The sequence below is a fragment of the Nocardioides sp. WJ219 genome (genome assembly GCF_058559815.1).
Genome location: NZ_JBZUJV010000004.1, coordinates 56,038 through 171,380 on the forward strand (window position 1 = coordinate 56,038; position 115,343 = coordinate 171,380).

94 protein-coding genes, 2 tRNA genes, 2 pseudogenes and 1 riboswitch (2 of these 99 only partly in view) are annotated in these 115,343 nt (G+C 73.7%); of the genes and pseudogenes, 70 read left to right on the forward strand and 28 right to left on the reverse strand.

Annotated features, from left to right (window positions below):
- Window positions 1–372, forward strand: partial view of a methionine--tRNA ligase gene (gene metG / locus AC4MBH_RS11140; RefSeq protein WP_491794937.1) — the end only. Its footprint begins 1,422 nt before the window's first position; only the last 372 of its 1,794 coding nucleotides appear in the window; its start codon lies off the left edge, out of view; it ends in the stop codon at window positions 370–372.
- Window positions 373–417: 45 nt separating this feature from the next.
- Here metG and AC4MBH_RS11145 read toward each other — a convergent pair whose 3' ends face one another.
- Entirely contained in the window at window positions 418–732 is a 315-nt protein-coding gene (locus AC4MBH_RS11145) for a putative quinol monooxygenase (protein ID WP_491794938.1), read from the reverse strand.
- A 17-nt stretch (window positions 733–749) separates the two neighbouring features.
- On the opposite strand from AC4MBH_RS11145, the gene AC4MBH_RS11150 reads away from it, so the two are divergent.
- The 9 genes from AC4MBH_RS11150 to AC4MBH_RS11190 all read left to right on the forward strand — a co-directional run bounded on the left by AC4MBH_RS11150 (window position 750) and on the right by AC4MBH_RS11190 (window position 8,568).
- Window positions 750–1,364 (forward strand): LysE family translocator, encoded by a 615-nt coding sequence (locus AC4MBH_RS11150; RefSeq protein ID WP_491794939.1) that lies wholly within the window; start codon window positions 750–752, stop codon window positions 1,362–1,364.
- A 5-nt stretch (window positions 1,365–1,369) separates the two neighbouring features.
- The gene (locus AC4MBH_RS11155) at window positions 1,370–2,257 is read left to right on the forward strand and encodes an alpha/beta hydrolase fold domain-containing protein (protein ID WP_491794940.1); all 888 of its coding nucleotides are present in this window, start codon (window positions 1,370–1,372) and stop codon (window positions 2,255–2,257) included.
- Window positions 2,258–2,321: 64 nt separating this feature from the next.
- Complete coding sequence (locus tag AC4MBH_RS11160) at window positions 2,322–2,849, forward strand: ribose-5-phosphate isomerase (protein WP_491794941.1); 528 nt, start codon at window positions 2,322–2,324, stop codon at window positions 2,847–2,849.
- A complete protein-coding gene (locus tag AC4MBH_RS11165; RefSeq protein WP_491794942.1) occupies window positions 2,842–3,690 on the forward strand; it encodes an Fpg/Nei family DNA glycosylase in 849 nt (282 codons plus the stop codon). Before AC4MBH_RS11160 ends, AC4MBH_RS11165 begins: the two co-directional genes overlap by 8 nt.
- A 55-nt stretch (window positions 3,691–3,745) precedes the next feature.
- Window positions 3,746–4,849 (forward strand): PP2C family protein-serine/threonine phosphatase, encoded by a 1,104-nt coding sequence (locus AC4MBH_RS11170; RefSeq protein WP_491794943.1) that lies wholly within the window; start codon window positions 3,746–3,748, stop codon window positions 4,847–4,849.
- A gap of 167 nt (window positions 4,850–5,016) precedes the next feature.
- Window positions 5,017–5,090 (forward strand) — tRNA-Gly (locus AC4MBH_RS11175).
- 45 nt (window positions 5,091–5,135) lie between these two features.
- Window positions 5,136–5,208: transfer RNA gene (locus AC4MBH_RS11180), tRNA-Pro, on the forward strand.
- Between the two features lie 47 nt (window positions 5,209–5,255).
- Window positions 5,256–6,689 (forward strand): trigger factor, encoded by a 1,434-nt coding sequence (gene tig, locus AC4MBH_RS11185; RefSeq protein ID WP_491794944.1) that lies wholly within the window; start codon window positions 5,256–5,258, stop codon window positions 6,687–6,689.
- 64 nt (window positions 6,690–6,753) lie between these two features.
- Entirely contained in the window at window positions 6,754–8,568 is a 1,815-nt protein-coding gene (locus tag AC4MBH_RS11190; RefSeq protein ID WP_491794945.1) for a serine/threonine-protein kinase, read from the forward strand.
- 22 nt (window positions 8,569–8,590) lie between these two features.
- On the opposite strand, the gene AC4MBH_RS11195 is transcribed toward AC4MBH_RS11190, so the two are convergent.
- From AC4MBH_RS11195 to AC4MBH_RS11235, 9 genes are all read right to left on the reverse strand, one after another.
- Entirely contained in the window at window positions 8,591–10,696 is a 2,106-nt protein-coding gene (locus AC4MBH_RS11195; RefSeq protein WP_491794946.1) for a transglutaminase TgpA family protein, read from the reverse strand.
- Window positions 10,693–11,814, reverse strand: coding sequence for a DUF58 domain-containing protein (locus AC4MBH_RS11200; protein ID WP_491794947.1), 1,122 nt, complete (start codon window positions 11,812–11,814; stop codon window positions 10,693–10,695). The genes AC4MBH_RS11195 and AC4MBH_RS11200 overlap by 4 nt, the downstream gene beginning before the upstream one ends.
- A gap of 71 nt (window positions 11,815–11,885) precedes the next feature.
- Window positions 11,886–12,875, reverse strand: a complete 990-nt coding sequence (locus AC4MBH_RS11205; protein ID WP_491794948.1) for an AAA family ATPase — start codon at window positions 12,873–12,875, stop codon at window positions 11,886–11,888.
- Between the two features lie 71 nt (window positions 12,876–12,946).
- A complete protein-coding gene (locus AC4MBH_RS11210; protein ID WP_491794949.1) occupies window positions 12,947–15,460 on the reverse strand; it encodes an NHL repeat-containing protein in 2,514 nt (837 codons plus the stop codon).
- Window positions 15,460–19,752, reverse strand: coding sequence for a type VII secretion EssC family protein (locus AC4MBH_RS11215; protein WP_491794950.1), 4,293 nt, complete (start codon window positions 19,750–19,752; stop codon window positions 15,460–15,462). The genes AC4MBH_RS11210 and AC4MBH_RS11215 overlap by 1 nt, the downstream gene beginning before the upstream one ends.
- Window positions 19,753–20,026: 274 nt before the next feature.
- A complete protein-coding gene (locus tag AC4MBH_RS11220) occupies window positions 20,027–20,290 on the reverse strand; it encodes a hypothetical protein (protein ID WP_491794951.1) in 264 nt (87 codons plus the stop codon).
- 54 nt (window positions 20,291–20,344) lie between these two features.
- Window positions 20,345–22,108 (reverse strand): peptidoglycan-binding domain-containing protein, encoded by a 1,764-nt coding sequence (locus AC4MBH_RS11225; protein ID WP_491794952.1) that lies wholly within the window; start codon window positions 22,106–22,108, stop codon window positions 20,345–20,347.
- Between the two features lie 150 nt (window positions 22,109–22,258).
- Window positions 22,259–22,528, reverse strand: a complete 270-nt coding sequence (locus tag AC4MBH_RS11230) for a hypothetical protein (RefSeq protein ID WP_491794953.1) — start codon at window positions 22,526–22,528, stop codon at window positions 22,259–22,261.
- A 63-nt stretch (window positions 22,529–22,591) separates the two neighbouring features.
- On the reverse strand, window positions 22,592–23,440 hold the full coding sequence (locus tag AC4MBH_RS11235) for a hypothetical protein (RefSeq protein ID WP_491794954.1): 849 nt from the start codon (window positions 23,438–23,440) through the stop codon (window positions 22,592–22,594).
- A gap of 147 nt (window positions 23,441–23,587) precedes the next feature.
- Between AC4MBH_RS11235 and AC4MBH_RS11240 the strand changes: the two genes are divergently transcribed.
- Window positions 23,588–24,805 carry an esterase/lipase family protein gene (locus AC4MBH_RS11240; protein ID WP_491794955.1) on the forward strand — a complete coding sequence of 406 codons (1,218 nt, stop codon included), beginning with the start codon at window positions 23,588–23,590 and terminating at the stop codon, window positions 24,803–24,805.
- A gap of 83 nt (window positions 24,806–24,888) precedes the next feature.
- On the opposite strand, the gene AC4MBH_RS11245 is transcribed toward AC4MBH_RS11240, so the two are convergent.
- Window positions 24,889–27,492: a hypothetical protein gene (locus AC4MBH_RS11245; protein ID WP_491794956.1), complete on the reverse strand. Its 2,604-nt coding sequence runs from the start codon at window positions 27,490–27,492 to the stop codon at window positions 24,889–24,891.
- A gap of 82 nt (window positions 27,493–27,574) precedes the next feature.
- Between AC4MBH_RS11245 and AC4MBH_RS11250 the strand changes: the two are divergent.
- From AC4MBH_RS11250 to AC4MBH_RS11270, 5 genes and pseudogenes are all read left to right on the forward strand, one after another.
- A pseudogene (locus tag AC4MBH_RS11250) lies at window positions 27,575–27,952 on the forward strand (SRPBCC family protein); the annotation flags it as partial.
- A gap of 216 nt (window positions 27,953–28,168) precedes the next feature.
- The gene (locus AC4MBH_RS11255) at window positions 28,169–28,774 is read left to right on the forward strand and encodes an ATP-dependent Clp protease proteolytic subunit (RefSeq protein WP_491795294.1); all 606 of its coding nucleotides are present in this window, start codon (window positions 28,169–28,171) and stop codon (window positions 28,772–28,774) included.
- Window positions 28,775–28,782: 8 nt separating this feature from the next.
- Window positions 28,783–29,388, forward strand: coding sequence for an ATP-dependent Clp protease proteolytic subunit (locus AC4MBH_RS11260; RefSeq protein ID WP_491794957.1), 606 nt, complete (start codon window positions 28,783–28,785; stop codon window positions 29,386–29,388).
- Between the two features lie 189 nt (window positions 29,389–29,577).
- The gene (gene clpX, locus AC4MBH_RS11265) at window positions 29,578–30,876 is read left to right on the forward strand and encodes an ATP-dependent Clp protease ATP-binding subunit ClpX (RefSeq protein WP_491794958.1); all 1,299 of its coding nucleotides are present in this window, start codon (window positions 29,578–29,580) and stop codon (window positions 30,874–30,876) included.
- A gap of 109 nt (window positions 30,877–30,985) precedes the next feature.
- Entirely contained in the window at window positions 30,986–31,735 is a 750-nt protein-coding gene (locus AC4MBH_RS11270) for an RNA polymerase sigma factor (RefSeq protein ID WP_491794959.1), read from the forward strand.
- On the opposite strand, the gene AC4MBH_RS11275 is transcribed toward AC4MBH_RS11270, so the two are convergent.
- A complete protein-coding gene (locus AC4MBH_RS11275) occupies window positions 31,690–32,172 on the reverse strand; it encodes a hypothetical protein (protein ID WP_491794960.1) in 483 nt (160 codons plus the stop codon). The two genes, AC4MBH_RS11270 and AC4MBH_RS11275, sit on opposite strands and share 46 nt — an antisense overlap.
- A gap of 313 nt (window positions 32,173–32,485) precedes the next feature.
- Here AC4MBH_RS11275 and AC4MBH_RS11280 point away from each other — a divergent pair, with 313 nt between their 5' ends.
- From AC4MBH_RS11280 to AC4MBH_RS11295, 4 genes are all read left to right on the forward strand, one after another.
- The gene (locus AC4MBH_RS11280) at window positions 32,486–34,669 is read left to right on the forward strand and encodes an MMPL family transporter (protein ID WP_491794961.1); all 2,184 of its coding nucleotides are present in this window, start codon (window positions 32,486–32,488) and stop codon (window positions 34,667–34,669) included.
- Complete coding sequence (locus AC4MBH_RS11285; protein ID WP_491794962.1) at window positions 34,666–35,961, forward strand: sensor histidine kinase; 1,296 nt, start codon at window positions 34,666–34,668, stop codon at window positions 35,959–35,961. Before AC4MBH_RS11280 ends, AC4MBH_RS11285 begins: the two co-directional genes overlap by 4 nt.
- Window positions 35,958–36,650 (forward strand): response regulator, encoded by a 693-nt coding sequence (locus AC4MBH_RS11290; RefSeq protein WP_491794963.1) that lies wholly within the window; start codon window positions 35,958–35,960, stop codon window positions 36,648–36,650. The genes AC4MBH_RS11285 and AC4MBH_RS11290 overlap by 4 nt, the downstream gene beginning before the upstream one ends.
- Window positions 36,651–36,711: 61 nt before the next feature.
- Entirely contained in the window at window positions 36,712–37,731 is a 1,020-nt protein-coding gene (locus AC4MBH_RS11295; protein WP_491794964.1) for an App1 family protein phosphatidate phosphatase, read from the forward strand.
- 24 nt (window positions 37,732–37,755) lie between these two features.
- On the opposite strand, the gene valS is transcribed toward AC4MBH_RS11295, so the two are convergent.
- From valS to AC4MBH_RS11310, 3 genes are all read right to left on the reverse strand, one after another.
- Window positions 37,756–40,386 (reverse strand): valine--tRNA ligase, encoded by a 2,631-nt coding sequence (gene valS / locus AC4MBH_RS11300; protein WP_491794965.1) that lies wholly within the window; start codon window positions 40,384–40,386, stop codon window positions 37,756–37,758.
- A gap of 42 nt (window positions 40,387–40,428) precedes the next feature.
- Window positions 40,429–40,797, reverse strand: coding sequence for a Rieske (2Fe-2S) protein (locus tag AC4MBH_RS11305; protein ID WP_491794966.1), 369 nt, complete (start codon window positions 40,795–40,797; stop codon window positions 40,429–40,431).
- A 261-nt stretch (window positions 40,798–41,058) separates the two neighbouring features.
- Window positions 41,059–42,156 carry an NAD(P)-dependent alcohol dehydrogenase gene (locus AC4MBH_RS11310; RefSeq protein ID WP_491794967.1) on the reverse strand — a complete coding sequence of 366 codons (1,098 nt, stop codon included), beginning with the start codon at window positions 42,154–42,156 and terminating at the stop codon, window positions 41,059–41,061.
- 109 nt (window positions 42,157–42,265) lie between these two features.
- Between AC4MBH_RS11310 and AC4MBH_RS11315 the strand changes: the two genes are divergently transcribed.
- The 15 genes from AC4MBH_RS11315 to AC4MBH_RS11385 all read left to right on the forward strand — a co-directional run bounded on the left by AC4MBH_RS11315 (window position 42,266) and on the right by AC4MBH_RS11385 (window position 55,908).
- Window positions 42,266–43,645 carry a bifunctional folylpolyglutamate synthase/dihydrofolate synthase gene (locus AC4MBH_RS11315; RefSeq protein WP_491794968.1) on the forward strand — a complete coding sequence of 460 codons (1,380 nt, stop codon included), beginning with the start codon at window positions 42,266–42,268 and terminating at the stop codon, window positions 43,643–43,645.
- Window positions 43,642–44,061, forward strand: coding sequence for a DUF4233 domain-containing protein (locus tag AC4MBH_RS11320; RefSeq protein WP_491794969.1), 420 nt, complete (start codon window positions 43,642–43,644; stop codon window positions 44,059–44,061). Before AC4MBH_RS11315 ends, AC4MBH_RS11320 begins: the two co-directional genes overlap by 4 nt.
- A gap of 43 nt (window positions 44,062–44,104) precedes the next feature.
- Window positions 44,105–44,794 (forward strand): pyridoxamine 5'-phosphate oxidase family protein, encoded by a 690-nt coding sequence (locus AC4MBH_RS11325; RefSeq protein WP_491794970.1) that lies wholly within the window; start codon window positions 44,105–44,107, stop codon window positions 44,792–44,794.
- Window positions 44,795–44,804: 10 nt separating this feature from the next.
- Window positions 44,805–45,215 (forward strand): nucleoside-diphosphate kinase, encoded by a 411-nt coding sequence (gene ndk, locus AC4MBH_RS11330; protein WP_491794971.1) that lies wholly within the window; start codon window positions 44,805–44,807, stop codon window positions 45,213–45,215.
- A 236-nt stretch (window positions 45,216–45,451) separates the two neighbouring features.
- On the forward strand, window positions 45,452–46,483 hold the full coding sequence (locus AC4MBH_RS11335; protein WP_491794972.1) for a rod shape-determining protein: 1,032 nt from the start codon (window positions 45,452–45,454) through the stop codon (window positions 46,481–46,483).
- Window positions 46,480–47,394 (forward strand): rod shape-determining protein MreC, encoded by a 915-nt coding sequence (mreC, locus tag AC4MBH_RS11340; protein WP_491794973.1) that lies wholly within the window; start codon window positions 46,480–46,482, stop codon window positions 47,392–47,394. The genes AC4MBH_RS11335 and mreC overlap by 4 nt, the downstream gene beginning before the upstream one ends.
- Window positions 47,391–47,915, forward strand: a complete 525-nt coding sequence (gene mreD / locus AC4MBH_RS11345; protein ID WP_491794974.1) for a rod shape-determining protein MreD — start codon at window positions 47,391–47,393, stop codon at window positions 47,913–47,915. Before mreC ends, mreD begins: the two co-directional genes overlap by 4 nt.
- Entirely contained in the window at window positions 47,912–50,062 is a 2,151-nt protein-coding gene (gene mrdA, locus AC4MBH_RS11350) for a penicillin-binding protein 2 (RefSeq protein WP_491794975.1), read from the forward strand. Before mreD ends, mrdA begins: the two co-directional genes overlap by 4 nt.
- Complete coding sequence (rodA, locus tag AC4MBH_RS11355) at window positions 50,059–51,243, forward strand: rod shape-determining protein RodA (protein ID WP_491794976.1); 1,185 nt, start codon at window positions 50,059–50,061, stop codon at window positions 51,241–51,243. The genes mrdA and rodA overlap by 4 nt, the downstream gene beginning before the upstream one ends.
- Window positions 51,244–51,385: 142 nt before the next feature.
- Window positions 51,386–51,937: a hypothetical protein gene (locus AC4MBH_RS11360; RefSeq protein ID WP_491794977.1), complete on the forward strand. Its 552-nt coding sequence runs from the start codon at window positions 51,386–51,388 to the stop codon at window positions 51,935–51,937.
- 79 nt (window positions 51,938–52,016) lie between these two features.
- On the forward strand, window positions 52,017–52,772 hold the full coding sequence (locus tag AC4MBH_RS11365) for a YcnI family copper-binding membrane protein (RefSeq protein WP_491794978.1): 756 nt from the start codon (window positions 52,017–52,019) through the stop codon (window positions 52,770–52,772).
- 7 nt (window positions 52,773–52,779) lie between these two features.
- Window positions 52,780–54,462: a copper resistance CopC/CopD family protein gene (locus tag AC4MBH_RS11370; protein WP_491794979.1), complete on the forward strand. Its 1,683-nt coding sequence runs from the start codon at window positions 52,780–52,782 to the stop codon at window positions 54,460–54,462.
- On the forward strand, window positions 54,462–55,349 hold the full coding sequence (locus AC4MBH_RS11375; RefSeq protein WP_491794980.1) for a DUF8832 domain-containing protein: 888 nt from the start codon (window positions 54,462–54,464) through the stop codon (window positions 55,347–55,349). Before AC4MBH_RS11370 ends, AC4MBH_RS11375 begins: the two co-directional genes overlap by 1 nt.
- 120 nt (window positions 55,350–55,469) lie before the next feature.
- Entirely contained in the window at window positions 55,470–55,754 is a 285-nt protein-coding gene (locus AC4MBH_RS11380) for a GlsB/YeaQ/YmgE family stress response membrane protein (RefSeq protein WP_491794981.1), read from the forward strand.
- Window positions 55,755–55,767: 13 nt separating this feature from the next.
- The gene (locus AC4MBH_RS11385; RefSeq protein WP_491794982.1) at window positions 55,768–55,908 is read left to right on the forward strand and encodes a hypothetical protein; all 141 of its coding nucleotides are present in this window, start codon (window positions 55,768–55,770) and stop codon (window positions 55,906–55,908) included.
- Window positions 55,909–55,980: 72 nt separating this feature from the next.
- On the opposite strand, the gene AC4MBH_RS11390 is transcribed toward AC4MBH_RS11385, so the two are convergent.
- Both AC4MBH_RS11390 and AC4MBH_RS11395 read right to left on the reverse strand, forming a co-directional pair.
- Window positions 55,981–56,538: a mycothiol transferase gene (locus AC4MBH_RS11390; RefSeq protein WP_491794983.1), complete on the reverse strand. Its 558-nt coding sequence runs from the start codon at window positions 56,536–56,538 to the stop codon at window positions 55,981–55,983.
- A gap of 46 nt (window positions 56,539–56,584) precedes the next feature.
- The gene (locus AC4MBH_RS11395) at window positions 56,585–57,691 is read right to left on the reverse strand and encodes a calcium:cation antiporter (protein ID WP_491794984.1); all 1,107 of its coding nucleotides are present in this window, start codon (window positions 57,689–57,691) and stop codon (window positions 56,585–56,587) included.
- A gap of 91 nt (window positions 57,692–57,782) precedes the next feature.
- Between AC4MBH_RS11395 and AC4MBH_RS11400 the strand changes: the two genes are divergently transcribed.
- On the forward strand, window positions 57,783–59,735 hold the full coding sequence (locus tag AC4MBH_RS11400) for a TIGR03960 family B12-binding radical SAM protein (RefSeq protein WP_491794985.1): 1,953 nt from the start codon (window positions 57,783–57,785) through the stop codon (window positions 59,733–59,735).
- Between the two features lie 502 nt (window positions 59,736–60,237).
- Here the strand turns inward: AC4MBH_RS11400 and AC4MBH_RS11405 are convergent.
- A complete protein-coding gene (locus tag AC4MBH_RS11405; protein WP_491794986.1) occupies window positions 60,238–60,975 on the reverse strand; it encodes a hypothetical protein in 738 nt (245 codons plus the stop codon).
- Between the two features lie 93 nt (window positions 60,976–61,068).
- Between AC4MBH_RS11405 and AC4MBH_RS11410 the strand changes: the two genes are divergently transcribed.
- The 11 genes and pseudogenes from AC4MBH_RS11410 (at window position 61,069) to AC4MBH_RS11460 (ending at window position 75,181) form a co-directional block, all read left to right on the forward strand.
- The gene (locus tag AC4MBH_RS11410; RefSeq protein ID WP_491794987.1) at window positions 61,069–62,235 is read left to right on the forward strand and encodes a winged helix DNA-binding domain-containing protein; all 1,167 of its coding nucleotides are present in this window, start codon (window positions 61,069–61,071) and stop codon (window positions 62,233–62,235) included.
- A 335-nt stretch (window positions 62,236–62,570) separates the two neighbouring features.
- The gene (locus AC4MBH_RS11415; protein ID WP_491795295.1) at window positions 62,571–63,308 is read left to right on the forward strand and encodes a TIGR03936 family radical SAM-associated protein; all 738 of its coding nucleotides are present in this window, start codon (window positions 62,571–62,573) and stop codon (window positions 63,306–63,308) included.
- A 299-nt stretch (window positions 63,309–63,607) separates the two neighbouring features.
- Window positions 63,608–66,136, forward strand: a pseudogene (locus AC4MBH_RS11420) (Rne/Rng family ribonuclease); the annotation flags it as partial.
- An 887-nt stretch (window positions 66,137–67,023) separates the two neighbouring features.
- Window positions 67,024–67,326, forward strand: coding sequence for a 50S ribosomal protein L21 (gene rplU / locus AC4MBH_RS11425; RefSeq protein ID WP_491794988.1), 303 nt, complete (start codon window positions 67,024–67,026; stop codon window positions 67,324–67,326).
- A 45-nt stretch (window positions 67,327–67,371) separates the two neighbouring features.
- Complete coding sequence (gene rpmA, locus AC4MBH_RS11430; RefSeq protein WP_491794989.1) at window positions 67,372–67,626, forward strand: 50S ribosomal protein L27; 255 nt, start codon at window positions 67,372–67,374, stop codon at window positions 67,624–67,626.
- A gap of 213 nt (window positions 67,627–67,839) precedes the next feature.
- A complete protein-coding gene (gene obgE / locus AC4MBH_RS11435) occupies window positions 67,840–69,375 on the forward strand; it encodes a GTPase ObgE (RefSeq protein ID WP_491794990.1) in 1,536 nt (511 codons plus the stop codon).
- A gap of 11 nt (window positions 69,376–69,386) precedes the next feature.
- Window positions 69,387–70,496 (forward strand): glutamate 5-kinase, encoded by a 1,110-nt coding sequence (gene proB / locus AC4MBH_RS11440; RefSeq protein ID WP_491794991.1) that lies wholly within the window; start codon window positions 69,387–69,389, stop codon window positions 70,494–70,496.
- The gene (locus tag AC4MBH_RS11445; protein ID WP_491794992.1) at window positions 70,493–71,455 is read left to right on the forward strand and encodes an endonuclease/exonuclease/phosphatase family protein; all 963 of its coding nucleotides are present in this window, start codon (window positions 70,493–70,495) and stop codon (window positions 71,453–71,455) included. Before proB ends, AC4MBH_RS11445 begins: the two co-directional genes overlap by 4 nt.
- A 510-nt stretch (window positions 71,456–71,965) precedes the next feature.
- Window positions 71,966–73,102 carry a cysteine desulfurase family protein gene (locus AC4MBH_RS11450; protein WP_491795296.1) on the forward strand — a complete coding sequence of 379 codons (1,137 nt, stop codon included), beginning with the start codon at window positions 71,966–71,968 and terminating at the stop codon, window positions 73,100–73,102.
- On the forward strand, window positions 73,099–74,184 hold the full coding sequence (gene mnmA / locus AC4MBH_RS11455; RefSeq protein WP_491794993.1) for a tRNA 2-thiouridine(34) synthase MnmA: 1,086 nt from the start codon (window positions 73,099–73,101) through the stop codon (window positions 74,182–74,184). Before AC4MBH_RS11450 ends, mnmA begins: the two co-directional genes overlap by 4 nt.
- 7 nt (window positions 74,185–74,191) lie before the next feature.
- Entirely contained in the window at window positions 74,192–75,181 is a 990-nt protein-coding gene (locus AC4MBH_RS11460; protein WP_491794994.1) for a methionine synthase, read from the forward strand.
- Between the two features lie 188 nt (window positions 75,182–75,369).
- Here the strand turns inward: AC4MBH_RS11460 and AC4MBH_RS11465 are convergent, their stop codons facing one another.
- Both AC4MBH_RS11465 and AC4MBH_RS11470 read right to left on the reverse strand, forming a co-directional pair.
- Complete coding sequence (locus AC4MBH_RS11465; protein ID WP_491794995.1) at window positions 75,370–76,983, reverse strand: MFS transporter; 1,614 nt, start codon at window positions 76,981–76,983, stop codon at window positions 75,370–75,372.
- Window positions 76,983–77,624, reverse strand: coding sequence for a TetR/AcrR family transcriptional regulator (locus AC4MBH_RS11470; RefSeq protein WP_491794996.1), 642 nt, complete (start codon window positions 77,622–77,624; stop codon window positions 76,983–76,985). Before AC4MBH_RS11470 ends, AC4MBH_RS11465 begins: the two co-directional genes overlap by 1 nt.
- A 174-nt stretch (window positions 77,625–77,798) precedes the next feature.
- Here AC4MBH_RS11470 and ligA point away from each other — a divergent pair, with 174 nt between their 5' ends.
- The 3 genes from ligA (at window position 77,799) to AC4MBH_RS11485 (ending at window position 81,064) form a co-directional block, all read left to right on the forward strand.
- Complete coding sequence (gene ligA / locus AC4MBH_RS11475; protein ID WP_491794997.1) at window positions 77,799–79,919, forward strand: NAD-dependent DNA ligase LigA; 2,121 nt, start codon at window positions 77,799–77,801, stop codon at window positions 79,917–79,919.
- Between the two features lie 91 nt (window positions 79,920–80,010).
- On the forward strand, window positions 80,011–80,448 hold the full coding sequence (locus AC4MBH_RS11480; RefSeq protein ID WP_491794998.1) for a hypothetical protein: 438 nt from the start codon (window positions 80,011–80,013) through the stop codon (window positions 80,446–80,448).
- A gap of 103 nt (window positions 80,449–80,551) precedes the next feature.
- The gene (locus AC4MBH_RS11485; protein WP_491794999.1) at window positions 80,552–81,064 is read left to right on the forward strand and encodes a MarR family winged helix-turn-helix transcriptional regulator; all 513 of its coding nucleotides are present in this window, start codon (window positions 80,552–80,554) and stop codon (window positions 81,062–81,064) included.
- Between the two features lie 68 nt (window positions 81,065–81,132).
- Here the strand turns inward: AC4MBH_RS11485 and AC4MBH_RS11490 are convergent, their stop codons facing one another.
- Window positions 81,133–82,293 carry an acyl-CoA dehydrogenase family protein gene (locus tag AC4MBH_RS11490; RefSeq protein WP_491795000.1) on the reverse strand — a complete coding sequence of 387 codons (1,161 nt, stop codon included), beginning with the start codon at window positions 82,291–82,293 and terminating at the stop codon, window positions 81,133–81,135.
- Between the two features lie 71 nt (window positions 82,294–82,364).
- Here AC4MBH_RS11490 and AC4MBH_RS11495 point away from each other — a divergent pair, with 71 nt between their 5' ends.
- A complete protein-coding gene (locus AC4MBH_RS11495) occupies window positions 82,365–83,042 on the forward strand; it encodes a TetR/AcrR family transcriptional regulator (protein ID WP_491795001.1) in 678 nt (225 codons plus the stop codon).
- On the opposite strand, the gene wrbA is transcribed toward AC4MBH_RS11495, so the two are convergent.
- From wrbA to AC4MBH_RS11515, 4 genes are all read right to left on the reverse strand, one after another.
- Complete coding sequence (gene wrbA / locus AC4MBH_RS11500; protein WP_491795002.1) at window positions 83,032–83,619, reverse strand: NAD(P)H:quinone oxidoreductase; 588 nt, start codon at window positions 83,617–83,619, stop codon at window positions 83,032–83,034. The genes AC4MBH_RS11495 and wrbA overlap by 11 nt on opposite strands.
- 48 nt (window positions 83,620–83,667) lie before the next feature.
- Window positions 83,668–84,378 (reverse strand): FAD-binding oxidoreductase, encoded by a 711-nt coding sequence (locus AC4MBH_RS11505; protein ID WP_491795003.1) that lies wholly within the window; start codon window positions 84,376–84,378, stop codon window positions 83,668–83,670.
- Entirely contained in the window at window positions 84,375–84,995 is a 621-nt protein-coding gene (locus tag AC4MBH_RS11510; protein WP_491795004.1) for a sulfite oxidase-like oxidoreductase, read from the reverse strand. The genes AC4MBH_RS11505 and AC4MBH_RS11510 overlap by 4 nt, the downstream gene beginning before the upstream one ends.
- A gap of 89 nt (window positions 84,996–85,084) precedes the next feature.
- Window positions 85,085–85,471 carry a hypothetical protein gene (locus tag AC4MBH_RS11515; protein WP_491795005.1) on the reverse strand — a complete coding sequence of 129 codons (387 nt, stop codon included), beginning with the start codon at window positions 85,469–85,471 and terminating at the stop codon, window positions 85,085–85,087.
- Window positions 85,472–85,644: 173 nt separating this feature from the next.
- Between AC4MBH_RS11515 and gatC the strand changes: the two genes are divergently transcribed.
- From gatC to gatB, 3 genes are read left to right on the forward strand one after another with little or no spacing between them, the layout of a single operon-like run.
- The gene (gatC, locus tag AC4MBH_RS11520; protein WP_491795006.1) at window positions 85,645–85,944 is read left to right on the forward strand and encodes an Asp-tRNA(Asn)/Glu-tRNA(Gln) amidotransferase subunit GatC; all 300 of its coding nucleotides are present in this window, start codon (window positions 85,645–85,647) and stop codon (window positions 85,942–85,944) included.
- On the forward strand, window positions 85,941–87,464 hold the full coding sequence (gatA, locus tag AC4MBH_RS11525) for an Asp-tRNA(Asn)/Glu-tRNA(Gln) amidotransferase subunit GatA (RefSeq protein WP_491795007.1): 1,524 nt from the start codon (window positions 85,941–85,943) through the stop codon (window positions 87,462–87,464). Before gatC ends, gatA begins: the two co-directional genes overlap by 4 nt.
- The gene (gene gatB, locus AC4MBH_RS11530; protein ID WP_491795008.1) at window positions 87,461–88,954 is read left to right on the forward strand and encodes an Asp-tRNA(Asn)/Glu-tRNA(Gln) amidotransferase subunit GatB; all 1,494 of its coding nucleotides are present in this window, start codon (window positions 87,461–87,463) and stop codon (window positions 88,952–88,954) included. Before gatA ends, gatB begins: the two co-directional genes overlap by 4 nt.
- 389 nt (window positions 88,955–89,343) lie before the next feature.
- Here gatB and AC4MBH_RS11535 read toward each other — a convergent pair whose 3' ends face one another.
- Window positions 89,344–90,699 carry an AMP-binding protein gene (locus AC4MBH_RS11535; RefSeq protein ID WP_491795009.1) on the reverse strand — a complete coding sequence of 452 codons (1,356 nt, stop codon included), beginning with the start codon at window positions 90,697–90,699 and terminating at the stop codon, window positions 89,344–89,346.
- A 55-nt stretch (window positions 90,700–90,754) separates the two neighbouring features.
- On the reverse strand, window positions 90,755–91,324 hold the full coding sequence (locus tag AC4MBH_RS11540; protein ID WP_491795010.1) for a TetR/AcrR family transcriptional regulator: 570 nt from the start codon (window positions 91,322–91,324) through the stop codon (window positions 90,755–90,757).
- Window positions 91,325–91,422: 98 nt separating this feature from the next.
- A riboswitch (cobalamin riboswitch) is annotated at window positions 91,423–91,546 on the forward strand.
- A gap of 80 nt (window positions 91,547–91,626) precedes the next feature.
- Here AC4MBH_RS11540 and AC4MBH_RS11545 point away from each other — a divergent pair.
- The 13 genes from AC4MBH_RS11545 (at window position 91,627) to AC4MBH_RS11605 (ending at window position 109,576) form a co-directional block, all read left to right on the forward strand.
- Window positions 91,627–93,198, forward strand: coding sequence for a prenyltransferase/squalene oxidase repeat-containing protein (locus tag AC4MBH_RS11545; protein WP_491795011.1), 1,572 nt, complete (start codon window positions 91,627–91,629; stop codon window positions 93,196–93,198).
- Complete coding sequence (locus AC4MBH_RS11550) at window positions 93,195–94,190, forward strand: hypothetical protein (protein ID WP_491795012.1); 996 nt, start codon at window positions 93,195–93,197, stop codon at window positions 94,188–94,190. The genes AC4MBH_RS11545 and AC4MBH_RS11550 overlap by 4 nt, the downstream gene beginning before the upstream one ends.
- A 7-nt stretch (window positions 94,191–94,197) precedes the next feature.
- On the forward strand, window positions 94,198–95,277 hold the full coding sequence (locus tag AC4MBH_RS11555) for an energy-coupling factor transporter transmembrane component T (protein ID WP_491795013.1): 1,080 nt from the start codon (window positions 94,198–94,200) through the stop codon (window positions 95,275–95,277).
- Window positions 95,274–96,851 (forward strand): ABC transporter ATP-binding protein, encoded by a 1,578-nt coding sequence (locus tag AC4MBH_RS11560; protein WP_491795014.1) that lies wholly within the window; start codon window positions 95,274–95,276, stop codon window positions 96,849–96,851. Before AC4MBH_RS11555 ends, AC4MBH_RS11560 begins: the two co-directional genes overlap by 4 nt.
- Window positions 96,848–97,696 (forward strand): ECF transporter S component, encoded by an 849-nt coding sequence (locus tag AC4MBH_RS11565; RefSeq protein ID WP_491795015.1) that lies wholly within the window; start codon window positions 96,848–96,850, stop codon window positions 97,694–97,696. The genes AC4MBH_RS11560 and AC4MBH_RS11565 overlap by 4 nt, the downstream gene beginning before the upstream one ends.
- A 244-nt stretch (window positions 97,697–97,940) precedes the next feature.
- Window positions 97,941–98,960 (forward strand): phosphate ABC transporter permease subunit PstC, encoded by a 1,020-nt coding sequence (gene pstC / locus AC4MBH_RS11570; protein WP_491795016.1) that lies wholly within the window; start codon window positions 97,941–97,943, stop codon window positions 98,958–98,960.
- Window positions 98,960–100,129, forward strand: a complete 1,170-nt coding sequence (pstA, locus tag AC4MBH_RS11575; protein WP_491795017.1) for a phosphate ABC transporter permease PstA — start codon at window positions 98,960–98,962, stop codon at window positions 100,127–100,129. The genes pstC and pstA overlap by 1 nt, the downstream gene beginning before the upstream one ends.
- Window positions 100,126–101,853: a phosphate ABC transporter substrate-binding protein PstS gene (locus AC4MBH_RS11580; protein ID WP_491795018.1), complete on the forward strand. Its 1,728-nt coding sequence runs from the start codon at window positions 100,126–100,128 to the stop codon at window positions 101,851–101,853. The genes pstA and AC4MBH_RS11580 overlap by 4 nt, the downstream gene beginning before the upstream one ends.
- Window positions 101,850–104,537: a hypothetical protein gene (locus tag AC4MBH_RS11585; RefSeq protein WP_491795019.1), complete on the forward strand. Its 2,688-nt coding sequence runs from the start codon at window positions 101,850–101,852 to the stop codon at window positions 104,535–104,537. Before AC4MBH_RS11580 ends, AC4MBH_RS11585 begins: the two co-directional genes overlap by 4 nt.
- Window positions 104,538–104,539: 2 nt before the next feature.
- Entirely contained in the window at window positions 104,540–105,475 is a 936-nt protein-coding gene (locus AC4MBH_RS11590) for a class E sortase (RefSeq protein WP_491795020.1), read from the forward strand.
- Window positions 105,476–105,564: 89 nt separating this feature from the next.
- Complete coding sequence (locus AC4MBH_RS11595) at window positions 105,565–107,130, forward strand: Ig-like domain repeat protein (protein WP_491795021.1); 1,566 nt, start codon at window positions 105,565–105,567, stop codon at window positions 107,128–107,130.
- Between the two features lie 78 nt (window positions 107,131–107,208).
- Window positions 107,209–108,042 (forward strand): phosphate ABC transporter ATP-binding protein, encoded by an 834-nt coding sequence (locus AC4MBH_RS11600; RefSeq protein ID WP_491795022.1) that lies wholly within the window; start codon window positions 107,209–107,211, stop codon window positions 108,040–108,042.
- Window positions 108,043–108,232: 190 nt separating this feature from the next.
- The gene (locus AC4MBH_RS11605; protein ID WP_491795023.1) at window positions 108,233–109,576 is read left to right on the forward strand and encodes a serpin family protein; all 1,344 of its coding nucleotides are present in this window, start codon (window positions 108,233–108,235) and stop codon (window positions 109,574–109,576) included.
- Between the two features lie 24 nt (window positions 109,577–109,600).
- Here AC4MBH_RS11605 and AC4MBH_RS11610 read toward each other — a convergent pair whose 3' ends face one another.
- Window positions 109,601–110,464, reverse strand: coding sequence for a hypothetical protein (locus tag AC4MBH_RS11610; protein ID WP_491795024.1), 864 nt, complete (start codon window positions 110,462–110,464; stop codon window positions 109,601–109,603).
- A 171-nt stretch (window positions 110,465–110,635) separates the two neighbouring features.
- On the opposite strand from AC4MBH_RS11610, the gene mfd reads away from it, so the two are divergent.
- The 3 genes in view from mfd to AC4MBH_RS11625 are tightly spaced (at most 34 nt apart) and all read left to right on the forward strand, a layout consistent with a single transcriptional unit that may run on beyond the window.
- Window positions 110,636–114,166, forward strand: coding sequence for a transcription-repair coupling factor (mfd, locus tag AC4MBH_RS11615; RefSeq protein ID WP_491795025.1), 3,531 nt, complete (start codon window positions 110,636–110,638; stop codon window positions 114,164–114,166).
- A complete protein-coding gene (locus tag AC4MBH_RS11620; protein ID WP_491795026.1) occupies window positions 114,163–114,807 on the forward strand; it encodes a hypothetical protein in 645 nt (214 codons plus the stop codon). The genes mfd and AC4MBH_RS11620 overlap by 4 nt, the downstream gene beginning before the upstream one ends.
- A 34-nt stretch (window positions 114,808–114,841) precedes the next feature.
- On the forward strand, window positions 114,842–115,343 hold the start of the coding sequence (locus tag AC4MBH_RS11625; protein WP_491795027.1) for a MazG nucleotide pyrophosphohydrolase domain-containing protein. The gene runs 746 nt beyond the window's last position; the window shows 502 of its 1,248 coding nt (coding positions 1–502); it begins with the start codon at window positions 114,842–114,844; its stop codon lies off the right edge, out of view.

Consider the following 115,343-nt stretch of genomic DNA (forward strand, 5'->3'; position numbering starts at 1 on the left):
GTCTCCGACTCCGAGCCCTGGAAGCTCAAGGGCGACGACGAGCGCGAGCGCCTCGGCACGATCCTGCACGTCGTCGCCCAGTGCGTCAGCGACCTCAACCTGGTGCTGTCGCCGTTCCTGCCGTTCTCGGCAAACGCCGTCGACGCCGTCCTCGGCGGCAAGGGCGACGTGGCGCCGATGCCGCGCATCGACGAGGTCGACGACCTCGACGGCGGCGCCGGCTACCCGGTCATCACCGGCGACTACACCTCCGCGCCTGCGTGGGAGCGCCGCCCGATCGTCCCCGGCACCCCGGTCGCCAAGCCGACGCCGGTCTTCACCAAGCTCGACGTCTCCGTCGTCGAGGAGGAGCTCGCTCGGCTCGGCGGCTGAGCGTCGCGACGAACGGGATCCGGGTCGCGACGACGGGGATCCCGGTCAGGACGACGCGTCGGTGACCTCGTAGTCGTCGACCGCGACCCGGAGCACCACGTCCTGCTGCTCGTCCGACGGCCCGGACCCGCGGAACGCCTCGAGCTCGGGCCGCGACGACCAGCGCTCGTGCACGTTGATCCGTCCGCTCTCCACCAGGTCGGGGCCGATCGCGAAGTCGAGGCAGCCGGGGGCCGCGCGGGCCAGGCGGACGACCTGCTCGCAACCGCGCAGGTAGTCGTCACGCCCGGCGGGATCGACGGTGAGGTGTCCGGCGACGATGATCATGACGCAAAGACCGGTCGCGCGGGACCGACTCATCGGCGTACGGTCCCGCCATGAGCCTGACCTTCCTGCTCACCAGCCTGGTCATCGTGGCCACGCCCGGCACCGGTGCGCTGTACACCCTCGCGGCGGGCCTGACCCGCGGCGCCCGGGCGAGCGTGCTGGCCGCGTTCGCCTGCACCCTGGGCACGGTGCCGCACCTGGTCGCCGCGATCACCGGTCTCGCGGCCGTCCTGCACGCCAGCGGTGTCGCGTTCGCGGTGATCAAGTACGCCGGCGTCGCCTACCTGTTCTGGATGGCCTGGTCGACGTGGCGCGACACCGGTGCGCTGGGGGTGCCCGACGGCGAGCGCCCGGTCGTGAGCCGGCGCAAGGTGCTGGTGGAGGGTGTCACGCTCAACCTGCTCAACCCCAAGCTGACGATCTTCTTCTTCGCGTTCCTGCCGCAGTTCGTGCCGGCCGGCTCGCCCGGTGCGCTGCCGCGGATGCTGCTGCTCAGCGGGGTGTTCATGCTGATGACGTTCGTCGTCTTCGCCGCCTACGGCGTCGGCGCGGCGGCCGTGCGCGACCGCGTGCTCACCCGGCCGCGCCTGGTGAACCGGATCCGCAAGGCGTTCGCCGCCACCTTTGCGGCGCTCGGCGCCCGGCTCGCCCTCGAGAGCCGCTGAGCGCCGTGCTGTTCCCCGACGCCCAGGCCGCCGTCGACGCCGCGGCCGGCGAGCCGCATGTCCACGCCGAGGGCTACGACATCGCCGCCGCCCGCGCCGCCGATCACGCCGCCGCGCTCGACCTCCCCCGCGAGGACGTCGCGGAGGTCCGCGACGTCGACGCCGGCGGGGTGCCGTGCCGTCTCTACCGCCCGGCCGGGGCGTCGGCCGGCGTGGTGGTGCACCTGCACGGCGGCGGGTTCGTGCTCAACGACGTCGAGGTGCACGACCCGGCGTGCCGCCGCCTGGCCAACCGGGTCGGGAGAGCGGTGCTCTCGGTCGACTACCGACTGGCGCCGGAGCACCCCCACCCGGCCGCGGTCCGCGACGCCGACGCGGTCGTCGCGTGGCTCGACGAGCACACGGGCGACCACGACCTCGACGGCCCGGCCCACCTCCACGGCGACAGCGCCGGAGCCCACCTGGCGCTGGGGGCGGCCCTGCGCCACCCGGGCCGCTTCGCCGCGCTCGCGCTGATCTACCCCTTCCTCGACCCCACCGCCTCCTCCGAGTCGCACCGCACCGAGTCCGACGGCCTCGGCGCCGCCGACGTCGCGTGGTACTGGCGCCAGCTCGCCGGCCCGGACCCCGACCTCACCGACCCCGACCTGGCGCCGCTCACCTCCGACCGGTTCGGCGCCCTGCCGCCGACGCTGGTCGCCACCGCCGAGCACGACCCGTCCCGCGACGAGGGCGAGCACCTGGCCCGGCTGGTCGCGGCGGCAGGCGTCGAGGTGGTCGCGACGCGCTGGCTCGGCCAGCCGCACGGGTTCTGGCGCCACCACGGGTCCTACGTCGCGGCCGAGCCACTGATGCAGCACGTCGCGGCGTTCCTGCGCTCCCACCCGCGCTGAGCCCCGAGCGCCCCGCCGAGCCCGTCGCCGTCCTGTGACGGTGGGTTCTGGAAGACTTCCCGTCATGCGCGTGCACCTCGGCAGCGACCACGCCGGACTCGAGCTCAAGGACCACCTGGCCGCCTGGCTCACCGAGCACGGCCACGAGCCGGTCGACCACGGCCCGTTCGTCCACGATCCCCTCGACGACTACCCCGTGTTCTGCCTGCGCGCCGCCGAGGCCGTGGCCCGCGAGCAGGGCGAGGGTGTCGCCACCCTGGGTGTGGTGATCGGCGGGTCGGGCAACGGCGAGCAGATCGCCGCCAACAAGGTCGCCGGCGTCCGGTCGGCCCTGGCCTGGTCGGAGCAGACGGCCTCCCTGGCCCGGGAGCACAACGACGCCAACGTCCTCTCGGTCGGTGGCCGGATGCACACCCTCGAGGAGATGACCCGGTTCGTGGAGGTGTTCCTGGCCACGCCGTTCAGCGGCGACGAGCGGCACGTGCGGCGCATCGCCCAGCTGGCGACGTACGAGACGGGGGGCGGGCTGCCCGAGCTGCCCGGGTCGGCGCGGGTGCCGCAGAACCCGGACCTGCCGAGCACCGATGCCTGAGGGGCACACCCTCCACCGCCTCGCCCGCGACCTCGCCGGGGCCTTCGGCGGCCGCACGGTCGCCGTCAGCAGCCCGCAGGGACGGTTCGCCGCCGAGGCGGCGCTCCTCGACGGCGCGGTGCTGGACGACGCCGAGTCGTGGGGCAAGCACCTGTTCGTGCGCTTCGACGGCGACCGGTTCGTGCACGTGCACCTCGGGCTGATCGGCACGTTCGACGTGCGCACCGGCGTCGACGCGGTCCCGCCCCCGGTGGGGCAGGTCCGGCTGCGGATCGCCGCGACGGGGCCGGCGGGCACGGCGTACGCCGACCTGCGCGGCGCGATCATCTGCGCCCTCGTCACCGCCGAGCAGCGCGACGCCGTGGTCACCCGGTCCGGACCCGACCCGCTGCGCCCGGACGCCGACCCGACCCGCGCCTGGGACCGGGTCCGCCGCAGCCGCAAGGCGATCGGCGCCCTGCTGATGGACCAGGGCGTGCTCGCCGGCGTCGGCAACGTCTACCGCGCCGAGGTGCTCTTCCGGCACCGGCTCCACCCGTTGCGCCCGGGCAGCTCGCTGCGCGTCTCGCAGTGGCAGGCCATGTGGGACGACCTGGTGGTCCTGATGGGTGAGGGGGTGCTGACCGGGCGGATCGACACGGTCCGGCCCGAGCACACCCCCGAGGCGATGGGCCGCGAGCCGCGCCGCGACGACCACGGCGGCGAGGTCTACGTCTACCGGCGCACGGCCCAGCCGTGCCTGGTCTGCGGCCGCAAGGTCGCGACCGCCGTGCTGGAGGGACGCAACGTCTTCTGGTGCTCGCGTTGTCAGCCTGCGTTCCGCTCTCGCGCACTAGGGTGAGGACGAGCCGGACCGCGGCCATCCGATCCCCACGACCGGCGAGAGACCAGCACCCATGACGACCGCCACCCCGGCGCCCCGGCTCCGGCCTGCGCCCGGCCTCCGCCGGGCCGTCACCCGGCTGCGTCGGCGCGGTGCCTCGGTGGAGACGCGCCTGGCGATCGCGCTCGCGGTGTTCTCGGTCGCCGTCGCGGTGCTGGTGACGTACTTCCCCGACCAGATGCCGTTCACCAGCCTGGTGCTCCCGCTCGTGCTGGGCAGCATCCTGCTCGGCCCGCGCACGTTGCCGTGGTTCGTGCTGCTCGACCTGGGCCTGCTCGGCTACTGCCTGAGCCAGCAGGAGGAGTACACGACCAAGACCATCGGCGCGGCGGCCGTGCAGCTCGCGGTCGCGCTCGTGGTGCTGGTGACCAGCCTCCACCGCACCCGCCTGGGCGTGGCCGGCCTGCGCGGGGAGACCATGTTCGTCGACCTGCGCGACCGGATCCTCGACCAGGGCACCCTGCCGGGACTGCCCGCGGGCTGGGTGGTCGAGTCGGCGCTGCGCTCGGCGGGCGGGACGGCGTTCGCCGGCGACTTCGTCGTGGCCGCGAAGAGCCGCGACTCCCGCAGCATCCAGATCGTCGTCGTCGACGTCTCCGGCAAGGGGGAGGAGGCCGGCACCCGGGCGCTGCTCCTCTCGGGCGCCTTCGGTGGGCTGCTCGGAGCGATGCCGGCCGCGCACTTCCTGCCGGCGGCCAACGACTACCTGCTGCGCCAGGAGTGGGACGAGGGCTTCGCCACCGCCATCCACCTCTGGCTCGACCTCGGGACCGGCGACTTCGAGGTCCGCACCGCCGGGCACCCGCCCGCCGTCCACCGCCTCGCCGGCGCCGGCCGCTGGTCGGTGCTGCGCAGCGACGGCCCGGTGCTCGGGCTCATCGACGGCGCCACCTTCGACGTCGTCCGCGGCCGCCTCGGCAGCGGTGACGCCGTGCTGCTCTACACCGACGGCATGGTCGAGGAGCCGCGCGTCGACATCGACCTGGGCATCGACCGGATGCTCGGCGAGGCCGAGTCGCTGCTGCGCGGCAGCTTCACCGGCGCCGCCGAGCGCCTCGCCGCCGAGCTCGGCTCGACGAACGACGACCGCGCCGTGCTGGTGGTGCACCGGACCTGACCGGGGCTGGGCCCGGGTCCGGGGCGGCGGCCGTCACGCCCCGCGCCGGGTCCCGCCCGGCACACCGGGCACCGCACCGACCACCACCGGGGGGATTGCCGTTTGGTCGGCGTCGGGGCCCTTGTGGGAGGATTCCGGGTGCTACGGGAGCGACTGCTCCCTGGTGCGCGGATGTAGCTCAATGGTAGAGCCTCAGTCTTCCAAACTGATTACGCGGGTTCGATTCCCGTCATCCGCTCCAAGCGGGTCCGCAGCGCCTCCGGGTGCCCGGCGGGGCCTGACTTGGCGGGGCGTAGCGTAGTGGCTAGCGCGCCTGCTTTGGGAGCAGGAGATCGCAGGTTCGAGTCCTGTCGCCCCGACAGACACCACCACCTGACGCGTGACAAAGACCTGAAGGAGACACCCTGTGAAGAGCGCCGTCGAGACCTTGAGCCCTACCCGGGTCAAGCTCACCGTCGAGGTGCCTTTCGACGAGCTCAAGCCGAGCCTGGACGCCGCCTACCAAGCGATCGCCAAGCAGATCAACGTGCCGGGCTTCCGCCGTGGCAAGGTGCCGCCGATGGTGATCGACCGCCAGGTCGGCCGCGGGGCCGTGCTCGAGCAGGCCATCAACGACACGCTGCCGGTCAAGTACCGCGAGGCGCTCGAGGCCAACGACCTCACGCCGCTGGCGCAGCCCGAGATCGAGGGCCTCGAGGTCGGTGACGACGAGGGCTTCGAGTTCACCGCCGAGGTCGACGTCAAGCCGTCCATCGACGTCCCCGACTACGCCGGCCTGACCGCCGAGGTCGCCGACGCCGAGGTCTCCGACGCCGACGTCGACGAGCAGGTGGAGGCGCTCCGCGAGCGCTTCGGCACCCTCAACGACGTCGAGCGCGCGGCCGCCGACGGCGACTTCGTGGTGCTCGACCTCTCCGCCACCCAGGGTGGCGAGCCGGTCGAGGGCGCCGAGGTCTCCGGCATGTCCTACAAGGTCGGCCGCGGCGGCATGATCGAGGGCCTCGACGAGGCGCTGGTCGGCCTGTCCGCCGGCGAGGACAAGGTCTTCGAGACCGAGCTGGTCGGCGGCGACCTGGTCGGCGAGAAGGTCGAGGTCAGCGTCAAGGTCACCCAGGTGCAGGAGCAGGAGCTGCCCGAGGTCGACGACGAGTTCGCCCAGATGGCCTCGGAGTTCGACACCGTCGACGAGCTGATCGCCGACGTGCGCGAGCGGCTCGGTCGCGGCAAGCGGCTCGAGCAGGCCGCCGAGGCGCGCGACGCCGTCCTCGAGGCGCTGCTGGAGAAGGTCGAGATCCCGCTGCCCGAGTCGATGGTCACCGACGAGCTCAACGCCCGGCGCCAGAGCGTCGAGCAGCAGCTGGTCTACGCCGGCATCACGATGGAGAAGTACCTCGAGGACGAGGGCCAGACCATCGAGGAGTTCGAGGCCGACCTCGAGCGCCGGGTCCGCGACGCCGTGGCCGCGCAGTTCCTGCTCGACGAGATCGCCCAGAAGGAGGAGTTCGGCATCGACCAGGCCGAGCTCTCCCAGCACCTCGTGCGCCGTGCCCAGCAGTCTGGGCAGGACCCGCAGGAGTTCGCCAACCACATGTTCGAGCACAACCACATCCCCGACCTCGTGCAGGAGATCCTGCGCGGCAAGGCCCTGGCCCTGGTCGTGGAGTCCGCCGTCGTCAGCGACGCCTCGGGCAACCCGGTCGAGCTGAAGAACCTGCGTCCCGACGGCACCATCGGTGAGCCCGAGGACGAGGCCACCGACGAGGCCACCGACGCCCCGTCGACGGACGCCGACGGCGACGCGGCAACCGACGAGGAGTCCGGCACGTCCGACGACGTGTGATCTCGAGACGTTCCGTTCGCCCCGCCGTAGCCCGGCGGGGCCCGGTGCCTCCTAGGCTGCAGCCATGACGTCGGGAGCATCGGGGGAGCACGGCACCGACGCAGCGTGGCGCCCCCCGGCGCCGCAGGCCGAGCCGGTCGAGCAGCTCGCGGGCTACGTCGACCTCGTCGAGATCGGCCGGGGCGGCGACTCGGTGGTCTACCGGGCCCGCGAGGTCGCGCTGGGGCGCGACGTCGCGATCAAGGTGCTCAGCATCGACACCACCAGCGACCCGGCGCGGGCGGCGCGGTTCGCGCGCGAGATCGAGATCACCGTCCAGCTCGGCCGCCAGCACCCCAACATCGTCACCGTGCTGGCCACCGGCACGACCGCGTCCGGGCGCCCGGCCGTGGTGATGGACTTCTTCGAGGGCGGCACCCTCCACGACCGTCTCAAGACCCACGGCCCGCTGGCGCCGGAGGAGGTCGGCCGGATCGGTGAGGTGCTGGCCGACGCCTTGTCGTTCGCCCACGAGCGCGGCGTCCTGCACCGCGACGTCAAGCCGCAGAACGTACTGGTGCTGCCCACGTCGTGGGTGCTCGCCGACTTCGGCATCGCCCGGCTGGTCGACTCCGAGCACACCTCCTCGGCGGAGACGTTCACCTACCGCCACGCCGCGCCCCAGATCCTCGACGGCCACCCACCGACGGCGGCCGACGACCTCTGGTCGCTCGGCTCGACGCTGTTCACCCTCCTCGACGGCCGGCCGCCGTTCGCCAGCGACGACCCCGACGAGGACTCGGCGCTGGCCTACCTGCGCCGCGCCCGTACCGAGCCCCACCGCCCGCTCGACGTGCCCGGCGCCGAGCGCCTCGCGCCGGTGATCGCCCGGTGCCTCGACAAGGACGTCGCCGGCCGCTGGTCCTCGGCGGCCGAGCTGCGGGACGCCCTGCACGGCCTGCGCGCCTCGGCGTGGGAGCCCGGCACCGCCCCCCGACCGCCCGGCCCCCCGACCCTCGCCAAGGCGCCGGCGCCCCCCGAGCACACGCCGACACCCACCCCCACCCCCACACCCACCCAGACCGCCACCGCTGCGCCGGCCGGGGCGTACGGCGGGCCGCTGCAGCCGATCGGCGCCAGTCCGATCAGCCCCAGCCCGATCAGCCCCAGCCCGATCAGCCCCAGCCCGATCAGCCCCAGCCCGATCCCGCCGCGCGCCGAGGCTCCCGAGCCGGCGCCGGTCGCGATCTCCGCCGCCTCCCACGAGCTGCGCGTCGCCGACGCCGCGCCCACCGGCACCGGGCTGCCCGACCCGACCGGGGCGCCCCCGGCCGAGCCGGTCACCGCGCCCGAGGCGCCGCAGGAGGAGGCGCCGTCCCGCCGGCGTCGCCTGCCGCTCGTGCTGGGTGCGATGGCCCTCGTCATCGGCCTCCTGCTCGGGATCCTCGGCGCCGTGCTGCGCGACGACGACGACCCGGCCCCCCCGGCCGCGCCGGAGCCGGGCCCGTCCGCGGTCGGCGCCGGAGCCGACGGCGGGGTCGACGGGGGGGTCGACGAGGGGAACGTCCTGGTCGGCGACCCGCAGTCCGACCTGACACCGCTGCTGCGCACCGTCGACTACAACGGCGTGGAGCTGACGGCCCAGTGGACCGACCCCACCGACGACGAGGCGCGGTTCCTGCTGGTGATGTCGTCCGAGGAGTACCCCGGTGGCCGGCGGATCGTCGAGTACCCGCCCGGGTCGGGCCGCACGCCGGAGACGGTCGAGCTCGAGGAGCGGCTCCCGCTCGGGAGCGCCTGCTTCTACCTGATCGCCCGCCTGCCCAACGGCGTCTGGGGGATCAGCGAGGAGTCCGCCCACTGCGGCGAGATCACGACGTTCGGGTTCGAGCCCCGCTAGCGACTGGTAGCGACCCGGCGACTCAGCGCCGCAGCAGCGGTCGCGGGTCGAGGAACCACCACCACCGACGCCAGAGCGGGACCGTGCGCCGCACCCGGCGTCGTACGTCGCGCACCGCGGCGCGCAGCCCGCTGCGGTCGGACGCGCGACCAGGCGTCTCGGACGGCGGCCCGAACGCCACCTGCTCCGCCCCGGCGGCGATCCGCGCCGACCGGGTGCCGAGCCGGGCGTCGAGGCCGGCGGCCACGTCGTCGGCCGGCTGGTGGGGCGCCGGCCGCATCCCCGCGAGGTGGAGGGCGTCGACCACCTCGGCCCACGCGCCGACGGCCCCGCGCCGGGCGTGGCGCCACCGCCGGATGCCGCGCAGGGCCACCAGCAGCACCAGGAGCGCGACCAGACCGCCGCTGAGCAGCAGCACCGGCCGGAGCCCGTCGCCGTCGTCGACCACCACGGGCCCGTCGGCCTCGTCGGCGTCGGCATCGGCGCCGGTGTCGGGAGTCGGCGCGCCCGGGGTCGGGGTGGGGCCGGCCGAACCCGTGGGCGCCTCCTCTGGGAGCAGCGGGGTGGTCGGCTCGACCGGGGCGGGTGGGGTGAAGGTGTCGTCCTCGGGGCTGGGGGAGAAGGGCACCCAGCCGGCGCCCTCGAAGTACACCTCGCCCCAGGCGGTGGCGTCGTCGCCGTGCACCATGCGGGTGCCGTCGTCGAGGAGCTCGCCGGGCTGGAACCCGACCACGACGCGGGTCGGGAGGCCGTTGTAGCGGGCGAGCACGGCGAACGCCGAGGCGAACTGCTCGGCGGTGCCGACCCCGCCGCCCGGCGTCGCCTTCCCCCGCAGCAGGAAGCGGTCGAGCCGCCACAGGGCCGAGCCGGACATCGCGGTGGGCGACTGCTCGTAGCCCTCTCGCACGATGGTGGCGATCGTCGACGCCCGCTGGTACGGCGTCGCCCCCTGGCTCCCGGCGCGACGGGCGAAGTCGGCGAGCGGCTTGGGTAGCGGGGGCAGGGCGGTGAGCCGCTGGAGGTCCTCCACCGGCGGGACCGCCGTGTCGAGGACCGAGGCCGGGGGGTCGTCGTACGCGCCGGTGACGACGTAGCTGGCACCGGCGGTGTCCTCGCTGGCGTAGAGGGTGCCGGTGCCCGGGTCGACCAGCGCGCCCGGCAGCCCGACCGAGGTCGGGAGGCCGGGTGAGGGGAGCCAGCTCCCCCCGAGCTCGACGAACTCGACCTGCACCGTGGCGTCCTGGCGGTAGGGCCCCGGCTCGAGCCCGGTGTGGCCGTCGGTGCGCAGGGCCTCGAAGCGGGTCGAGGTGGTCCACTGCCGGCCGTCGTACTCGTCGAGGACGACCAGGCGCAGCGGCACCTCCGGCCCCCGGGTGCGGAGCAGCTCGACCTCGGGGTTGTTGGCCCACGCACCGAGCTGGGTGAGCGGGTTGCTCGCCACCACCTCGACCGTGGGCGGGTCGACCAGGCCGCGGGGCTCGTACGCCGCCCCCACCGGCAGGGTCGCCGCGGCGGCCAGGGCGCCCACCCCGACCACCGTGACGGGGCCGGCGATCGAGAGCCGTTGGCGCACCGGCTCGCTGTGCTCGTCGAGGAAGACCCAGCCGAGCAGCGCGACCACGAGCACCAGCACCGCCACCAGGCCGACCGGGTCGGCGTCCCCGGCCGTGAGCAGCACGCCGGCGAGGTAGAGGACGGCGCTGCCTGCGACCGGCTCGACCCGGAGCCGGCTGTCGGTGCGCAGGCCGACGAGCAGCGAGACCAGCGCGGTCAGCAGCAGCGGCCCGACCAGCAGGTCGGGCTGCGCGGCGTACGGGAGAGGAGCGGAGAGCAGCCGGGGCACGGCGTCGGAGACGGTCTGCCCCAGGGAGAGGTCGGCGCCCGCGGTGGCCAGGTAGGCGGTCATCACCGTGAGCAGCACGATCATCGAGGAGGCGAACCACCGCGACATCCCCGCGCGCAGGCACCCGCGCAGGAGCAGCAGCGGTACGGCGGCCACCGCGGCGAACAGCAGCGACACCGTCCACCGGTGCCAGGCGGTGGCGAGCACCAGCGCGCCCAGCACCACGAGCGCGACCGGCCACGCCAGCCGCACCGCGCGCGCGAGGACGCCCTCGGGGGCGCTCACCGGGCCACCGCCGCGTCCCACGACGCCGCCAGCGACACCGAGGTCGCACCGCGGAGCACGAGGAGCCCGGCCTCCTGGTGGGCGCCGACCAGCGGCGCCGGGTCGGCGACCGCCACCACCCGGGTCGGTGCCTCACCGAGGGCCAGGCCGAGGTCGCGCACGGCCGACCCGGGGCCGGTCACCGCCACGGCCACGTCGAGGTCGCGGGTGTGCAGCTCGATGCGCGACCGGGCGTCGGTGAGGTCGATCTCGGCGAGCAGCCAGTCGAGGTCCTGGTGCTCCTGCATCGCCCGGCGGGTCACCGACGCCGGCACCCGCACCTCGCGCCGGTCGCTGACCGTGTGCAGCCGCACCGGGAGCCCGTCCTCGATCCCGCTGCGGCACAGCGCGGCGGCCACCTCGACGGCCTCCTCGAACAGGTCGTCGTCACCGAGGTAGGCCGCGGCCCGGTCGTCCAGCAGCACGCACAGGTGGGCCTGGGACGGCTCGGCGTCCTCGCGCACCATCAGGGTGCCGGTGCGGGCGCTGGTGGCCCAGTGCAGGCGGCGCAGGTCGTCGCCGACGACGTACTCGTGGAGCCCGACCAGGTCCGTGCCGCCGAGCTCGTGGGCCTCGTCGGTGCCGGCGACCGCGCGCCGGTGCCCGGGCAGCATCCCGGACACCGGAACCCGCCGCGGCAGCACCCGCACCTGGTCGACCGGGCCTGAGCGGGTGGAGCGAGCGGCCATCCCGGTCAGCCCGGCCAGGCGCACCTGCACCGGACCGACGTCGACGAGGCCGCGCCGCGGGGTGGGGATCGGGTAGGTCACCGTGGCCGCCGGCTGGTCGGGGCCGGTCCGGTCGGGCAGCGACACCGGCACGAGCGCGCCCTGCACGCGGTCGGCGACGTCGAGCCGGACCAGCCCGCGCCGCCGCCTGCCGAGGACCCGCAGGCGTCCCTCGCACGGCGCCTGGCGGACGACGACCCGTGGCTCGACCTCGCGGTCCACCTTGACCGGGCGCGCCGCGAGCACCGCGACGAGCTCGACGAGGACCAGCGCCAGCAGCAGGCCGCCGAGGGTGGCGACCAGCAGGTAGTGCCACACCAGGCCGGCCACGAGCAGCAGTACGCCGAGCACGGCGACCGCCCGGCCCCGCCCGGTCGTGCTCGTCCAGACCGAGCGCACTCCACCCATGCCGCGGGTGCCGGTCAGCCCGCGTCGGGCTGCGGCGGCTGCACCGTGTCGAGGACGTCGTGGACGACGCCCTCGCTGGTGTGCCCCGCCAGCACGGCGTCGCGGGCCAGGACCGTGCGGTGGGCCAGGACCGGCTCGGCCAGCCGCTGGACGTCGCTCGGGACGACGTAGTGCCGACCGCGGGCGGCGGCGTACACCTGCAGGCAGCCGACCAGGGCCTTGAGGCCGCGGGTGCTGACGCCCACCCGGACCCGGGGGTCGCGGCGGATCGTCGTGCCGATCTCGCGCACGTAGCGCAGGATCGGGTCGGCGACGTGCAGGCGGGTCAGCTGCTCGGAGACGGCCGCGACCTCCTCGGGCGTCGTCACCGTGGGGACGTCGTCGACCAGGCCCGCGTTGCTGCCCGGGCGGAGCACCTCGATCTCGTGCTCGGCGTCGGGGTAGCCCAGCGAGGTGCGCAGCAGGAACCGGTCGAGCTGGGCCTCGGGGAGCCGGTAGGTGCCCTCGAGGTCGATCGGGTTCTGGGTGGCGACCACCACGAAGGGCCGCGGGACGGGGTGGCCCACGCCGTCGACGGTGACCGTGCGCTCCTGCATCACCTCGAGCAGCGCCGACTGGGTCTTGGCGGCGGCGCGGTTGATCTCGTCGGCCAGCACCACGTTGGCGAAGACCGGTCCCTGCCGGAACCGGATCTGACCGTCGCGCGGGTCGAAGACGGTGGTGCCGGTGACGTCGCTGGGGAGCAGGTCGGGCGTGAACTGGATCCGGCCGACCCGGCCGCCCATGGCGCGGGCGATGGCGCGGGCCAGCGTCGTCTTGCCGGTGCCGGGCACGTCCTCGAGCAGCACGTGCCCGCCGGCGAACGCCGCCACCAGGACCAGGTCGACCACCGCCCGCTTGCCGTGGACCGCGCCCTCGACGGCGTCCCCGAGTCGCTGGTGCAGGAGGCCGAAGCCGGTGATCTCCTGCTCTCCGGGGGCCGCGGGGTTGATCAGCGCGGTCATGGGGCCTCTTCTCGCGGGGGTCGGGCGGGGTGGCTGGTCAGCCGCACGTCAGCGGCTGCTCAGGGTAGTGCTCACCCGCCCTCGGCGGGGGCCGGCTCCTCCGGGGGCGGTGGCGGCGCGAGGGGGGTCTGCCGCGTGGTGAAGGACCACGGCGCACTGGACGAGACGCCCCGGTCGTTGGCGGCCTGGAAGACCACGGTGTGCTCGAACACGCCGTCGTCGGGCTGGTAGGCGATCCCGTTCTGGTAGGGGATCGCCACCGACGTCGCGCCGCACGCCAGCGGCTGCGGTGCCCCGCCGTCGAGGGTGTAGCTGCAGGACCCGGGGAAGCGGGCCCACTCCCTCGTCGGCCGCAGCCGCACGTCGATGGAGCCGGTGCCGTCGTCGGCGGCGGCGTCGGTGCGCGGGTTCGAGGCGGCGACGTGCTGCCGGTTGCCGTCGGGCAGCGGCGGCGGGGGCTGCGGCGGTGCGTCGCCGGCGGTGGTGCCTGGCTTGCCGGTGCCGAGGCGGCTGCGGGCCAGCACCGAGACCTGGTAGCTGCCGCCGACCTTGCACGACGGGTCGACCTGGTAGCTGCAGGTCCAGGCGAGCTGGAGGCTGTCCTCGGTGCCCGGGACCTGCTCGGCGCGGATGCCCTCGGGCGTGGTGACCTGGACGTCGTAGGCGGTGATGGTCTCGCCGTTGGCGGCAGCGCCGGACCACCGGATGTCGAGGACGAAGCGCTCCAGGACGTCGTCGCCCTGGTAGCTCGCCGTGGCCGTCACCGTCGGGGCCCCGGGCCGGGCCGTCGAGACGACCGGGTCGCTCGGGTCGGACACCGCCTGGCGCGACCCCAGGACGGCGGCGACGGTGAAGGTGGTCGGGACGCCCGCGGCGACGTCGACGAAGGCGCGGAAGGTCCCGCTGCGGATCTTGTAGCTCTCGCCGTCGCTGGAGCGCACCACGAAACCGTCTGCCCGGGGGATGCCGCTGTGCCTCCAGGCGATCTCGACCTGGGCCTCGCCCACCGACGTCGCCACGACGTCGGTGGGGGCCGACACCTGCTGGCCGGCGTCGCCGCTCGGTGGCGGGTTGCGGGGGCAGGCCTGCCGGTCGCCGTCGCGCCCACCGCCCCGGCCGCCCCGGCCGTCCCGGTCGCCGTCGCGGCCCCGGCCCGCGGTCGAGGGACCGTCGTCGGACGGGTCGCAGCTCGGGCCGGGCGGGTCGCGGGGGTCCTCGGTCGACGGGCCGTCGGTCGACGGGCTGCCGGTCGAGGGGGTGCCGGTGGGCGGGGTCGTGCCGGGCGGGGTGGTGTCCGGCGTGTCCGGTGTGTCGGGCCGCGGGTCGACGACGTCGAGGACGTCGTCGATGAGCTCCGGGACCGGGTCGACGGGCGGGGTGATGGTGGGGGTCAGGTCGTTGGTCGGCAGCGTCGCGTCCTCGCGGACGATCGTCGTACGGCTGCCGTCGCTGCGGATGACGATGCCCTGGGCCGACCCGGGGGTGTTGATGATCAGGTTGTCGTCGTCGAGGACCAGCTCGGGGTCGTCGCTGCCCGGGGTGTCGATGTCCTCGTCGGCGCGGCGGCCGTCGGGCCCGAGCCGCACCACGCGGGCCTCGCCCAGGCACGGCACCCACACCTGCTCGCGGAACACCTCGGGCGTGCCCGGGTCGGGACAGCCGATCGAGTCCATGTCGACCTCGAGGATGCCGCGCGGGGTGACCATGACGACGTAGCCGTTGTCGGAGGACGCCGGGACCAGGTCGCGAGGCGCCTCCTCGGGCGCCAGGACCGTGCCGATCACCTTGGGGGCGCGGGCGTCGAGGTCGTGGCCGGTGCCGACCTGGGCGACCCGGCCGGAGTCGGGTCCGAAGACCGTGACGCCCTCGTCGTGGGCGACGAGGACGGAGCCGTCGCCGCCGAAGCCGACGGACTCCTCCTCGTCGTCGAAGGACAGGGTCTCGGTGTCCCAGTCGAGCTGGTGGAGGGTCCCGTCGTCCTCCAGCGCCCAGATGGTGCCCGCGCCGTCGACGGCGGCGTCGGCGAGGCCCGAGGGGGCGACCCAGATGGTGCCGATGGCCCCCGTGGTGAGCGGGTCCATCGCCGAGATCGTGGACTCCTCGCGGTCGACGAGGAAGACGCCGTCGTCGTTGTAGACCGTGGAGACCACGCCGCCCGTGCTGATCCGGCGCTGGCCGGAGACCAGGATGCTGCTCAGGTCGAAGGCCAGCAGCCGCCCGGAGGTGTGGTCGGCGACGTACATCTGGCCGCCGAGCTCGCCCTGGACGTCGATGTCGTGGCCGGCGGCGCCGACGAGCTGCTTGACCTCGAGCTGCCCGGTGGCGGGGTTGACCTGGATCACCTGACCGTTCGGGTCGTCGCTCAGCCAGGTCAGGCCGTCGGCCACCTCGACCGCCGTGCCGCTGATGCCCTGGCCGAAGAAGACGCCCGCGACCAGCGAGCCGGTGACCGCCAGGACGGACAGCTCGGCCGCGCCCCGCGAGCGGCGGGCGGCGCGGGCGCGCGTGCGCAGCACGTCCGGCACCAGCGTGCGCAGCCGCCCGCTCCACGTCGTCGTGGTCTGTCCCGAGTCCTGACCGGTCATCACATCTCCTGCGTCGTGTGCTGTCCTGCCGAGTGGACGAGCTGCGCCACCCATGCGGTTCCGCCGTCGCACCACACCCCACGCCCGGGTCCGGTGAGCGGTTCGGTGGTCTTGGTCGGGACCGTCGCGCCCAGGGCATCGCCGTCGGCCCACTCCGGGGTGAGGAGGAACCCACGCCGGGTCCGGCGGGCGGTCTCGACCAGGCCCTCCGGACCACCCCGGGCCTTCGCCTGGGCGGTGTCGGCGGTGACCACCAAGCCGATCCGGTGGGCATGGGAGCCGAGATCACCCAGGAGACGGTCCCGCGCGGTACGTCGCGCTTCGTCGACTCCGACTGCAGCATCCCAGAGATGGGCGTCGTCGACCATGACCAGAGCCCATCCGTCGTCGGAACGTTCCGTGACCGGCCGGGACAGCCACGCCGACACGGCGTCGGCGGTGGCGGCGTAGTCGGCCTCGCGGATCACCGTCGGCGGGCGGTCGCTGCGGGCGACGAGGGCCTGCAGCCCGTCGAGCGCCCCGGTCCGCCCGGTGCGGGCCCGGCCGGCGATCAGCACCGGTCCCGCCAGCAGGTCGACCTCGAGGACGGCGACCGCGTCGGCGTCGACGGCCAGCGGCACCCGTGCCCCGCGCGGGGCCGGCAGGGCCGCCTGGTCCAGCCGGGCCGGCATCGGCGGCACCGGGGCGGTCGCCCGGCCCTGCACCCGCGGCAGCAGCAGCCGGTTGATGGCCTCGATCCGCTCGGCCTGAACCGGCGTGCCCGCGCCGCCCGTGGTCTGGACCTGCACGCTGCGCTTCCCGAGCAGCCCGGCACCCGGGAGGCTGTCGGCGTCGAGCACGTTGCCGGGCACGCCGAGCATCAGGTAGTCGTCGGACGTCGTCATCCGCAGCACGATCCGGCGGCCGAACGTCGACCCGAGCGAGGTCGGCACCCCCGTGCGCCCGGGGGCGGTGGCGATGACGTGGATGCCCACGCGTCGTCCGTTCTGGAGCACGGTCTGCAGCCTCTCCACGTGCGCGGGGGCTACACCTCCGCCGGTCTCGAGGCTCTCGACCATCGAGGGGAGGTTGTCGATCAGCACGTAGACGCGCGGCAGCGCGGCGCCCTGGCGGGCCAGGTCGTCGAGGTCGGCGCACCCGCGGGCGGCCAGGGCCTGCGCGCGCTCGTCCATGGTCCGCCGCAGCAGCCGGATCAGGCGCATCACCCGGCCGGGCTGCGCCTCGGTGACGATCGCCTCGACCGTGGGCACCCCGCTGATCGCAGCGAGGCCGCCGCCGGCGAAGTCGATGCCGTAGACGTACGGCGCGACCTCGTAGCTGCCGAACGTGTCGGCGAGCGAGGCGCTCAGGGCGGCCGAGCGCAGCAGCTCGGTCTTGCCCGAGCCGGAGGCGCCGTGCACCAGGACGTGCCCGATCGCGGCGAAGTCGAGGGACAGCTCGGGCTGGCGCTGGGCCTCCGGCTCGTCGATGCGGCCGATGGTGACGTTGCCGCTGGTGCGACCGGCGGCGCCGGCGACCAGCGCGTCGACGTCGAGGGGGAGCTCGGCCGGCAGGGCCGGTAGCCAGGGGCGCTTGGGCGGCTCGGCGCCCGAGACCAGGAACGTCTCGCTGATGGTGTGCACGCAGCGCTCGAGGTCGGTGCGCGGGTTGAGCCGCTGCTCGGGCCCGGCCGTCTCGCTCCCGGCGGTCACGGCGCTGAACGGGCTGACCAGGACCGGGACCTCGGATCCGGCCATCGGCTCGCGGGCTCCGGTCCACGCCGACTGCACCAGCTCGGCGGTGCCGTGCCCGGTGCGACGGATCCACGCCCGCCCCGGCGTACGACGCGAGATCCGCGCGGCCTCGGGGCTGTCGATGACGTCGCGCGAGTCGTCGGGGGAGGAGACGCGCAGCGAGATCCGCAGGTCGGCGTTGGCCTTGATGTTGCCGGTGACGACGCCCTGCGGCCGCTGGGTGGCCAGCAGCACGTGCATGCCGAGCGAGCGGCCGCGCTGGGCGATGTTGACCATCCCGTCGACGAACTCCGGCACCTCGGCGGTCAGCGCCGCGAACTCGTCGACGCAGATGAGCAGGCTGGGCGGGGCGACGTCGGGCCGCTCGCGCTCGAGCTGGACGAGGTCCTTGACGCCGTACTGGCCGAGCAGGTGCTCGCGGTAGGCGATCTCGGCGCCGATCGAGGTCAGTGCCCGCTGCACCAGCGCGGGCGTGAGGTCGGTGATGTAGCCGACGGTGTGCGGGAGGTCGGCGCACTCGCGGAAGGCGGCGCCACCCTTGTAGTCGACGAGCAGGAAGTTCATCCGCGACGGCGGGTTGTTGAGCGCCAGGGAGCACAGCAGCGACTGCAGCAGCTCGCTCTTGCCGGAGCCGGTGGTGCCGGCGACGAGGCCGTGGGGGCCGTCCTCGCGCAGGTCGATGGTGGTGACGCCGTCGATGCCGGCGCCGATCTGGGCGCGCAGGCCGCTGGACTGCTGCCAGCGGCGGGTCACGGCCGTGACGTCGTCGAGGTCCTCGAAGTCGGTGCTCAGCTCGGGCAGCCGCACCACCGACGGGATCGCCGTGCTCGGCGGCAGCACGGCCGCCTCGTCGACGTACGCCGTCATCAGCCGGGCCGCGCGCCAGGCCTGGTCGAGCGAGACGGCGTCGGGGGTGTCGATGTGCGCGATGCCCATCCGGTCGGCCCTGCCGACCTCGCCGGTGGCCAGGTCGATGCGCAGCGAGGTCGCGGCGGGGACCTCGGCGGCGTTGCGGCCGAGCCAGACCAGGTGGATGCCGCGCTCGGCGGCCACCGCGGCGACGGCCTCGACGGTGCGCCGCGCGATGCCGGCGTCCTCGTCGACGAAGCAGATCGTGTGGCCGCGGCCGGTGTCCTCGGTGACCAGGTGGTCGAGCAGCGCGGTGGCGGCGCGGGCGCCGACGGCGACGGGCGGCTCGCCGCCGACGCGGGCGGTGGCGTGCGGGAGCCAGCGCAGCCAGGCCTCGTGGCCGGCCCGGCCGCGACCGAAGCAGCCCGCCACGCTGAGGTCGGTGGGGGAGTGGTCGAAGGCGAGGCGCAGCATCATCGAGCGCACCAGGGCGTCGACCTCGGCTGGCTCGCCGGTGATCGCGACCAGCGGGTGCTCGGTCAGGTCGGCCAGGACCGGCATGTCGCTCAGTGCCTCGCGCTGCTGGAACTCCTGCGCCACCGTGCGGCGGGTGGCACGGTCGCCTCCGTCGGTGATCTCGCCGCGCAGCATCGCCGGCACGGTGCCGATCCCGAGCCGGGTCACCAGGAACGCCTGGCGGGTCTCCGAGCGGGCCCACAGGTAGGGGTCGCGGTTGGCGGCGCGGGTGCGCAGCGTCTCGGCGTCGGGGTAGTCGTCGTGGAACTGCTGGCGCTGGCGCTTCGCGTGCTCGTCGATCCGGGTGAGGAAGTCGTCGACGTCGGCCCGCCAGTCGGCGAGGTCCTCCTGGAACTGCTTCTCCGCGGCCCGCTTCTGCTGGCGCCAGCCGAGGTAGCCCAGGACCGGCCAGGCCAGCATGTAGATGACGGCGTACATGCTGCGGGCGCGGGCGAACAGCGCGACACCCATCACCATCGGCAGCATCAGCATCGCCCAGGGCATCGGCGAGGGGCGGGTCTTCGACGGCGGCGACGGGACCTCGAGGACCTCCTCGACCAGCGGGTCGCCGAACCGCGGGGGCCGGAAGACCGAGACGGCGGGAGCCTCGGTGGGCAGCTCGCCGGGGTCGACGACCAGGGTGCTGCGCCCGAGCCGGATCGGGGTGCCCCAGTCGATCTCGCGGCCGGAGACGATGCGCTCGCCGCCGACGAGGGTGCCGTTGGCCGACCCCTCGTCGTAGACGACGGGGCGGACGCCGAGGACGATCCGCGCGTGCCGCTGGCTCACCAGCGGGTCGGTCAGGCGCAGGGTGCACGAGGAGCCGCGCCCGAGGGTGAGCGAGCTGCCGCGCACGTGGAGGCGCTGCCCGCGGTCGGGGCCGTCGGTGACCCGCAGGACCGCGCGGGGACGGGCGGAGCTGGAGACCCGGTTGAGCCACGACGTCGGCGCGGTCACCACGTCGAGGAGGTCGCCGGTGCGCAGCCCGCACTCGGAGACCAGCCGGTCGGCCGGCCACGGGTGGCCGCCGTCGACCGGCACGAGGAGCAGCTGCGGCTGGTCGGGTGCGACGTGCTGGCCGATCGCCCGCGCCAGGTCGGCCACCGTCGCCTCCCCCCGCGCCTGCACGGCGACGTCGACCGACGGCAGCCCGGTCTCGGCCGCGGTCCGCAGCGAGAGGGTCCAGCTCTGCATGACGTGCTCCTCGGTGATCGGTCTAGACCGGTGCGGGCGGAAATGGCGACGACCGCCGGGGGACACCGGCGGTCGTCGGGTGGGGCCAGCAGCCGTAGGGACGGCGACCACGGGCCCCGTGCCACCGGTGTTGCTCACGCGCCGGAGGCGCCGTGCCAACACCGGTGACACGCCGTACGAACGCGGTCGAAGCAAGCGTGTTCGTACGGAACAGCAGAGCGGCGGGCGCAGCGAGCGCGACGCCCGTGCGGGCCGAAGGCCCGGGGCCGAAGGCTCAGGTGCTGACGGTCTCCTGCTCCTGGGCCTGGTTGTTGATCAGGGTCGAGAACTCGGTGAGCGACTGGCTGACGCGCTGGAGCATCGTGACGTAGTCGCTGTTCCAGCTGTCGCGGGTGCGGTCGGCGTCGGGTCCGATCCAGTCGAACCCCTGGATGACCTGGGTCATCCGGCCGGTGAGTGCCTCGAGCTCCTGCGAGCCCTGCGTGATCTGCTGGGACGCCTGGCGACCGGCCTCGACATCCATACCCTTCATGGCCATGGAACTGCTCCTCTTCTAGTTCGTGCTGAACTCGTGGTTGGGGTGGTGGGTGCTTCAGTTGCCGCCGGCGCCCATGCGGGACCGGACGTGTGCGGTGGCCTCGGCGGCCGTGATGACGCCGTTGCCGTTGGCGTCGAGCTCGCGGTTGGGGCCGTAGGCCCGCTCGCCGCGGGTGAACAGGGCCTCGTCGCCCGAGTGGGGGCTGCCGGCGAGGATGGAGGTGTAGACGCTCTCGAGGTCGCCGAGCCGGCCCCGGTAGGGCTCGAAGTAGCGCTCGACGTAGGCGAGCTGCTCGGTGGGCGTCATCCGGGCGAGCTCGCTGGTGGTCGTGCCGAGCCCGCGGGCGGTGGAGTCCATGAACTGGATCAGGCCGGTGGCGCTGCTGCGCGGGTTGCGGACGTCGCTGGAGAACTGGCCGCCAGTCTCGAAGCTCATCGCGGCCATCAGGTGCTCGGGCCGGGCGCCGAGCCGCTGGGACATGCCCTCGACCTGGCGCAGGAACTCGGGGGTGACGTTGGGGTTGCCGCGCACGCCGGTGATCTGGTTGTAGTCGTAGCCGGTGGGCGAGCTGTAGCCCTGGCCGGCCTGGACGGGCAGCGGGTGCTCGGCGCGGTAGGCGTCGTAGGCGGCCTGGGTGTTGGGACCCCAGGCACCGTCGGCGCCCTGGGTGTCGTAGCCGGCGGCGGTGAGCCGCTCCTGGAGCTCGCGGACGCCCTCGCCACGAGAGCCGCGGCCGTTGCTGGCGGCCAGCTGGTCGATCTTGGCGTCGCCGCCACCCGCGCCGCCACGGCTGGCCAGGGCCGCACCGCCGAGGCCCAGGGCGGCCGCGCCACCGGCGATCCCGGCCGCGGCGCCGTACGACGGGCCGCCGCCGGACGACTCGCCGGCCGACGAGGCCTGGGGCATGCCGCCGCCGGCGGCGAGCGAGTCCGCGCCGGGGGCGGGCCCGCCGAGGCCGCCGTCGGCCACCGGCTGGCCCGACGCGGTCGGGCTGCCGCCGATGCTGCTGCTGCCGAGGGCGCTCTCGCCGGGTCCGGCCACGGGGCCGGCCACCGAGGCGCCGGTCCCGGACCCGGTCGACCCGCCGCCGACCGAGCCGGTGTCGAGGCCGCCGCCACCGCCGATGCCGCCGGCCGACCCGAGGCCGCCGGAGCCACCCGCGGGGCCGCCCGCGGAGCTGCCGAAGGTGCCGAGGTCGACGGGCTTCAACCCGGTGCCGCCGGTGGCACCCACCGTGGACGACCCGAGCTCGGTGGTCGGCATGGCGTTGACGGTGCTGCCGGGGCTGCCGGTGCTGCCGCCGGGCCCGTCGAGGTCGATGCCGGTGTCGATCATCAGGTGCCCGTTGTCGCCGATGGTGAGCTTGGGGCCCTCGCTGGTGCCGCTGCCCAGCGGTACGCCGGCGCCGCCCGGCGTCGTACCGGCCGGGGTGCCGGCGCCGGCGCCGGGGGTGCCGCCCAGCGGCGCCCCCTCGTACGGCGTGATGGGCGCCGGCAGGGCCGGGGACTGGTACGTCGGCAGCGAGCCGAAGTCGACGGTGCCGCCGTCGCTGGCCTGGTCCTGGGCGTCGGCCTGGGCCCCGAGGACCTTGGCGAACAGGCCGAGGGCCTGCGAGATCTTCTCCAGCCACGGGACGACGGTGGACTCGAGGTACTGGGCGTAGGCCAGGCTCGCGCCGCCGCTGAACAGCGAGGCAGCCCGCAGGATCGCGATCAGGGCCTTGAGGTAGGTGATGACCTGGTCGGTCGTCTCCTTGCCCTCCTGGAACTGCTGCCCGACCTCGCGCAGCTCGTCGGTGTCGGCTCCGAGAAACGCCATGGTGCTGCTCCTGTCCGAGAGTCGGACCCGAGGTCCGGGGTGTCCGTGGGGGCGGTGTGGTGGAAACGTGACATGCGGTCCGGCGGGGGGTCGAGAGCGGCGGCGGTGGAAACTTCCGCCGCGCGGGACGCGCTCGCCGACCCCTGGAGGTCAGGAGCTGATGGCGTCCTGCTCGTCGGCCTTGGCGATGAGGTAGTCGGCCTGGGCGCGGATCTCGTCGCAGGCGGCGTTGGCGTTGGGGATGAAGCTGTTGCCGATGTCGTCGGTGATGGCGTCCTTGTCGGCGCCGGTCCAGCTCGTGGCCTGCACGCGGGCGAGCAGGCGGGCGCAGACGTCGCCGACGAGGCCGGCGTGCTCGCCCATCGAGTGCGCCACGCCGCGGGCCTCGTCGGTGTCCATGCCCTGCATGTTGTTGGCCATCGTGGGTCTCCTTGGTCCTGGGTCCGAGTGCCAGCGACCGTAGGCGCGCCCCCGGGCGCCGGGCTAGGAGACGGCCGGTGGAACCTTCCGCCCGGCGGCGGCCCGTTCGGCCGTCTCGAGGTCCTCCACCGTGACCAGCCTGACCTCGGCCGTGCGCCGACCGATCGCGAAGCGCACGTTCTGCGCCCGGCCGCGACCGGCGTTGAACGGGTCCTCCTTGGGCCCGAACGCCAGCGCCGAGATCAGCCGGATCGCGTCGTCGACCCGCTGGGCCCGCTCGAGGTTCCAGGCGTAGCCGTGCCACCCGAGCACCCGCTCGTAGATCTCGCGGTTGGAGGGCGGGCGCGGGTAGTCGTCGGTGCCGCTCAGCCAGGGCTCGGCCAGGGCCAGCGCGACGTACCACTCCCGGGAGTGCGGGGGCAGCCGCGGTGCCGGGGCGGTCGCGGTGGCGTCGAGGTCGTGCTCGTCGTCGGTGGGGCGTGGCCGGGCGGCCGGCTCGGGTGCCGAGGGGGCGACGTCGACGACGATCGACAGGTCGTCGTACGTCGTGGGGCCGGTCTGGCGCCCGCGCATCACCACCAGCTGGTTCTCGCCCTCGTCGAGCAGCAGCGCCATCCCCTCGGCCAGGGTGACCCGGCGCGCGCCGCCGGGGGCGTCGAAGAGGCTGGAGACCTGCGTCTCGCCGGACCCGTGCCAGCGCAGCCGGGCGATCTCGTCGCCGACGACCAGCTCGCCGAGGAGCCGGCTCACGTGGGGGGCGCAGCGGGGGAGCGCGATGGCGGTGACCCGCAGCGCGTCACCGGGGTCGTCGTCGGGCACGGCGTGGTGCGGGGAGCGGCCGAACAGCAGCGTCTCGCCGGATCCGAGGGTGACCGTGGGCAGTCCGGAACCGCGCAGCGTCACCCGCAGCATCGAGCGACTGACCCCATGGCCGAATCCATGGGCCGATCCAACCACAGCGCGGTGGCCGCGGGGTGAAGACGAGAGGGCTACTCCGGTTGCCTCGGCCGCGGGCAGTTCGGCGTACAGATGTGCACCGAAGGTTGGTAGCCTCGGACCGTGATCACCCGCCGCTCCGGCACCCCTCGACGCCCGGCGGAGCCCCGGCCCGTCCCGGCCGGGCCGTCGTGGCTGGACGCCGCCAGCCTGCTCGCGGAGGTCGCCGACGAGCTCGTCGTCAAGAGCGTCCGCGACACGCACCTCGCCTGGGCCGACCGCGCGCACGGGCTGACCCGCCAGGCGACCGGGGGAGCGGGCGTCGCCCCCGAGGTGCTGCACCGCGGGGTCGCGGCGGCCGTCTACGAGGGGCTCGGGCTCGGCCTGCGCGCCGCGTCCAGGGGCCTCGACAAGGCTGCTGCCGCCGGGCTGGGGCGCAGCCTCGAGGCCACCCCGCGCGGCCGGTTCGTCTCCGCGGCCGTCAACGGCCTGATCGGCGACCGCCTGCTGCAGGAACGCCCCCAGATGGCGATCCCGATGGCGGTGCGCCGTGACGGCGCCGACGTCGAGCCCGAGCGCGACGACCTGGCCCGGGCCTTCCCCGACGCGACCGGCCGGCTCGTCTTCTTCCTGCACGGCCTGTGCGAGAACGAGGAGTACTGGAACCGCGACCGCGAGCGCCGCGGGACGACGTACGGCGAGTCGCTGGCGGCCGAGGGCTGGACGCCGGTCTTCCTCCGCTCCAACACCGGCCTGTCGATGCGCGAGAACGGCGTCGCGCTCACCGGCCTGGTGCAACGGCTGGTCGAGGCGTGGCCGGTGGAGGTCACCCGGATCGCGCTCGTCGGCCACTCGCTCGGGGGGTTGGTCGTCCGGGCGGCCGGCGCGGTGGCCGCCGACCCCGCGGCCCCCGACTGGAACGCGCTCGTCACCGACGTCGTCACCCTCGGCACCCCCCACCTGGGCGCCCCCATCGCGTGGGGCATCGGCCACGGCAGCCGCGGGCTGCAGCGGCTGCCCGAGACGGCGGCGTTCGGCCGCATCCTCGACTGGCGCTCGACCGGTGTGCACGACCTGGTGGCCGGGCTGGCCGAGGACGTCGCCCCACTGCCGCACGCGCGCTACCGCCTGGTGTCCGCGACGCTCACCGAGTCCCAGCACCACCCCGTCGGCCACGTCGTCGGTGACCTGCTGGTCCGTCCCCGCTCGGCGTACGGGCGCGACCGGCAGGGCCGCGAGCTGTTCCCGGGCGCGGAGGTGCTGCACGTGGGCCGTACCGACCACTTCGGGCTCCTCAACCACCCCGAGGTGCTGACGGCACTGCGCCGCTGGCTGTCCTGAGCGCGGACGGCTGACCGACGCTGGTCGAGGAGGCCGGCCGCGGCCGTCCCCCGACCACGGCGAGCACCAGCAGCAGGCCCGGGTCAGTCCTGGCCGGGCTGGCGGCGTCCGTCGCGGGTCGGCCCCTCGTCCGGGGGCGGGACCGTGCCGTCGTCGCGGAGGTAAGCCGTCGTGCCCTCCCACGGGCCGCCGTAGCGCAGGTACTTGGCGGTGCACGTGCCGTCGAAACGGTCGGTGGCGACGCAGAACTGCAGGACCTCGGGCCAGTGGTCGTAAGAGACCCCGGTCATGGTCACCCAGATCCCGGTGCGCTGGAAGTTCCAGTCGTCGCTGTAGAGCAGCTTGACGTTGTCGAAGCGCAGCCGGAGGTCGAGGTGCTCCTCGAGGATCGCGTCGTCGGACCAGGTGCGCCCCTCGGCCTGGAGGCCGCGGTACTTCGAGGACAGCTGTGGCACCCAGCGGTCGACCAGCTCGCCACCGACGGAGTCGAAGTCCTCGCGGGCGATCCGGCGAAGCGCCTCGAGCGCGGTCTCCCCGCCGCCCTCGACGCCGGGCGCCTCGGCGGTGCCGCCGGTGTCGGGGTCGGCGCCCTCGGCCGGGTCGGCCGGCGGCTCGGCCGGGGCGGAGCCGTCGCTGTCCTGCTCGCACCCGACCCGCACCAGGCCAGAGCCGATCGCGCTCTCGACCTCCTCGGGCGTGGAGTAGACCGTCGCGGCCGGGAACGCCAGCGGCAGGGTGATCGCGCCCTCGCCGGACTCCCCGGACGCGTCACCGGCGGGTGGCGGGAGGAAGAACGGGGTGCCGCTGAAGTCGAAGACTCCGGAGGCGAGGACGGTGCCGTCCTCGTGCGTGACGCTGATGTCGGTCGAGCCCGAGTCCAGCCACTGGCCGTCGGGGCAGCTCGCGGTCACGACGAGGTCCACGACCAGCTCGCCGTCGGCGCTGGTCGACGAGACCGCCTCGAAGACCGGCTCGACCCCGCAGTCGGTGACGTACCGGGGGTCGTCGCCCTCGACCGGCTCGTCGTCACCGGCGTCGGATGGGCCGGTGGACCCGTCGGTGCCGAGGCTCAACGAGCGGACCGCCAGCGCGGTGGTGACGACGACGGCGTCCGCGGTGAGCGTCACCTCGGGGGCAGGGTAGGTGCCGTCGTCGTCGGGGGTGCTGATGTCGGTCACGTCGCGGCTCCAGGCCTCGCCGCCGTCGACCAGGGAGTGCACGGTGACGCGTCCGGGGCCGGTGACGACCGCGGCATCGTCGGTGAGCACGGAGCCGTGGAGGTCGATGCTGTCCTCGGAGTGCAGGACGTCGCGGCCGTCGGCCGCGTCGACCACCGTGGTGCCCGCCGGGTCGTCGCTGCCGTCGCCGTCGGCGTCCACGGACGGGTCGTCGACCAGGACGAACCGGCCGTCGTCGGTCCAGGTGAACGGGTGGTAGTCGTCGCCCTGGTCGAGGTCGGGGCGCGACCAGCGCTCCTCCCCGGACTCCAGGTCGACCAGCCGGTGACCGGTGCCGTAGGCGCCGTCGTGCACGACGGTCTCGCCGGACCAGACGTCGTCGTCGGACTCGGCGACCGTCGTGCGGTCGCGGTCGACGATCCGCACGCCGCCGTCGTCGCCGTACTGCACGGCGTACGGCGACCTCAGCAGCGAGGGGTAGGGACCGTCGTCCTCGGTGTCGATCTCCGTCTCCAGCACCGTGCCGTCGTCGGGGTCGACCAGCCAGGCCAGGTAGCCGTACTCCACGACCAGGCCGAGGTCGCCGAGGGTGAACACGATGCCGCCGTCGAAGGCGTTGACCTCGTCCCCGCCACCGTCGGACCCGTCCTCCAGCACCTCGTCCCACACCACGTCGAGCGTGTCGGGGTCGAGGGCGGTGACCCGCGTGGGGTGGAGGTCGCCGTCGCTGTCGCGCGTCGGGTACGACGCCAGCCACACGAGCCCGTCGCCCGCGATCGCCCCGGCGACGGGGCCGAGCCCGGGAGTCGCGGCCGTCCCGCCGTCCTCGACGTCGACCAGCTCGAGGCCGTCCTCGCCGTTGCAGCCGATCGTGCCGGTGCCCGGCACCGCCAGGCACTCGACGGCGTACTCGGTGGAGGGGCGTTCCCACCGCACGCTGCCGTCGTCGGCATCGAGGCCGACCACCACCGCCCGGAGGTCGGGGTCGGTGACCTGGACGACGACGACGCCGTCCTCGGCGATGACCGGTCCGCGTCCGTCGTCGAAGAAGTGCTGGCCGAAGGGGGAGACCGTCCCACCGTCGAGCACCTCGCCGGCACGGAAGGTCCACTCGTCGCCCGGTCCGGCCAGGACCGAGACGCCGTCGGCGAGGGCGACCTGCTCGCCGTTGGCCGACGGCGTGCTGCGGTCCCGGGTGTCGTCGTCGCCGTCGAGGGCGACCACCCCCGCCGCGATCCCCCCGCCGACCAGGAGCAGCGCGAGCGCGCCGACGGCGTACCGCCCGCCGCGGCGGCGCCGGGGCGGTGCCGGGAGCGGCGGGCCCGGTGCCGGCGGCCGAGGTGCCGGGGGCGCGGGGCGGGTGGCCTCGGCCGCTGCCGCTGCCGCGGAAGGTGCCGCGGAAGGTGCCGCGGGAGGTGCCGGCGCGGCGGTGCGGTGCCCGCAGGTGACGCAGAACGGCTTGCCCACGTGGAGGGGGCTGCCACAGGTGACGCAGTATCGGCCCGGCACGGCCGCACTCTAGGTCCGATGCTGGGCGCCCGTGGCCGTTTCGGCCGCACTCCGCGGCACCCAGGGGTGCGACGATCGGCCCGTGACCCACGCCCAGCGCGAGCTCCGCTCCGAGACCACCGTCGCCGCCCCGCCCGAGGAGGTCTGGGCGGCGCTGACCGACTTCTCCCGGATGCCGAGGTGGAGCCCCGAGCTGGTCGCCATGCGCCCGCTCCTGCCCGGCGGCCTCCGCGTCGGCCAGCAGTACGTCGGCATCAACCGCCGCGGGGTGGTGGTCTGGCCGACCCGCTCGGTCGTCGCCGAGCTCAAGCCGGGCCGGGTGCTCGCGTGGGACACCCGCTCGAGCGGGGCCCGGTGGATCTGGGAGCTCGAGCCCACCGGCGACGGCGGCACGCGCGTCGTCCACCGGCGCCCGGTGCCACGCCGGCTCACGCCCCTGAGCAGGGTCTTCGCCCGCGCGTTCCTCGGCGGCGCGGACGGGCACGCCGACGAGCTCGAGGCCGGGATGGCGACGACGGTGACCCGGCTCGGGGCGGCGGTCGAGGGCGCTGACCCACGGCGCCACGCCGGCCGGCGGAGCGCCCTTCTGCTGATGGCGAACACCGCGGCGTCGCCCGTGGAACTGTCCCCGACGCGGGCTAGTGTCGGCGAGGTGAACCAGTACTCAGAGCACACCATGGGTGGAGGCGGGGGACTCAACGTCCTCGACGACCACATCTACCAGCGCCTGCTGCGCGAGCGGATCGTGTTCCTCGGATCCGAGGTGCGCGACCAGAACGCCAACGCGATCTGCGCCCAGCTGCTGCTGCTGTCGGCGGAGGACCCCGAGGCCGACATCTTCCTGCACATCAACAGCCCGGGCGGCTCCGTCGACGCCGGCATGGCGATCTACGACACCATGAACTACATCCCCAACGACGTCGCGACCGTCGGCATGGGCCTGGCCGCCTCGATGGGCCAGTTCCTGCTCTGCGCCGGCACCAAGGGCAAGCGCTACGCCCTGCCGCACGCGCGGATCATGATGCACCAGCCCTCCTCGGGCATGGGTGGGTCGGCGTCCGACATCAAGATCCAGGCGCAGCAGTCGCTGCACATCAAGAAGGTGCTGCTCGACCTGATCTCCGAGCACACCGGCCAGCCGGTCGAGCAGGTCATCGCCGACGCCGACCGCGACCGGTGGTTCACCGCCGAGCAGGCCCAGGAGTACGGCCTGGTCGACCAGGTCATCACGAGCGCCCGCGAGGCCGCCGACGACGGGCGCCCCGCGCGCCAGAAGGACTGAGGCACCAGATGAACTACTACATCCCGCAGTGGGAGGAGCGCACCTCCTACGGCTTCCGCCGGATCGACCCCTACGGCAAGCTGTTCGAGGAGCGCATCATCTACCTCGGCACCCCGATCTCCGACGACGTCGCCAACGCCGTCATCGCCCAGCTGCTGTGCCTGCAGTCGATGAACCCCGACCAGGACATCAGCATCTACATCAACAGCCCCGGTGGCTCCTTCACCGCGCTGACCGCCATCTACGACACGATGCGGTTCATCAAGCCCGACGTGCAGACCGTGTGCCTGGGCCAGGCGGCCTCGGCCGCCGCGATCCTGCTGGCCGCCGGCACGCCGGGCAAGCGCCTGGCGCTGCCCAACAGCCGGATCCTGATCCACCAGCCCTACACCGAGGGCACGTTCGGCCAGACCTCCGACATCGAGATCCAGGCCAACGAGATCCTCCGGATGCGCGAGCTGCTGGAGAAGATGATCAGCGACCACAGCGGGCGCGACCTCGAGCAGGTCAGCCGCGACATCGAGCGCGACAAGATCCTCACCGCCGAGCAGGCCGTCGAGTACGGCCTGATCGACTCGGTGCTCGAGTCGCTCAAGACCCCGGCGCTGGCCTAGTCGGCTGCGGCCGGACGACCGGCTCTCCACACGGTCGGCCGTGTCGCCCCTGACCGGGGGCGTCACGGGGTACCGTCACAGGGTTGGTCGTCCGGCCACCATGCTCCACCATGTTCACCGCTCAGTTCCGTCAGTTCTGTCAGTTCCGTCAGTCTCGTCAGACCCGTCCGACTCCAGGAGGACCCGCCAGTGGCACGCATCGGTGACGGAGGCGACCTGCTGAAGTGCTCCTTCTGCGGCAAGAGCCAGAAGCAGGTCAAGAAGCTCATCGCCGGCCCCGGCGTCTACATCTGCGACGAGTGCATCGACCTGTGCAACGAGATCATCGAGGAAGAGCTCAGCGAGGGCACCGAGGTCAGCCTCGACGAGCTGCCCAAGCCCAAGGAGATCTTCGAGTTCCTCAACTCCTACGTGATCGGGCAGGAGCAGGCCAAGAAGTCCCTGGCCGTCGCGGTCTACAACCACTACAAGCGCGTGCAGGCCGGCCTCCAGCCCGGCGGCTCGCACGACGGCAAGGGCAAGCACAGCAAGGACGAGGTCGTCGAGGTCGCCAAGTCCAACATCCTGGTGATCGGCCCCACCGGTTGCGGCAAGACCTACCTCGCCCAGACGCTGGCCCGGATGCTCAACGTGCCGTTCGCGATCGCCGACGCCACCGCGCTCACCGAGGCCGGCTACGTCGGTGAGGACGTCGAGAACATCCTCCTCAAGCTCATCCAGGCCGCCGACTACGACGTCAAGAAGGCCGAGACGGGCATCATCTACATCGACGAGATCGACAAGGTGGCCCGCAAGGCCGAGAACCCCTCGATCACCCGTGACGTCTCCGGCGAGGGCGTGCAGCAGGCGCTGCTGAAGATCATCGAGGGCACGACGGCCTCGGTGCCGCCGCAGGGCGGGCGCAAGCACCCGCACCAGGAGTTCATCCAGATCGACACCACCAACATCCTGTTCGTGGTGGGCGGCGCCTTCGCGGGCCTCGAGCACATCATCGAGCAGCGGGTCGGCAAGAAGACCCTCGGCTTCACCGCCGAGGTGCGCACCTCGGAGGAGAAGGCCCAGGACGACCTGCTCGCGCTGGTCCGTCCCGAGGACCTCACCAAGTTCGGCCTGATCCCCGAGTTCATCGGCCGCCTGCCCCTGATCGCGAGCGTCACCAAGCTCGACCAGGCCGCGCTCGTGCAGATCCTCACCGAGCCGCGCAACGCGCTGACCAAGCAGTACCGCAAGCTCTTCGAGCTCGACGGCGTCGAGCTCGAGTTCACCGACGAGGCGATCCAGTCGATCGCCGACAAGGCCCTCGAGCGCGGCACCGGCGCCCGCGGTCTGCGCGCCATCATCGAGGAGGTCCTCCTCCACGTGATGTACGACGTCCCCTCCCGCGGCGACGTGGCGAAGGTGGTCATCACCGACGAGGTCGTGCTCGGCGAGTCCGCCCCGACCCTGGTGATCCGCCAGCCCGAGGCCAAGAAGAAGAAGTCCGCCTGAGCAGTCGCGGCCGCACGTCGAGACCGTCGCGGCCCGGCTCGACCCGGTGCGGTCGCGATCCGGGCCGGCGTTCGTCGTAAGGACTCCGGTCGTCCCACGTCTGTAGGGCATGGAGGTACCGGGGACATCCCCACGACGTGGAGACCTGCACGACGAGCCGCACGCCCCGGAGCCGGACGACGGCACGCTGCTGGACGGGCTGCGACAGGGGGACGGACACGCCTGGGAGCTGCTGTGGCGGCGTCACTACCCGTGGCTGAGGGGCCTGGCCTCAGCAGCACTGCGCAGCGAGGCCGACGGCGAGGACGTCGCCTCCGAGGCGCTCCTGCGGACGCTGGTGCGGTTCAGCGTGCACCCCGCGCCGGAGTCCTTGCGCAGCTACCTGCGGGCAGCCGCCGGGAACATGGTCGTCGACATCGTGCGCGCCCGGGACCGGTCCCGCGACATCGCGGAGCGGCAGGCCGGTGACGCCCGGATCGCGAGCCACCCCGAGGCCTCGGACCTGCTCCCGCACGAGCGCCGGGAGGTCCTCCGGGCGCTGCGGGAGATGCCCGCGCGGCAGAGCTACGTCCTGGTGCGCATGGTCGTCGACGGGCTGACCGTCTCCGAGCTCGCCCGGGAGATCGACATCTCCCCCAACGCCGCCAGCCAGCTCGCCCACCGTGCCCGCACCACGCTGCGGCACCTCCTCGGGCCCCGCGGGATGCTCCTGCTCACCCTGGGGGTGGGCAGTCGGTCGTGCTTCTCGTGGTGGGCCGCCGCCCGGGACCCGGGACGAGCGGCGCGTCCCCGGTCCCGATGGCGTCGGCGTCCTCAGCCCGCGCCGCACTCCCGCCAGCCGGCCGGACGACGGCAGTAGCCCAGCCGGAGGTAGGTGTCGGTCTCGCCCGGCGCGTAGTACGTCGCCTCCAGGTAGCGCAACCGCCGGCTCGGCACCGGCAGCGACCACCGGGCGACGCCTCGCGCCCCGGTGACGACGCGTGCCCGCACCTGACCCCCGGTCCTCCTGGTGGCCAGGAACCGCACCGTGGCTCCGCGGACGGGGTCGCCGGAGGCGCGCCGGACCAGCCTGACCCCGAACGCCCGCGGCGCGATGTCGGCCGAGGCGAACTCGTAGACCCGCCACGTCGGTGGCCCGCCGGTGGTCACCGCGGCCCCGGCCGCCGGGGCGGGGGCGACCTGGGCGGTCAGGGCGAGCAGGGCGGCGGTGACCGCGGCGACGAGCGCGACGACCCGGTGCCGGCCCCCTCGGTCTCGTCGTCCTGGTCGGCTGGCGGGGGTGGGGGCGGGGGTCATCGCTGCTCCTCGGTCGGCGGCCTGCGGACGTCGGCGGACACCGACGCCGACTGCTCCTGCCCGCGCCGGCGCACCGCCACACCCGCGGCCGACGACCTGGTGCGACGGCACCAGGACGGCCGGTTCCTGGTCCAGGCGCACCAGGGTCAAGACGGTGGCTCAGCACGATGTCCGCGGGGACGCCGGGAGCCAGGGTTGACGGAGCGCCGGACGACCGCGCGCTTCCCTTCCAACTGGTGTGTGTCTGGAGTGATCGACAGTGGCGACAATTCTCTATCGGGTCGGACGGTGGGCCTTCCGGCGGCGCCGGCTCGTGGCCGGCCTGTGGCTGGCCGCCGTGGTGCTGGCGGGGGTGGCGGCGGCCACGGCGCCGTCCGCGGAGGAGGAGGACCTCTCCATGCCCGGCACCGAGTCGCAGCAGGCGTTCGACCTGCTCGACGAGCGGTTCCCGCAGGGCAACGCCCAGGGCGCCGAGGCCCGCCTGGTCTTCCAGGCGCCGCAGGGGGAGCAGGTGACGGACACCGAGCACCGCGAGGCGGTGACGGCCGCGGTCGGCGCGCTGGACGGGGGAGACCAGGTCGCGGGGGTGACCGACCCGTTCGAGGAGGGCGCCGTCAGCGAGGACGCCTCCATCGCCTACGCGACGATCTCCTACACCGAGGGCGCCGTCGACCTGACCGGGTCGACCAAGGGCACCCTCGAGGACGCCGCCGAGCAGGCCCGCGACAAGGGGCTGACCGTGGAGATCGGCGGTGACGCCCTGGAGTCGGAGGAGTCACCCGGCGGCACCACCGAGCTGGTCGGCGTCGCGGTCGCCGCGGTCGTCCTCATCCTCACCCTCGGCTCGATGGTCGCTGCCGGCCTGTCGCTGCTGGGTGCCTTCACCGGTGTCGCGATTGCCTTCGGCCTCGTCTCGGCCCTGGCCGAGCCGCTGGGGCTGACGTCGACGGTCGCCATCCTGGCGCTGATGCTGGGGCTCGCGGTCGGCATCGACTACGCGTTGTTCATCACCTCGCGGTACCGCGAGGAGCGGGCCCGCGGGAGCGAGCCGGAGGAGGCCGCCGGCCTGGCGGTCGGCACGGCCGGGTCCGCGGTCGTCTTCGCCGGCGCGACCGTCATCATCGCCCTGGCCGGACTGGCCGTCGTCGGGATCCCCGAGCTCACCAAGATGGGCCTCGGCGGGGCCGGCGCCGTAACCCTGGCGGTCCTCGTCGCCCTGACCCTGGTCCCGGCGATGTTCGGCCTCTTCGGGCAGCGGGTGCTGTCCCGCAAGGTCCGCAAGACCGAGCGCCGGAACCGGTTGCGCCCGTTCCCGGTGCCGCCCGCCCCCACCCGGCCCGGCCTCGGCACGCGCTGGGCGCGGCTCGTGCTGCGCCGACCGGTGGCCGTGCTGATGGTCGCCGGACTCGGTCTCGGGGCCATCGCCCTGCCGGCGCTGAGCCTCGAGCTCGGGCTGCCCGGGGACGAGTCGAAGTCGGTCGAGACGACCCAGCGGCGCGCCTACGACCTGCTCTCGGACGGTTTCGGTCCGGGGTTCAACGGCCCGCTCACCGTGGCCGTGGACCTGGTCGGCACCGCGGAGCCCGGCCCCGCCACCGACCAGGTCGTCGAGGCGCTCCGGGGCATGGACGGGGTCGCGTCGGTGGACGACCCGGTGCTCAACGAGGCCGGGGACACCGCCGTGATCACGGCGGTCCCGCAGAGCGCGCCGACCAGCACCGAGACCAAGGACCTGGTGCAGGAGATCCGCGGCGTCGCCGCCGACCTCGAGGCCAGCACGGGTGCCGACATCGCGGTCACGGGCAGGACCGCGCTGAACATCGACATCTCCGAGGCCATGTCCGACGCCCTGGTGCCCTACCTGAGCGTGGTCATCGGCCTGGCGATCCTCCTGCTGATGGTGGTCTTCCGCTCGATCCTGGTCCCGATCAAGGCCGCGCTCGGGTTCCTGCTCTCGGTGGGCGCCGCGTTCGGCGTCCTCGTCGCCGTCTTCCAGTGGGGCTGGGGGGCCGAGCTGATCGGGATCGAGCAGACCGGACCCGTGATGTCGTTGATGCCGATCCTCGTCATCGGGATCGTGTTCGGTCTCGCCATGGACTACGAGGTCTTCCTCTTCACCCGCGTCCGCGAGGCCTACGTGCACGGCGCGTCGCCCGGCGACGCGATCGTCGAGGGCTTCCGCCACAGCGGGCGGGTGGTGACCGCGGCGGCGATCATCATGATCAGCGTCTTCGCCGGGTTCATCGGGATCCACATGCCGACGATCCAGACGATGGGCGTGGGGCTGGCCTCCGCCGTCCTCTTCGACGCCTTCGTCGTCCGGATGGCGATCGCCCCGGCGGTCATGGCACTGCTGGGCCACCGGGCGTGGTGGCTGCCCCGTACCTTGAGCCGTGTGCTGCCGCGCGTCGACATCGAGGGTGAGAAGCTGAGCCGGCCCGCCCCCGTCCCGGCCGTCGGGCTGGTCGCGGCGGCCCGGGGTGACAGCCCGCGATGACCGACCCGGGTGGCTCCCTCTCGCGACCGCGTCCTGCGTGGTGGCGGGAGGGAGCGACCCTCGCGACGGCGTTCGCGCTCTGCCTGGTAGGCGGCTTCCTGCAGGTCGACGACACGGTGTCGCCGCCGTCCGGGGCCGCCTACCTGGTCGCCGTGGTGTCCACCGCCGTGCTGCCGGTGCGGCACCGCGCCCCGGTGGTCGCGATGGCCCTCACGACGGCGAGCGGCATGCTCGTCGGGCCGCTGGACCTGCTGCTGACCCCCCTCATCGTGGCCCCCGCCGTGATCACCGCCTACGCGCTCGCCGTGCGCGCCGACCGACGCGTGACGACCACGGTGCTGCTCGTCTCCTCGGCGCTCCTGGTCGCCTCCACCGTCCTGTCGGGGTCGCTCTCGTGGCAGGACGCGAGCCGGCTGGGCATCGTGGCGGCGTTCCCGCTGGTGGCCGGCGTGCTCGGGCACGCGACGCAGAACCGCCGCGCCTACCTGGCGGCGGTGGAGGAGCGGGCCCAGCGTGCCGAGGAGAGCCGCGACAGCGAGGCGCAGCGCCGGGTGGCGGAGGAACGGGTGCGCATCGCCCGCGAGCTGCACGACCTCGTGGCCCACCAGATCACCCTGGCCAACGCGCAGGCCGCGGTCGCCGCCCACGTCTTCGACGCCCGCCCCGAGCTGGCCCGGGCCAGCCTCGACCAGCTCGTCGAGACCACCGGCAACGCCCTCGACGACCTACGGGCCACGGTGGGCCTGCTGCGCCAGACCGGGGACGTCGCCGGGTCGGCCGAGCCCGCGCCCGGGCTGGACCGGCTCCCCACCCTCCTGGAGTCCTTCCGACGGGCCGGCCTCGAGGTGTCGGTGCACCACGAGGGCACGGCCCGGCCCCTGCCCCCCGGGGTCGACCTGACCGCCTACCGCGTCGTCCAGGAGGCGCTGACCAACGTGACCAAGCACGCCGGCGCGGGGAGCGCGCGGGTGCGGCTGACCTGGACCCGCGACCGCGTGACCATCGCCGTCGCCGACGACGGGGGAGCCGCCCGGACGACGGCGTCCCCGGCGTCGGAGCGGGCACCCGGCTACGGTCTGATCGGGATGCGCGAGCGGGCCACCGCCCTCGGGGGAGACCTCACGGCCGGCGGGCGTCCAGGAGGCGGCTTCCTCGTCTCGGTCCACCTGCCCCTCCCGCCGGCCAGGGACCCGGCGCGGACGGACCCGACGCGGACCGAGCAGGTCCAGGCGGACGGTACGACGACCACGGGAGGACGGATGGACGACGCAGGGACCGGTGCCACGCCGTGACGATCCGCGTGCTGCTCGCCGACGACCAGGCCCTGCTGCGCCAGGCGTTCCGGACGCTGCTGGAGACCGCCGACGACATCACCGTCGTCGGCGAGGCCGCCGACGGCCGCGAGGCGGTGCGGCTCACCCGCGACCTGCACCCGGACGTGGTCGTCATGGACATCCGGATGCCCGACGTGGACGGACTGACCGCCACCCTGGAGATCTGCGCCGACCCCACGCTGCAGACCAGCCGCATCCTGGTCCTCACCACCTACGAGACCGACGAGCACGTCGCCCACGCCCTGCGCGCCGGCGCCAGCGGCTTCCTCGGCAAGGGCATCGGGGCGCACGACCTGCTCGACGCCGTCCGCACGATCGCAGCCGGGGAGACGTTGCTGTCCCCGGCGGCGACCCGCGCCCTGGTCGCCCGCTTCCTGGCGACACCGGCCGACGTCGCGCCGCACCACCCCGAGCAGCTCTCGGTGCTCACGCCGCGCGAGCGGGAGATGGTCGCCCTGGTCGCGACCGGGTTGTCCAACCAGGAGATCGCCGAGCGGATGGTGGTCAGCCCGTTCACCGTCCGCGCCCACGTGCAGCGCGCGATGACCAAGCTGCAGGCCCGTGACCGCGCGCAGCTCGTCGTGATCGCCTACCAGACGGGCCTGGCGCAGGCCGTCCCCGACGGCGAGGCCGGCCGGTCGTCGTAGGACGTCGAGAGCCGCCCGCGGCGCCGGCCGGACGGCCGTCCGCGCCGCCTAGGGTGGGTGCATGGGAGCGAGTCGCTGGGCCCGCCGGCTGGAGAAGGCGTGGGACGGGGCTCGGCTGCGCCGCGCCAGGTCCCGCACGCCCGACGACCTCCGGATCGACACGTACGTCGGACACGGCAGCCACCGGGGAGTGGTGGTGCGCGGACGGGTCCTCGACGACCCGGCCCCGTCCGAGGCCGCCGAGGGCGAGCACGTCCGCACCGCAGCACGGCGCACGCTGCGGCAGTTCCTGACCGACGACCTTCCCGGGGTGCCGCTGCGGGTCACCGTCGGGGGCACCAGCGTCGAGACCGCCACCGACGCCGACGGCTACTTCCAGGTGCGCCTCCAGCCGGAGCCCGACCGGCTCACCTCCCCGTGGACCGACGGGACCGTCGAGCTCGCCGACGAGTACCGCGGCATCACCGACCCCACGAGCACGCCGCTCCGGGTCCGGGTCCCGGGTGACGACGCGGCGTTCGGCGTGATCTCCGACATCGACGACACGATCCTCGAGACCGGCGTCCAGCGGGTCGGGCGGATGATCCGGCAGACGATCACCGGCTCCGCGCTCACCCGGTCGCCGTTCCCGGGCGCGGCGGAGCTGTACGGCGACCTGGCCGCCGAGGCCAACCCCGTCTTCTACGTCTCGTCCAGCCCCTGGAACCTGTACAGCTTCCTGGTCGCGTTCATCCGGCACAGCGAGTTCCCGATGGGTCCCGTGCTGCTCCGCGACCTGCTGGGCACCTCGGCCGGTCGCGAGCAGAAGCCGGTGCGCATCCAGGAGGTCCTCGACCTCCACCCCCGGCTGCGGTTCGTGCTCATCGGCGACTCGGGGGAGAAGGACCCGGAGATCTACGCCGCGGTGGCTCGCGCGAACCCGGGACGGATCCTCGCGATCTACATCCGCGAGGTACGGCTCGACCCGGGCGACGGCCGGGTCGAGGAGGTCTCGGGCACGTGGACCGAGGACGTGCCGTTCGTGCTGGCGGCCGACACCGACGCCGTACGCCGGCACGCGGCCACCCTCGGCCTCCTCTGACCGGGCGCCCGTGGCCGGCGGTGCCTACTCGACGGGTGCCAGCTCGGCGCTCACGGTGACGTCGGTGCCGCCGTCGGAGGTCGTGTAGACCAGGTCACCGGTGATCTTCCCGGCGGCGCGCAGGTCGGGCTCGGCCAGCCGGATCGCGGCGAGGGCCGCCTCGGGGCCGGTGACCTCCACCCGGGACAGCTGCGCCTTCATGCCCACCTTGGCCTGAGACTTCGCGCCGCGGATGCCGGCGAGCGTCGACGCCACGGCGTCGACCATCGCCGGGTCGGCGGCGGCCGCGGAGCCGAGCTCGGTGGCGGTCGGCCAGGTGGAGCGGTGGATCGAGCCCTCCTGCCACCACGACCAGACCTCCTCGGTCACGTAGGGCAGGAACGGCGCCAGCATCCGCAGCTGGACCTGGAGGGCGAGGGTCAGGGTGGCCCGCGCCGAGTCGCGGGCGGTCGACGGCTCGGCGGCGTACGCCCGCTCCTTGACCAGCTCGAGGTAGTCGTCGCAGAACTCCCAGAAGAACTTCTCGGTGGCCTCGAGCGCGCTGGTGTAGTCGTAGGTCTCGAACGCGTCGGTGGCCCGGCCGACGACGATCGCCAGCCGCGCCAGCAGCGCGCAGTCGACCGGCTCCACGACCCGGACCGGGTCGAGGTCGGTGGCGCCGATGTTGCCGAGCACGAACTTCGAGGCGTTGAGGACCTTCATCGCCAGCCGGCGGCCGACCTTCATCTGCTTCTCGTCGAACGGCGAGTCGAGACCGGGGCGGCCGGTCGCGGCCCGCCAGCGGACGGCGTCGGCGCCGTACTCCGACAGCAGGTGGTCGGGGTCGATCGCGGAGTTGCCCTTGGACTTGGCGATCTTGCCCTTGCCGGTGCCGGCGAGCACGAACCCGGAGATCAGGGCGGTCGACCAGGGGAGCCGGCCGAACTCGGCGTGGGAGCGGACGACCCGGGAGAACAGCCAGGTGCGGATGATGTCGTGGGCGTGGGTGCACAGGTCCATCGGGAAGACGCGGTCGAACAGGTCGGGGTCGGTCTCCCAGCCACCGGCGATCATCGGCGTCAGCGACGACGTCGCCCAGGTGTCCATCACGTCGGGGTCGCCGAGGAACCCGCCCGGCTTGCCGCGCTGGCTCTCGTCGTAGCCGCGGGGGGCGTCGGTCGACGGGTCGACGGGCAGCTCGGCCTCGCTCGGCGTGAGCGGGTGGGCGTAGTCGGGCTCGCCCTGGTCGTCGAGCGGGTACCAGACCGGGAACGGGATGCCGAAGAAGCGCTGCCGCGAGATCAGCCAGTCGCCGTTGAGGCCACCGACCCAGTTGTCGTAGCGGTGCTTCATGTGGGCCGGCACCCAGGTCAGCTCGCGGCCGCGGTCGAGCATCTCGGCGCGCAGGGCGGCGTCGCGACCGCCGTTGCGGATGTACCACTGCCGGGTGGCGACGATCTCGAGCGGCTTGTCGCCCTTCTCGAAGAAGTTGGCCATCCGCTGGGTCGGCTTCGGCTCGCCGTCGAGGTCGCCGGACTCGCGCAGCCTGGCGACCATCGCCTCGCGGGCCGAGAACGTCGTCTTGCCGGCCAGGTCGGCGTACGCCGTGGCGGCCTGCTCCGAGGACAGCCACTCGGGCGTCTCGCGGGTCAGGCGCCCGTCGCGCCCGATCACGGTGCGCACGGGCAGCTGCAGCTCGCGCCACCAGGTCACGTCGGTGAGGTCACCGAACGTGCAGCACATGACCAGGCCGGAGCCCTTGTCCATCTCGGCCGCCGGGTGGGCGACGACCGGGATCTCGACGCCGAAGACCGGGCTGGTCGCCGTGGTGCCGAACAGCGCCTGGTAGCGCTCGTCGTCGGGGTGCGCGATCAGCGCGACCACGCTGGGGATCAGCTCGGGGCGGGTGGTCTCGATGTAGAGCGGGCTGTCGGAACCGTCCGACGACCGAGCGTGGAAGGCCACGCGGTGGTAGGCGCCGGCGTACTCGCGGGCCTCGAGTTCGGCCTGGGCGACGGCGGTCTGGAAGGTGACGTCCCACAGGGTCGGCGCCTCCTGCAGGTAGGCCTCGCCGCGGGCGAAGTTGCGCAGGAACGCGGTCTGGCTGATCTTCTGCGCCTTGGGCCCGATGGTCGTGTAGTGCTGCTTCCAGTCGACCGACAGCCCCAGGTCGCGCCACAGCGCCTCGAACTTCTTCTCGTCCTCCGGGACCAGCTCCTCGCACAGCGCGACGAAGTTGGGCCGGCTGATCGGCACCTGGCGCTTGGGGTCGGGCTTCTCGGGCGGGGTGAAGTCGGGGTCGTAGGGAAGCGACGGGTCGCAGCGGACGCCGTAGTGGTTCTGCACCCGGCGCTCGGTGGGCAGGCCGTTGTCGTCCCAGCCCATCGGGTAGAAGACGGCCTTGCCGCGCATCCGCTGGTAGCGGGCGACCAGGTCGGTGTGGGTGTAGGAGAAGACGTGCCCGACGTGCAGGCTGCCGCTCACCGTCGGCGGCGGGGTGTCGATGGAGAAGACGTTCTCGCGCGGCTGGGTGCGGTCGAAGGCATAGGTGTCGTCGGCCTTCCACTGCGCCGACCACTTCTCCTCGAGGCCCTCGAGGGCGGGCCTGTCGGGTACGACGAGCGCGCGGGGCGGGGCGCTCGTCGGGTCCGGGGCCTGCTCGGGAGTCTCGGTCATGCCCGAAATCCTAGGGCCGTTGCGCGGCGGCGCCCGCACCGGTCACCGGCTGCGACGCTCGACGACCACGTCGGCGCCACGGCGTACGACCCGGCCGACGCGCAGCCGGAGCACCTTGCTGTAGCCACGGACGAGCTGGGCGTAGCCCGGCGCCTTGCCGTGGTAGCCGAGGAACCCGCGCGGGCCCTCGACCATCTCGCCGGTGGTGACGTCGTAGGTGCTCTGGTGCCAGGGGCACACCAGGCAGCCGTCGGCGTCGACGGTGCCCTTCGACAGGTCGGCCAGCTGGTGCCGGCAGCGCCGCGAGACGGCGAACAGCTCACCGTCGCGGTTGCCCACCGCCCAGGGGCCGGCCCGGCGCACCTGTCCGGGGGTCAGCTGGTCGGCGGGGACGCTCTCGGACTTGGCCATGCCCCCAACCTCCACCGCCCGCCGTCCCGGGCCAACGCCCTCCGGGGTGGGTTGGCGGGTTCCGGCTGGTGGGCCGGCCTGTCGTTTCCGCGCGATCGAACGGCAACGACAGATCTGAGGCAGGCATTCCTGTCGTTCCCGTTCGATCGCGCGGGAACGGCACATCGCCTCGGCGCCGTCACCCGTCAGCCGTCAGCAGTCACCAGTCCCCCCCGGGCCCGCCTCCACCCGTCCCGACGAGGTCGGCGCGGGGGAAGGGCGTCACCAGACCAGGACGGGCTTGACCACGGCGCCGGTGAGGACGTCGCTGACCGCGGAGTTGATCTGCGCGAACGGGTAGGTCGTCACCAGGTCGTCGAGGTCGAAGTCGCCGGCGGCGCGCATCTGCAGCAGCCGCGGGATCATCTCCTGGGGGTCCGAGTCGCCCTCGACGGAGGAGCGGATCACCTTGCCGCTCTGCAGCAGGTCGATGGCGTCGACGGCGTACTCCTCGGCGCCGAGGCCGAGGGCCACCAGGGTGCCGCGCGGGCGCAGCGAGAGCTGGGCCTGGGTGACGACCTCGGAGACCGCGGTGGTGTCGATCGCGTACGACGCCCCGCCTCCGGTCAGCTCCTTGACCCGGTCGGGCACCGACTGCTCGCCGAGGTAGGCGGGGTTGACCCGCACGGCGCCGTACCGCTCGGCGACCTCGAGGCGCGCGTCCATCAGGTCGACGGCGACGACGGTGGTCATCCCGGCGGCCCGGGCGGCGGCGAGCGCCGCGATGCCGACGGCGCCGACACCGAGGACGACGAGGCTGTCGCCGGGGGACGGGTCGAGGATGTTGAGCACGGTGCCGGCGCCGGTCTGGAAGCCGCAGCCGTAGGGCGCCAGCAGCGTCAGGTCGAGCGACTTGTCGACGACGACGCAGTTGTCGGCGTAGGCCAGGGCGTGCTGGGCCAGGCTCGACTGGCCGAAGAAGGAGCCGTACAGCGGAGCGCCGTCCTGCTGGTGGGTGGTCGAGCCGTCCATCCGGAACCCCATGTAGTTGAGCACCAGGGAGTTGTCGCAGTAGCCGACCGCGCCCTCGCGGCACGGGCCGCACCCGCGGCACGAGCGGAAGCTGAGCAGCACGTGGTCGCCGACCTCGATGCCGGCCACGTCGGGCCCGACCTGCTCGACCACGCCGGCGCCCTCGTGGCCGAAGACCCGGGGGAACATCTCGGCCGGCAGGCTGTCGCGCAGCGAGAGGTCGGTGTGGCACAGCCCGGTGGCGACCATGCGCACCAGCACCTCGTCGGCGCGCGGCTCGTCGAGGTCGACCTCCTCGAGCACGAACTCCTGGCCCTGCTCGTGCACGACTGCCGCCAGCGTCTTCACGGTGCTCCCTCGGTCGGTGGTCCTGCGAGCAACCTAGAACCTGTTCTCGTCCGGCGGAAGCGTGACGCCGGGGGCGGCGCCGCGCGGAGGTCTCTAGACTCGATGGGAGATGACCACCAGCGATGACGCCCCCGAGATCCCCCGCCTGGCCGAGACGTTCGACGAGGTCGAGGACGCCCTGCTCTCCCGCTGGCCCGAGACCAGGCTCGAGCCGTCGCTCGACCGGATCCGGGCCTTCGCCGAGCTGCTCGGCGACCCGCAGTCGACGTACCGCTCGATCCACCTGACCGGCACCAACGGCAAGACCTCGACCTCGCGGATGATCGACCGGCTGCTGCGGGCGCTCGACCTGCGCACCGGGCGGTTCACCTCGCCGCACGTGCAGCGGATGTCGGAGCGGATCAGCATCGACGGCGAGCCGCTCGACGACGACGCCTTCGTCCGGGCCTTCAACGACGTCGCGCCGTACACGCACCTGGTCGACGCCGACCAGGCCCACCCGCTCAGCTTCTTCGAGACGGTCGTCGGCATGGCCTACGCCGCGTTCGCCGACGCCCCGGTCGACGTCGCCGTCGTCGAGGTCGGCATGGGCGGGTCGTGGGACGCCACCAACGTCATCGACGCCGACGTCGCGGTGATCCTCCCGGTAGCCAACGACCACGCCCGCTACCTCGGCGACTCGCCCGCGGCCATCGCGCGCGAGAAGGTCGGCATCATCAAGCCCGGCGCGGTCGCGGTGGTGGCCGAGCAGTCACCCGAGGTCGCGGCCGTCGTCGGCGAGCGGGCCGCCGAGGTCGGCGCCCGGCTGGTGGTCGAGAACGTCGACTTCGGGGTCGTCTCGCGGCTGCCGGCGGTCGGCGGCCAGGTCGTCACCCTGCGCGGGCTGCGGGCGACGTACGACGAGGTCTTCCTCTCGCTCTTCGGCGCCCACCAGGCGCAGAACGCCGCCGTGGCGCTCGCGGCGGTGGAGTCGTTCCTGGGCGACCAGGTGCTCGGCGACGACGTCGTGCGGGCTGCGTTCGGCGAGATCACCTCGCCCGGCCGGCTCGAGGTGGTGCGGCGCAGCCCCACCATCGTGCTCGACGCCGCCCACAACGTGCACGGCGCCGAGGCGACCGCCGCCGCGCTCGAGGACTCCTTCCAGCTCTCCCCGCTCATCGGCGTGGTCGGCGTGATGGGCGACAAGGACGCCGAGGGCCTGCTCGCGGCCTTCGAGCCCCACCTGGCCCACGTCGTGGTCACCCAGAACTCCACCGACCGCGCGATGCCCGTCGCCGAGCTCGCCCGGGTGGCCGTCGACGTCTTCGGCGAGGACCGGGTGAGCGTGGAGCGCCAGCTGAGCGACGCCCTCGACCACGCCGCCACCCTCGCCGAGGCCGGCGACGCCGTCAGCTCGATGGGCGCGGGCGCCGTGCTGGTCACCGGGTCGGTCGTGACCGTCGGCGAGGCGCGCACGCTGCTCGGCCGCACGGGCGAGGCGGCTGGATGAGCGGCGCGGAGGGCCGGCCCACCGGCGACCGCGAGCGCTCGCCGCGGCGCGGGATGTGCGCCGCCGTCCTCACCCTCGAGGCGATCACCCTCGGCCTGACGACCCCGGTGATGATCGCCGTGGCCGACGTGGCTCCCGGCACCGCGCTGGCCGTCGGGCTCGGGCTCGCCGTCGCCTGCCTGCTGGCGGCCGGGATGCTCCGCAGCGAGGCCGGCTACGCCGCCGGCTGGGCGATCCAGGTGGCCGCGATCGGCCTCGGGTTCGTGATCGACACGATGTTCTTCCTGGGCGCGCTGTTCGGGCTGCTGTGGGCCACCGCCGACCTCCTCGGCCGCAAGATCGACCGCGAGCGGGCCGCGGCGTTCGCGGCGTACGACCGGCGGCAGGCCGAGCAGGCCGAGCAGGCCCAGGAGTGAAACCCCCGTGCCCCACCGGCACGACGGGCGCGAGGATGGCGGGGTGACCACCACCCCGCTCTCGCCGACCGACCGCACCACCGTCCGCCGGGGCCGCGACCGGGCGCAGTCCGAGCGCGAGGCGATGCACGCGCTGCTCGCCGACGCGCTGGTCGCCCACGTGGGCGTCGACGTCGGCGACCACCCCGTGGTGCTCCCGGTGGCGTTCGCGGTCGACCTCGACGGGCCCGACGAGGGCGGCACGCTCTACATCCACGGCTCGGTCGCGGCGCGCTGGCTCACCGGGGCGGCGTCGCGCACGGTGTGCGTGACCGTCACCGAGGTCGACGGGCTGGTCGCCGCCCGCTCGGGCTTCCACCACTCGATGAACTACCGCTCCGTCGTGGTCATCGGCGAGGCCCGCATCGTGGCCGACGCGGAGGAGAAGGCGCACGCCCTCACGCTGACCGTCGACCACATGGTCCCGGGGCGCTCGGCGACCCTGCGCCCGCACACCCGCAAGGAGCTGGCCGCCACCTCGGTGCTGGCCGTGCCCCTGGTCGAGGCGTCGATGAAGCTGCGGTCCGGCGAGCCCGTCGACGAGCCGTCCGACGTCGAGGCCGGGGTCTGGGCCGGCGTGATCCCCGTGCGCCGGGTCTCCGCCGACCCGGTCTCGGCGAGCGACTCCCACGACGACGTCCCGCCCGACGTCGTACGCCGGGCGGCCGAGCTCGCCCGGCGTCCCCTTGGCTAGGGTGCGCGGCATGACGCAGCGCACCCTCGTCCTGATCAAGCCCGACGCCGTCCGCCGCGGCCTGGTCGGGCAGGTGCTGTCCCGGTTCGAGGCCAAGGGCCTGACGATCGTCGCGATGGAGCACCGCACCATCGACGGCGCGACGGCCGACCAGCACTACGCCGAGCACGTCGAGCGCGACTTCTACCCGCCGCTGCGCGAGTTCGCGACCAGCGGCCCGCTCGTCGCGCTGCTGCTGGAGGGGGACGAGGCGATCGACGTCGTCCGCTCGCTCAACGGCGCCACCGACGGGCGCAAGGCCGCCCCCGGCACGATCCGCGGCGACCTCTCGCTGTCCAACCGCGAGAACCTCGTGCACGCCTCCGACTCGCCCGAGTCGGCGGCCCGCGAGACCGCGATCTGGTTCCCCGCCCACGCCTAGGCCACATCCGCGCTGACCCGTCGCATCGTGGCGACGGGTCACCGCGGATTCCTCGCTGACCCGTCGCATCGTGGCGACGGGTCAGCGTGGTGGTCACCGAAACCCGGTCGCGACACGCCCCACCCGCCTCCGACGTCACATCCGTCCCACTGCTTACGCTCGCTCCGGGTAGGGCGTCACCGTGCGCGCGCGCTGCCTCCTTCCCCGGATCGCGCACGGAGCAGTGAGGCGCGCGTATGGCCACCAGCTTCATCGGCCGCGACATGGCGGTCGATCTCGGCACCGCCAACACGCTGGTCTACGTCCGCCGCAAGGGCGTGGTGCTCGACGAGCCGAGCGTCGTCGCGATCAACGACACGACCGGCGAGCTGCTGGCGGTCGGCCACGACGCCAAGCGGATGGTCGGTCGCACGCCCGACAACATCACCGCCCTGCGCCCGCTCAAGGACGGCGTGATCGCCGACTTCGAGGCCACCGAGCAGATGCTGCGCTGGTTCATCCAGCGCGCCCACCGGCGCCGCTACTTCGCCAAGCCGCGGATGGTCATCTGCGTGCCCAGCGGCATCACCGCCGTCGAGCAGCGGGCGGTCAAGGAGGCCGGCTACCAGGCCGGGGCACGTCGGGTCTACATCGTCGAGGAGCCGATGGCCGCCGCGATCGGCGCCGGGCTCCCCGTCCACCAGCCGACCGGGAACATGGTCGTCGACGTCGGCGGCGGCACCACCGAGGTCGCGGTGATCTCGCTCGGCGGGATCGTCACCAGCCTCAGCATCCGCACCGCCGGGGACGCCCTCGACCGGGCCATCACGGCGTGGCTGAAGAAGGAGCACTCCCTGATGCTGGGGGAGCGCACCGCCGAGGAGGTCAAGATGACCCTCGGCTCCGCCTTCCCCTCCACCGACGAGCCCGTCGCCGAGGTCCGCGGTCGCGACCTGGTCAGCGGCCTGCCGCGCACGATCGAGGTGAGCTCGGCCCAGGTCCGCCAGGCCATCGAGGAGCCGCTGCACGCCATCGTCGACGCCGTCCGCGTCACCCTCGACCAGACCCCGCCCGAGCTGGCCGGCGACATCATGGACCGCGGCATCGTGCTCACCGGCGGCGGCGCCCTGCTCCGCGGCCTCGACGAGCGGATCCGCCACGAGACCGGCATGCCGGTCCACGTCGCCGACAACCCGCTCAGCTCGGTCGCGCTCGGCGCCGGCCGCTGCGTCGAGGAGTTCGAGGCCCTCCAGGCCGTGCTCGTCGCCGACACCCGGCGGACCCGATGACCCGGCGCTACGGCCGTGCGCCGCGCGAGGACCAGCCCGGCCGCCCGCCGCGGGCCCTCGTCGTCGCCCTCCTCCTCGCCTGCGCCAGCCTGATGGTGCTCGACAGCAGCGGCGGGGGAGCGGCGCTCTCGCCGGCCCGCCAGGCCGTCGGCGAGGTCGTCGGCCCCGCCCAGCGGGTCGCCGACGCCGCGGTGCGGCCCGTCGTCGGACTGTCGGGACGCTTCGAGGACAACGACGACCTGCGCGGTCAGCTCGCGGCCCTCGAGGCCGAGAACGCCGGCCTCCGCGCCCGGGTCCGCACCGCGCCGTACGACGCCCAGCGGCTCGCCGAGCTCGAGGGCCTCACCTCCGCGGCCGTCGACCTCGCCAAGGCGCTGGTGCCCGCGCGGGTGATCGGGGTCGGGTCGTCGCAGTCGTTCTCGAGCACGGTCACCATCGACGCGGGCTCCGACTCCGGCATCCGCCCCGACCTGACGGTGATCAACAACGACGGCCTGGTGGGCCGGGTGCTGCGGGTCACCGCGACGACCGCCACCGTGCTCCTCATCGTCGACCCCGACTCCACCGTCGGCGGTCGGATCGCGCAGAGCATGGACATCGGCTTCCTCCGAGGACGCGGGGTCCTCGGCGACGCCGGCCGCCTCGACCTCGAGCTCGTCGACGAGACCGTGATCCCGCGCAAGCGCGACACCGTGCTCACCTGGGGCAGTGACGCGGGCACCAGCCCCTACGTCGCCGGCGTCCCGATCGGCGAGGTCGTCTCGGTCTACTCCAGCCTGCGCGAGACGTCGCAGCGCGCGGTGATCGACCCGTTCGTCGACTTCGCCGCCCTCGACGTCGTCGGCGTCGTCGTCCCGTCCGGCACGCGGAGCGACCGCGCCGTGGTCGAGGCCGACGGGAGCCTGCGATGAGCAGCCTGTCCGCAGCGCGCGGCGCGCTCGCCGCCCTCGTCGTCGCCCTGGCCTTCGTGCTCCAGACGACCGTGTTCTCCCACCTGGCCTGGCACGGCGTCGGCCCGGGGCTGGTGCTCGTGGTGGTCGTCGCCGGCGGCCTGGCCCGCGGCGCCCACTTCGGCCTGGTGCTCGGCTTCGCCGCCGGCCTGCTGCTCGACCTCGCGCCCCCCGCCGACCACGTCGCGGGTCGCTGGGCGCTGGCGCTGCTGGTCGTCGGCTACGTCGCCGGGCGGGTCCGCCAGGACGCCCCCGTCGGCGTGCTCGGCTCGCTGGCCGCCGTCGCGGCCTGCTCGTTCCTGGGTTCCTCCCTGTTCGCGCTCAGCGGCCTGGTGCTGGCCGACCGGACGGTCGCCGTCCCCGACCTGCTCGAGGTCGTGCTCGTCGGCGTGGTGTGGGACCTCGCGCTCGCGCCGTTCGTGCTGCCGTCGGTCGCGTGGGCCCTGGCCCGCCTCGAGCCCGAGAGCGCCCCCGCTCGATGACGTCGTTCGAGGCCGGCCCGCTGCGGCTGCCCACCTCCGGCAAGGGGGGACTCCGCCTGGTGGTCATCCAGGCGCTGGTGTTCTCGTTGTTCGCCACCCTCTTCGTGCGGCTCTACTACCTCCAGGTCGTCAGCGGCGACGAGTACCAGGGCCGCGCGGCGGCCCAGTCGGTGCGCGAGATCGTCGTCCAGCCCACCCGCGGCCTCATCGTCGACGCGCAGGGCCGCCCGCTGGTCGCCAATCGGCTGACCTGGGTGGTCTCGCTCGACCGCACCGTGCTCGGCAAGCTGGCGCCGGAGGACCGCACCCGCCTGCTCCGGCGGCTCGGGCGCGTCGTCGACCAGAAGCCGCGGCGGATCGAGAAGAAGCTGGTCACCTGCGGGGACGACGGCTCCGAGCCGGGCGTGTGCTGGAACGGGTCGCCGTACCAGCCGGTGCCGGTGGCCCAGGACCTCCGCCAGGCCCAGGCCCAGCGCCTGCGCGAGCAGCCCGAGGACTTCCCGGGCGTCGTCGTCGACCAGCAGAGCGTGCGCAACTACCCCGAGCCGTTCGGCATCAACGCCGCCCACCTGCTCGGCTACCTGAGCCCGATCACCGAGGACGAGCTCGACCTGGCCGAGGAGGCCGGTGACCGGTCGGTCAACGGTGCGTCGGTCGTCGGGCGCGCCGGCATCGAGCAGGAGTACGACCAGTGGCTGCGTGGGATGCCGGGCTACCAGCAGGTCCAGGTCGACTCGATGGGCCGTGTCATCGGCGAGGACGCCGAGATCGAGGCCCAGCCGGGTGACACCCTCGTCACCTCGATCGACGCCAAGGTGCAGAGCGTCGTCGAGCGCCAGCTGCACGAGATGATCACCACCGCGCGCGCCACCCACGACACCGTCACCGGCCGCAACTACGTCGCCGACTCCGGCGCCGCACTGGTGCTCGAGGCCGACACCGGCCGGGTGGTCGCGATGGCCAGCCAGCCGACGTACGACCCCTCGGTCTGGGTGGGCGGGATCACCAAGAAGCAGCTCGCCGCGCTCTACTCCAAGGAGGCCGGTACGCCGCTGCTCGGCCGCGCCACGCAGGGCCAGTTCGCGCCCGGCTCGACGTGGAAGCCCTTCATGACCGCCGGCGCGCTGACCCACGGCTACGACACCGACGTCACGCTGCCGTGCGGCTCGTCGTTCCAGGTCGGCAACCGCGCGTTCAAGAACTACGAGTCCGGCGCCTACGGCGACATCACCTTCGCCAAGGCGCTCGAGGTCTCGTGCAACACCTTCTTCTACCGGGTCGGCTTCGACTACTGGCAGGAGCACGGGTCCGACGCCGACGACGTCGACGCCACCGACCCGCTGGTCGAGGAGGCACAGGCGTTCGGGTTCGGGCGCGAGACCGGGATCGACATCCCCGGCGAGGCCGCGGGCCGGATCGCCGACCGGCGCTGGAAGCGCGCCTACTACGAGTCGATGAAGGACTTCTACTGCGGGATCGCCGACGCGCCGCAGGACGCCGAGACCAGCGACTTCGTCTACAAGTTCGCCCGCGAGTTCTGCATCGAGGGCTGGAAGTACAAGGTCACCGACGCGGTCAACTTCGCGATCGGCCAGGGCGACACGATCGTCACCCCGCTCCAGCTGGCCCGCGGGTACGCCGCGATCGCCAACGGCGGCACCCTCTACGCCCCCCGCGTCGCCCGGGCCGTGGTGGCCGCCGACGGCACCGTGATCCGGCGCATCGCGCCGCGCAAGACCGGCACGGTCGACCTGCCCGACCACGTGGTCGGCTACATCGACGAGGCGCTCAAGGACGTGACCAGCGTCGGCACGATGGCCTGGCGGATGGGCGGCTTCCCGCTCGACGAGGTCGAGATCCGGTCCAAGACCGGGTCGGCCGAGGTCTACGGCAAGCAGTCGACCTCGTGGGTGGCGTCGTACTCCGAGGACTACGTCGTGGTGATGATGATCAGCCAGGGCGGCACCGGCTCGGGCACCTCGGGCCCGGGCGTCCGCAAGATCTGGGAGGCGCTGTACGGCGTCCGCGGCGAGGAGGTCGTGCCCGACCGGGCCGCGATCCCCGGTACGACGCTGCCCGACGCCCTGCCGGAGTTCCGCGACGACGGCACGATCCTGCCGCCCGGCCGACGTGAGGGAGAGTCGTGAACCAGTCCGCCCCGATCCGGGTCGCCGGCCTCGACCGGCTGCTGCTGCTGGCCGTCGTCGCGCTCAGCGTCCTCGGCTGCCTGCTCGTCTGGTCGGCCACCAGCACCCGCGACGACCTCACCGGCGGCGACCCGCGCGCCTACCTGGAGAAGCAGGTCCTCAACGTCGCCATCGGGCTCGGGCTGCTCGTCGTCGTGCTCCTCACCGACCACCGGTGGGTGCGGATCGTGGCACCGGTGGTCTACCTCGCCTCGATCGTGGGGCTCGTGCTGGTGCTCACCATGGGCACCGTCGTCAACGGCTCGCAGTCGTGGCTGATGCTCGGCGGCATGTCGGTGCAGCCGTCGGAGTTCGCCAAGCTCGCCGTGGTGATCGGGATGGCGCTCGTCGTCGCCGAGCGCTCGGAGAACCGGCGGCTCCGCGGCTCGAGCGGCGCGACCGGCGCCGACGTGCTGGCGATGCTGCTGATCGCCGCCGTCCCCGCCGCGCTGATCCTCGCCCAGCCCGACCTCGGCACCATGCTCGTGCTGATCGCCACCGTCTTCGGCGTGCTCGCTGCCGCCGGCGCCGGCCGGCGCTGGCTGGTCCTGCTCGGCGCGATCGGCGTGGCCGGCGCGGTCGCCGCGGTGTCCGGCGGGCTGCTGAAGCAGTACCAGGTCGACCGCTTCCTCGCCTTCACCGACCCGACCCTCGACCCGCGCGGCGCGGGCTACAACGTCGAGCAGGCCCGGATCGCGGTCGGCAACGGCGGCCTGTTCGGCCAGGGCCTCTTCGACGGCTCCCAGACCCGGTCGGGCTTCGTGCCCGAGCAGCACACCGACTTCGTCTTCACCGTCGCCGGCGAGGAGCTCGGGCTCGTCGGCGCCGGCCTGGTGATCGCCCTGCTCGGCGTCGTCCTGTGGCGGGCCCTGCGGATCGCCGTCCGCACCGACGACGTCTTCGGCCGCGTCGCCGCCGCCGGCATCGCCTGCTGGTTCGGCTTCCAGGCCTTCCAGAACATCGGCATGTGCCTGGGCATCATGCCGGTCACCGGCGTCCCGCTCCCGTTCGTCTCCTACGGCGGCAGCTCGATGTTCGCCTCGATGCTCGCCGTCGGCCTGCTGCTCAACATCTCCCGCCGCGCCGCCGAGGCCCCCGCCGCCCGGCTGCAGCCGACGCCGCGGGTGCTCGTCCACGCCTGAGCGGCGCGTGGGGGGCCGGGGCCCGGGGGCGAGATTTCACCGGTGGACCGGGGAAGTCTGAACTTCCCAGGCAAGACCCCGCCCGCGCACCCCACCCGGACCGGATGCGCCGCCACCCCGTCCCACCAGGCACAATGGCCGGGTGTCGAGCGTCCGGGTGCTGCCGCGTGAGGGTGTCGCCCTGCGCGCCGTGCTCGCGACGGCCGAGGTGACGACGGCGCTCGCGCTGGGTCATCTGTGGGCCGGGGGCTCGTTGCCGTCGGTGCCGTGGCTGGCGGTGATGGCGGCGGTGGTGCTCGGCACCGGGTTGCTGGTGCTGCAGCGCCGGGTGCGCCCGGCGGTCGCCGTACCCGCCCTGGTCGCGACGCAGCTGCTGCTGCACGCCTGGCTGACCGCGCTGACGCCGGCGCCCGGGCTGCACGAGGGTGCCGCCCACGCCACCGAGGCGCACGCGACGTTCGACCCCGCGATGATCGCCGTCCACGTCGGTGGGGGGCTGCTCACGGCGCTGCTGTGGGAGCTGCGGGCCCGGGCGGCCGAGGTCGTGCTGACCTGGAGCCGTCAGCCCGTGCCGCCGCTGCCGTCCCTGCGTCGGGTGCCGGCGCCGGTCGCGACGCCGCCCGCGCTGGTCAGCAGGTTCGCCGTGTCGGCGGCGCCGCGCCGCGGGCCACCGCGGGTCGCCGCCACCGCCTGACCCTCCGACCGTTCTGCGTGCGGACCAGTCAGGCGTGCCTGACCGACCCCGCACCTCACTCCAGAACGGATCACCACCCATGTCTCCTCGTCCTACCCCCGCGCGCCGCCTCACCCGGCTCGGTGCCACCGCCGGTGCTGCCGGCCTCCTCGTCCTCTCCGTCGCCGGCCCGGCCTCGGCCCACGTCACCGTCACGCCGTCGACCACCGCGGCCGGCGCCTACACCGTCCTGACCTTCAGCAACGGCCACGGCTGCGAGGGGTCGCCGACCACCGCGATCACCATCTCCATCCCCGAGGGCATCAACGCCGCGACGCCCACCCGCCAGGACTTCTACGACGTCACCAAGCAGATGGAGAAGCTCGACCCGCCCGTCGACGACGGCCACGGGGGCCAGCTCACCGAGCGGGTCGACACCGTGACCTACGAGGCGAGGACGCCGCTGCCCGACGGTTACCGCGACGCGTTCGAGGTGCAGGTGCAGATCCCCGAGGACGCCGAGGGCGAGACGCTGGCGTTCCCGACGATCCAGACCTGCGAGCAGGGCGAGACCGCCTGGATCGAGCTCCCCGCCGAGGGTCAGTCGGCCGACGACCTCGACAGCCCGGCGCCGTCGTTCGTCGTCACCGGGGCCGAGGCCGCGGGCGAGGAGCAGGCCGCCGACGTCGACGAGGCCGCCGAGGTGTCCGCGCCGGCCGCCCAGACCGACGACGGGTCCGACGACGCCGCCTCCGACGACGACGGCAACGGCCTGGCGATCGCCGGCCTGGTGGCCGGCGTCGTGGGCGTCGCCGTCGCGGGGGTGGCGCTCGCGCGCACCCGTCGTACGGCGTGACGCACTCGTGATCCCCGCAGTGGCGCGGGCCGTCGGTGGTCTGCTGCTCGCCGTGCTCGTCGCGACCCTGGTCGTGGCGGGCGCGGCGGCGCCGGCGGCGGCCCACGCCACCCTGGTCGCCAGCGACCCCGCCGAGGGCGAGGTGCTGCCCACGACGCCCGACGTCGTCACCTTCACCTTTGACGAGGCCGTCTCGCTGCCCCCCGACGCGGTGCAGGTCTTCGACGCCACCGGCGAGCCGGTGGAGTCGGAGGCCTCCGCGCGCGACGAGGTGGTCAGCGCCGACCTCCCCGAGGAGCTGCCCGACGGCAGCTACGTCGTGGTCTGGCGTGCGATCTCGGCCGACGGGCACCCGATCGCGGGGTCGCTGACCTTTGCCGTCGGCGCCCCCAGCGCCGAGGTCGAGCCGCCCCAGGTGAGCGAGAGCGACCCCACCGAGGTCCGCAACGCGCTCAGCGTGGTGCAGGCGATCGGCTACGCCGGGCTGCTGCTCGCGGCCGGGCTCGTGCTGTTCCTGGCCTGGACGGTGCGCGGCGTGCGGCTCGACGACGCCGTGCGCCGCAGGCTACGCACCGTGCTCTGGTCGGCGTCGGGGGTCGCGCTGCTCGCGAGCGCCGTGCTGATCCCCCTCTCGGGGGCCTACCAGCAGGGGCTCGGGCTGACCCAGCTCGGCGAGAGCGCCGCCGTCGACCCGTCGGTGGTCGGCAACGACCTGCTCGTGCTCCTCGTCCAGCTGACGGGTCTCGCCGTGGCGCTCGGCAACCTCGACCGGCCGTGGGTGGCGATCGCGGGGGCGGGCGGGGCAGCGCTCGCGCCGGCGATGGTCGGTCACAGCCGCGCCATCGACCCGGTGTGGCTGATGATCACCACCGACGCCCTCCACCTCGCCGCCGGGGCCACCTGGCTGGGCGGCCTGGTCGGGCTGGTGCTCACCCTGCGCTCGCTGAGCGGCCGCGAGCGCGACGCGGCGCTGGTGCTCACCAGGTTCTCCGTCGTCGCGGCCGGGTTGCTCGGCCTGCTGGCCGTGACCGGCACCCTGATGGGCTGGCGGATCCTCGACGGCTGGAGCCCACTGTTCGACACCACCTACGGCGTGCTGCTGCTGGTCAAGGTCGGCGTCGCCGCGGTCGTCGCCGCCGCGGCCGGCTACAACCGCTTCCGGCTCCTGCCCCGCGCCACCGGCAGCGCCACCCTGGGCCACGGCGAGCGGCGTACGGCGGTGCTCGGCGTGCGGGGCGCGGTCGGCGTCGAGGCGGCGCTGCTCGTCGTCCTGCTCGGGGTGACCGGGTTCCTCACCAACCAATCGCCCCGTGAGGACCCCGCCTCGGCCAACCGGCCCCCGGTGGCCTCCCGCGTCGAGGTCGGGGTGCTGACCGACGAGCCGGGCGACCTGCAGGCCGCCAAGGTCCTCGCGACCATGGACCCCCGCACCACCGGACCGACCACGCTCACCGTCCAGCTCCAGGACGAGGCCGGCGAGCCGCTCGACGGCTTCAGCGAGCCCGTCGTCTCGGTGGCCAGTGCCGACGGGTCGGTCGACCTCGGCACGCAGCCCGTCGTCCCCGCTGCGGCCGGCACCTACGTCGTCGAGACCGTCATCCCCGCACCGGGTACCTGGGTGGTGCAGGTCAGCCTGCGTGCCTCCGAGTTCGACAACCCGGTCACCACCATCGAGTTCGAGGTGTCCTGATGAAGCGCTTCCTCCCGGCCGTCGTGGTCGCGACGCTCCTCGCCGCGTCACTGGCCGCGTGCAGCGACGACGAGCCGGCACCGCCCGCCGACAGCGGCCGGCAGGTGCTCACCCCCGGCGACGGCGGGAGCCACGACCACACGACGTACGTCGGCGACGGCACCACCGCCGACGCCGGCGGCTACCGTCTCGCCGACCTCACCTTCCCGCGGGACTCGCGCACGCCCAGCGACCTGTCGTTCCGGATCCTGGACTCCCGCGGCGAGCCGGTGGTCGACTACACCGAGGAGCAGACCAAGCTGCTCCACCTCTACGTCGTCCGCGACGACCTGTCCGACTTCCGCCACCTCCACCCGGTGCTCGGCGACGACGGCACCTGGAGCACCCGGGTCGACCTCACCGACCCCGGGCACTACCGGGTGCTGGCCGAGTTCGTCCCGGCCGGCACCCGCGACGGCGCCGAGGCCAACCCCGACGGCGACCACGTGATCCTCGGCGAGCACGCGCTGGTCCCCGGCGAGTCGCCACCGGTGCCCGAGGCGCCGGGCCGGGAGGGCAGTGACGGGCTGGTCACCGTCGAGGCCCCGGAGGTGCTGCCCGCCGGCGACGACACCGAGTTCGACCTCACGGTCTCCGACGGCGACGGCGGGGTGCTCAACCTCGGCACCTACCTCGGCTCCTACGCCCACCTCACCGGCTTCGACACCGCCACCGGCGCGTTCGTGCACGCCCACCCGATCGGCGCACCGACGGTCACCGACGGCGGCAGCACGTTGCGCTTCCACACCGCGCTCGGCACGCCCGGCACCTACCGGTTCTTCGTCCAGGTCCGCGTCGACGGGTTCGTGCACCAGGTGCCGCTGACCACGACCGTGGGCGAGGTCTGAGGCCGCCCGACCCGCCGTCGTGGCCGGATCGATCACTCCTCGGGCGTCACCCCGGCGGGCGACTTGTGCCGCGACCGGGATGGGTACCGGTTGGTCGTATCCCCACGAGAAGGAGGCACCATGGAGATCATCGGCATTCTCATTGCAGGTCTGATCATCGGACTGCTCGGCAAGTTCGTCGCCCCGGGCGACAAGGACAACATCCCGCTCTGGCTCACCGTCCTGTGCGGCATCGGAGGTGTTCTCCTCGGGTTGGCCGTCTACCGCGCCTTCGGTGGCGACGGTTCCGCCGGCATCGACTGGACCCGCTGGATCGTCTCGATCGCGCTGGCCGCCGTGCTGGTCGTCATCGCCTCCACCCTGACCGGGCGCAACCGCAGCCACAGCCGCGCCGGCCACCACTGATCGGAGCACCGACATGAAGCTGTTGAAGGCAACCGCTCTCGCCGGACTGGCGAGGAAGGCCTACACCGAGGCCCGCAAGCCGCAGAACCAGGCGCGGATCAAGGGCGCCGTGGGCAAGGCGCGTCAGCGCAAGACCCGCGGCACCGGCCGCTGAGCCGCTAGCACCACCCGACACCGGGCCACCCTGTTCACCGGGGTGGTCCGGTGCTGGTTTTCGCCCGTGCCCTCACGGCCGCCAGTCCTCCGGCGGGTCCTCACCGACCCGGCCGTCGACGGCCTCGCGCAGCAGGTCGGCGTGGCCGGTGTGGCGGCCGTACTCCTCGACGAGGTCGCAGACCAGCCGCCGCAACGACGCGTGGTGACCCTCGCCGTCGGAGACGTGCACCAGCGCGTCGAGACCGCCGTCGGCGATCCGGGCGGCGAGGTCGGCCCGCGCGCGCGAGACCGCGGCGTCGTAGAGCGCGTAGAGGTCGGCGGGGGAGTCCTCGGCCGCGGTGCGGAACTCCCAGTCGTCGGTGCCGTCGTGGGCGGCGTACGGCGAACCGGGCTCCTCGGCCAGGCTGCCGCCCGCGACCTTGACGACGCGGTGGAAGTCCTCGACGAGCGCCAGGTGCTTGACGAGCCCGCCGAGCGTCAGCGCGGAGGCACCGATCGTGGCCGTCAGCCCGGCGGCGTCGAGCCCGTCGACCTTCCAGCGGAACGTCCACCGCAGGCGGTCGAGCGCGCCGACGAGGTGCTCGGCCTCGGTCCCGGCGACGGGCGGTTCCCAGGGGGGTGTGCTCATGCCGAGCACGCTAGCCACGGTCGCGGACGGAGGGCGTCCGCATCGGTCACGGGTTGGCGGCGAGGAACACGTACGCCGCCAGCAGCACCAGGTGGACGCCGCCGGCGAGCGGCTTGGCCCGGCCGGGGACGACGGTCAGCACGCTGACGATCACCGAGAGCAGCAGCAGCACGATCTGCATCGACGTCAGGCCGAGGTCGAGCGGGCCGTCGAGCCAGATCGAGGCGATCGCGATGGTCGGGATCGTCAGGCCGATCGAGGCCATCGCCGACCCGTAGGCGAGGTTGAGGCTGATCTGCGTCTTGTCGCGGGCGGCCGCACGGGTGGCGGCGATCGACTCCGGTGCCAGCACCGTGAGGGCGATCACGACACCGACGAACGCGTGCGGGAAGCCCACCGCGGCGACGCCGTCCTCGATCGCCGGGGAGCACACCTTGGCCAGCCCGACCACCGCGACCAGCGCGACCACCAGCAGGCCCAGGCTGGTCCAGGCCTCGCGGGAGGACGGCGGGTCGGCGTGGCCGTCGCCGTCGTCGTCCACCGGGCCCCGCTCGCCGGCTGCCACGGGGAGGAAGAAGTCGCGGTGCCGCACCGTCTGCGTGAACACGAACATCCCGTAGAGGACGAGGGAGGCGACCGCGGCGAACGCCAGCTGCGAGCTGCTGAACTCCGGGCCGGCCTCGGCCTCGGTGAACCGCGGCAGCACGAGCGTCACCCCGGCGAGCGCGACCACCGTCGCGAGCGCCGAGCCCGTGCCCTCGGCGTTGAAGACGGCCAGGCGGTGCCGCACGGCTCCGACCACCAGCGCCAGGCCGACGATGCCGTTGAGGGTGATCATCACCGCGGCGAAGACCGTGTCGCGCGCCAGCGTGGAGGTCTCGTCGCCCCCGCTGACCATCAGCGTGACGATCAGCGCGACCTCGATCACCGTCACCGCGACCGCGAGCACCAGCGAGCCGAACGGCTCGCCCACCTTGTGGGCCACCACCTCGGCGTGGTGGACCGCGGCCAGCACCGCAGCGACCAGGACCACCCCGACGGCGACGGACAGCGCGACCGGGAGGTACCGGCCCCAGGTCGGCAGCAGCACGAGGAGGGCCACCACGGGCACGACCGTCGTCCACGGGATCCGTCGCTGCGTCGTCGAGGCCATGGTCGAAAACCTAGGGGGTGGGGGCGAGACCGCTGCACGCCCGCTCGCGGCGAATCGGAGCCCGGTGCGGCCCGCTCGTAGACTCGGACCCATGTCCGCCAGCGTCTTCCCCCGGCTCGAACCGCGTCTGCCGTCGGTCTCCAAGCCCATCCAGTACGTCGGTGGCGAGCTCAACTCGACCGTCAAGGAGTGGGACTGCGCTCCCGAGGGGCCGACCGTGCGCTGGGCGCTGATGTACCCCGACGCCTACGAGGTCGGCCTGCCCAACCAGGGCGTGCAGATCCTCTACGAGGTGCTCAACGAGCGCGACTGGATCGTCGCCGAGCGCACGTACTCCGTGTGGCCCGACATGGAGGCGGTGATGCGCGAGGACGGCATCCCGCAGTTCACCGTCGACGCCCACCGTCCGGTGCGCGACTTCGACGTGTTCGGCCTGAGCTTCTCCACCGAGCTCGGCTACACCAACATGCTCAACGCCCTCGACCTCGCCGGCATCCCGTTGCACACCGTCGACCGGACCGACGCCGACCCGATCGTGCTCGCCGGCGGCCACGCGGCGTTCAACCCCGAGCCGATCGCCGACTTCATCGACGCCGCGGTCCTCGGCGACGGGGAGGAGGTCGTGCTGGCGATCTCCGACCTGCTGCGCGAGTGGAAGACCCAGGGCTGCCCCGGTGGCCGCGACGAGGTGCTGCGCCGCCTCGCCGTGACCGGCAACGTCTACGTGCCGCGGTTCTACGACGTCACCTACGACGAGGCGACCGGCGCGATCGCGACGGTCACGCCCAACCGGCCCGGCGTACCGCACCGGGTCACCAAGCACACGCTGATGGACCTCGACGCCTGGCCCTACCCGGCCAAGCCGCTGGTGCCGCTGGCCGAGACCGTGCACGAGCGGTTCAGCGTGGAGATCTTCCGCGGCTGCACCCGCGGCTGCCGGTTCTGCCAGGCCGGCATGATCACCCGACCCGTGCGGGAGCGCTCGATCGAGACCATCGGCGCGATGGTCGAGAACGGCATCCGCAAGACCGGCTTCGAGGAGGTCGGGCTGCTGTCGTTGAGCAGCGCCGACCACACCGAGATCGCCCAGGTCGCCGAGGACCTCGCCGACCGCTACGAGGGCACCAACGTCTCGCTGTCGCTGCCCTCGACCCGCGTCGACGCGTTCAACATCAGCCTGGCCAACGAGTTCTCCCGCAACGGCCGGCGGTCGGGGCTCACGTTCGCGCCCGAGGGCGGCAGCGAGCGGATGCGCAAGGTGATCAACAAGATGGTCACCGAGGAGGACCTGATCCGCACGGTCGCGGCGGCGTACTCCCACGGCTGGCGGCAGGTGAAGCTCTACTTCATGGTCGGCCTGCCGACCGAGGAGCTCGAGGACGTGCTGCAGATCGCCGAGCTGGCCAAGGCGGTCATCGCCAAGGGCCGCGAGGTGACCGGATCCAACGACATCCGGTGCACCGTCTCCATCGGCGGGTTCGTGCCCAAGCCGCACACGCCGTTCCAGTGGGCCTCCCAGCTCGACGTCGAGACCACCGACGCGCGGCTCAAGGAGCTGCGCGACCTGGTCCGTGCCGACAAGCGCTACGGCCGGGCCATCGGGTTCCGCTACCACGACGGGCGCCCCGGCGCGATCGAGGGACTGCTCTCCCGCGGCGACCGCCGTGTCGGCCGGGTCATCGAGGCCGTCTGGCGCGACGGCGGCCGCTTCGACGGCTGGAGCGAGCACTTCTCCTACGACCGCTGGGTCGCCGCCGCCGAGTCCGCCCTCGCCGGCACCGGTGTCGACCTCGCCTGGTTCACCACCCGCGAGCGCGGCTACGACGAGGTCATCCCGTGGGACCACCTCGACTCCGGCCTCGACAAGGACTGGCTCTGGGCCGACTGGGAGGACGCCCTCGCCGTCGCCGACGGGTCCTCCGACGTCGAGGTCGAGGACTGCCGCTGGACGCCGTGCTACGACTGCGGCGTGTGCCCGGAGATGAACACCGAGATCCAGATCGGGCCCACCGGGAAGCGGTTGCTGCCGCTCAGCGTCGTCTGACGGTCGGGAATGGTGGTTTCGAGACGGTTGCTAGCGCAACCTCCTCAACCACCGTGACCCACGCTGGTCGAGGAGGGCCGCCAGGCCCGTCTCGAGACCATCCCCCACGCTGGTCGAGCCGGGCGAGCGCCAGCGAGCCCGAGTCGAGACCCGGCGAGGTAGGTGCCCTTGCGGGGGTCTCGACTCGCGGTGACTTCGTCCCCGCGGCTCGACCACCGTCGGTGGCTCACGCTGGTCGAGCCGGGCGAGCGCCAGCGAGCCCGAGTCGAGGCCCGGCGAGGTGGGCACCTTGCGGGGGTCTCGACTCGCGGTGACTTCGTCCCCGCGGCTCGACCACCGTCGGTGGCTCACGCTGGTCTTAGCCCGAGTCGAGACCCGGCGAGGTAGGTGCCCTTGCGGGGGTCTCGAGACGGCCGTGGCCGGCCTCCTCGACCGGCGTCGGTGCCGGTGGGTGCCGACGTTGCGGGCCCGGCGGCGGTGAGCGGGCGTCGTACGACGAGCGTCAGGGCAGCTGCTTGCTGGTGAAGGGGTCGCCGTTGGCGCCGGTGGCGTAGCAGAGCGCGGCCTCGCCGGCGGTGGGGGAGTCGTCCTCGTTGACGAGCTGGTACTCGACCTCCTCGCCGAGGGCCTCGACGTCACCGGGCTCCATCAGGGAGGTGCAGACCGCGTAGGAGATGCCGGCGTCGGTGAGGTCGTCGGGGTTGGTCGGGACGAAGTCGGAGGCGTTCACCTCGTCAAAGGTGCCGACCCAGGCGATCTCGCCGTCGTGCTTGCCGTCGCAGTCCTCCTCGGTGATGACCACGGAGTTGTCGTCCTCGCTGCTCACGTCGAGGCACTGGCCGACCTCGGCCTCGTCGACCTCGATCACCGAGCTGGCCCAGATGACGAGGAAGGCGATCAGCGCGCCGCCGACGATCGTCGCGAGCAGCCCGATGACGACCGCGGACACCGCCGCCCAGCGGCCCTTGCGCTTGCCGCCCTTGGTGCGTCCGAGCCCGACCAGGCCCAGGATGAACCCGATCAGGGAGAGGCAGACCGTGAGGCTGAGCACGAAGCCCACGATCGACACGGCGTCGGTCTTCTTCGGCAGCTCGTTGCCGTAGCCGCCGGGCTGTCCGTACGGCGCGCCGTAGCCGCCGCTGCCGTAGCCGCTGCTCCCACCGGCCCCGCCGCTCCCGCCGTAGGCGCCGCCGCCGCTCGGGGTGCCGTACGGGTTGTTGGGCTCGTAGGGGTTGCTCATGCGTGGTCCTTCGTGGGCGGGCCCGGCGTTCGCCGGGCGGTGGTGGCAGACAGTGTGGCAGGAAGCAGGCTCCGGCTCGGGCAAGATGCTCGGATGCGCCACGTCACGAACGCCGAGCGCCGCGCGCGCCTGGCGCGGCGGCACGCGGTGGCCGCGGCCCACCGGGTCGGCACGCCCGAGGAGGCCACCCGGGCGATGACCGTCCTGCACTCCACCGAGCCGGCCAGCGTCTACCTCGCGTGCCACGCGCGGGTCGACGGGTTCGGGGTCGCCGACCTCGACCGGGCGCTCCACACCGACCGCAGCCTGGTCAAGCAGCTGGCGATGCGCCGCACGCTGTTCGTCTTCCCGCGCGACCTCCTGCCAGCGGCCTGGGGGAGCGCGTCGGCGCGGGTGGCGGCCACCGAGCGCGCCCGGATCGCCAAGGACGTCATCTCGGCCGGGCTGGCCGCCGACGGCGGCGCCTGGCTCGACGAGGCTCGGGCACTCGTGGTTGCAGCCCTGGTCGAGGAGCCCGCGGGACTGCAGGCGCGCGACATCCGGGAGCGGGTGCCGCACATCGACGTCCGGGTCGAGGAGAGCGCCGGCGCCAGCTGGACCGCCGGGCGGGTGCTGACCCACCTCGGCCTGACCGCCGACCTCGTCCGCGCCACGAACACCGGCCACTGGCGCACCTCCCGGCCGCGCTGGACGCTGATGCGGCACTGGCTCGGCGACGTCCCGGACCCGCTGCCGAACGCGGAGGGGTACGCCGAGGTCGTCCGCCGCTGGCTGCACACGTTCGGGCCCGGTACCGAGGCCGACCTGGTGTGGTGGTTCGGCGCCACCAAGGCCGCGGTGCGGGCCGCGCTCGCCGCGGTGGACGCCGTACCGGTCTCGCTGGAGGACGGCGGCACCGGCTACCTGCTGCCCGACGACCTCGAGGAGGTCGACCCGGCCGAGTCGTGGGTGGCGCTGCTGCCGGTGCTCGACCCGACGGTGATGGGGTGGAAGGAGCGGTCCTGGTACCTCGGCGACCACGGTCCGCAGCTCTTCGACCGCAACGGCAACGCAGGCACCACCGCCTGGGTCGACGGTCGCGTCGTCGGCTGCTGGACCCAGGACGGCGGCGGCGCTGTCGCGGTCCACCTCCTCGAGGACGTGCCGGCCGCGACCCGCCGCGCGCTCGACGCCGAGGCCGCCCGGCTGACCGCCTGGCTCGACGGGCTGCGCATCGGCACCGTCTACCCGAGCCCCCGGATGAAGCAGGCGCTCGGCTGAGGGTGGCTGACGGTGGTCGAGCCGGGCGAGGCCTGGCGAGGTGCGCGCCCTCGGGTGGTTTCGAGACGGTTGCTGGCGCAACCTCCTCAACCACCGTCGGTGGCTGACGGTGGTCGAGCCGGGCGAGGCCTGGCGAGGTGCGCGCCCTCGGGTGGTTTCGAGACGGTTGCTGGCGCAACCTCCTCAACCACCGTCGGTGGGTGACGGTGGTCGAGCCGGGCGAGGCCTGGCGAGGTGCGCGCCCTCGGGTGGTTTCGAGACGGTTGCTGGCGCAACCTCCTCGACCACCGGTGGTCGGTGGGCGACGTCGCTGGGCGGCCGTCGTGCAACTACCGTTGCTGGTCGTGAGCCGTCAGCCCCCCGTCCAGCAGGCGCCCCCGGCGCAGCGGTTGCGGGTGCGCTACGCCAAGCGTGGCCGGCTGCGGTTCACCAGCCACCGCGACTTCAGCCGGGCGTTCGAGCGGGCGGTGTTCCGGGCGCGGGTGCCGATGGCCTACTCCTCCGGGTTCAACCCCCACCCCCGCATCTCCTACGCCGGTGCGGCGCCGACCGGGTCGGCGAGCGAGGCGGAGTACCTCGAGATCGCCCTCGCCGAGGTCGTCGACCCCGCGGCGGTCCACGAACAGCTGGCCGAGGCGCTGCCCGACGGTCTCGACGTCCTCGAGGTCGTCGACGCCGCCGGCCTCGGGGGCGGCAGCCTGGCCGACTCGCTGGAGGCGAGCCGCTGGACCCTCGACACCGCCGCGGACGCCGCCTCGGCCCTGGCCGCGGTGGAGGCGTTCCTCGCCCAGGAGTCCGTGGTCGTCGAGCGGATGACCAAGAAGGGGATGCGTGAGTTCGACTGTCGGGCCGCGGTCGTCGGGCTCGCCGTGGCCGGCCCCGGCCGCGACGGCGGCACCCTCCTCGACCTGGTGCTGCGGCACACGGTGCCGGCGGTGCGACCCGACGACGTGCTCACCGGGCTGGGCCGGCTGACCGGGCTCGACCCGGGGCCGGCGCCGCTGCTGACCCGCCTGGAGCAAGGGCTGCTCGACCCCGCCGGCGGCGGCGTGTGCGACCCGTTCCACCCCTGACCGGTCCGTCCGCCAGCGGTGAGGATCACCCCCGGCCCGGAGCCGTGTGCGATACTCGGCACCGACGACACCTCCGTCGCCCCGCACGTCGGGTCGACACGATGGGGCAGGTCGACGCCGGACCGCGACGCGGTCCTGGAGCCGGTGACAGCGGCCCAGGACGAGCGACCGCGGCGAGCGGGACCCACCTCAGCGTCGCGCCGCGGGTGGTGTCGCCGCCCACCAGACTTCGTGGCGGGCCGCGCACCGCGCGTCCCAGCCACCAGACAGCCCGAACCCCCTCGGGCGAGGAGCAGCACATGGCTGACGACGAGATCCAGGACGCTCCCACCGCATCGGCCCCGGCCGACACGCCGAGCGACACGCCGGCCGCGGTCGCCGTCGACGCCCCCACCGAGGCGCCGGCGAAGAAGACTGCCGCCAAGAAGGCCACCGCCAAGAAGGCGGCGGCGAAGAAGACCACCAAGAAGGCCACCGCCAAGAAGGCGGCGGCCGCACCCGAGACCGACGCCGTGGCGCCCCCGGCCGCCGACACGCCCGAGGCGGCCCCGGTCGCCGAGGCGCTCGACGCGGACGCGAAGCCGGCCAAGAAGGCCGCCAAGCGGGCCCCCGCCAAGAAGACCGCGAAGAAGACCGCCAAGAAGGCCGCGGCCGAGCCGCCGGCCGAGGACACCGACGCAGCGGCCGCGCCCCAGGCCCAGCCCGACGGTGAGCCCACCGGTGAGCCCGCCGGGGACACCTCCGGCACGATGCCGCTGTTCCAGGTGCCGGAGAAGACCACGCCGGCCAAGCGGACCCGCTCGCGCAAGAAGGTCGAGCCCGCGCCCGAGCCGGTCGAGCCCGTCGAGGCGACCGAGCCCGCGCCGGTCGAGGAGGAGGACGACGAGGAGACCCCCGACGTCCCCGTGGGTGAGCAGCTCCCGTCGGCCGAGGCCGAGAGCGACACCGCCGCGGTCGCCGACGCCACCGACACCACCGACACCACCGACACGACCGACACGACCGACGCCACGACGGACGACACCGACGACGCCGGTGACGAGTCCGACGACGACTCCGGCCCGCGCCGCCGTCGCCGCCGCGGCGGGCGACGCCGCCGGCGTACCGGATCGGGTGAGGGCGACGACGACAGCGCCGACGACGCCACGCCGAGCGACGACACCGCCACCGCCGCCGCCGCCGAGACCGAGACGCCGTCCGACGACGCCGACACCGACAGCGCGGACAGCTCCGAGGGCTCCGGCTCGTCCACCCGCCGGCGCCGCAAGCGCCGCCGCGAGGGCGACGACTCCGGCGGGTCCGACGACGCCGCCGGGGCCACCACCACGACCCGCGTCCGCAAGGCCCGATCGCCCGAGGACGAGATCACCTCGATCCAGGGCTCGACCCGCCTCGAGGCCAAGAAGCAGCGCCGCCGCGACGGACGCGAGGCCGGCCGCCGCCGCGCCCCCATCGTCAGCGAGGCCGAGTTCCTGGCCCGCCGCGAGTCGGTCGAGCGCGTGATGGTCGTGCGCCAGCGCGACGAGCTCACCCAGATCGGCGTCGTCGAGGACAAGGTCCTCGTCGAGCACTACGTCGCCCGCGAGTCGCAGACCTCCCTGATCGGCAACGTCTACCTCGGCCGGGTCCAGAACGTGCTGCCCTCGATGGAGGCGGCGTTCATCGACATCGGCAAGGGCCGCAACGCGGTCCTCTACGCCGGTGAGGTCAACTGGTCCTCGCTGGGCCACAAGGACGGCAACCCCCGCAAGATCGAGTCGGTGCTGTCCTCGGGCCAGACGGTCCTGGTGCAGGTCACCAAGGACCCCGTCGGCGCCAAGGGCGCCCGCCTGACCAGCCAGATCAGCCTGGCCGGCCGGTTCCTGGTCTACGTGCCCGACGGCACGACGTCCGGCATCTCCCGCAAGCTGCCCGACACCGAGCGCAACCGGCTCAAGACGCTCCTCAAGGAGGTCGTGCCCTCCAGCGCCGGCGTCATCGTCCGCACCGCGGCCGAGGGTGCCAGCGAGGACGAGCTCACCCAGGACGTCGAGCGGCTCAAGACGCGCTGGGAGGAGATCGAGGCCAAGTCCAAGGGCCGCAGCTCCAACCCGCAGCTGCTCTACGGCGAGCCCGACCTGACCCTCAAGGTCGTCCGCGACCTGTTCACCGAGGACTTCGCCAAGCTCGTCGTCCAGGGCGACGACGCCTGGGACCTCGTCAAGCGCTACGTCGACGACGTCGCCCCCGACCTGGCCGAGCGCCTGGAGCGCTACGACGCCGCCGAGCACAACAGCGTCGACCTGTTCGCGGCGTACCGGATCGACGAGCAGATCGCCAAGGCGCTCGACCGCAAGGTGTTCCTGCCCTCGGGCGGGTCGCTGATCATCGACCGCACCGAGGCGATGACCGTCGTCGACGTCAACACCGGCAAGTTCACCGGCTCGGGGGGCAACCTCGAGGAGACGGTCACCAAGAACAACCTGGAGGCGGCCGAGGAGGTCGTGCGCCAGCTGCGGCTGCGCGACATCGGCGGGATCATCGTCGTCGACTTCATCGACATGGTCCTGGAGTCCAACCGCGACCTGGTGATGCGTCGCCTCGTCGAGTGCCTGGGTCGCGACCGCACCCGCCACCAGGTCGCCGAGGTGACCTCGCTCGGCCTGGTGCAGATGACCCGCAAGCGGATCGGCACCGGCCTGCTCGAGGCGTTCAGCGAGAACTGCGAGCACTGCCACGGTCGCGGCGTCGTCGTGCACGACATGCCGATCGAGTCCCGGCGTGGTGGGTCCGACGACGGCGGCCGCGGCCGTGGCGGTGGCGGCAACAGCGGCGGCGGCAACGGCAACGGCGGCGGCGGCGGCGGCAACGCGGGCGCCAGCGGCGGTGGCGACGGCGGTGGCGACGGCGAGCGTCGTGGCCGGCGGCGCGGTGGCCGCGGGCGCTCCGACGACGACGCCCCCGCCTCGACCCCGGTCCCGCCGGCCCACAAGCCGACCCCCGCGGAGTTCGCGGCGATGGCCAAGGCCGAGATCCACAAGGACGACGAGCCGCACGACGAGGTCCCCGCGGTCGAGGAGACCCCGACCCCGACCCGGTCCGAGGGTCGCCGCGGGCGCCAGCCGCGCGGCCGGGCCGCGTCCACCTCCGACGCGCCGGCCAGCACCGAGCCGGTGGCTGCCCCGGAGCCCGCGGCGCCCGCCGCGGCTGCCCCGGTGGTCGAGCCCGCAGCTCCCGAGGCGCCCGTGAGTGCCGAGCCGGCCGCGCCCCCGGCCGAGCCCAAGGTGATCACCCGCACCCGCCGCGGCGTCAGCCGCACCGTGACCACGACCGCGCCGGTGGCGGCGGTCGAGGTCGTCGTACCGGCGGCGGCGCCCGTCGCCGTCCCCGAGACGGCGCCCGAGCCGCCCAAGGTCGTCACCCGCACCCGCGGCGGCTCGCGTCGTACGGCGGCAGCGGCCGTCGACCCGGCGGTCGACGGAGCGGGGGAGCCGTCGCCCGACGGCTCCGACCGCTCCGATGGCTCCGACGGCGACGAGGCGTCCGGCCTGCACGTGCCGGTCAAGCGCAAGGGCGGACCGCGCAAGCGGTGAGACCGGGCCGTTTTGCGGCCGGTGCGCCGGATCCGTACGATGGTCCCTTGTGCGTCCGCGAGGACGCTCCCCGCCTGCCCGGCACCCGATCCGGTCGTGCCGCGGGCCGAAGTTCAGTGAAGTGACAGACGAAGGAGACCGCGGTGTACGCGATCGTGCGCGCAGGCGCCAAGCAGCAGAAGGTCGCTGTCGGCGACGTCATCGAGATCGACCTGGTCTCGGCGCCCGTCGGCGACACGCTGACCCTGCCGGTCGTGATGACCGTCGACGGCGAGACCGTGAAGGCCACCGACCTCGGTGACGCCTCGGTCACCGTCGAGGTCCTCGGCGGCGCCAAGGGTCCCAAGATCGTGATCCAGAAGTACAAGAACAAGACCGGCTACAAGAAGCGCCAGGGTCACCGCCAGAAGTACACCCAGGTCCGCGTCACCGACATCTCGTCCTGACGCACCCCACCACCGACTCGATCCGGACTCGAAGGACTCACTGAGATGGCACACAAGAAGGGCGCCGCGTCCACCAAGAACGGTCGCGACTCCAACTCCCAGCGCCTCGGCGTCAAGCGCTTCGGCGGCCAGGTCGTCAACGCCGGCGAGATCATCGTCCGCCAGCGCGGCACCCACTTCCACCCCGGCAGCGGCGTCGGCCGTGGCGGCGACGACACCCTGTTCGCCCTGCAGCCCGGCGCGGTCGAGTTCGGCGTGAAGCGCGGCCGCAAGGTCGTCAACATCGTGCCCCAGGCCTGAGCAGCACCCACTTCCACGACAGGGCGTCCCGGACGGGGCGCCCTTCGTGATTTTCCCGGGTCGTCGTCGCGCAGATCCCCCGGCTGGCCGGGGAAACTGACCGGTTGGCGGGGGAAGTTCCCCCCGACAACGGTCGGGATCCCCGGCCGGCCGGGGAATCCGGCCCCGCGGCGCCGCCCACCCCACCAGCACCACAAGCCCCAGGAGCACCCCATGGCCGTCCCGACCTTCGTCGACCGGGTGACGCTGCACATCAGCGCCGGACGGGGTGGCAACGGCATCGCGTCGGTGCACCGCGAGAAGTTCAAGCCGCTCGGCGGGCCCGACGGCGGCAACGGCGGGCCCGGCGGTTCCGTGATCCTGCGCGTCGACCCCGACGTCACCACGCTGGTCGACTACCACCACAGCCCGCACCGCAAGGCGCCGAGCGGCGGCCACGGCGCCGGCGGGCACAAGAACGGCGGCCACGGCGCCGACCTGGTGCTGCCGGTGCCCGACGGCACCGTCGTCAGCCTCAAGAACGGCGACCCGATCGCCGACCTGGTCGGCCCCGGCACCGAGCTGGTGGTCGCCGAGGGCGGTCGGGGCGGTCTCGGCAACGCGGCGCTGGCCAGCGCCAAGCGCAAGGCGCCCGGGTTCGCGCTGCTCGGGGAGCCCGGTGACGAGCTCGAGGTCGTCCTCGAGCTCAAGGTGGTCGCCGACATCGGCCTGGTCGGCTTCCCCAGCGCCGGCAAGTCGAGCCTGATCGCGTCGATCTCCCGGGCGCGGCCCAAGATCGCCGACTACCCGTTCACGACCCTGGTGCCCAACCTCGGCGTCGTCACGGCGGGCGAGACGACGTTCACCGTCGCCGACGTGCCCGGCCTCATCGAGGGCGCCAGCGACGGCCGCGGACTCGGCCACGACTTCCTGCGCCACGTCGAGCGTTGTGCGGCGCTGGTGCACGTCCTCGACACCGCCACGCTCGAGCCGGGCCGCAACCCCGTCGACGACCTCGACGTCATCGAGCGCGAGCTGAGCCGCTACGGCGGCCTCGAGGACCGGCCGCGGCTGGTCGCGCTCAACAAGGTCGACGTCCCCGACGGTCGCGACATCTCCGACATGGTCCTCGGCGACCTGCGCGCCCGCGGGCTGCGGGTCTTCCCGATCTCGGCGGCGTCGGGCGAGGGCACGCGTGCGCTGACCTTTGCGATGGCCGAGATCGTGCTGGCCGCCCGGGAGGAGAAGGCGGTCGAGGTCGCCACCCGGATCGTGCTGCGCCCGCCGAGCGTCGACGGAGGTGGCGACTTCACCGTCACCGAGACCGTCGACGGCTGGAGCGTGCGGGGCACCAAGCCCGAGCGCTGGGTGCGGCAGACCGACTTCAGCAACGACGAGGCCGTCGGCTTCCTCGCCGACCGGCTCAACCGGCTCGGCATCGAGAAGCGGCTGCTCGAGCTGGGTGCCGTCGAGGGCGACACCGTCCTGATCGGCAACCCCGACGACGCCGTCGTCTTCGACTTCAAGCCCGGCCTCGACGCCGGCGCCGAGAACCTCGCCCGCCGCGGCGAGGACACCCGGTTGCGCGAGGAGCGCCCGTCGGTCGGACGCCGCCGCGCGATCCAGGAGGGCCTGGAGGACAAGGCCGAGGCCGAGGGCCGCGCCGACGTCGCCCGGCGCATCGACCAGCCCGAGGTCTACGGCCCGAGCTCCTACGAGATCGGGTCGACCGAGGACCCCGACTGGGCCGAGGACGACCCGGGCCGGTGACCGGGGCAGAGGTGAGGGCAGAGGTCACCGACGCCCGCCGCGTCGTGGTCAAGGTCGGCTCGTCGTCGCTGACGACCGGGGCCGGCGGGCTCGACCCTGCCCGGCTGAGCGGCCTCGTCGACGTGCTGGCCGCGTTGCGCGGCCGCGGGGCCGAGGTGGTGCTGGTTTCCTCCGGGGCCATCGCCGCCGGGCTCGCCCCGCTCGGGCTCAAGCGCCGCCCGTCCGGGCTGGCCGCCCAGCAGGCGGCGGCCGCGGTCGGCCAGGGCCTGCTGGTCCACCGCTACACCGACGAGCTCGCGCGCCACGGCATCGTCGCCGGGCAGGTGCTGCTCACCCTCGACGACGTGACGCGCCGCGCCCACTACCGCAACGCCCACCAGACCTTCGCCAAGCTCCTCGAGCTCGGGGTGCTGCCCATCGTCAACGAGAACGACACGGTCGCGACCACCGAGATCCGCTTCGGCGACAACGACCGGCTCGCCGCGCTCGTCGCCCACCTCGTGCACGCCGACCTGCTGGTGCTGCTCTCCGACGTCGACGGCCTGTACGACGGCCCGCCGGCCGACCCCGCCAGCAGGCTGGTCACCGAGGTGACCGCCGAGGCCGACCTCGCGGGGGTGCGCATCGGCGGCACGGGCGCGTCCGGGGTCGGCACGGGTGGCATGCACACCAAGGTCGAGGCGGCCCGGATCGCCACCGGGGCCGGCGTACCCGTCGTGCTCACCTCTGCGGCGCGGGCGGGGGAGGCGCTGGCCGGCGGACCCGTCGGCACCCTGTTCCGGCCCACGGGCCGCAAGCGCCCGACCCGGCAGCTGTGGCTGCGCCACGCCACGGAGGCGGTCGGGGTGCTCACCCTCGACGACGGCGCGGTGCGCGCGGTCGTCGAGCGGCGGGCCTCCCTGCTGGCGGCCGGGATCACCGGGGTGTCGGGGCAGTTCGTGGCCGGCGACCCCGTCGACCTCGCCGGCGCCGACGGGCGACCGGTGGCCCGCGGGCTGGTGAACTTCGACGCCGCCGAGCTGCCCGCGCTGCTCGGCCGGACCAGCCACGACCTCAAGCGCGAGCTCGGCGCCGGCTACGAGCGCGAGGTGGTCCACCGCGACGACCTCGTCGTGCTGTGAGGGCGCTTCGGGCGCTGCTGCTGGCGGCGGCGGTCCTGCTGGTGCTCGGCACCGTGCCGGTCACGGTGTCCCGCGCCGTCGGCTGGACCGGCGACCCCGGGATCGTGCTGACGGCGTTCGCCCCGCTCGGGCTGCTGTCGGCGGCCGCCGCGCTCGGCCTGGCCACCCTCGCGGTCCTCGCGCGCCGTCGTCGGCTCGACGGCGTGGGCCTCGCGGTCGCGGTGGTCGCCAGCGCGCTCGTGCTCGTGCACGCCTCCTGGGTCGCACCGCTGGTGGTGGGCGAGGAGCCCGAGCCAGCCGCCGACGGCGGTGCCGTCACCGTGCTCGCTGCCAACGTGCTCAAGGGCCAGGGCGACGCCGAGCAGCTAGCCGAGGCCGTCCGCGACTCCGGCGCCGACGTGGTCGTGCTCAGCGAGGTGACGGCCGGCTTCCTGGCCGCCGCCGACACGGCCGGTCTTGCCGACCTGCTCCCGCACCGGGCCGGCCAGCCCGGGGAGACCACCGAGGGCACCGTGGTGCTGTCCTCCCGCCGGGTCCGACCGGTGGCCACCGTGGCGACGACGTTCGACTCGATCGTCGTGCGCACCCACGGCCTCACCCTGCTCGGCACCCACCCCGCGCCGCCGACGAGACCGGCCGACTGGCGCCGCGACCAGTCGCTGGTGCTCGCCGCGGCTCAGCAGCACGACGTCGACGTCGTCGCCGGCGACCTCAACGCGACGCTCGACCACCCCACGGTCCGCGACCTCGTCGACGCCGGCTGGCGCTCGGCCGTCGAGCAGGCCAACGACGGCTGGGCGCCGACCTGGCCGGAGTCGGGCAGCCCGCTGCCGCTCGCACTGGTCCAGATAGACCACGTGCTCGTCGACGACGACTGGGCCGTCACCGACACCGGCACCGTCCGGATCGACGGCACCGACCACCGGGCCGTGGTGGCCGAGCTGCGGCCCGCGGCCTGAGGGTCCCGGTGCCACCGTCGCCGTGGTGACCGGCCGGTCCCCGGGCTTCGCGGGCAGAACTGACGGTTCGGGGGTGAAGTTTCGGCCCCGAGGTGCTGGTTTCCCCGGTGCACCGGGGGAATCCCGCACCCGGCGCAGCCCCAGCAGCCACGTAGAGCGCAGCCGCACCACCTCTTGGGCAAGACCTGAACTTCACAGGCAATGCATTGCCCGGGAAGTTCAGACTTCCCCGGCCCACCGGTGAGATCTCGCGCCGCCGACCCGCGCACAACCCCACCACCCACCGACCCCCCACCGAACGGGTGACTGTGACGCACCCGACCTGGGCCGATGCTGGTCACCTGCGGTGGTGCGGTCGCCGCGCCGTACTCTGGAAGGTGCCATGGACAACCCCACGACGATCCCGACCGGTCGCGCCGCGCACCGCGTGACGACCGGGCCGGGGCGACCCCGGTGAGCGCGGTCGAGCGCGGGCGGGTGCACTACCTCGACCACGCCGCGACGACCCCGATGGTGGGGGCTGCGGTCGAGGCGATGACCGCCCACCTGCGTGACGTCGGCAACCCCAGCTCGCTGCACGCCTCCGGGCGGCACGCGCGGCGGGTCGTGGAGGAGTCGCGCGAGACCGTCGCCCAGGCGCTGGACTGCCGGCCCGGCGAGGTGGTCTTCACCTCCGGCGGCACCGAGGCCGACAACCTCGCGATCAAGGGGATCTTCTGGGCCCGGCGCGCGGCCGACCCGCGGCGCACGCGGGTGCTGACCACCGCCGTCGAGCACCACGCGGTCCTCGACGCCGTGCACTGGCTCGCCGACTCCGACGGGGCAGAGGTCGAGCTGCTCGCGGTCGACGCCACCGGTCGGCTCGACCTCGACGCCCTGCGCGCCAGCATCGAGCGCGACCCCGGCTCGGTGGCCGTGGTCTCGGTGATGTGGGCCAACAACGAGGTCGGCACCGTCCAGCCGGTCGCCGAGGTGGTCGAGGTCGCCCACGCCCACGGCATCCCGGTGCACACCGACGCCGTGCAGGCGCTCGGGTCGGTGCCGCTCGGTTTCGCCGCGTCGGGGGTCGACGCGATGACGGTCACCGGGCACAAGGTCGGTGGCCCGTTCGGCGTCGGCGCGCTCGTCGTACGCCGTGAGCTCGACGTGGTCGCGCTCGTGCACGGCGGCGGGCAGGAGCGCGACATCCGCAGCGGCACCATCGACACCCCGGCCATCGCCGCGTTCGCCGCGGCCGTCGAGCTCGCGGTCAAGCACCAGGCCGAGCACGCCGTCCACATCGGGACGCTGCGCGACGACCTGGTCCGCCGCGTGATCGAGGTCGTCCCCGACGCCCACCTCCACGGCGCGCCCCTCGGCGAGGGGCGCCTGCCGGGCAACGCCCACCTCGGCTTCCCCGGCTGCGAGGGCGACTCGCTGCTGATGCTGCTCGACGCCCGCGGCATCGAGTGCTCCACCGGCTCGGCCTGCTCGGCCGGCGTCGCCCAGCCCTCCCACGTCCTGCTGGCGATGGGTTGCGAGGACGAGGCCGCCCGGCACTCCCTGCGGTTCTCCTTCGGCCACACCTCCACGCCCGCCGACGTCGACGCCGTGGTCGAGGCGATCGTGCCGGTCGTCGAGCGCGCCAGCGCCGCCCGCCGGTCATGAGGGTCCTGGCCGCCATGTCGGGCGGCGTCGACTCCGCCGTCGCGGCCGCCCGGGCCGCCGACGCCGGCCACGACGTCACCGGCATCCACCTCGCGCTGTCGCGCAACCCGGCGTCCTACCGCTCCGGCGCACGCGGCTGCTGCACCATCGAGGACAGCAACGACGCGCGCCGCGCCGCCGACGTGATCGGCATCCCCTTCTACGTCTGGGACCTCTCCGAGCGCTTCCACGAGGACGTCGTCGAGGACTTCATGGACGAGTACGCCGCCGGCCGCACCCCCAACCCGTGCCTGCGCTGCAACGAGAAGATCAAGTTCGCCGCGGTCCTCGAGCGCGGCCTGGCCCTGGGCTACGACGCGGTGGCGACCGGCCACTACGCCCAGCTCGTCACCGGCACCGACGGCACGGTCGAGATGCACCGCGCCGTCGACGACGGCAAGGACCAGTCCTACGTGCTCGGCGTGCTCGACCAGCGCCAGCTCGCCCACTCGATGTTCCCGCTGGGCGGGTCGACCAAGGCCGACGTGCGCGCCGAGGCCGCCCGGCGTGGGTTGCTGGTGGCCGACAAGCCCGACAGCCACGACATCTGCTTCGTCGCCGACGGCGACAACGCCGGCTGGCTGCGCGAGAAGCTCGGCGACCGGGCGCCCAACCACGGCGGGCCGATCGTCGACGCCGAGACCGGCGACGAGCTCGGCCGCCACGAGGGCACCTACGGGTTCACCATCGGCCAGCGCAAGGGCCTGCGCATCGGCCGCCCCGCGCCCGACGGCAAGCCGCGGTTCGTGCTCGACATCGAGCCGGTCACGGGCACGGTGACCGTCGGCCCCCACGAGCGGCTCGCCGTGCGCCGGCTGACCGGCGTCCGTCCGCGGTGGTGCGGCACCGTGCCGCGCGTCGTCCGCGGCACCGTCCAGCTGCGCGCCCACGGCGGCGAGCTGCCGGCCACCGTCTCGGTCGCCGGCGACGAGGTGGCCGTCGAGCTGCACGAGCCGGCGTACGGCATCGCGCCCGGGCAGGCGGCCGTCGTCTACGACGGCACCCGCGTGGTCGGCTCGGCGACGATCGCGGCCACCGCGTGAGCGCCCGGTGACGACCGCCACCGGCGTGGGGTCGGTGAGCGGGGAGTCGTTCGCCGAGGCCCAGCGCATCGTCCTCGGCGAGCTCGGCGACCTGCCGCACCTCGTGGAGCTCCCGGCCCGCGGGATCACCGCCGGCATGGTCGGCCGCGCGCTCGCGCTGGTCGCAGACCTCGGCGTCGACCTCCAGCCCGCCGGCTGGCGCCTCACCGACGCCTCCGGCGTCGACCACCGTCGCGCGCGCAGCCTGCTCGCCCAGGACCTCGACGGGCTCGAGGAGCTCACCCAGGACCACACCGGGGCGTTCAAGGTGCAGGTCGCCGGACCCTGGACCCTGGCCGCGACGGTCGAGAAGCCGCGCGGCGACAAGGTGGTCAGCGACCACGGCGCCCGGCGCGACCTGGCCCAGGCCCTCGCCGAGGGCGTGCGGACCCACGTGCGCGACGTACGCCGCCGCGTCAGCGGAGCCGGGCGGCTCGTCGTCCAGGTCGACGAGCCGTCGCTCGCGGCCGTGGTCGGCGGCGGTGTTCCGACGGCGTCCGGCTTCGGCCGCCACCGGTCGGTCCACCCGCCCGAGGCGTCCGAGCACCTCGGCTGGGTGCTGGCTGCGATCGCCGACGAGGGCGCGGAGCCGTGGGTGCACTCGTGCGCCCCCGGGACGCCCCTCGACCTGGTCCGCGGTGCCGGTGCCCGCGGCCTGTCCGTCGACCTGGCGACCGTCGACGCCGCCGGGCACGAGGTGCTGGCCACGATGCTCGAGGCCGGCGAGACCGTCGCGCTCGGCGTCGTGCCCTCCACCGACCCGGCGCCGGTGCCGACCGACACCGAGCTCACCGAGCGCGTGCTCCGGTGGCTCGACATGCTGGGCCTCGACCCGGCGGTCGTCGTCGGGTCGCTCGTCGTGACGCCGTCGTGCGGGTTGGCCGGCGCCTCACCGGCGTGGGTGCGCCGCGCGCTCGAGCTCTCCGCGACCACCGCGCGCAACCTCGGCGACGCCTGACCCTGCCCGTCGCACCTTCGCGGGCAGTCCTGGCGGTTCGGGGCCGAAGTTCTGCCCCCGAGGTGCAGGATTCCCCGGTGCACCGGGGAATCCTGCACCAGTCGGCCCACCCGCCCGACACGACGAACGGCCCGCCACCCCCCACAGGAGCGGGGAGGTGACGGGCCGTCGTACGGCGTGGAGCGGGGTCAGCCCACGTGGACCGGGGCGCCGCCCTCGGGGCCGTCGGTGGCCAGCTCCTCGTGCTTGACGTTGAGGAACGCCCAGATCGCCGCGGAGCCGAGCGCGATCAGCACGGCGCCGACCAGGAAGGCCGCCGTCGCTCCCTCGGTGAAGGAGCCGAGGAACGCCAGGTCCCTGGCGGCGTCGGCCGGGAGGCCCTGGGCGCCCAGGTCGCTGGTGAGGGCCGACTTGGTGCCGTCGGCGTAGTGCAGCGAGACGGTGCCCAGGATCGCCAGGCCGAGCGCGCCGCCGACCTGCTGCATCGTGTTGAGCACGCCCGAGCCGATGCCGGAGTCCTCGGCGCGGAGGTGGTGCACCGCGGTCAGGGTGAGCGGCACGAACACCATGCCCATGCCGACCGACATCAAGACGATGTAGGGGAAGATCGAGGACCAGTAGTTCACGTCGGCGCCCAGGGCGCCCTGGCCGTCGGCCACGGCCAGCAGGGCCTCGGTGCTGCTCGGGACGTCGAGCAGGGAGAAGCCCACCAGCGCGGCGGCGGCCATCAGCGTGCCGATGCCGGCGATGTAGCGCGGGTTGACCCGGTTGACCAGGTTGGACGACAGGGCTGCGCCGACCACGATGCCGAAGGAGAACGGCAGGAACGCGAAGCCCGTGCGCAGCGGGCTGTAGCCCACCACGAGCTGGATGAACAGGCTCAGGAAGTAGAACATCGCGAACATGGCGGCCGGGACGAGCGCCATCACCAGGAAGCTGGTGGCGCGGGTCCGGTTGGCGAAGACCCGGACCGGCAGCAGCGGGTGCTTCACGCGGGACTCGATGATCGCGAACACGGCGAGCAGCACGACACCGGCAGCCAGCGACGCGATGGTCCAGGTGTCACCCCAGCCGTGCGCCTCCTCGCCGGCGCGGCTGAAGCCGTAGACCAGGCCGAGCAGACCGAACGTGCCGGTGATCGCGCCGGGCACGTCGAGCCAGCCCGGGTGCGACTCGGACTCGTTGAGGAAGCGGGGCGCCAGCAGGGCGGCGACGACGCCGATCGGGACGTTGATCAGGAAGGTCCAGCGCCAGCCCTCGAGGCCGAGGATCGGGTCGAGGCCGGTGAGCCAGCCACCGAGGATCAGACCGACCGCCGCGCCGGCGCCGGACATGGCGGCGTACACCGCGAACGCGCGGTTGCGGGCGGGGCCGGCCGGGAAGGTGGTGGTGATCAGCGCGAGGGCGGCGGGGGAGGCGAGCGCCGCACCCAGGCCCTGGAGCCCACGGGAGGCGAGCAGGATGGCCTCGCTCTGGGCGATGCCGCCCAGGAAGGAGGCCAGGGCGAAGATGAGCAGGCCGACCATGAACACCCGACGGCGTCCGTAGAGGTCGCCGAGCCGGCCACCGAGCAGCAGCAGGCCGCCGAAGGCCAGCGCGTAGCCGGTGACGATCCAGGTGAGGTTGGCGTCGTCGATGTTGAGGTCCTCGCCGATGAACGGCAGCGCGATGTTGGCGATGGAGGCGTCGAGGACCACCATCAGCTGCGCCATCGAGATGAGCACCAGCGCCCACCCGAGGTGGAGCTCCCGCTCCGGCTTGTCCGGGGTGGGGGCCACCTCGGTCTTGGTCAGGTCGGTCATCACATGTCTTTCTGGTCGTGGGTGTGGTGGGTGGTGGAGGGCCCGGCCGCGACGGCGGGCAGGATGATCTGGTCGACGACGCGCTCGATCGAGGCGGCGTCGGGCATCTCGCCGAGCAGGAACTGGCGGTGCAGCACGATGCCCGGCAGGGCGGCGGTGACGATGTCGAGGTCGACGTCGGCCCGGACCTCGCCGCGGTCGCGGGCCCGCCGGAACACCTCGATGCTGAGTGCGGCCTTGGGACCGATGAAGTCGCGCCGGAACGCCTCGGCGAAGTCCTGGTCCCGCGCGATCGCGGTGAGCACGCTGGCCAGGATGGCGACCTGTCGCTGGTCGGTCAGGCCGCCCATGCCGCAGAACATGCCGAGCAGGTCGCCGCGCAGCGTGCCCGTGTCGGGGGCCGTCATCGGCTCCTTCTGCGAGATCAGTGCATCGATGACCAGGGCCGCCTTGGTGCTCCACCGCCGGTAGAGCGTGGCCTTGGAGGCGTGGGCCCGCGAGGCCACCGCGTCCATGGTGAGGCGGTCGTAGCCGACGTCGGCGAGGACGTCGAGCGTCGCGTCGAGGATCTCCTGCTCGCGGTCGCCCTCGACGCGGGGTCGGGCGCCGTCGGAGGCGGCCGCGCCGGGGAGGGGTGTCATGGTCGTGGTGTGTCCTTCGTCACTGGATGGAACGGTACCGTTTCGTTCCATCAAGAAGGTACGGACTCGTTTCATTCCCGGCAACCCGAAAAACTTTGCGGCCAGGTGAACTCGCCGCGTCGGGCGGTCCGCTCACCCCTGCCGGCTGTCGGCGGGGCGCGGCAGGATGGGCCCGTGCCCGACCAGACCGCGACCCCCGCCGCCCCCGAGTCCCGCGAGGAGCACCGCGCCCTCAGCGAGCAGGTCGAGGACGCCCGCTGGCGCTACTTCGTGCTCGACGACCCGGCGCTGTCCGACGCCGACTACGACCGGCGGATGCGTCGGCTCCAGGACCTCGAGGAGCAGTTCCCCGAGCTCCGCACGCCCGACTCGCCCACCCAGCAGGTCGGGGGAGCGGTCTCGACCGAGTTCACCGCCGTCGACCACCTGCAACGGATGGAGAGCCTCGACAACGCGTTCTCCGCCGAGGAGCTCGCGTCGTGGCACGCCCGCCTCGGCCGTGACGGGGTGGAGTCGCCGCAGCTGCTGTGCGAGCTCAAGGTCGACGGGCTCGCGATCAACCTGCTCTACGAGTCCGGGCGCCTGGTCCGCGCGCTGACCCGGGGCGACGGCCGTACCGGCGAGGACGTCACCCCCAACGTCAAGACGATCGACGGGGTGCCGCACCGGCTGCGCGCGTCGGCGACGTACCCGGTCCCCGAGCTGGTCGAGGTCCGCGGCGAGGTCTACCTCCCGCGCGCGGCCTTCGACCGGCTCAACGCGTCGATGATCGACGCCGGCAAGCCGATGTTCGCCAACCCGCGCAACGCCGCCGCCGGTTCCCTGCGCCAGAAAGACCCTCGGGTCACGGCCACGCGCGCGCTCGGCATGGTCTGCCACGGCATCGGGGCCCGTCGGGGCTTCGAGCCGGTCGCCCAGTCGACGGCCTACGACGCGTTGCGCGAGTGGGGGCTGTCGATCTCCGAGCAGGTGCGGGTGCTCCCCACGCTCGAGGAGGTCCAGGGCTACATCGCCCACGCCGGGGAGCACCGCCACACGATCGTTCCCTACGAGATCGACGGGGTCGTGGTGAAGGTCGACGACGTGTCGCTGCAGCGCCGTCTGGGCTCCACCAGCCGCGCACCGCGCTGGGCGATCGCGTTCAAGTACCCGCCCGAGGAGGTCAACGCCAGGCTCCTCGAGATCCGCGTCAACATCGGCCGCACCGGACGGGTCACGCCCTACGGGGTCATGGAGCCCACCCTCGTCGCCGGCTCCACGGTCGAGAACGCGACCCTGCACAACTTCTACGAGGTCGAGCGCAAGGACGTCCGACCGGGCGATCCCGGCGACACCGTGATCCTGCGCAAGGCCGGCGACGTGATCCCCGAGATCCTCGGCCCGGTGCTCACCCTGCGCCCCCCGGGCCTGGAGCCGTGGGTGCCGCCCACGACGTGCCCACCCGAGTACGGCGGCTGCGGCACCCCCCTGGTGGAGCAGAAGTCCGGCGACAAGGACCGGCGCTGCCCCAACCACGAGCTCTGCCCGGCCCAGGTGCGCGAGCGGGTCTACCACGTCGCGGGCCGCGGCGCCTTCGACATCGAGGGCCTCGGCTACGAGGCCGCGACCGCGCTGCTGGTCTCCGGGGCGATCGCCAACGAGGGCGACGTCTTCGACCTCGACGCTGACCGGCTCCGCAGGACCCCGCTGTTCACCCGGGCCCCGAAGAAGGGCGAGGAGGGCCCGCAGCTCAACGCCAACGCCCAGCGCCTGCTGGCCAACCTCGACCAGCGCAAGGGCGTGCCGCTCTGGCGGGTGCTCGTCGCGCTGTCGGTGCGGCACGTCGGGCCCACCGCCGCCCGCGCGCTGGCCCAGGAGTTCGGCTCGATGGCCGCGATCCGCGGGGCCACCCGCGAGCAGCTGGCGGCGGCCGAGGGCGTCGGCCCGACGATCGCCGACGCGGTCATCGAGTGGTTCGGCGTGCCCTGGCACGTCACGATCGTCGACGCCTGGGAGGCCGCGGGGGTCGCGATGGCCGACGTGCGCGACGAGACCCTCCCGCGCACGCTCGAGGGCCTGACGATCGTGGTCACCGGGTCGCTCGTCGACTTCAGCCGCGACTCGGCCAAGGAGGCGATCCTGGCCCACGGTGGCAAGGCGTCCGGCTCGGTGTCGAAGAAGACCGACTACCTCGTCGCCGGTGACAACGCCGGCAGCAAGGCCGACAAGGCCGAGCAGCTGGGGGTCCCGGTCCTCGACGAGGACGGGTTCAAGGCCCTGCTCGCCGACGGGCCACCCGCGACCGACGACGAGTGACGGCTGGCCGATCGGTCAGCCCTCGCGTCCGTCCGGGCCAGGAACCGGCGTTCGACCGCGGCGCGGCGGCATCACTGCCACCGTCAGCACCATGACCTCCCTCCCCACGCGCCGTCTCGGCACCGTCCTCGTCTCCTCCGTCGCCGCCGCCGTCGCGGCCGGCACCCTCGCCGCTCCCGCCGGGGCCGCCCCGGCCCGCGACCTCCAGCCGGTGATCAGCCGTTACCAGGCGTCGGTCGACGCGTGCAAGGTCGTGATGGCCGACAGCAACAAGGTGCGCCTGTTCGCCCAGATCGACAACACCCGCAACCGTCCCCGCAACGTCCGGTCCGGCGCGCTCTACGTCGTGCGCGACGGCGACGACACCGGCAAGACCATCCAGCTGCCCCTGACCCGCGGCGGCCAGAAGTCCCGGGTCAAGTCGATCACCTTCGAGACCGGCGGCAGGCTCGAGCTCAACGTCGGCATCGGCACCGGCGCGATGGGCGACGGTGCGACGATCCCGTTCCGGCGCGTCCGCCCCTGCTGACCGCCGCCGCGCAGCTCCACGGGCCCGACGCCCTCGGTCCCGCTGGGACCGGGGGCGTCGTGCCGTCAGCCGGTCTGGTGGGGCCGTCACTACGATGCCTCGGATGAGCACGCCCACCCCCGTCGGCCGCGATCCGATCGCCGAGGCCCGCCGGCAGTGGCGGGCCCACGGTTGGGACGACGCCGCCGACGGCATGGCCGCGGTCACCTCGGTGATGCGCGCCCAGCAGCTGCTGCTCACCCAGATCGACGCCGTGCTGCGCCCGTTCGGGCTGACCTTCGCCCGCTTCGAGCTGCTGCGGCTGCTCAGCTTCGCCTCCGAGCAGCGGATGACGATGCTGCGCGCCGGCCACCGCCTCCAGGTGCACCCCACGTCGCTGACCAGCCTCGCCACGCGGCTCAAGGAGGACGGCCTGGTCGAGCGGGCCGCCAACCCCGACGACGGCCGCTCGGCCATCCTGGTGCTGCTCCCGCCGGGCCTGGCGCTGGTGGAGGAGGCGACCACGGTGCTCAACGAGCAGGTCTTCGAGCAGGTCGGTCTCTCCGCCGACGACATCGCCACGCTGGTCGAGATCCTCGGCCGCTTCCGCGCCGGTCGTGGCGACTTCCCGGGCTGACGGGCCGGTGGGCCGGTCCCGGACGTCCTGGCCCTGGAACCGCCCGACAAGGGGCCATCCCGTCCGGACTAGCGGGCGAGCAGCTGGCGCGCCATCACGACGCGCTGGATCTGGTTGGTGCCCTCGTAGATCTGGGTGATCTTGGCGTCGCGCATCATCCGCTCGGCCGCGAAGTCCTGGGTGTAGCCGGACCCGCCGAGCAGCTGGACGGCGTCGACGGTGATCTCCATCGCGGTGTCGGAGGCGAAGCACTTCGCGGCGGCACCGAAGAACGGGAGGTCGGGGTCGTCGCGCTCGGACTTGGCGGCGGCGACGTAGACCATCTGGCGCGCGGCCTCGAGCTTCATCGCCATGTCGGCGAGCATGAACTGGACGCCCTGGAAGTCGGCGACCCGCTTGCCGAACTGGTGGCGCTGCTTGACGTAGTCGGTCGCGAGGTCGAGGGCGCCCTGGGCGATGCCGACGGCCTGGGCGCCGATCGTGACGCGGGTGTGGTCGAGGGTGCGCAGGGCGAGGGGCAGGCCCGTCCCGGGCTCGCCGATGATCCGGTCGCCGGGGATGCGGACCCGGTCGAGGAGCAGCTCGCGGGTGGGGGAGCCCTTGATGCCGAGCTTGCGCTCCTTCCCGCCGAAGGTGAAGCCGGGGTCGTCCTTCTCGACGACGAACGCGCTCACGCCCTTGCCCCGACCGGCGTCGGGGTCGGTCACGGCGAGCACCGTGTAGAACTGCGAGACGCCGGCCCCGGTGATCCACGCCTTGGTGCCGGTGAGCACCCAGTCGTCGCCGTCGCGCACCGCGCGGGTGCGCATCGCGGCGGTGTCGGAGCCGGCCTCGCGCTCGGACAGCCCGTAGGAGAAGCCCTCGCCGCGGGCGAGCCGCGGCAGGTAGCGGGCCTGGAGGTCCTCGGAGCCGCCCAGGACCACCGGCATCGAGCCAAGCTTGTTGACCGCCGGGATCAGCGACGACGACGCGCACCCGCGGGCGACCTCCTCGATCACGATGCAGGTGGCCAGCGCGTCGGCGCCGACGCCGTCGTACTGCTCGGGCACGTGCGGGGCGTGGAAGTCGGCCGCGACGAGGGCGTCGTGCGCCTCCTGGGGGTAGCGCGCCTGCTCGTCGACCTCGGCGGCGTACGGCGTGACCTTGTTCGCCACCAGGTCGCGCACGGCGTGCCGCAGCTCCTCGTGGTCGTCGCTGGTGCGGAACAGGTCGAACTGCGTGCCGGTCATCTCGGAGCCCCCAGGAACTCGGTATCGTCGCGTTGACACCCAGTCTCACACGGAGCAGGCGGGAACCGCACATGGCTGCACGCGAACCGATGGTCGAGGCGGCGTTCGCGCTCTTCGACGAGCAGGGGTACGACGCCACGACGGTCGAGCAGATCGTCGAGCGGGCCGGGGTGAGCCGCTCGACGTTCTTCCGCGCGTTCGGGTCCAAGGAGGACGTGATCTTCCCCCGGCACGCCGACCTGCAGGCGCGGATCGAGGCCCGCCTGGCCACCGGGTCGGCGACGACGATGCGGGTGGCGGTGACCGAGGCGGCCCGCCTCGTGCTCGACCAGTACGTCGAGGAGGGGCCGCTGGCGCTGAGCCGCTACCGGCTGACCCGCACGGTGCCGGTGCTGCGCGAGCGCGAGGTCGCGAGCATGCTCGGCTACCAGCGGCTCTTCCGCGACCGGCTGCGCGAGTGGCTGCCGGGTCCGCTCGGCGACCTGCACGCCGAGCTGCTCGCGGCCGCGGTCGTCACCGCGCACAACGTGGTGCTGCGGCGCTGGCTGCGCGGCGTCACCGCCGACCCCGGGCCGGAGTTCGACGACGCGATGGACTCGGTCTTCGCGATGACCCGGGACTGGACCCGGGGCCGGGTCCTGGGACAGACCGACGGCGGTGCGCCGTCGCGCACCGCCGTCGTCGTGGTGTCCTCGGACCGCCAGGCCGACGAGGTCGCCGCCCTGGTGGAGCAGGCGCTCAGCCGTTGAGCTTGCCAGCCACCATCAGCACGCGGGTGACCAGGTGGTCCAGCGCCGCGTTGTCGTCGTCGTCGAGGTCGCTGCCGGCGACCTTGCCGACGCCGTAGGGGTTGCCGTCGTTGAACTTCACCGCGTCGGTGTAGCCCGGCGGGACGATGATGCCGCCGAAGTGGGCGAAGGTCGTGTTCATCGCCTCCAGCGTCGTCTCCTGGCCGCCGTGCTTGGTCGAGCTGGAGGTGATCGCCGCGTAGACCTTGTCGGCGAGCTTGCCCTCCTGCCACAGCGGGCCGAGGGTGTCGATGAACGACTGCAGCTGGCTGGTCACGTGGCCGTAGCGGGTGCCGGAGCCGAAGATCGCGGCGTCGGCCCAGGCCAGGTCGTCGGGCTCGGCGACGGGCAGGTCGGCCACCGAGGCGGCGTGCGCGGCCCACGGCTCGACGCTCTGGACGACCTCGTCGGGCGCGGTCTCGCGCACCCGGCGCAGCCGGACCTCCGCGCCCTGGCTCTCGGCGGTCTGCGCGAGGCGCGTCGCCATGGAGTGGATGGTGCCGTAGCTGGAGTAGTAGATGATCGCGAGCTTCGTCATGGGTCCGACGGTAGCCGAGATCGATGAACCTTCAACCACCCCGCGGTGTCAGCCCGTGGCCCCGAACTGCTCCACCCGGATGGCGTCGGCCCGCATCCCCGCCTCGCCCAGCACGCGCGTGGCGAAGGAGGCGAAGCCCACCGAGCCGCACACGTACGCCGCCTCGGCCGGCGTGGGTGTTCCGTCGCCGACGAGGTCACGGACCTCCTCCGGGTACGGCGGCGCGGCGACCCGGCTGCCCAGGTTCTCCCGGGTCAGGGCGACGAACGCGCCGCCCGCGAGCAGCTCCTCGGCGTAGGGCAGCTCGTCGAGGGTGCGGCCGACCGCGACGACCCGCAGCCGGTCGGCCCGGCCGGTGCGGACGGCGTACCGCAGCATCGAGACGATCGGCACGATGCCGCTGCCGCCGCCGATCGCGACGGCCGTGGTGTCGCCGGTCCACGTGAACCAGCCGCCGATCGGCCCCCGCACCTCCAGCACGTCGCCGGGCTCGGCGACGTCGTGGAGGTGACCGGACACCTCGCCGTCGGGCAGCCGCTCGACGAGCAGCTCGACCAGCGGGTCGGCCGGGTCGGAGGCGACGGAGTAGGAGCGCTGGGCGGTGTAGTTGTCGGGCGCGCGCAGGCGGACGACGTAGTGCTGGCCCGGCAGGTGGTCGACGCGGCCGTCGACGTCGAGGCGGATCCGGGCCAGCCGGCCGTCGGGCCGGTCGATCTCGACGACGGTGGCGGTGGTCCAGCTCGTCGCCTCGGTGCTCACGGGTCGCCCTGGTAGCGCTGCTCGAGCCACGGGTCGCCGCGGTCGTGGTAGCCGTTGCTCTCCCAGAAGCCGGGCCGGTCACGCGCCATCAGCTCGAGCCGGGTGACCCACTTGGCCGACTTCCAGAAGTACAGGTGCGGCACCAGCAGCCGCACCGGCCCGCCGTGCTCGTCGCTGAGCGGCTTGCCGTCGGCCTCCCACATCAGCCAGGCCTTGCCGCCGGTGACGTCGGCGAGCGGCAGGTTGGTGGTGTAGCCGGTGGTGCTGTGGGCCATCACGTACGCCGCCTCCGGCAGCGGCCCGGCGGCCTCGAGCAGGGTGTCGACGCTGACGCCCACGAACGTCGTGTCGAACCGGCTCCACGTGGTGACGCAGTGGATGTCGCCGAAGTAGGAGTCGCCCGGCAGCGCCCGCAGCTGCCGCCAGGTCCACGTGGTCGGCGTGCGCGCGAGGCCGTCGACGGTGATGGTCCAGTGCTCGGGGTCGAGGTGCGGCGTGACCTCGGCGGTCAGCGTCGGCCACTCGGCCCCCGCGTCGTACTGGCCGGGCGGGAGGCGGTCGGCTCGGCCGGCGGCCTCGGCCCGGCGCTTGCCGGTGAATCCTCGGGTGACGGGCATGCCACCCATCTTGGCGGGTCCCGCCAGGACGACGACACCCCGCGACCGATCGGTGTCGCGGGTGCGGGGCGGAGGGCCCGGGTGCGCGGTCAGCGCATGACGATGCGGACCGTGCAGCCGCCGGCGGTGCCGACGCGGTTGACGCGCATCGTGAAGACGTCCTTGCCGCGGGTGTTGGGGCGGTTGCGGTCGATCCCGACGTCGCCGTCGTCGTCGGCCCGGCGCACCGTGTTGACGTAGGTCTTCCCGTCCTGCTTGAGCACGACGCGCCACCGCGACCCGGGCCGGGCGTCGTCGATGTCGGCGTCGACCTCGAAGCGGCCGTCGTCGCGCTCGACCTCGAGCTCGAACTTCGCGCCGTCGCAACGGGCGCTCCGCTCGGCGGCCTGGGCCGGGGTGGCGGTGATCGTGGCGAGGGGCGCGGCGAGCAGGGCCGCGGCTCCCACGGTGGCGGTGGCGGCACGCAGGGGTGACATGGGGTGTCCTTCCGGTGGAGGTGCCGCGGCGGTCCCGCCCCGGCGTCGTGGGACCAGCGTGGTGGCCCGCCGTGAGGTCGGGATGAGGTGCGGGTGAAGAAGCTCTCATGTGCGCGGCCGCCGGCGTCCTGGCGCCGTCACGCGACCCGGACGGACGCCCTAGGCTGGGAGGCATGCCTGAGATCACCCGAGACGAGGTCGCGCACCTGGCGACGCTCGCCCGGATCGACCTGGACGACGCCGAGCTCGACCACCTCGCGCCCCAGCTGTCGGTCATCCTCGAGTCCGTGGCCTCGATCAGCGGCGTGGCCGGTGACGACGTGCCCCCGACGTCGCACGCGCTGCCGCTGACCAACGTCTTCCGCGACGACGTCGTGACGCCGTCCCTGACGCCCGAGCAGGCGCTGTCCGGCGCGCCGGCGCAGGAGCAGCAGCGGTTCGCCGTCCCGCGGATCCTGGGTGACGAGCAGTGACCGACCTGATCCGGCGGACCGCCGCCGAGCTGGCCGACGACCTCGCCTCGGGCGCGACCACCTCGGTCGCGCTCACCCAGGCCCACCTCGACCGGATCGCCGAGGTCGACGGCGCGGTGCACGCGTTCCTGCACGTCGACGCCGAGGGCGCGCTCGCGCAGGCCGCCGCCGCCGACGAGCGCCGCGCCGAGGGCGCGACCCGCTCGCTCCTCGACGGCGTCCCGATCGCCGTCAAGGACGTGCTGGCCACCGAGGGCCTGCCCACCACCTGCGGCTCGCGGATCCTCGAGGGCTGGATCCCGCCGTACGACGCCACCGTGGTCGCGCGGGTCAAGGCCGCCGGCCTGCCGATCCTGGGCAAGACCAACATGGACGAGTTCGCGATGGGCTCCTCCACCGAGCACTCCGCCTACGGGCCCACCCACAACCCCTGGGACCTCGGACGCATCCCCGGCGGGTCCGGCGGCGGCTCGGCCGCCGCGGTCGCCGCCTTCGAGGCGCCGCTCGCCCTGGGCACCGACACCGGCGGCTCGATCCGCCAGCCCGGCGCCGTCACCGGCACCGTCGGCGTCAAGCCGACCTACGGCGGGGTCTCCCGCTACGGCCTGGTCGCCCTGGCCAACTCCCTCGACCAGGTCGGCCCGGTCACCCGCACCGTGCTCGACTCCGCCCTGCTGCACGAGGTCATCGGCGGTCACGACCCGCGCGACTCGACCTCGGTCGACCAGCCGATGCCCGACGTCGTCGCGGCTGCCCGCCAGGGTGCCGACGGCGACCTGACCGGCGTCCGGGTGGGCGTGGTGCGTGAGCTGTCCGGCGACGGCTACCAGGACGGCGTCCTCGCGCGGTTCCAGGAGTCCGTCGACCTGATGGTCTCGATGGGCGCCGAGGTCGTCGAGGTGTCGTGCCCGACGTTCGTGCACGCCCTGGCGACCTACTACCTGATCCTGCCGGCCGAGGCCTCCAGCAACCTCGCCAAGTTCGACGCGATGCGCTACGGCCTGCGGGTGCTGCCCGAGGGCATCGATTCGCCGTCTGCGGAGGAGGTCATGCGCGCCACCCGCGACGCCGGTTTCGGCGACGAGGTCAAGCGCCGGATCATCCTCGGCACCTACGCGCTCTCCAGCGGCTACTACGACGCCTACTACGGCCAGGCCCAGAAGGTGCGCACGCTGATCAGCCGCGACTTCGACGCGGCGTTCGCCCAGGCCGACGTCCTCGTCTCGCCGACCGCGCCGACCACGGCGTTCAAGCTGGGGGAGAAGCTCGACGACCCGCTGGCGATGTACCTCAACGACCTCGCCACCATCCCGGCCAACCTCTCCGGCGTCCCCGGCATCTCGGTGCCGAGCGGCCTGGCCGACGAGGACAGCCTCCCCGTCGGCACCCAGGTCCTGGCGCCGGCGCTGGCCGACGACCGGGTCTACCGCGTGGGTGCCGCCCTCGAGGCGGCCCTGACCGACCGCTGGGGCGGGCCGCTGCTCGACCGGGCCCCGGCCCTGAACGGAGGTGCGCGATGACCGCCACGCTGGTCGACTTCGACGACGTGCTGGCGTCCTACGACCCGGCCCTGGGACTCGAGGTCCACGTCGAGCTCAACACCAACACCAAGATGTTCTGCGGGTGCCCCGCGGTCTTCGGCGGTGAGCCCAACACCAACGTCTGCCCGACCTGCCTCGGCCTGCCCGGCGCGATGCCGGTGGTCAACGGCAAGGCCGTCGAGTCGGCGATCCGGATCGGGCTGGCGCTCAACTGCTCGATCGCCGAGTGGTGCCGGTTCGCGCGGAAGAACTACTTCTACCCGGACATGCCGAAGAACTTCCAGACCTCCCAGTACGACGAGCCGATCTGCTTCGACGGGTGGATGGACGTCGACGTCGACGGTGACACCTACCGGGTCGAGATCGAGCGCGCCCACATGGAGGAGGACACCGGCAAGTCGCTGCACGTCGGCGGCGCCACCGGACGCATCCACGGCGCCGACTACTCCCTGGTCGACTACAACCGTGCCGGGATCCCGCTGATCGAGATCGTCACCCGGCCGATCATGGGCGCGGGCGCGAAGGCGCCCGCCGTCGCGCGGGCGTACGTCGCGCAGCTGCGCGACCTGATCGTCGCGCTCGGCGTCTCCGAGGCCCGGATGGACCACGGCAACCTGCGCGCCGACGTCAACCTCTCGCTGGCGCCCAAGGGCACCGCGGGGCTCGGGACGCGGACCGAGACCAAGAACGTCAACTCGTTCCGCTCGGTCGAGCGGGCGGTGCGCTACGAGATGCAGCGCCACGCGGCGGTGCTCGACGGCGGCGGGTCGATCCTGCAGGAGACGCGCCACTGGCACGAGGACACCGGCGTGACCACCTCGGGCCGGGAGAAGTCCGACGCCGAGGACTACCGCTACTTCCCCGAGCCCGACCTGGTGCCGGTCGCGCCGTCACGGGAGTGGGTCGAGGAGCTGCGCGGCACCCTGCCCGACAACCCGACGCAGAAGCGGGCCCGGCTGCAGGCCGAGTGGGGTTTCACCGACCTCGAGATGCGTGACACCGTCGGTGCGGGCGCCTTCGGGCTGGTCGAGGAGACCGTGGCCGCCGGTTGCGCCCCGCAGGCCGCCCGCAAGTGGTGGCTCACCGAGCTGGCCCGCCGCGCCAACGAGTCCGGGGTCGACATCGCCGGCCTCGGCGTCTCGCCGGCCCAGGTTGCCTCCGTCCAGGCCCTCGTCGACGCCGGCACGATCAACGACAAGCTCGCCCGCCAGGTCTTCGACGGCCTGCTCGCCGGCGAGGGCACCCCCGAGGAGATCGTCGAGGCCCGCGGCCTCGCCGTCGTCTCCGACGAGGGCGCCCTCGGCGCCGCGGTCGACAAGGCGATCGAGGCCAACCCCGACGTCGCCCAGAAGATCCGCGACGGCAAGCACGCCGCCGCCGGCGCGCTCATCGGTGCGGTGATGAAGGAGATGCGCGGCCAGGCCGACGCGGCACGGGTGCGTGAGCTGGTGCTGGAGCGCCTGGCCTGACGGTTCCTCGACGCCGACGGTGGTGGAGGAGGTTGCGCTGGCAACCGTCTCGAAACCGCCCGGCGCCTGTGCCTCGCCGGGTCTCGACTCGGGCTCGCTGGCGCTCGCCCGGCTCGACCAGCGTGGGTCGACGACGGTGGTCTCGAGACGGTCGTGGCCGACCTCCTCGACCAACGGTGGTGGAGGAGGTTGCGCTGGCAACCGTCTCGAAACCGCCCGGCGCCTGTGCCTCGCCGGGTCTCGACTCGGGCTCGCTGGCGCTCGCCCGGCTCGACCAGCGGGGGTCGACGACGGTGGTCTCGAGACGGTCGTGGCCGACCTCCTCGACCAACGGTAGGAGGAGGTTGCGCTGGCAACCGTCTCGAAACCACTCGCTCGACCTGCGGCGGTCAGGGGTCGAGGAGGAGGGTCTTCTGGACCTTGCCCATCGCGTTGCGGGGGAGCTCGTCGACGACGACGACGCGGCGGGGGCGCTTGTGCCAGGACAGGCGGGTGGCGACGAGCTCGGTGAGCTCGGCCTCGCGGCCGGCGGCGTCGCCGACGACGTAGGCGACGATCTGCTGGCCGAGGTCGTCGTCGGGTGCGCCGACCACCGCGACCTCGTCGACGGCGGGGTGGTCGAGGAGGACCGCCTCGACCTCGCCGGCGCCGACGCGGTAGCCGCCGGTCTTGATCAGGTCGGTCGACTCGCGGCCGACGATGCGGTGCAGGCCGTCGGTGTCGCGGACGGCGAGGTCGCCCGTGGCGAACCAACCGTCGTCGTCCAGCGCGGCGTCGTCGTGGCCCAGGTAGCCGGTGAAGACCGACGGTCCCCGCACCTCCAGCCGGCCGCCACCCTCCTCGTCGCCCAGCCGGGTCTCGGTGGCGCCGACCGGGCGGCCGACCCACCCGGCCCGCGGTGTCTCGTCGTGGCGGGCGCTGAGCGTGATGCCGGTCTCGGTCATGCCGTAGCGCTCGAGCGGAGCGTGGCCGGTGAGCTCCGCCAACGCCGCGGACGTCGACACCGGTAGCGGCGCGCTCCCCGAGACGAGCAGCCGGGCCCGACGCAGGGCCGCCGCGCTGGCCGGGTCCCTGACGACGCGGTGCCAGACCGTCGGCACGCCGAAGTAGAGCGATCCGCGGGCGGTGGCGTAGGACGCCGGGTCGGGACGCACGGTGTGCACCAGCGGTGAGCCGACGCGCAGGGGACCCAGCACCCCGAGCACCAGGCCGTGGAGGTGGAACAGCGGGAGGCCGTGGACCAGCACGTCGTCCGGCGTCCACGCCCAGGCGTCGGCGAGGCCGTCGAGACAGGCGGCGAGCGAGCGGCCCGTGTGCGGCACGCCCTTGGGCGGGCCGGTCGTGCCGGAGGTGTAGAGCACCAGCGCGGTGGCGTCGAGGTCGGGCGCGACGGGTGCCGCCGCGGTCGAGGGCACCAGCGGCGTCACCCCAGGGGCGAGGTCGGGCGGCCCGGCCCAGGCCGTGGCGCCCGAGTCGCGGAGCACGTGCTCGCGCTCGACGGGCCCGCTGTCGGGCGGCACGGGCACGACGGGCACGCCCGCCAGCAGCCCGCCCACCACGGCGGCCACGGTCTCGACCGAGGCGGTGGCGTGCACGGCCACCGGCCCGTCCAGGTCACGGGCGGCGAGCGCCGTTGCGCAGCGCCCGGCGGCGTCGAGCAGCTCGCTGCGGGAGAGGACCCGGTCGCCGACGGTGACCGCCGTGGCCGAGCCGTCGGCGTCGGGTGCGAGGAGGGCGTCGAGCACGCGGGCACTCTTGCACGCGCGTCGCGGGGTCCCTCCATCTTCACTAACTAATCGATTAGTTAGGAGGCAACCGGCCCGCCCGCCGCGTGGGGGCGGCGAGGGCCGACTCCCAGAGAGGCCGGGCGACCTCGGCCGGAAGCGGCTGCACGGGGCAGCAGACCCGCTGGCGCAGGCCGACGAGCGTCGCGTGCAGCAGCTCGAGGGTGGGGATCGCGAGCCTGGAACGGCGGCTCGCCTCCACGGACTCGCGCAACGCGCCCCGCTCGCGGTCGTCGATGTCGACGACCACGCCCGTGAGGTCGGCGTCGGACCGCGCCAGGGTGGCGAACAGGCGCCAGGTGCGCGCGTCGGCGATCTCCTCGTCGGTGGACGGCAGGAAGGCGACCGGTCCACCGAGGTGGACCTCGGCGACGACCGCGCGCAACCAGCGGTCGCCGACCTCGTGCACGAGGAGCCGCCACAGCCGCGCCCGGTTGTCCCAGCGCTGGGTCAGGGCCGGCCCGGTCACGTTCATCCGGGCTGCGATCGCGCGCACGCTCAGGGCCTCCATGCCGCGCTCCGCGACGACGAGCAGGGCGGCGTTGCACGCGAGGTCGAGGTCTCTCAGGCCGGGACGCAGCAGCACGCCCCCAGCCTGGCCGACCGCCCGCCGACGCGCCGGCGTCCTCCACAGGCCGTCTCGATTACGAGGAGCGGGCCGCGCCGGGAGTAGGCTGCCGCCGAACCATTCATCACGCCCGTGGTGGGGAAAGCCGGTCCGAGTCCGGCGCTGACCCGCAACCGTAGGTGGAACCGTCGCTCGCGGCGGTCCACGAGCCGGAGCACCCGCCACGACGCGTCTCACCACATCGCTGTCGTGGAAAGCAGCGGGTGACCTGACGGCCCTGCCTGGGCCGGGGCCTCCCGCTGAGCAGCGGGAAGGAACCCATGAACCACCGCACCGCCCTCGCCGGTCTGGCCGCCCTCGCGGTCACGGCGTCCCTCGTCTCCGGGTCCCCGGCCTCGGCCGACCCCTCGCCCTCGAGCGCCGCCGGCGCCTCCTGGCTGGCCGACGACCTCGACGAGAACGGGCCGTTCCTGTACCCCGGCTCCTCGTTCGCAGACGTCGGCCTCAACATCGACGCCGGGTTCGCGCTGCTCAAGGCCGGCGACACCGAGGCCGCCACGGCCCTGCGCGAGCGCCTGGCCGAGGAGACCGACGGCTACACCGGCGCCGGTGACGAGACCTACGCCAACTCGCTGGCCAAGCTCACCGCCTTCGTGGCGGCCAGCGGCGGCGACCCGACGTCCTACGCCGGGCAGGACCTGGTGGCCCGCCTCGAGGCGCGGGTCGCCGACGGCACGGGCGACCTGCCGGCGGGCCAGATCTCCGACGCCAGCGAGTTCGGCGACTACGCCAACGTGCTGGGCCAGGCGTTCGCCGTCCGCGCCCTCGACGAGGCCGGCAGCGCGAGGACGGCTGCGGTCACCAACCACCTGCTCGCGCAGCAGTGCAGCGACGGGCACTTCCCGCTCGACTTCCGCACGGTCGAGGAGGACACCTGCGACCCCGAGGTCGCGCCGGCCAACGCCGACATCGCCGCCCTGGTGCTGGTCAACCTGCGCACCCGGTCCGAGGTCCCCGCCGTCGCCCGGGCGATCGGCAAGGCGGCGGCGTTCATCTCCGCCGAGCAGGCCGACGACGGCTCCATCGGCGGCGCGCCGCCGACCGACACCGGCAACGCCAACACCACCGGCCTCGGCGCGTGGGCACTCGGCGAGGCGTGCGTGCTCGACGACGCCTACCGGGCCGCCGCCTGGGTGCGGGCCCTGCAGGTCGAGGGCGAGGCGGGGACCCCGCTCGCCGGCGAGACCGGCGCGATCGCCTACGACGCCGCCACCCTCGAGCGCGACACCGAGGACGGCATCGGCGACAACGAGCGCGACCAGTACCGCCGCGCCACCGCCCAGGCCACCAACGGCCTGGCCTACGACCGCACCGCGCCGCCGACCGTCGGGCTCAGCGCTCCCACCGGCTACGTCCAGGGCGGCAGCCGGGTCGCCCTGCGGGTGACCGGCATCGCCTCGGGCGACGCGCCCTGCGTGACGGGTCCCGGCGCCGTCGCGATGCTCGACGACGAGGCCGCCACCGCGACGGCCACCGTCACCGTGCCCCGCACCACCGGCACCGCCCGGTACGTCGCCACCACCGGCCCCGGCCAGCGTGCCGCCACGGTGCGCGTGCTCGGCGCCACGACGCTCAAGGTCGCAGCGGGTGACCAGGTCCGCCGCGGCAAGGCCCTGCGCGTGACCGTGCGCGGCCTGGCCGCGGGCGAGCGCGTCCGCGTCGTCCTGGCCGGCAAGCAGCTCGTCTCCGGACGGGCGAGCAGCACCGGCACGTTCGTGCGCACCGCCAAGGTCGGTGCCGGCGTCCCGGTCGGCGCCAAGCGCCTGCGGGCCGTCGGCGAGTTCGGCACCCGCGTCGGCAGCACCCAGGTCCGGGTGCTGAAGACCCGATGAGCTCCCCGCTCCGGTCGGTCACCACGGCCCTCGCGGCCGCGGTGACCGTCCTGGCCTCCCTGCTGCTGACCGTCGGCGCCGCCCCGGCCCACGCCGACGCGTGCCCGACGGACAGCGGCGTCACCGTCGTCGTCGACTTCAACGAGCTCGGCGGCGGCGTGCAGGGCGACTGCGTGGCCGGTGGTGGCGGACGTGCGGCCATCGACCTGTTCCAGGACGCCGGGTTCGCGATCAACGCCGACACGCCGCGCAACCCGGGCTACGTGTGCCAGGTCAGCACCAAGCCGACCGGCTGCGGCCAGCCCGACGGGTCGCGGTTCTGGTCGCTGTGGTGGTCCGACGGCAAGGGCGGCACCTGGACCTTCTCCAGCCTGGGCGTCAAGGGACTGACCGTGCCCGACGGCGCGTCCGTCGCGTTCTCGTGGGACCAGGTGGCCGGCGACGCCAAGCCGTCGTTCACGCCGCCGACGCACGGTGCGCCCGCGCCGCAGCCCGACCCGCAGCCGACCACCGCTCCGCAGCAGCCCACCGAGCAGCCGACGGATACGTCGTCGTCGCCCGGCGGCGGTACGCCGTCCCCGCAGGACGGCGGCAACGCCGGTGGCGGCGCGGGTGGCAGCGGCGGGGGCAGCGAGGGTGACGGCGACACCGGCGGCAGCACCGCGCCCGGTGAGGCACCCACGACCGGCGCCGCCCCCGGCACCGACGGGCCGGCCGCCCCGCGTCCGACCGACGGCGCGACCTCGCCGAGCGGTACCCCCTCGCCGTCCGAGCCGACCACGTCGGCCGGCGCGGGCGCCGTCGCCGGTGACGACGGGACGACGGCCACCGTGCTCGCCGACCCGGTCGCGCCGACCGCGGCCGAGACCGAGGCCGCCCGGGCCGACGACTCCGGCCTGCCCGGCTGGCTGGCACCGCTGGTGATCGTGCTGCTGTTCGGCGCCGCCGGGGTCGGGCTGCTCCTCCAGCGGCGGCGGCAGCCGCAGGCGTGACGACGAGGTGAGCGCGCTGCCCCGCGACCTGCACCCCGTGGCCTGGTGGCTGTGGGCGATCGGGCTCGCGGCGGCGGCGTCGCTGACCACCAACCCGCTGGTGCTGCTGACGATCGTCGGCGTGGTCGCGGTCGTCGTCACCGCGCGGCGTACCGACCACCCGTGGGCGCGGTCCTTCCGGTTCTACGTCTGGCTCGGGGTGGCCACCGTCGTGCTCCGCGTGCTGTGGCGCGTGGTGCTCGGCGGGGGCTACCCCGGCGACGTCGTGCTCGACCTGCCCGAGGTGCCGCTGCCCGACTTCGTCCGCGGCGTGACCCTGCTCGGGCCCGTCACCCAGGAGACCCTCGTCGCCGGCCTGTACGACGGCCTCCGCCTGGCCACGCTGGTGATCTGCGTCGGCGCGGCCAACTCGCTGGCCAACCCCAAGCGGCTGCTGCGCAGCCTCCCGCCGGCGCTCTACGAGATCGGCACGGCGCTCGTGGTGGCGGTGACCGTGCTGCCCCAGTTCACCCAGAGCATCAAGCGGGTGCGGGCCGCCCAGGCGCTGCGGGCCGGCGAGACCGGACGGGTGCGGCGGCTGCGCCGCTTCCTGGTCCCCGTCCTCGAGGACACCTTCGACCGCTCGCTCGCCCTGGCCGCGGGCATGGACACCCGTGGCTACGGCCGGTCCGGCACGGCCACGGCGCGCGACCGGCGTACGACGGGGGCGCTGGTGCTCGCCGGGCTGTGCGGCGTCGTGGTCGGGGTCTACGCCCTGCTCGACCAGACGGCCCCCCGGCTGCTCGCCGGCCCGATGCTCGTCGTCGGCACGCTGGTCGCCGTCGCCGGCCTGGTCAACGCCGGACGCCGCGTCCAGCGCACCCGCTACCGGCCCGACCGGTGGCGGCCCGCCGAGCTGGCCGTGGTCGCCGTCGGGCTCGTCGTCGCCGTGCTCGGGTGGTGGGTCAACCGCCACCAGCTGCCGATCGCCTACCCCTCGCCCAGCGCCGCGCCGGAGATCAGCCTGGTCGCCCTGCTCGCGGCCGTGCTCGGCCTCGCCGCCGTGGCCGTGACCCCGCCGCCGCGCACCGCCGGGAGCCCCCGATGACGCCGCTGCTCGAGCTGCGCGAGCTCACCCTCACCTACGGCGGCTCCGACGGCGGCCCTGATGGCGCGCGCGTCCTCGACGGCGTCGACCTGAGCGTCGAGGAGGGCGAGCTGGTGCTCGTCTCGGGCCCGACCGGCGTCGGCAAGTCGACGCTGCTGGGGGTGGTCACCGGGTTGGTGCCGCGGTTCAGCGGGGGAGTGCTCACCGGCGACGTCCGCCTCGACGGCGCCAGCATCATCGACACCCCGCCCCGCGAGCGCGCGCACGCGATCGGGTACGTCGGCCAGGACCCGGCCGCGGCGTTCGTCACCGACACCGCCGAGGACGAGCTGGCCTACGGCATGGAGCAGCTCGGCCTGCCCGGCGAGACCATGCGCCGGCGGGTGGAGGAGACCCTCGACCTGCTGGGCATCGCCCACCTGCGCGACCGCGACCTGCACACGCTCTCGGGCGGCGAGCAGCAGCGCGTCGCGATCGGGTCGGTGCTCACCATGCACCCCCGGCTGCTCGTGCTCGACGAGCCGACCTCCGCCCTCGACCCCACCGCCGCCGAGGACGTGCTGGCCACGCTCACCCGGCTGGTCCACGACCTGGGGGTCTCGGTGCTGCTCGCCGAGCACCGCCTCGAGCGGGTCGTGCCGTTCGCCGACCGGATGGTGCTGATGACCGGCGCCGGCGCGTGCGAGGTGGGGGAGCCGGCCGACCTGCTCGCGCACTCGCCCGTCGTACCCCCGATCGTCGAGCTCGGCCGCGCCGCCGGCTGGAGCCCGCTGCCGCTGACCGTGCGGGAGGCCCGCCGGGCGGCCCGCACGCTGGTGCTGCCGCCGGTGCCGACCGAGACGCTGCCCACGCCGGCACCGCTGCTGCGGGCCATCGGGGTCGGCGTCAGCCACGGCAGCACCGTCGCCCTGCGCGACGTCGACCTGACCCTGCACGCCGGACGGGTCACCGCCCTGATGGGCCGCAACGGCGCCGGCAAGTCGACGCTCCTGTGGACCCTGCAGGGCACCCGCCAGCGTCGTTCCGGCCGGGTGGAGACCGGTGGCGCCGACCCCGCGGCGCTCGACGCCGCCGGCCGGCGGGCGCGGGTGGCGCTGCTGCCGCAGACCGCGTCGGACCTGCTCTACCTCGAGACCGTGGCCGAGGAGTGCGTGGCCGGCGGCCCCGGCACCCGGGAGGTCCTCGACCGGCTCGTGCCCGGCATCGACGACGCGGCCCACCCGCGCGACCTGTCCGAGGGTCAGAAGCTCGCCCTCGCGCTGGCGCTGGTGCTGGCACCGGCGCCTCCGGTCGTGCTGCTCGACGAGCCGACCCGCGGCCTCGACTACGCCGCCAAGGCCGCCCTCGCGGCTATCCTGCGGGGCCTCGCCACCGACGGCCACGCCGTCCTCGTGGCCACCCACGACGTCGAGTTCGTGGCCTCGGCCGCGGACGAGGTCGTGGTGCTCGCCGAGGGCGAGGTCGTCTCGTCCGGCCCGACCCGGCGCGTGGTCGCCGAGTCGCCGGCGTTCGCGCCGCAGGTGATGAAGGTGCTCGGCGCCCCCTGGCTCCGCGTCGACGAGGTCGTGGCATGACCGCCGTGACCGCCGCGCCGGACGTGCCCGACGACGTCCGCGCCATCCCGCTCAGCGTCCGCTCCCGCGTCACGCTCGCCGTCGCGTCGGTCCTCGGCCTGATGATGCTGTGCTGGCCGCTGCTCGTCCGGGTGGGCGACGAGGCGGCCCGCATCGACCCGCCGTTCCTGTTCCTGCTGCTCCTGCCCGTGGTGATCGCGGTGGTGGTCGCCGAGATGAGCGAGGGCGGCATGGACGCCCGGGTGCTGGCGATCCTCGGGGTGCTCTCGGCCGTCAACGCCCTGATGCGCGTGCTCTCGGCCGGCACCGCTGGCATCGAGCTCGTCTTCTTCCTGCTGATCCTGGCCGGACGGGTCTTCGGACCCGGCTTCGGCTTCGTGCTCGGCGTGACGTCGCTGTTCGCGTCCGCGCTGATGACCGCCGGGGTCGGGCCGTGGCTGCCGTTCCAGATGCTCTGCGCCGCGTGGGTCGGACTCGGCGCCGGGCTGCTCCCGCGCCGGGTGCTCGGCCGCCCGGTCCGGGGCCGCGGGGAGATCGCGATGCTGGCGGCGTACGGCGTCGTGGCGGCGTACCTGTTCGGCGCGCTGATGAACCTGTCCGGCTGGCCGTTCCTCCTCGGCGTCGCCGTCCCCGGGGTCGACGGCGACCTGACCTTCGACCCCACGGCGGGCCCGCTGGCCAACCTGCGCACGTTCGCGGCGTACACGCTGATCACCTCGACCGGCAGCTTCGACACCGGTCGCGCGATCACCACGGCGGTGGCCGTCGTGCTCCTCGGCCCCGCGGTGCTCACCACCCTGCGCCGCGCGTCGCGCCGTGCCGTGGTGGTCCAGACCGTTCCCTGACCACCAGGCCTCGGGGATAGCCCGTTCGGGCCATGGCCCATGGTCATCCCGGGCCAGGCCTGTCCACAGGTGCCGGTCTTGTTGTCCCAACCCGGGCTGGGTGTTCGCTCCTCGTTCACGGTCGTAGCCCCGATCGTTCCGTCCGTCTCCCGACACTCGTCGAGGCAGCCCACTGGGGGGCGCCGGCCTGGACGGGCCAGCACGAGCACTGCACCGACGATCACCGACGGGGACCGCAACACAGGTGACAACCACACTTCCCGACCTCGACCGCACCGGCGACGAGGTCGACGTCAAGCCGCGCGCGCTCTCGCGCCGCACCACGGGTGCCGACTCGGTGTTCACCCACGGCGCGCGCACCGTGGGGGCGACGGTGCTCGTCGTCGCGGCCGGGGTGGCGGTGTTCCTCGGCATCCAGGCGGTCCCGACGTTCCGCCGCTACGGGTGGTCCTTCTTCACCGAGCAGCAGTGGTCGCCCGACACCGACGTCATCGGCATCGCGGCCGTGCTGGTCGGCACCTTCCAGGTCGCGTTCGTCGCGATGGTCATCGCGTTCCCGCTGGCACTCCTCGTCGCGCTCTACATCAGCGAGTACGCCCCGGCCCGGATCAAGCCCACCCTCGTCTCGGCCGTCGACCTGATGGCTGCGGTGCCGTCGGTCATCTACGGCCTGTGGGGCTACCTGCTGATCATGGAGCACGCCGCCGGCTTCTCCATCTGGCTCGACCGCAACCTCGGCTGGGTCCCGTTCTTCGAGGTGCCCGGCGGCGAGGCCGACAAGCCGATCCCGGCCCTGAGCCAGTACGGCTTCAGCGCGTTCGTGGCCGGCATCGCCGTCTCCATGATGGTGCTGCCGATGGCCGCGGCCGTGATGCGGCAGGTGTTCTCCCAGACGCCGCCGGGGGAGAAGGAGGCCGCGCTCGCCCTGGGCGCCACCCGCTGGGGCGTGATCCGCTCCGTCGTGCTGCCCTTCGGCCGCGGCGGCGTCATCGGTGGCTCGATGCTCGCGCTGGGCCGCGCCATGGGCGAGACGATCGCGGTGCTGCTGATCATCTCCCCGGCGTTCGAGATCAAGTGGAGCCTCACCGAGAAGGGCGGCAACACGATCAGCTCCCTGATCGCCGGCCGCTTCGGTGACGCCTCGACCTCCCAGCTCTCGGCGCTGCTGGCAGCAGGGCTGGTGCTGTTCGGGATCACCCTGGTGATCAACACGCTGGCCGCGCTCGTGGTCAACCGCAGCCGCTCCGGGGCGGAGACGGACTGATGACCACCCTCGACAAGCGTCCCGACGCCCCCGTCACGCCGCACCCCACCGCGACGCCCGGGGTCACCTACATCCCGGTGCGCTCCGACGACGCGCCGCCGCCCGTCGTGCGCGGGTCGCTGGGCCGGATGGCTCCCGACGAGCTCGTCGTCCGCGCCGGCTCCTGGTTCGCCGCGTTCGGGTTGGCCTGGCTGGTCACCCAGCGACTGCTGCCGCTGCCGGGCATCGCCTGGTTCGTGATCGCCTGGTTCGTCTTCGGCCTGCTCGTCACCGCCGTGGCCACCGCCGCCACCGGGACGTGGATCGAGGTCAAGGACCGGGTCGCCGCCTGCGTGGTCACCGGCGGCGCCCTGCTCGTCGGGGCCGCACTGGTCAGCGTCATCGTCTACGTCGCCGCCAAGGGCTGGCGCCCGCTGACCAACCTGAACTTCTTCGTCGACGACATGGCCGGCGTCGGTCCCAAGGACCCCTTCGACGAGGGCGGCATCCGGCACGCGATCATCGGCTCCATCCTCCAGATGGGCATCGCCGTCGCCATCACGCTGCCGCTGGGCGTCGGCACCGCGGTCTTCATGACCGAGATCGGGGGCAGGTTCGCCCGCGTCGTCCGCACCCTGGTCGAGGCGATGACCGCGCTGCCCTCGATCGTCGCCGGCCTGTTCATCTACACCGTCTGGATCCTGGCGCTCGGCCAGGACCGCTCGGGGTTCGCCGCCTCGCTCGCGCTCTCGGTGATGATGCTGCCGATCATCGCCCGCGCCGCCGACGTCGTGCTGCGGGTGGTGCCGGGCGGCCTGCGCGAGGCCAGCCTGGCCCTCGGCGCCAGCCGCTGGCGCACCGTGTGGCACGTCGTGCTCCCCACCGCGCGGCCCGGCCTGGCCACCGCGCTGATCCTCGGCGTCGCCCGCGGCGTCGGCGAGACCAGTCCGGTGCTGCTCACCAGCGGTGCGGCGGAGTTCACCAACGCCAACCCGTTCGAGGGCGCCATGCACTCGCTGCCGCTGTTCATCTTCACCGGTGTGCGCAGCGGCAACGACGTCGCCATCCAGCGGGCCTACGGGGCCGCGCTGGTGCTGCTCATCCTCGTGCTCCTCCTCTTCGTGATCGCCCGACTCCTCGCCCGTCCAAGGCGCACCACCCCGCGCCGCTCCCGGAAAGCAGCCTCATGACCCGCCGTCCCACCCGCGTCCGCGCCCGCCTGCTCGTGGCCCTGGCCGCCCTCGCCGCGGTGCTGGTCCCCGCCACCCTCGGGGCGTCGGCCACGGCCGACACCTCCGGGGCCGCCGAGGCCGCCGGGACGAAGACCCCGGTCAGCGCCGAGCAGCTGCAGCAGTCGCGCGCCGCGGCGTACGCGACGATCGAGGGCACCGGCTCCACCTGGTCCGAGCTGATCGTCAAGCAGTGGATCGCCGACGTCGACGCCAACGGGATCAAGGTCGTCTACACCGGCGGCGGGTCGTCGAAGGGCCGCAAGGACTTCGCGCAGAACACCACCGACTTCGCGATCTCCGAGATCCCCTACCAGGGCAAGGACGAGACCGGCCAGGCCGACACCAGCAACGGCCGGGAGTACGCCTACCTGCCGCTGGTCGCGGGCGGCACCGCGTTCACCTACCAGCTCAAGATCGGCGACACCCTGGTGCGCAACCTGCGCCTCTCGGGCGAGACGATCGCCAAGATCTTCACCGGCAAGATCACCAACTGGAACGACCCGGCGATCACGGCCGACAACAACGGCCGCTCCTTCCCGGACAAGAAGATCGTGCCGGTCGTCCGCTCCGACGGCTCGGGCACGACCGCGCAGTTCACCACCTGGCTCGACAAGGCCTTCCCCTCGATCTGGCGGCCCTACTTCGGCCGGTCGGGGCTGACGTCGTACTACCCGAAGAAGGGCGACGTGATGATCGCCCAGTCGGGCTCGGACCAGGTGATGAACACCGTCTCGGGCTTCGCCGGCGACGGGACCATCGGCTACGTCGAGTACTCCTACCCGCTCGACAAGGGCTACCCGGTCGTCAAGGTGCTCAACAAGGCCGGCTACTACGTGGAGCCGACGCAGTTCAACACCGCGGTGGCGCTGACGAAGGCGCAGATCAACACCAACAAGGCCGACGCGACGAAGTACCTCACCCAGATCCTCGACGGCGTCTACACCAACCCCGACCCGCGGACCTACCCGATCTCGTCCTATTCCTACATGGTCATCCCGACCGGCAAGGACGACCCGCGGATGACGACGGCCAAGCGTCAGTCGCTGGCCGACTTCCTCTACTACTCCCTGTGCAGCGGGCAGACCAAGGCCGGCCCGTTCGGCTACTCGCCGCTGCCCGTCAACCTGGTGCAGGCCGGCTTCCAGCAGATCGCCACGTTGAAGAGGGCCGATCCCCAGGTCGACCTCACCGACCGCGACGTGAGCTCGTGCAACAACCCCACGTTCGACAGGAACAACCCGGGCAGCAACCTGCTCGCCAAGACCGCCCCCATGCCGCCCGCCTGCGACAAGCAGGGGGAGGGGCCGTGCGGCTCCGACACCGGCAAGAACGACCCCACCGGCGGCAACGACCCCGACCCGGCGGCGACCCCCGACGGCGCCGGCACGGGCACGGGCACGGGCCCGGGTGGTGGCACCGACCCCGGTGCCGGACCGCCCGGGGGCGGGGCACCGGGGGCCGGCGGACCGCCGGGCTCGGGCGCCGCGGTACCGGGGTCCGGGATCCCGGGGGCGTCGACCAGCACCGGTGACGACGCGGTCTTCGCCAACTCGACCACGCTCGACGACCGGCCGCTGGACTCCAAGACGTTCGCCTGGGTGAGCGTGCTTCTGCTCGCGGCCCTGGTGCTGCTGCCCGGGCTGTTCGCCGCCCGCCTGCGCCGCCGCGGGGGTGCCCGATGACGGGCCGTACGTCGCGACTGTCCCGCCTGCTGGTGGCTCCCGCCGTGGTCGGCCTGGTCGCCGTCGGGGTGCTCGCGCCGAGCAACGCGGTCGCCGGGGCCACGGTGTCCGCCACGTCCGCCACGTCCGCCGCGTCCGCCGCGCCGACCGCGTCCGCCGTGCCGACCGCCGTCGCCCGGGCAGCCGCGGACGACAAGGGCTACCGGGCCACCAAGAAGGTGAGCCGGGTCTTCGTCGGGCCCGACGGCACCGAGACCACCGTGTCCAGCTGGGACGTCACGGTCCGCGCCAACCAGACCACCAACCTCCGCGGCCGCCAGCGGATCCGGATCTCGTGGACCGGCGCCCAGCCCAGCGGCGGTCGCGCCGCCAACCCCTACGGCGAGAAGGGCCTGGCCCAGGAGTACCCGGTCGTCGTGCTGCAGTGCCGCGGCCGCGACGACGCGCGCCTTCCCAAGGCGCAGCAGCTGCGCCCGGAGACCTGCTGGACCTCCTCGTTCGACCAGCGTTCGCAGGTGCTGCGGTCCGAGGGGCTCTCGGTCTGGCGCCGCGACCAGTACGCCACCGAGGCTGCCAAGGAGCCGGTCACCGGCGCCGAGGGCGTCGAGGGCGAGGAGTGCCCGACGCTCGACGTGCCGACGTACAGCACCCGCCTGACGCCGTTCGTCAGCCGCTCGGGCGACGTCTTCGACGCCTGCGACCGCGACTCCATGCCGCCGGAGGCGGCCGTCGACGCCGCCTTCCCGCCCGCCGAGATCGCGGCCTTCACCGACGAGAACGGCCAGGGCGCGGTCAACTACGAGGTGCGCAGCAACGTCGAGAACGAGTCACTCGGCTGCAGCGACAAGGTGGCCTGCTCGATCGTGGTCGTCCCGATCGTCGGCGTCAGCTGCCAGCAGCCGGCCGAGCCGCCCACCGACGACGACAAGGCCTGCCGCAAGCTGGGTCGCTTCCCCCCGGGATCGAGCAACGCGGCGAGCGAGGGCATCGACCTCGCGGTCGGCCCGGCCCTGTGGTGGACCCAGTCCAACTGGCGCAACCGGTTCTCCATCCCGGTCACCTTCGGCCTGCCTCCCGACACCTGCGACGTGCTCGACAGCCGCCCGCCCACCGGGTTCTACGGCTCCGAGCTGCTCGCGCAGGCCGGCCTGCAGTGGTCGCCGGCGTACTGCCTGAACAAGAAGCGGTTCAAGTTCCAGCTCAACCAGATGTCCGACATCGCCGGGTTCAACCTGATGCAGAACGGTCAGGGTCCCGCCGCGGTGGTCTCCTCCGAGCAGGACGCGACGGGGGGTGACCCGGTCGGCTACGCACCGACCGCGATCACCGGCTTCGCGATCGGCTACGAGATCGACCGGCCCAGGAACAAGGGGGAGTTCGCGACCCTCCGGCTCAACGCGCGGCTGCTCGCCAAGCTGCTCACCCAGAGCTACCTGGGCTCCGACCTCGGGCGCCAGCACCCCGGCATCGCGAACAACCCGCTGGCGATCATGAACGACGAGGAGTTCCAGCGGCTCAACGAGGGCCTGAGCGAGATCACCCAGGAGGCCGGCGCCACCCTGCTCTCGCTGGCCAACGACTCCGACGTGATCCAGCAGCTGACGGCGTACATCGCCCAGGACAAGAAGGCGATGGCGTTCATCGGCGGCAAGCCCGACCCGTGGGGCATGCGGGTCAACCCGTCGTACCGCGACATCGAGCTGCCGCGGCCGGAGTGGCCGCTGCTCGACTCGTTCATCCCCAAGACCGAGAACACCTGTCGCCAGGAGAACCCGTCGGTCTACTTCAACCAGCTCGCCGCCCCGGTCACCACGCTCCGCAAGATCTCCGAGTCGCTGCTCGACGCGTGGCCCAACGTGCAGACCCGGTGCGACTACGACCCGAGCACGAAGCAGTACAAGATCGGACGGGTCGACCGGCAGTCCTACGGCTCGCGGTTCGTGCTGGGCGTCGTCAGCCTCGGCGACGCCGCCCGCTACGGGTTGAAGAGCGCTGCTCTCGAGACCAAGCCCGGCCGGTTCGTTGCCCCCACCGACGCCTCGATGGGGCGCGCCGTGGCGCTCTCGAAGCAGCCCGGCAAGCGGCGTCCGTTCGTGCTCGACCAGGCCGACGTCGCGCGGGACGGCCGTGCCTACCCCGGCACGATGGTCGTCTACACCGCGGCGCGGCTGCGCAACCTCGACAAGGCCACGGCCGGCCAGGTCGCGCAGTTCGTGCGGATCTCCACCACCGAGGGCCAGCGACGCGGCAGCGGCAACGGCCAGCTGCCCGCCGGCTACCTGCCGATCAAGGCGTCGGGTCCCACCGGCAAGCTGCTCCGCTCGGCGCGGGAGGTCGCCGGCGCCATCCAGGCGCAGACCCCGGCGCCGAGCGACCCGAAGGACCCGACCGGGGACGGGGGCAACACGACGCCCGACACCGACACCGACACCGACCTCGGGGACGGCGGCGGCCTCACCACCCCCGACGACGCCCCGCCGGCCACGGCACCCCCCGAGGCGCCCGGCGACGAGCCGACGGCGCCCCTCGACGACGCGGACGTCGAGGAGACCAGTGCGACCTCGGCGACCGACTCCGGCCTCGCCGGCAAGCTGCTGCCGCTGCTCCTGCTGGCCGGGGTGCTCGGCGTCGCCGTCCGGGTCGGTTCGCGGTTCTTCGTGCGCCCGCCGCGGAGACTGACGTGACCATGGTCGAGGGACGCCCGGCCCCGGCCGCCGCGGCCGAGGCGGCCCCGGTCGCCCCGGCCCCGGAGCGACCCCGCCGCCCCCGACGGCCACCGCGGCCGGCACCCCAGGGCGCCGCGGCCGTGGTGAGCACGGCGAGCGTGATGGTCTCGCTGGTCTCGATCTGGGCGGTGCTGCAGCTGCTCGTGTTCAGCGGCCTGTCCCACGACCGCCAGCAGGCGCTGCTGTTCCGCGAGTTCCGGGTCCAGCTCGCCGAGACGACGGCACCGCTCGGCCCCGTCGTCCCCGTCGGCGACCCGGTCGCGATCCTCACGATCCCCGCGCTCGGGCTCGAGGAGGTCGTCGTCGAGGGCACCGCCTCGGGCGACCTCCTGGCCGGGCCCGGCCACCAGCGCGGCACCCCGCTCCCGGGGCAGAAGGGCTACTCGGTCGTGATGGGCCGGGCGGCGACGTACGGCGCGCCGTTCGGCCGCCTCGGCGAGCTGCGACCCGGCGACGACGTCGAGGTCCTCACCTCCCAGGGCCGCCAGACCCTCGACGTGATCGGCGTGCGCCGCGAGGGCGACCCCGTGCCCGACCCGGTCGCCGAGGGCGGCGGCATGCTCACCCTCGTCTCGGCCGAGGGCGACGGACGGCTCTCCGCGCTCACGCCCGACACCACCGTCTACGTCGACGCGATCACCGTCGAGGCGTTCCCGACGCCGTCCGGCTACGGCGCCGCGATGCCCGAGGCCGAGGAGGCGATGGCGCGCGACACCACGGCGCTGCCGCTGCTGGCGCTCTGGCTCTCGCTGCTGCTCGGACTCACCTTCGCCGTCATCGCGGCCCGCCAGCGCTGGTCGGCCGTCCTGGTGTGGGTGCTCGCCGGCCCGGTGGTCCTCACCCTCGCCTGGCTCACCACCGACACCGCCATGCGACTGATGCCCAACCTCCTCTGACCTGCACCGGCGGGCTCGGGCCCGCCGGCGCACGCACCACCACCCTGCACGACCCCACAGCACCACCCACCACAAGGAGCACCTCCGAGATGTTCGTACGCAAGTCCCTCGCCGGCGTCGTCACGGTCGCCGTGACCGGGTCGGTCCTCGCGCTGACCGCCGGGACGGCCCACGCCGCCGACCCCGACGACACCACCTTCACGCCCACGACCGCCGACGTCATCGGGGCCGGCTCCGACACCAGCCAGAACGCGCTCTTCCGCCTCGCCCAGTCCTACAACACCGGGCTGTCCGCCGGCGCCCCGCGCCTGGCGACGTACGCCGCCACCGGCGGCGGCACCGTCACGCTGCCGTCGGGCTCGATCACGCGCCCCAACGGCTCGGGTGCGGGCAAGAACCTGCTCTACGGCACGAACAACAACGCCGAGATCGACTTCGCTCGCTCGTCGTCGAGCCTGAACGACGCCGAGCGCAACGCCAGCCTGCAGCAGTTCCCGTTCGCGCTGGACACCCTCAAGCTCGCGGTCTCCAACCAGGTGCCCTCCAACGCACCGGCCGCGATCACGCCGCAGCAGATGGTGGGGATCTACAACGGCAGCATCAAGAACTGGAGCGAGATCGGCGGGAAGCCCGGCGTCATCGCGCCCAAGATCCCGCAGGGCGGATCCGGCACGCGCTCGTTCTTCGTCGCCCAGCTCAAGGCCGCCAACACCAATGTCGACGTCGTCCTCGCCTCGACCGTCCAGGAGGTCCAGGAGCACGACGCGACCTCGATCCGCAACGACGCCAACGCCGTCGCGCCGTTCTCGGCCGGCCGGTCGAGCCTGACTCCCGGCGCCCTGCGCCTGGCGGACGGCTTCACCGCCGACCGTGCGCTCTACAACGTGATCCGCAACAGCGACCTCGGCAACGCCACCCTGCAGGGCCTCTTCGGCTCCAACGGCTTCCTCTGCTCCGACGAGGCCAACGACGAGATCGCGGCAGCCGGCTTCGAGCAGCTCGACAGCGTGGCCGACGGCGGCGTCTGCGGCCAGGCGACCGACACGGCGACCAGCAACTTCAAGACCAACGAGCCGGTCGTCCCGATCGAGACCACCACGACGGTCACCGGCACCAGCACGGCGCCCAAGGCCCTGCGCCTGACCGCCCGCGTCGCCGGCAACCCGACCCCGACCGGCACCGTGTCGTTCCTCGACTCCGGCAGTGACGCCGTCCTCGGCACCGCCAACCTCATCGGCGGCACCGCGACCCTCAACCTGACCAACCGGGCGCCGCGCTCCTACAGCATCGTGGCCGCCTACACGCCCGCCGAGGGCTCGGCCTACGTCGCGTCGTCCGGCTCCCGCACGGTCAAGGTCAAGGCCGGCTCGGTCCTCAAGGAGTCCTTCCCGGCCTCGGTCAAGAAGTCGGCCAAGTCGGCGAAGGGCGTCGTCACCGTCGCCTTCGCGGGTCTGTCGACCAAGCCCACCGGCAAGGTCACGATCAAGGAGGGCGCCAAGACGGTCGCCACCGGCAGCCTCAAGGCCGGCAAGGCCACCCTCACCCTCGCCAAGGCCAAGGTCGGAGCGGGCAAGAGCACGCTGAAGGTCTCCTACGCCGGTGACGCCAACGGCTTCGGTGCCAGCAAGACCTTCACCATCACCTTCAAGAAGTAGCACCCCGCCACACCCCCGGACGCCGGGCGGTCGTCCCTCCCACGACCGCCCGGCCCCGGCCTGATCGGAGACCTCGTCATGACCGTCACCACCACCCTCACGACGTACGACGCGACGCCGGCGCCCCCGGTCCGGCCCCTCGCCCAGATCGAGGCGCGCGACGTCACGGCCTGGTTCGGCAGCCACAAGGTCCTCGACCGGGTCTCGCTCGTGATGCCGGCCGGTGGCATCACCGCGCTGATCGGCCCGTCGGGCTGCGGCAAGTCGACGTTCCTGCGGATCCTCAACCGGATGCACGAGCTGGTCCCCTCCGCCGCCCTGGCCGGTGAGGTCCTGCTCGACGGGGAGGACGTCTACGACCCCGGCAAGCGCCTCATCGACGCCCGCCGCTCGATCGGGATGGTCTTCCAGAAGCCCAACCCGTTCCCGGCGATGTCGATCCGCGAGAACGTGCTCGCGGGCCTCAAGCTCACCGGCACCAAGGCGTCGCGGTCCGAGCGCGACGCGCTCGTCGAGTCGTGCCTGGTCAAGGGCGGGCTCTGGAACGAGGTCAAGGACCGCCTCGACGCCCCCGGCGGCGGCCTGTCCGGCGGCCAGCAGCAGCGCCTGTGCATCGCGCGGTCGCTGGCCATCAAGCCGCGGGTGCTGCTGATGGACGAGCCGTGCTCGGCCCTCGACCCCACCTCGACCCGGGTGATCGAGGAGACCATGCTCGAGCTGGCCCGCGAGGTCACCATCGTCATCGTCACCCACAACATGCAGCAGGCCGCCCGCGTCTCCGACGAGTGCGCCTTCTTCCTCGCCTCCCACGGCACCCCCGGCGTGATCGTCGAGCACGGCGACACCAAGGCCATGTTCGGCTCCCCCCGCGACCAGCGCACCTCCGACTACGTCAACGGTCGCTTCGGCTGACCCACGCTGACCCGTCGTAGATGTACGACGGGTCAGCGCCAAATCTGCGGTGACCCGTCGCATCGTTGCGACGGGTCGGCGCGAGATCTGGATCGACCCGTCGCATCGTTGCGACGGGTCAGCGCCATTCCCGTGAGCGAGGTGGGGGGTGCGACGGAACCGGGGGGACGTGGGAGCCGTCCCTCTCCCCATGGACCGTCGTCACCTGCTGAAGCTCCTGTCCCTCTCGGCGCTCGCCGTCGCCGGCGGCGGGGTGCTGGCCGGTTGTGCGGAGGACCCGGAGGACCCCGGGCTGCAGGACGGCGGGGCGGGCGCGGGCGACGTCGAGCTGGTCTCGGCCGACACGGCCCGGGCGCCGGGTGACCCGGCGGCCGTCGCGCCGGTGGTGGCGGCGGCGTACCGCAGCGGCGGCGCGCTGTTCGGGCGCCTCGCCGGGGAGCCGGGCAACCTCGCGCTGTCGCCGTTCTCGATCGTGGTGGCGCTGGCGATGACGGCCAACGGCGCGGCCGGACGTACCCGCACCGAGCTGGAGACCGCGATCGGCGACGTCCCGGTCGAGCGGGCCAACCCCGGTCTCAACGCCCTCACCGCGCACGTCGAGTCGCTGGCCGGGCCGCGCCGCAAGGCCGACGGCACCGAGACCGAGGTGGTGCTCGACAGCGCCAGCACGCTCTTCGGGCAGCGCGACGTCGCGTGGGAGCAGCCGTTCCTGGAGACCCTCGCCCGCGAGTACGGCGCGGGGCTGACGACGGTCGACTTCGCCGGCGCCACCGACGCCGCGCGGGCCGCGGTCAACGCGTGGACGGCCGCGCAGACCCGCGACAGGATCCCCGAGATCCTCCGCGAGGGCTCGGTCGATCCGCTGACGCGTCTCGTGCTGGTCAACGCGCTGTACCTCAAGGCCCCCTGGGAGATGCCGTTCGAGAAGGGCCTCACCGACGACGGCGACTTCACGCTCCTCGACGGCACCGTCGTGACCGCGCCGCTGATGCACACGGCGGGGCCGATCGGCGCCACGACCACCGCCGGGCCGGGGTGGCAGGCGGTCCGCCTGCCGTACGCCGGCCGCGAGCTCGCGATGACGGTCGTCCTCCCCGACGCCGGCCGGTACGCCGACATCGAGGCCGACGTCGTCGCCGGCGGGCTGGCGACCTACCTGGCCCTCCCCGGCCGCCGCGCCGCGGTCGACGTCGAGGTCGACGTCACCCTGCCGTCGTGGACCTTCCGCACCCAGGCGTCGCTGCGCAAGGCGCTCACCGAGCTCGGGGTGGTGACGCCGTTCACCGGCGCCGACCTCTCGCCGATGACCGGCGAGCTCGACCTCGTGGTCAAGGACGTCGTGCACGAGGTGTTCATCGCCGTCGACGAGGACGGCACCGAGGCGGCCGCCGCGACGGCCGTGGTCGTGGGGGAGTCGGCGACGCCGGCGCAGGCCGACGTGTTCGTCGCCGACCGGCCCTTCCTGTTCGTCGTCCACGACGTGGAGCACGGCGCGCCGCTCTTCCTGGGCCGCGTGCTCGACCCGCGCGACTGACCCGGCAGACGTGCCGTCCGCTCGTCAGCGCAGGGCGGTCACGCCGAGGTCGTGGTAGCGGCTGCAGGTGAAGTCCGTCTCGGACGACAGGTGGCCCTCGAGCTCGACGTGCTGGCCGAGGGTCGCCGCCATGCCGAGCGAGCTGCGGCCGTGGATGTGCAACCCGGTGCGCCGCGCGTCGAGGCGTCCCAACGTCGTCGTGACGATCGCGTCGTACTCCTCGGTCGACTCCGACAGCGTGTAGACGCCCTCGGCGGTCTCGAGCGCCAGGCACCACCCCTCGCCCTGGTTGCCCCGGACAGCGGTGATCCGACCGGACATCCGGACCGGCACGAGCTCGGGGTCGACGAACACGTACGGCGTCGGCCCGCCCGGCCCGGCGCTCGGGGCGGCGGGGGCGACGGGGGCGTCGGGAGCCGGCGGGGGAGGGACGGGCGGGGTGGGCCGCCTCCGGGCGGCCTCGACGAACGCGAGCGTCCGGTAGGCGCCGCAGTCGCGGTCGGCGTCGGCGACGACCCCGCCCCGCACGGCCGTCCGCTCGTCGGAGTACGGCGCCACCAGGCGCCGGCCGCGGGCGATGCCCGACCTGGTCGCGTCGAACGCGCCGTCCTGCTCCCACGCCACCGTCGACAGCCGGGCGCTCGCGGAGCGGAGGACGAAGCGCTCGGTCGAGGTGGCCAGCAGCAGGCACGACCGGCCGCCGGCCGCCGGCTCGACGACGAGCTGGCCGCGGAACCAGCGCGCCGTCGGCGGCGCCGCCACGGCTGCGGCCTGCGCGGCGTTGCCGGTGTGGTCCTGCGCGCGGTCGGACGGCGCGGTGGCCGAGCACGCCGTGGTGGCCGGCACGAGTGCCAGGACGGCCGACAGGAGCACTCGGCGACCTCGCACGTGCGAACGGTGGGGGAGCGACCCGACCTGCCGGTGAACGGCGGACGAACGAGGGCTGACGGTCTCGCGGGTGGGTCCCTGTCGGTGGGGCGTCCTAGACTCGGGCACATCCCCCGGTCGCGCTGATCGGGGGCCTCTCGTGCTGCCCCACACCCCGGATCCGGAGTCCTCGTGTCCCTCGCCGCCCTGGCCCGCCTCGTCCTGGCGAGCCCGCCGTACGCCGCCCTCGCCGCGCGGGCGCGCGGGCGGGAAGACCGCACCCTCCACCTGACCGGCCCGGCCGCGCTGCGGCCGTTCGTCGCCGCGACGCTGCTGGGGGCCGGGCGCACCACGCTGGTCGTCACCGCGACCACCCGTGAGGCCGAGGAGCTCACCGCCGAGCTCGGTGACCTCGTCGGTCCCGACGTCGTCGCCCACTACCCGAGCTGGGAGACGCTGCCGCACGAGCGGCTCAGCCCGCGCAGCGACACCGTCGGCAAGCGTCTCGCCGTGCTGCGCCGGCTCGCCCACCCCGGCTCCGACGCCACCAACGGCCCGCTCCAGGTGGTGGTCGCCCCGGTGCGCTCCCTGCTGCAGCCGCAGGTCAAGGGCCTGGCCGACCTCGAGCCGGTCGAGCTGGTGCTCGGCGACACGATGCCGCTCGACGACCTCGTACGCCGCCTGGCCGACGCCGCCTACACCCGCGTCGACCTGGTCGAGAAGCGCGGCGAGTTCGCGGTGCGCGGAGGCATCGTCGACGTCTTCCCGCCCACCGAGGAGCACCCGCTGCGCGTCGAGCTGTGGGGCGACGACGTCGAGGAGATCCGCTCGTTCTCCGTCGCCGACCAGCGCACCCTCGACAAGGCCGACCGGCTCTGGGCGCCGCCGTGCCGCGAGCTGCTGCTCACCGACGCCGTCCGCGCGCGGGCTGCCGAGCTCGGCCGCACCCACCCGCAGCTCCTCGAGCTCACCGACAAGATCGCCGCCGGCATCGCCGCGGAGGGCATGGAGTCCCTCGCCCCGGTGCTCGTCGACGAGATGGAGCTGCTGGTCGACCTGTTCCCCGCCGACGCCCACCTGCTGGTGCTCGACCCCGAGCGGGTGCGCAGCCGAGCCCACGACCTCGTGGCCACCAGCGACGAGTTCCTCGGCGCCTCCTGGGCCGCCGCGGCCGGCGGCGGTACGGCGCCGATCGACCTCGGCGCGGCGTCCTACCGCTCGTTGGGCGACGTCCGCGAGCACGTCCTCGGCCGCGGCCAGGCCTGGTGGACGCTCAGCCCGTTCGGCCTCGACGACGACGCCGACGACGCGGTCGCCCTGTCCGCCGCGCCCGCACCGGCCTACCACGGCGACGTCGAGCAGGCCCTCGCCGACCTCGACCGCTGGCGCTCCGACGGCTACCACGTCCTCGCCGTCCACCCCGGCCACGGCCCCGCCCAGCGCATGGTCGAGCAGCTCGGCGAGCGCGACGTCCCCGCCCGCTCGCAGGACGACGGCGACCTCGACGCGGGCGTCGTGGTCGTCACCTGCGGCTCGCTGACCCACGGCTTCGTCGACGACGACGCGCGCATCGCCGTCCTGACCAGCGAGGACGTCAGCGGCCAGAAGGCCTCCACCCGCGACATGCGCAAGATGCCGGCGCGCCGCAAGCGCCAGATCGACCCGCTCGAGCTCAAGGCCGGCGACCACGTCGTCCACGAGCAGCACGGCGTCGGCCGGTTCGTGGAGATGAAGCAGCGCGCCGTGCAGGGCGCCACCCGCGAGTACCTCGTCCTCGAGTACGGCGCCACCAAGCGCGGCGCCCCGCCCGACCGGCTCTACGTCCCGGCCGACGCGCTCGACCAGGTCACCCGCTACGTCGGCGGCGAGCAGCCGAGCCTCGACCGGCTCGGCGGCGCCGACTGGGCCAAGCGCAAGGGCCGCGCCCGCAAGGCCGTCCGCGAGATCGCCGCCGAGCTGATCAAGCTCTACGCCGCCCGCCAGGCCACCAAGGGCTTCGCCTTCGGTCCCGACACCCCGTGGCAGCGCGAGCTCGAGGACGCGTTCCCGTTCACCGAGACCGCCGACCAGCTGACCACCGTCGACGAGGTCAAGTCCGACATGCGCCAGGTCGTGCCGATGGACCGGCTGATCTGCGGCGACGTCGGCTACGGCAAGACCGAGATCGCGGTGCGGGCGGCGTTCAAGGCAGTCCAGGACGGCAAGCAGGTCGCGGTCCTGGTGCCGACCACGCTGCTGGTCACCCAGCACCTGTCGACCTTCGCCGAGCGGATGAGCGGGTTCCCGGTCGTGATCAAGGGGCTCAGCCGGTTCCAGACCGACAAGGAGGCCCGCGAGGTCACCGCCGGGCTGGCCGACGGCAGCATCGACATCGTGGTCGGCACCCACCGGCTGCTCAACCCCGACATCCGGATGAAGGACCTCGGGCTGATCGTCGTCGACGAGGAGCAGCGCTTCGGCGTCGAGCACAAGGAGCAGATGAAGCGGCTGCGCACCACGGTCGACGTGCTCTCGATGAGCGCGACCCCGATCCCGCGCACCCTGGAGATGTCGATCACCGGCATCCGCGAGATGTCGACGATCACCACGCCGCCGGAGGAGCGGCACCCGGTGCTCACCTACGTCGGCGCCTACGAGGACCGCCAGGTCACCGCCGCCGTACGCCGCGAGCTGCTGCGCGACGGCCAGGTCTTCTACATCCACAACCGGGTCAACTCGATCGAGAAGGCCGCGGCCAAGATCCGCGAGCTGGCGCCCGAGGCCCGGGTCGCGACCGCGCACGGGCAGATGAACGAGAAGGCGCTCGAGCAGGTGATGCTCGACTTCTGGGAGAAGCGCTTCGACGTCCTGGTCTGCACGACGCTGGTCGAGTCGGGCCTCGACGTCTCCAACGCCAACACGATGATCATCGAGCGCTCCGACACCCTCGGGCTCAGCCAGCTCCACCAGCTGCGCGGTCGGGTGGGTCGTTCCCGCGAGCGCGCCTACGCCTACTTCCTCTACCCCGGGGAGAAGCCGCTCACCGAGACCGCCCACGAGCGGCTCGCCACCCTGGCCCAGCACTCCGACCTCGGCGGCGGCATGGCGATCGCGATGAAGGACCTCGAGATCCGCGGCGCCGGCAACCTGCTCGGCGGCGAGCAGTCGGGCCACATCGCCGACGTCGGGTTCGACCTCTACGTCCGCCTGGTCGGCGAGGCGGTGGCCGACTTCAAGGGCGAGACCGAGCCCGAGCTCAACGAGGTCCGCATCGAGCTGCCGATCGACGCCCACCTGCCCCACGACTACATCCCCAGCGAGCGCCTGCGGCTGGAGATGTACAAGCGGTTCGCCGAGGTGCGTGCCGACGAGGACGTCGACGTGCTCGCCGAGGAGCTGGTCGACCGCTACGGCGAGCCGCCCGTCGAGGTGCTCTCGCTGCAGCTGGTCGCCCGGTTCCGGGCCCGTGCCCGTCAGGCCGGCATCGGTGAGGTGACCATCGCCGGGCGCAACGTGCGGTTCGCGCCGGTGTCGCTGCCCGAGTCGCGCCAGGTGCGGCTGCAGCGGATGTACCCGAAGTCGATCATCAAGCACGCCGTCGACACCGTCCTCGTCCCGCGACCCGGTACGCCGGGGGCCACCGGGAAGCCGTTGGAGGGCATCGCCCTGCTTGAATGGGCGCGAGGCGTGATCGACAGCGTCCTCGACCCGACCCCGACCCCCGCCCAGGAGTCCTCGCCGTGAGCACCACCCGTCGCCCGACCGTCGCGCTGGCCGCACCACTGCTCCTCCTGGCCCTGGCGGCCAACGGCTGCGGCGTCGCCGACACCCAGGGCTCGCCCCGGTCGGCGGCCCAGGTCGGCGACGACTCCATCTCCATCTCCGAGGTCGACGACCTCACCGACGACCTGTGCAGCCTGTCGTCGGAGCGGGAGGAGCTCAGCGAGGGCGTCCAGGCGCGCGGCGAGGCGCGCCGCAACCTCCTCGAGGGGCTCGTGCTCCGCGCCGCGGTGAGCCAGGTGCTCGACGAGACCGGCACCGACCTCGGCACCGACTACCAGGAGCAGCTCGACCTCACGCGCCAGGAGGCCGCCCAGCTCGAGCTCGACGAGGAGCAGACCCGGATCTACTCCGACATCAACGAGATCGGCGACTACATCACCTCCGGGATCACCGCTCTCGGCGGCGACGAGCCGGTGCTCGACTGGTTCAAGTCCAACGACGTCACCATCAACCCGCTCTTCGGGCTCACCGTCGGCGACGACGGCCTGCTCACCGGCACCGGCACCGGCACCTCGGTGGCCGTCAGCGACGTGGCCAAGGCGGGCGAGGAGCCCGAGGCCGGCTACCTCGGCGGACTGCCCGACGAGCAGACCTGCGGCTGAGGCCGTGCCCGGCGAGCCCGGCGTAGCCCCCCTGTTGGAGCTCCGGGAGGTCATGCGCCGGCTGCGGGCCGAGTGCCCGTGGAAGCGGGAGCAGACCCACCGCTCGCTGGTGCGCTACCTCGTCGAGGAGCTCCACGAGACCGTCGACGCCATCGAGTCGGGCACCCCCGACGACCTGCGCGAGGAGCTCGGTGACCTGCTGCTGCAGGTCTACTTCCACGCCGCGATCGCCGAGGAGTCCGGCGACTTCACCCTCGACGACGTCGCCGCCGGCGTCGTGGCCAAGATGCGGCGCCGCAACCCCCACGTCTTCGGCGACGCCGGGCCCCAGGCGTCCGCGGCCGAGGTCAACGAGCTCTGGGAGTCGGTCAAGGCGGGGGAGAAGCGCCGGACCGGCGTCACCGACGGCCTGGCGCCGACCCTCCCGGCGCTGCTGTACGCCGACAAGGTGCTCGACCGGCTCGACCGGCTCGACCCCGTACGGCGTCCGGGACCCGCGCCCACGTTCCTGCTCGTCCCGAGCGTGTTCCTGGGAC

Excerpts from the sequence above, each read along its gene's own strand:
- wrbA (WP_491795002.1), bottom strand. The coding sequence starts at position 83,619 with ATGACGAAGCTCGCGATCATCTACTACTCCAGCTACGGCACCATCCAC.
- AC4MBH_RS11595 (WP_491795021.1), top strand. The coding sequence starts at position 105,565 with ATGTTCGTACGCAAGTCCCTCGCCGGCGTCGTCACGGTCGCCGTGACC.
- pstA (WP_491795017.1), top strand. The coding sequence starts at position 98,960 with ATGACCACCCTCGACAAGCGTCCCGACGCCCCCGTCACGCCGCACCCC.
- AC4MBH_RS11335 (WP_491794972.1), top strand. The coding sequence starts at position 45,452 with ATGGCCACCAGCTTCATCGGCCGCGACATGGCGGTCGATCTCGGCACC.
- AC4MBH_RS11225 (WP_491794952.1), bottom strand. The coding sequence starts at position 22,108 with ATGGCGTTTCTCGGAGCCGACACCGACGAGCTGCGCGAGGTCGGGCAG.
- AC4MBH_RS11275 (WP_491794960.1), bottom strand. The coding sequence starts at position 32,172 with ATGACCCCCGCCCCCACCCCCGCCAGCCGACCAGGACGACGAGACCGA.
- AC4MBH_RS11230 (WP_491794953.1), bottom strand. The coding sequence starts at position 22,528 with ATGGCCAACAACATGCAGGGCATGGACACCGACGAGGCCCGCGGCGTG.
- mreC (WP_491794973.1), top strand. The coding sequence starts at position 46,480 with ATGACCCGGCGCTACGGCCGTGCGCCGCGCGAGGACCAGCCCGGCCGC.
- AC4MBH_RS11295 (WP_491794964.1), top strand. The coding sequence starts at position 36,712 with ATGGGAGCGAGTCGCTGGGCCCGCCGGCTGGAGAAGGCGTGGGACGGG.
- AC4MBH_RS11220 (WP_491794951.1), bottom strand. The coding sequence starts at position 20,290 with ATGGCCATGAAGGGTATGGATGTCGAGGCCGGTCGCCAGGCGTCCCAG.
- AC4MBH_RS11545 (WP_491795011.1), top strand. The coding sequence starts at position 91,627 with ATGAACCACCGCACCGCCCTCGCCGGTCTGGCCGCCCTCGCGGTCACG.
- AC4MBH_RS11305 (WP_491794966.1), bottom strand. The coding sequence starts at position 40,797 with ATGGCCAAGTCCGAGAGCGTCCCCGCCGACCAGCTGACCCCCGGACAG.
- AC4MBH_RS11380 (WP_491794981.1), top strand. The coding sequence starts at position 55,470 with ATGGAGATCATCGGCATTCTCATTGCAGGTCTGATCATCGGACTGCTC.
- AC4MBH_RS11210 (WP_491794949.1), bottom strand. The coding sequence starts at position 15,460 with ATGACCGGTCAGGACTCGGGACAGACCACGACGACGTGGAGCGGGCGG.
- valS (WP_491794965.1), bottom strand. The coding sequence starts at position 40,386 with ATGACCGAGACTCCCGAGCAGGCCCCGGACCCGACGAGCGCCCCGCCC.
- AC4MBH_RS11205 (WP_491794948.1), bottom strand. The coding sequence starts at position 12,875 with ATGACCGCGCTGATCAACCCCGCGGCCCCCGGAGAGCAGGAGATCACC.
- AC4MBH_RS11405 (WP_491794986.1), bottom strand. The coding sequence starts at position 60,975 with ATGAGCAACCCCTACGAGCCCAACAACCCGTACGGCACCCCGAGCGGC.
- AC4MBH_RS11605 (WP_491795023.1), top strand. The coding sequence starts at position 108,233 with ATGGACCGTCGTCACCTGCTGAAGCTCCTGTCCCTCTCGGCGCTCGCC.
- AC4MBH_RS11320 (WP_491794969.1), top strand. The coding sequence starts at position 43,642 with ATGAGCGGCGCGGAGGGCCGGCCCACCGGCGACCGCGAGCGCTCGCCG.
- AC4MBH_RS11375 (WP_491794980.1), top strand. The coding sequence starts at position 54,462 with ATGAAGCGCTTCCTCCCGGCCGTCGTGGTCGCGACGCTCCTCGCCGCG.
- AC4MBH_RS11580 (WP_491795018.1), top strand. The coding sequence starts at position 100,126 with ATGACCCGCCGTCCCACCCGCGTCCGCGCCCGCCTGCTCGTGGCCCTG.
- AC4MBH_RS11160 (WP_491794941.1), top strand. The coding sequence starts at position 2,322 with ATGCGCGTGCACCTCGGCAGCGACCACGCCGGACTCGAGCTCAAGGAC.
- gatB (WP_491795008.1), top strand. The coding sequence starts at position 87,461 with ATGACCGCCACGCTGGTCGACTTCGACGACGTGCTGGCGTCCTACGAC.
- AC4MBH_RS11165 (WP_491794942.1), top strand. The coding sequence starts at position 2,842 with ATGCCTGAGGGGCACACCCTCCACCGCCTCGCCCGCGACCTCGCCGGG.
- AC4MBH_RS11400 (WP_491794985.1), top strand. The coding sequence starts at position 57,783 with ATGTCCGCCAGCGTCTTCCCCCGGCTCGAACCGCGTCTGCCGTCGGTC.
- AC4MBH_RS11410 (WP_491794987.1), top strand. The coding sequence starts at position 61,069 with ATGCGCCACGTCACGAACGCCGAGCGCCGCGCGCGCCTGGCGCGGCGG.
- AC4MBH_RS11145 (WP_491794938.1), bottom strand. The coding sequence starts at position 732 with ATGAGTCGGTCCCGCGCGACCGGTCTTTGCGTCATGATCATCGTCGCC.
- AC4MBH_RS11515 (WP_491795005.1), bottom strand. The coding sequence starts at position 85,471 with ATGTCACCCCTGCGTGCCGCCACCGCCACCGTGGGAGCCGCGGCCCTG.
- mnmA (WP_491794993.1), top strand. The coding sequence starts at position 73,099 with ATGAGGGTCCTGGCCGCCATGTCGGGCGGCGTCGACTCCGCCGTCGCG.
- obgE (WP_491794990.1), top strand. The coding sequence starts at position 67,840 with ATGGCCGTCCCGACCTTCGTCGACCGGGTGACGCTGCACATCAGCGCC.
- ndk (WP_491794971.1), top strand. The coding sequence starts at position 44,805 with ATGACGCAGCGCACCCTCGTCCTGATCAAGCCCGACGCCGTCCGCCGC.
- AC4MBH_RS11565 (WP_491795015.1), top strand. The coding sequence starts at position 96,848 with ATGACCGCCGTGACCGCCGCGCCGGACGTGCCCGACGACGTCCGCGCC.
- rpmA (WP_491794989.1), top strand. The coding sequence starts at position 67,372 with ATGGCACACAAGAAGGGCGCCGCGTCCACCAAGAACGGTCGCGACTCC.
- AC4MBH_RS11285 (WP_491794962.1), top strand. The coding sequence starts at position 34,666 with ATGACCGACCCGGGTGGCTCCCTCTCGCGACCGCGTCCTGCGTGGTGG.
- AC4MBH_RS11215 (WP_491794950.1), bottom strand. The coding sequence starts at position 19,752 with ATGCAGAGCTGGACCCTCTCGCTGCGGACCGCGGCCGAGACCGGGCTG.
- AC4MBH_RS11450 (WP_491795296.1), top strand. The coding sequence starts at position 71,966 with ATGGTGGGGGCTGCGGTCGAGGCGATGACCGCCCACCTGCGTGACGTC.
- AC4MBH_RS11150 (WP_491794939.1), top strand. The coding sequence starts at position 750 with ATGAGCCTGACCTTCCTGCTCACCAGCCTGGTCATCGTGGCCACGCCC.
- AC4MBH_RS11495 (WP_491795001.1), top strand. The coding sequence starts at position 82,365 with ATGGCTGCACGCGAACCGATGGTCGAGGCGGCGTTCGCGCTCTTCGAC.
- AC4MBH_RS11590 (WP_491795020.1), top strand. The coding sequence starts at position 104,540 with ATGGTCGAGGGACGCCCGGCCCCGGCCGCCGCGGCCGAGGCGGCCCCG.
- AC4MBH_RS11480 (WP_491794998.1), top strand. The coding sequence starts at position 80,011 with ATGACCTCCCTCCCCACGCGCCGTCTCGGCACCGTCCTCGTCTCCTCC.
- mreD (WP_491794974.1), top strand. The coding sequence starts at position 47,391 with ATGAGCAGCCTGTCCGCAGCGCGCGGCGCGCTCGCCGCCCTCGTCGTC.
- AC4MBH_RS11585 (WP_491795019.1), top strand. The coding sequence starts at position 101,850 with ATGACGGGCCGTACGTCGCGACTGTCCCGCCTGCTGGTGGCTCCCGCC.
- gatC (WP_491795006.1), top strand. The coding sequence starts at position 85,645 with ATGCCTGAGATCACCCGAGACGAGGTCGCGCACCTGGCGACGCTCGCC.
- AC4MBH_RS11550 (WP_491795012.1), top strand. The coding sequence starts at position 93,195 with ATGAGCTCCCCGCTCCGGTCGGTCACCACGGCCCTCGCGGCCGCGGTG.
- AC4MBH_RS11485 (WP_491794999.1), top strand. The coding sequence starts at position 80,552 with ATGAGCACGCCCACCCCCGTCGGCCGCGATCCGATCGCCGAGGCCCGC.
- AC4MBH_RS11270 (WP_491794959.1), top strand. The coding sequence starts at position 30,986 with ATGGAGGTACCGGGGACATCCCCACGACGTGGAGACCTGCACGACGAG.
- AC4MBH_RS11385 (WP_491794982.1), top strand. The coding sequence starts at position 55,768 with ATGAAGCTGTTGAAGGCAACCGCTCTCGCCGGACTGGCGAGGAAGGCC.
- AC4MBH_RS11315 (WP_491794968.1), top strand. The coding sequence starts at position 42,266 with ATGACCACCAGCGATGACGCCCCCGAGATCCCCCGCCTGGCCGAGACG.
- AC4MBH_RS11170 (WP_491794943.1), top strand. The coding sequence starts at position 3,746 with ATGACGACCGCCACCCCGGCGCCCCGGCTCCGGCCTGCGCCCGGCCTC.
- AC4MBH_RS11600 (WP_491795022.1), top strand. The coding sequence starts at position 107,209 with ATGACCGTCACCACCACCCTCACGACGTACGACGCGACGCCGGCGCCC.
- AC4MBH_RS11260 (WP_491794957.1), top strand. The coding sequence starts at position 28,783 with ATGAACTACTACATCCCGCAGTGGGAGGAGCGCACCTCCTACGGCTTC.
- AC4MBH_RS11255 (WP_491795294.1), top strand. The coding sequence starts at position 28,169 with ATGGGTGGAGGCGGGGGACTCAACGTCCTCGACGACCACATCTACCAG.
- AC4MBH_RS11465 (WP_491794995.1), bottom strand. The coding sequence starts at position 76,983 with ATGACCGACCTGACCAAGACCGAGGTGGCCCCCACCCCGGACAAGCCG.
- AC4MBH_RS11510 (WP_491795004.1), bottom strand. The coding sequence starts at position 84,995 with ATGCCCGTCACCCGAGGATTCACCGGCAAGCGCCGGGCCGAGGCCGCC.
- AC4MBH_RS11390 (WP_491794983.1), bottom strand. The coding sequence starts at position 56,538 with ATGAGCACACCCCCCTGGGAACCGCCCGTCGCCGGGACCGAGGCCGAG.
- AC4MBH_RS11235 (WP_491794954.1), bottom strand. The coding sequence starts at position 23,440 with ATGCTGCGGGTGACGCTGCGCGGTTCCGGACTGCCCACGGTCACCCTC.
- AC4MBH_RS11365 (WP_491794978.1), top strand. The coding sequence starts at position 52,017 with ATGTCTCCTCGTCCTACCCCCGCGCGCCGCCTCACCCGGCTCGGTGCC.
- AC4MBH_RS11560 (WP_491795014.1), top strand. The coding sequence starts at position 95,274 with ATGACGCCGCTGCTCGAGCTGCGCGAGCTCACCCTCACCTACGGCGGC.
- AC4MBH_RS11395 (WP_491794984.1), bottom strand. The coding sequence starts at position 57,691 with ATGGCCTCGACGACGCAGCGACGGATCCCGTGGACGACGGTCGTGCCC.
- AC4MBH_RS11470 (WP_491794996.1), bottom strand. The coding sequence starts at position 77,624 with ATGACACCCCTCCCCGGCGCGGCCGCCTCCGACGGCGCCCGACCCCGC.
- mrdA (WP_491794975.1), top strand. The coding sequence starts at position 47,912 with ATGACGTCGTTCGAGGCCGGCCCGCTGCGGCTGCCCACCTCCGGCAAG.
- AC4MBH_RS11490 (WP_491795000.1), bottom strand. The coding sequence starts at position 82,293 with ATGACCGGCACGCAGTTCGACCTGTTCCGCACCAGCGACGACCACGAG.
- AC4MBH_RS11190 (WP_491794945.1), top strand. The coding sequence starts at position 6,754 with ATGACGTCGGGAGCATCGGGGGAGCACGGCACCGACGCAGCGTGGCGC.